Source organism: Streptomyces sp. NPDC046303 (assembly GCF_055588085.1).
Map to the genome: position 1 here is coordinate 282,857 of NZ_JBVJFA010000002.1, position 107,132 is coordinate 389,988.

General features: G+C 73.5%; 91 protein-coding genes and 4 pseudogenes (1 of these 95 cut by a window edge). 57 read left to right on the forward strand and 38 right to left on the reverse strand.

Features of this window, described 5'->3' with window-relative positions; genetic code table 11:
• Window positions 1-183: the 3' end of an ATP-binding protein gene (locus ACZ6I1_RS03035; RefSeq protein ID WP_469282433.1), read on the forward strand. 1,107 nt of this gene lie to the left of the window's left edge; only the last 183 of its 1,290 coding nucleotides appear in the window; its start codon lies beyond the left edge, outside the window; its stop codon occupies window positions 181-183.
• Between the two features lie 287 nt (window positions 184-470).
• Here the strand turns inward: ACZ6I1_RS03035 and ACZ6I1_RS03040 are convergent, their stop codons facing one another.
• The 5 genes from ACZ6I1_RS03040 to ACZ6I1_RS03060 all read right to left on the reverse strand — a co-directional run bounded on the left by ACZ6I1_RS03040 (window position 471) and on the right by ACZ6I1_RS03060 (window position 5,757).
• Window positions 471-1,052 carry a hypothetical protein gene (locus ACZ6I1_RS03040; RefSeq protein WP_469282435.1) on the reverse strand — a complete coding sequence of 194 codons (582 nt, stop codon included), beginning with the start codon at window positions 1,050-1,052 and terminating at the stop codon, window positions 471-473.
• Complete coding sequence (locus ACZ6I1_RS03045; protein WP_469282437.1) at window positions 1,049-2,677, reverse strand: serine/threonine-protein kinase; 1,629 nt, start codon at window positions 2,675-2,677, stop codon at window positions 1,049-1,051. The genes ACZ6I1_RS03040 and ACZ6I1_RS03045 overlap by 4 nt, the downstream gene beginning before the upstream one ends.
• A 128-nt stretch (window positions 2,678-2,805) precedes the next feature.
• Window positions 2,806-4,062 (reverse strand): Tm-1-like ATP-binding domain-containing protein, encoded by a 1,257-nt coding sequence (locus tag ACZ6I1_RS03050; RefSeq protein ID WP_469282438.1) that lies wholly within the window; start codon window positions 4,060-4,062, stop codon window positions 2,806-2,808.
• A gap of 46 nt (window positions 4,063-4,108) precedes the next feature.
• A complete protein-coding gene (locus ACZ6I1_RS03055; protein WP_469282440.1) occupies window positions 4,109-4,588 on the reverse strand; it encodes an NUDIX hydrolase in 480 nt (159 codons plus the stop codon).
• A gap of 104 nt (window positions 4,589-4,692) precedes the next feature.
• Window positions 4,693-5,757, reverse strand: a complete 1,065-nt coding sequence (locus ACZ6I1_RS03060) for a cation diffusion facilitator family transporter (RefSeq protein ID WP_469282442.1) — start codon at window positions 5,755-5,757, stop codon at window positions 4,693-4,695.
• 163 nt (window positions 5,758-5,920) lie between these two features.
• Between ACZ6I1_RS03060 and ACZ6I1_RS03065 the strand changes: the two genes are divergently transcribed.
• From ACZ6I1_RS03065 to ACZ6I1_RS03075, 3 genes are read left to right on the forward strand one after another with little or no spacing between them, the layout of a single operon-like run.
• Window positions 5,921-8,326, forward strand: a complete 2,406-nt coding sequence (locus tag ACZ6I1_RS03065) for an ABC transporter ATP-binding protein/permease (RefSeq protein WP_469282444.1) — start codon at window positions 5,921-5,923, stop codon at window positions 8,324-8,326.
• Window positions 8,323-8,952 carry a hypothetical protein gene (locus tag ACZ6I1_RS03070; RefSeq protein ID WP_469282447.1) on the forward strand — a complete coding sequence of 210 codons (630 nt, stop codon included), beginning with the start codon at window positions 8,323-8,325 and terminating at the stop codon, window positions 8,950-8,952. The genes ACZ6I1_RS03065 and ACZ6I1_RS03070 overlap by 4 nt, the downstream gene beginning before the upstream one ends.
• A complete protein-coding gene (locus ACZ6I1_RS03075; protein WP_469282449.1) occupies window positions 8,952-9,932 on the forward strand; it encodes a serine/threonine-protein kinase in 981 nt (326 codons plus the stop codon). The genes ACZ6I1_RS03070 and ACZ6I1_RS03075 overlap by 1 nt, the downstream gene beginning before the upstream one ends.
• 8 nt (window positions 9,933-9,940) lie before the next feature.
• Here the strand turns inward: ACZ6I1_RS03075 and ACZ6I1_RS03080 are convergent, their stop codons facing one another.
• Entirely contained in the window at window positions 9,941-11,236 is a 1,296-nt protein-coding gene (locus ACZ6I1_RS03080; protein WP_469282452.1) for a streptophobe family protein, read from the reverse strand.
• A 93-nt stretch (window positions 11,237-11,329) separates the two neighbouring features.
• On the opposite strand from ACZ6I1_RS03080, the pseudogene ACZ6I1_RS03085 reads away from it, so the two are divergent.
• A pseudogene (locus tag ACZ6I1_RS03085) lies at window positions 11,330-12,574 on the forward strand (DUF6777 domain-containing protein); the annotation flags it as partial.
• A 354-nt stretch (window positions 12,575-12,928) separates the two neighbouring features.
• Here ACZ6I1_RS03085 and ACZ6I1_RS03090 read toward each other — a convergent pair.
• Entirely contained in the window at window positions 12,929-13,171 is a 243-nt protein-coding gene (locus tag ACZ6I1_RS03090) for a hypothetical protein (RefSeq protein ID WP_469282454.1), read from the reverse strand.
• A gap of 125 nt (window positions 13,172-13,296) precedes the next feature.
• Here ACZ6I1_RS03090 and ACZ6I1_RS03095 point away from each other — a divergent pair, with 125 nt between their 5' ends.
• Both ACZ6I1_RS03095 and ACZ6I1_RS03100 read left to right on the forward strand, forming a co-directional pair.
• The gene (locus tag ACZ6I1_RS03095; RefSeq protein WP_469282456.1) at window positions 13,297-14,469 is read left to right on the forward strand and encodes a sensor histidine kinase; all 1,173 of its coding nucleotides are present in this window, start codon (window positions 13,297-13,299) and stop codon (window positions 14,467-14,469) included.
• Window positions 14,470-14,488: 19 nt separating this feature from the next.
• Window positions 14,489-15,148 carry a response regulator transcription factor gene (locus ACZ6I1_RS03100; RefSeq protein ID WP_469282458.1) on the forward strand — a complete coding sequence of 220 codons (660 nt, stop codon included), beginning with the start codon at window positions 14,489-14,491 and terminating at the stop codon, window positions 15,146-15,148.
• A gap of 101 nt (window positions 15,149-15,249) precedes the next feature.
• On the opposite strand, the gene ACZ6I1_RS03105 is transcribed toward ACZ6I1_RS03100, so the two are convergent.
• The 3 genes from ACZ6I1_RS03105 to ACZ6I1_RS03115 all read right to left on the reverse strand — a co-directional run bounded on the left by ACZ6I1_RS03105 (window position 15,250) and on the right by ACZ6I1_RS03115 (window position 17,189).
• Window positions 15,250-16,275 (reverse strand): SPFH domain-containing protein, encoded by a 1,026-nt coding sequence (locus tag ACZ6I1_RS03105; protein WP_469282460.1) that lies wholly within the window; start codon window positions 16,273-16,275, stop codon window positions 15,250-15,252.
• 3 nt (window positions 16,276-16,278) lie between these two features.
• A complete protein-coding gene (locus ACZ6I1_RS03110; protein WP_469282461.1) occupies window positions 16,279-16,710 on the reverse strand; it encodes an NfeD family protein in 432 nt (143 codons plus the stop codon).
• 98 nt (window positions 16,711-16,808) lie between these two features.
• Window positions 16,809-17,189, reverse strand: coding sequence for a hypothetical protein (locus ACZ6I1_RS03115; RefSeq protein ID WP_469282462.1), 381 nt, complete (start codon window positions 17,187-17,189; stop codon window positions 16,809-16,811).
• 166 nt (window positions 17,190-17,355) lie between these two features.
• On the opposite strand from ACZ6I1_RS03115, the gene ACZ6I1_RS03120 reads away from it, so the two are divergent.
• Complete coding sequence (locus ACZ6I1_RS03120; protein WP_469282621.1) at window positions 17,356-18,780, forward strand: lipase maturation factor family protein; 1,425 nt, start codon at window positions 17,356-17,358, stop codon at window positions 18,778-18,780.
• Between the two features lie 59 nt (window positions 18,781-18,839).
• Here ACZ6I1_RS03120 and ACZ6I1_RS03125 read toward each other — a convergent pair whose 3' ends face one another.
• Entirely contained in the window at window positions 18,840-19,445 is a 606-nt protein-coding gene (locus tag ACZ6I1_RS03125; protein ID WP_469282465.1) for a dienelactone hydrolase family protein, read from the reverse strand.
• A gap of 182 nt (window positions 19,446-19,627) precedes the next feature.
• On the opposite strand from ACZ6I1_RS03125, the gene ACZ6I1_RS03130 reads away from it, so the two are divergent.
• Complete coding sequence (locus tag ACZ6I1_RS03130; RefSeq protein WP_469282467.1) at window positions 19,628-21,706, forward strand: SpoIIE family protein phosphatase; 2,079 nt, start codon at window positions 19,628-19,630, stop codon at window positions 21,704-21,706.
• A gap of 33 nt (window positions 21,707-21,739) precedes the next feature.
• On the opposite strand, the gene ACZ6I1_RS03135 is transcribed toward ACZ6I1_RS03130, so the two are convergent.
• The 3 genes from ACZ6I1_RS03135 to modA form a co-directional block, all read right to left on the reverse strand.
• Window positions 21,740-22,612 (reverse strand): DUF4328 domain-containing protein, encoded by an 873-nt coding sequence (locus ACZ6I1_RS03135; protein ID WP_469282468.1) that lies wholly within the window; start codon window positions 22,610-22,612, stop codon window positions 21,740-21,742.
• A gap of 107 nt (window positions 22,613-22,719) precedes the next feature.
• Window positions 22,720-24,681: an ABC transporter permease gene (locus ACZ6I1_RS03140; RefSeq protein ID WP_469282470.1), complete on the reverse strand. Its 1,962-nt coding sequence runs from the start codon at window positions 24,679-24,681 to the stop codon at window positions 22,720-22,722.
• 91 nt (window positions 24,682-24,772) lie between these two features.
• Window positions 24,773-25,588, reverse strand: coding sequence for a molybdate ABC transporter substrate-binding protein (gene modA / locus ACZ6I1_RS03145; RefSeq protein ID WP_469282472.1), 816 nt, complete (start codon window positions 25,586-25,588; stop codon window positions 24,773-24,775).
• Window positions 25,589-25,776: 188 nt separating this feature from the next.
• On the opposite strand from modA, the gene ACZ6I1_RS03150 reads away from it, so the two are divergent.
• Window positions 25,777-26,181, forward strand: coding sequence for an RNA-binding S4 domain-containing protein (locus tag ACZ6I1_RS03150; protein WP_469282473.1), 405 nt, complete (start codon window positions 25,777-25,779; stop codon window positions 26,179-26,181).
• A gap of 17 nt (window positions 26,182-26,198) precedes the next feature.
• Here the strand turns inward: ACZ6I1_RS03150 and ACZ6I1_RS03155 are convergent, their stop codons facing one another.
• The 3 genes and pseudogenes from ACZ6I1_RS03155 to dhaK form a co-directional block, all read right to left on the reverse strand.
• Window positions 26,199-26,657: a PTS-dependent dihydroxyacetone kinase phosphotransferase subunit DhaM gene (locus tag ACZ6I1_RS03155; RefSeq protein ID WP_469282623.1), complete on the reverse strand. Its 459-nt coding sequence runs from the start codon at window positions 26,655-26,657 to the stop codon at window positions 26,199-26,201.
• Between the two features lie 48 nt (window positions 26,658-26,705).
• A pseudogene (gene dhaL / locus ACZ6I1_RS03160) lies at window positions 26,706-27,305 on the reverse strand (dihydroxyacetone kinase subunit DhaL); the annotation flags it as partial.
• A 50-nt stretch (window positions 27,306-27,355) separates the two neighbouring features.
• Window positions 27,356-28,360, reverse strand: a complete 1,005-nt coding sequence (gene dhaK / locus ACZ6I1_RS03165; protein ID WP_469282475.1) for a dihydroxyacetone kinase subunit DhaK — start codon at window positions 28,358-28,360, stop codon at window positions 27,356-27,358.
• A 97-nt stretch (window positions 28,361-28,457) separates the two neighbouring features.
• Between dhaK and ACZ6I1_RS03170 the strand changes: the two genes are divergently transcribed.
• Window positions 28,458-29,111 (forward strand): alpha-ketoglutarate-dependent dioxygenase AlkB family protein, encoded by a 654-nt coding sequence (locus ACZ6I1_RS03170; RefSeq protein WP_469282477.1) that lies wholly within the window; start codon window positions 28,458-28,460, stop codon window positions 29,109-29,111.
• A gap of 16 nt (window positions 29,112-29,127) precedes the next feature.
• Here the strand turns inward: ACZ6I1_RS03170 and ACZ6I1_RS03175 are convergent, their stop codons facing one another.
• Window positions 29,128-29,445 carry a YkvA family protein gene (locus ACZ6I1_RS03175; RefSeq protein WP_469282479.1) on the reverse strand — a complete coding sequence of 106 codons (318 nt, stop codon included), beginning with the start codon at window positions 29,443-29,445 and terminating at the stop codon, window positions 29,128-29,130.
• A 93-nt stretch (window positions 29,446-29,538) separates the two neighbouring features.
• On the reverse strand, window positions 29,539-30,003 hold the full coding sequence (locus tag ACZ6I1_RS03180) for a MarR family winged helix-turn-helix transcriptional regulator (RefSeq protein WP_469282481.1): 465 nt from the start codon (window positions 30,001-30,003) through the stop codon (window positions 29,539-29,541).
• Between the two features lie 122 nt (window positions 30,004-30,125).
• On the opposite strand from ACZ6I1_RS03180, the gene ACZ6I1_RS03185 reads away from it, so the two are divergent.
• Both ACZ6I1_RS03185 and ACZ6I1_RS03190 read left to right on the forward strand, forming a co-directional pair.
• Window positions 30,126-30,713, forward strand: coding sequence for a DoxX family protein (locus tag ACZ6I1_RS03185; protein ID WP_469282483.1), 588 nt, complete (start codon window positions 30,126-30,128; stop codon window positions 30,711-30,713).
• Between the two features lie 102 nt (window positions 30,714-30,815).
• Window positions 30,816-32,621 carry a glycoside hydrolase family 15 protein gene (locus ACZ6I1_RS03190; RefSeq protein ID WP_469282485.1) on the forward strand — a complete coding sequence of 602 codons (1,806 nt, stop codon included), beginning with the start codon at window positions 30,816-30,818 and terminating at the stop codon, window positions 32,619-32,621.
• A gap of 36 nt (window positions 32,622-32,657) precedes the next feature.
• Here ACZ6I1_RS03190 and ACZ6I1_RS03195 read toward each other — a convergent pair whose 3' ends face one another.
• Complete coding sequence (locus ACZ6I1_RS03195) at window positions 32,658-34,793, reverse strand: PP2C family protein-serine/threonine phosphatase (RefSeq protein WP_469282487.1); 2,136 nt, start codon at window positions 34,791-34,793, stop codon at window positions 32,658-32,660.
• Window positions 34,794-34,966: 173 nt separating this feature from the next.
• Between ACZ6I1_RS03195 and ACZ6I1_RS03200 the strand changes: the two genes are divergently transcribed.
• A complete protein-coding gene (locus ACZ6I1_RS03200; RefSeq protein ID WP_469282489.1) occupies window positions 34,967-35,731 on the forward strand; it encodes a class I SAM-dependent methyltransferase in 765 nt (254 codons plus the stop codon).
• 6 nt (window positions 35,732-35,737) lie between these two features.
• Here the strand turns inward: ACZ6I1_RS03200 and ACZ6I1_RS03205 are convergent, their stop codons facing one another.
• Window positions 35,738-36,646, reverse strand: a complete 909-nt coding sequence (locus tag ACZ6I1_RS03205) for an alpha/beta hydrolase fold domain-containing protein (protein WP_469282491.1) — start codon at window positions 36,644-36,646, stop codon at window positions 35,738-35,740.
• A gap of 214 nt (window positions 36,647-36,860) precedes the next feature.
• Here ACZ6I1_RS03205 and tdh point away from each other — a divergent pair, with 214 nt between their 5' ends.
• The 3 genes from tdh (at window position 36,861) to ACZ6I1_RS03220 (ending at window position 40,140) form a co-directional block, all read left to right on the forward strand.
• Window positions 36,861-37,889, forward strand: coding sequence for an L-threonine 3-dehydrogenase (gene tdh, locus ACZ6I1_RS03210; protein ID WP_469282494.1), 1,029 nt, complete (start codon window positions 36,861-36,863; stop codon window positions 37,887-37,889).
• Between the two features lie 115 nt (window positions 37,890-38,004).
• The gene (locus ACZ6I1_RS03215) at window positions 38,005-39,213 is read left to right on the forward strand and encodes a glycine C-acetyltransferase (protein WP_469282496.1); all 1,209 of its coding nucleotides are present in this window, start codon (window positions 38,005-38,007) and stop codon (window positions 39,211-39,213) included.
• A gap of 12 nt (window positions 39,214-39,225) precedes the next feature.
• The gene (locus ACZ6I1_RS03220; RefSeq protein ID WP_469282497.1) at window positions 39,226-40,140 is read left to right on the forward strand and encodes a LysR family transcriptional regulator; all 915 of its coding nucleotides are present in this window, start codon (window positions 39,226-39,228) and stop codon (window positions 40,138-40,140) included.
• A 28-nt stretch (window positions 40,141-40,168) separates the two neighbouring features.
• On the opposite strand, the gene ACZ6I1_RS03225 is transcribed toward ACZ6I1_RS03220, so the two are convergent.
• Window positions 40,169-40,948, reverse strand: a complete 780-nt coding sequence (locus ACZ6I1_RS03225; protein ID WP_469282499.1) for a DeoR/GlpR family DNA-binding transcription regulator — start codon at window positions 40,946-40,948, stop codon at window positions 40,169-40,171.
• 183 nt (window positions 40,949-41,131) lie between these two features.
• Between ACZ6I1_RS03225 and ACZ6I1_RS03230 the strand changes: the two genes are divergently transcribed.
• The 3 genes from ACZ6I1_RS03230 to ACZ6I1_RS03240 all read left to right on the forward strand — a co-directional run bounded on the left by ACZ6I1_RS03230 (window position 41,132) and on the right by ACZ6I1_RS03240 (window position 44,137).
• Entirely contained in the window at window positions 41,132-42,034 is a 903-nt protein-coding gene (locus ACZ6I1_RS03230) for an SIS domain-containing protein (RefSeq protein ID WP_469282501.1), read from the forward strand.
• Window positions 42,031-42,882, forward strand: coding sequence for a class II fructose-bisphosphate aldolase (locus tag ACZ6I1_RS03235; protein ID WP_469282502.1), 852 nt, complete (start codon window positions 42,031-42,033; stop codon window positions 42,880-42,882). Before ACZ6I1_RS03230 ends, ACZ6I1_RS03235 begins: the two co-directional genes overlap by 4 nt.
• Before the next feature lie 64 nt (window positions 42,883-42,946).
• On the forward strand, window positions 42,947-44,137 hold the full coding sequence (locus tag ACZ6I1_RS03240; protein WP_469282504.1) for an acyl-CoA dehydrogenase family protein: 1,191 nt from the start codon (window positions 42,947-42,949) through the stop codon (window positions 44,135-44,137).
• 60 nt (window positions 44,138-44,197) lie between these two features.
• Here the strand turns inward: ACZ6I1_RS03240 and ACZ6I1_RS03245 are convergent, their stop codons facing one another.
• On the reverse strand, window positions 44,198-44,596 hold the full coding sequence (locus ACZ6I1_RS03245; RefSeq protein WP_469282505.1) for a DUF4440 domain-containing protein: 399 nt from the start codon (window positions 44,594-44,596) through the stop codon (window positions 44,198-44,200).
• Window positions 44,597-44,663: 67 nt separating this feature from the next.
• Between ACZ6I1_RS03245 and ACZ6I1_RS03250 the strand changes: the two genes are divergently transcribed.
• From ACZ6I1_RS03250 to ACZ6I1_RS03270, 5 genes are all read left to right on the forward strand, one after another.
• Window positions 44,664-45,608 carry an oxygenase MpaB family protein gene (locus ACZ6I1_RS03250; protein ID WP_469282507.1) on the forward strand — a complete coding sequence of 315 codons (945 nt, stop codon included), beginning with the start codon at window positions 44,664-44,666 and terminating at the stop codon, window positions 45,606-45,608.
• On the forward strand, window positions 45,590-47,650 hold the full coding sequence (locus ACZ6I1_RS03255) for a serine/threonine-protein kinase (protein ID WP_469282509.1): 2,061 nt from the start codon (window positions 45,590-45,592) through the stop codon (window positions 47,648-47,650). The genes ACZ6I1_RS03250 and ACZ6I1_RS03255 overlap by 19 nt, the downstream gene beginning before the upstream one ends.
• Complete coding sequence (locus ACZ6I1_RS03260) at window positions 47,647-49,242, forward strand: phytoene desaturase family protein (protein ID WP_469282511.1); 1,596 nt, start codon at window positions 47,647-47,649, stop codon at window positions 49,240-49,242. Before ACZ6I1_RS03255 ends, ACZ6I1_RS03260 begins: the two co-directional genes overlap by 4 nt.
• 62 nt (window positions 49,243-49,304) lie before the next feature.
• A complete protein-coding gene (locus ACZ6I1_RS03265) occupies window positions 49,305-49,901 on the forward strand; it encodes a TetR/AcrR family transcriptional regulator (protein ID WP_469282513.1) in 597 nt (198 codons plus the stop codon).
• 229 nt (window positions 49,902-50,130) lie between these two features.
• The gene (locus ACZ6I1_RS03270) at window positions 50,131-51,273 is read left to right on the forward strand and encodes a mechanosensitive ion channel family protein (protein ID WP_469282515.1); all 1,143 of its coding nucleotides are present in this window, start codon (window positions 50,131-50,133) and stop codon (window positions 51,271-51,273) included.
• Window positions 51,274-51,292: 19 nt separating this feature from the next.
• On the opposite strand, the gene ACZ6I1_RS03275 is transcribed toward ACZ6I1_RS03270, so the two are convergent.
• On the reverse strand, window positions 51,293-53,152 hold the full coding sequence (locus ACZ6I1_RS03275; protein ID WP_469282517.1) for a serine hydrolase domain-containing protein: 1,860 nt from the start codon (window positions 53,150-53,152) through the stop codon (window positions 51,293-51,295).
• A 316-nt stretch (window positions 53,153-53,468) separates the two neighbouring features.
• Between ACZ6I1_RS03275 and ACZ6I1_RS03280 the strand changes: the two genes are divergently transcribed.
• The 3 genes from ACZ6I1_RS03280 (at window position 53,469) to ACZ6I1_RS03290 (ending at window position 57,394) form a co-directional block, all read left to right on the forward strand.
• On the forward strand, window positions 53,469-54,584 hold the full coding sequence (locus ACZ6I1_RS03280) for an NAD(P)H-dependent flavin oxidoreductase (protein ID WP_469282519.1): 1,116 nt from the start codon (window positions 53,469-53,471) through the stop codon (window positions 54,582-54,584).
• Window positions 54,585-54,589: 5 nt separating this feature from the next.
• Complete coding sequence (locus ACZ6I1_RS03285) at window positions 54,590-56,143, forward strand: acyl-CoA synthetase (RefSeq protein ID WP_469282521.1); 1,554 nt, start codon at window positions 54,590-54,592, stop codon at window positions 56,141-56,143.
• A gap of 138 nt (window positions 56,144-56,281) precedes the next feature.
• A complete protein-coding gene (locus ACZ6I1_RS03290) occupies window positions 56,282-57,394 on the forward strand; it encodes a calcium:cation antiporter (RefSeq protein WP_469282525.1) in 1,113 nt (370 codons plus the stop codon).
• A gap of 60 nt (window positions 57,395-57,454) precedes the next feature.
• On the opposite strand, the gene ACZ6I1_RS03295 is transcribed toward ACZ6I1_RS03290, so the two are convergent.
• The 4 genes from ACZ6I1_RS03295 to paaK form a co-directional block, all read right to left on the reverse strand.
• The gene (locus tag ACZ6I1_RS03295) at window positions 57,455-59,893 is read right to left on the reverse strand and encodes a penicillin acylase family protein (RefSeq protein WP_469282527.1); all 2,439 of its coding nucleotides are present in this window, start codon (window positions 59,891-59,893) and stop codon (window positions 57,455-57,457) included.
• Window positions 59,894-60,077: 184 nt separating this feature from the next.
• Window positions 60,078-60,959, reverse strand: a complete 882-nt coding sequence (locus ACZ6I1_RS03300) for an oxidoreductase (RefSeq protein WP_469282529.1) — start codon at window positions 60,957-60,959, stop codon at window positions 60,078-60,080.
• A 67-nt stretch (window positions 60,960-61,026) separates the two neighbouring features.
• Entirely contained in the window at window positions 61,027-61,812 is a 786-nt protein-coding gene (locus ACZ6I1_RS03305; protein WP_469282625.1) for a YhjD/YihY/BrkB family envelope integrity protein, read from the reverse strand.
• A 149-nt stretch (window positions 61,813-61,961) separates the two neighbouring features.
• The gene (gene paaK, locus ACZ6I1_RS03310) at window positions 61,962-63,299 is read right to left on the reverse strand and encodes a phenylacetate--CoA ligase PaaK (protein ID WP_469282531.1); all 1,338 of its coding nucleotides are present in this window, start codon (window positions 63,297-63,299) and stop codon (window positions 61,962-61,964) included.
• Between the two features lie 107 nt (window positions 63,300-63,406).
• Here paaK and ACZ6I1_RS03315 point away from each other — a divergent pair, with 107 nt between their 5' ends.
• Window positions 63,407-64,261: an alpha/beta fold hydrolase gene (locus ACZ6I1_RS03315; protein ID WP_469282533.1), complete on the forward strand. Its 855-nt coding sequence runs from the start codon at window positions 63,407-63,409 to the stop codon at window positions 64,259-64,261.
• Window positions 64,262-64,329: 68 nt separating this feature from the next.
• Here the strand turns inward: ACZ6I1_RS03315 and ACZ6I1_RS03320 are convergent.
• Both ACZ6I1_RS03320 and ACZ6I1_RS03325 read right to left on the reverse strand, forming a co-directional pair.
• A pseudogene (locus ACZ6I1_RS03320) lies at window positions 64,330-64,647 on the reverse strand (NAD(P)-binding domain-containing protein); the annotation flags it as partial.
• 45 nt (window positions 64,648-64,692) lie between these two features.
• A complete protein-coding gene (locus tag ACZ6I1_RS03325; protein ID WP_469282535.1) occupies window positions 64,693-66,336 on the reverse strand; it encodes an acyl-CoA synthetase in 1,644 nt (547 codons plus the stop codon).
• 175 nt (window positions 66,337-66,511) lie between these two features.
• Between ACZ6I1_RS03325 and ACZ6I1_RS03330 the strand changes: the two genes are divergently transcribed.
• From ACZ6I1_RS03330 to ACZ6I1_RS03370, 9 genes are all read left to right on the forward strand, one after another.
• Complete coding sequence (locus tag ACZ6I1_RS03330) at window positions 66,512-67,312, forward strand: crotonase/enoyl-CoA hydratase family protein (RefSeq protein ID WP_469282537.1); 801 nt, start codon at window positions 66,512-66,514, stop codon at window positions 67,310-67,312.
• A 443-nt stretch (window positions 67,313-67,755) separates the two neighbouring features.
• Window positions 67,756-68,733, forward strand: a complete 978-nt coding sequence (locus ACZ6I1_RS03335) for a Zn-ribbon domain-containing OB-fold protein (RefSeq protein ID WP_469282539.1) — start codon at window positions 67,756-67,758, stop codon at window positions 68,731-68,733.
• The gene (locus ACZ6I1_RS03340; RefSeq protein ID WP_469282541.1) at window positions 68,733-69,800 is read left to right on the forward strand and encodes a thiolase domain-containing protein; all 1,068 of its coding nucleotides are present in this window, start codon (window positions 68,733-68,735) and stop codon (window positions 69,798-69,800) included. The genes ACZ6I1_RS03335 and ACZ6I1_RS03340 overlap by 1 nt, the downstream gene beginning before the upstream one ends.
• Window positions 69,797-70,972 carry a thiolase domain-containing protein gene (locus ACZ6I1_RS03345; protein WP_469282544.1) on the forward strand — a complete coding sequence of 392 codons (1,176 nt, stop codon included), beginning with the start codon at window positions 69,797-69,799 and terminating at the stop codon, window positions 70,970-70,972. The genes ACZ6I1_RS03340 and ACZ6I1_RS03345 overlap by 4 nt, the downstream gene beginning before the upstream one ends.
• A gap of 132 nt (window positions 70,973-71,104) precedes the next feature.
• A complete protein-coding gene (locus ACZ6I1_RS03350; protein ID WP_446588904.1) occupies window positions 71,105-71,332 on the forward strand; it encodes a DUF397 domain-containing protein in 228 nt (75 codons plus the stop codon).
• Between the two features lie 148 nt (window positions 71,333-71,480).
• Entirely contained in the window at window positions 71,481-71,888 is a 408-nt protein-coding gene (locus ACZ6I1_RS03355; protein ID WP_469282546.1) for an ACT domain-containing protein, read from the forward strand.
• 218 nt (window positions 71,889-72,106) lie between these two features.
• Window positions 72,107-72,268 carry a hypothetical protein gene (locus ACZ6I1_RS03360; protein WP_469282548.1) on the forward strand — a complete coding sequence of 54 codons (162 nt, stop codon included), beginning with the start codon at window positions 72,107-72,109 and terminating at the stop codon, window positions 72,266-72,268.
• Between the two features lie 111 nt (window positions 72,269-72,379).
• Window positions 72,380-73,198 carry a maleylpyruvate isomerase family mycothiol-dependent enzyme gene (locus tag ACZ6I1_RS03365; protein WP_469282550.1) on the forward strand — a complete coding sequence of 273 codons (819 nt, stop codon included), beginning with the start codon at window positions 72,380-72,382 and terminating at the stop codon, window positions 73,196-73,198.
• A gap of 98 nt (window positions 73,199-73,296) precedes the next feature.
• Window positions 73,297-73,797 carry a hypothetical protein gene (locus tag ACZ6I1_RS03370; RefSeq protein WP_384221716.1) on the forward strand — a complete coding sequence of 167 codons (501 nt, stop codon included), beginning with the start codon at window positions 73,297-73,299 and terminating at the stop codon, window positions 73,795-73,797.
• Window positions 73,798-73,816: 19 nt separating this feature from the next.
• Here ACZ6I1_RS03370 and kstD read toward each other — a convergent pair whose 3' ends face one another.
• Window positions 73,817-75,586 (reverse strand): 3-oxosteroid 1-dehydrogenase, encoded by a 1,770-nt coding sequence (gene kstD / locus ACZ6I1_RS03375; RefSeq protein WP_469282552.1) that lies wholly within the window; start codon window positions 75,584-75,586, stop codon window positions 73,817-73,819.
• A gap of 156 nt (window positions 75,587-75,742) precedes the next feature.
• On the opposite strand from kstD, the gene ACZ6I1_RS03380 reads away from it, so the two are divergent.
• On the forward strand, window positions 75,743-76,399 hold the full coding sequence (locus tag ACZ6I1_RS03380; protein ID WP_469282554.1) for an ankyrin repeat domain-containing protein: 657 nt from the start codon (window positions 75,743-75,745) through the stop codon (window positions 76,397-76,399).
• A 91-nt stretch (window positions 76,400-76,490) separates the two neighbouring features.
• On the opposite strand, the gene ACZ6I1_RS03385 is transcribed toward ACZ6I1_RS03380, so the two are convergent.
• Complete coding sequence (locus tag ACZ6I1_RS03385) at window positions 76,491-77,615, reverse strand: aminoglycoside phosphotransferase family protein (RefSeq protein ID WP_469282556.1); 1,125 nt, start codon at window positions 77,613-77,615, stop codon at window positions 76,491-76,493.
• A gap of 231 nt (window positions 77,616-77,846) precedes the next feature.
• Here ACZ6I1_RS03385 and ACZ6I1_RS03390 point away from each other — a divergent pair, with 231 nt between their 5' ends.
• On the forward strand, window positions 77,847-79,343 hold the full coding sequence (locus tag ACZ6I1_RS03390; protein ID WP_469282558.1) for a DNA-binding protein NsdB: 1,497 nt from the start codon (window positions 77,847-77,849) through the stop codon (window positions 79,341-79,343).
• Window positions 79,344-79,449: 106 nt separating this feature from the next.
• Here the strand turns inward: ACZ6I1_RS03390 and ACZ6I1_RS03395 are convergent, their stop codons facing one another.
• Window positions 79,450-80,871: a PP2C family protein-serine/threonine phosphatase gene (locus tag ACZ6I1_RS03395; protein ID WP_469282560.1), complete on the reverse strand. Its 1,422-nt coding sequence runs from the start codon at window positions 80,869-80,871 to the stop codon at window positions 79,450-79,452.
• Window positions 80,872-81,387: 516 nt separating this feature from the next.
• On the opposite strand from ACZ6I1_RS03395, the gene ACZ6I1_RS03400 reads away from it, so the two are divergent.
• The 4 genes from ACZ6I1_RS03400 (at window position 81,388) to ACZ6I1_RS03415 (ending at window position 87,664) form a co-directional block, all read left to right on the forward strand.
• Window positions 81,388-83,616, forward strand: coding sequence for a xanthine dehydrogenase family protein molybdopterin-binding subunit (locus tag ACZ6I1_RS03400; protein WP_469282562.1), 2,229 nt, complete (start codon window positions 81,388-81,390; stop codon window positions 83,614-83,616).
• A 20-nt stretch (window positions 83,617-83,636) separates the two neighbouring features.
• A complete protein-coding gene (locus tag ACZ6I1_RS03405) occupies window positions 83,637-84,092 on the forward strand; it encodes a (2Fe-2S)-binding protein (protein ID WP_469282564.1) in 456 nt (151 codons plus the stop codon).
• Between the two features lie 161 nt (window positions 84,093-84,253).
• Window positions 84,254-85,684, forward strand: coding sequence for a helix-turn-helix domain-containing protein (locus ACZ6I1_RS03410; protein ID WP_469282566.1), 1,431 nt, complete (start codon window positions 84,254-84,256; stop codon window positions 85,682-85,684).
• Between the two features lie 51 nt (window positions 85,685-85,735).
• Window positions 85,736-87,664 carry an APC family permease gene (locus ACZ6I1_RS03415; RefSeq protein ID WP_469282567.1) on the forward strand — a complete coding sequence of 643 codons (1,929 nt, stop codon included), beginning with the start codon at window positions 85,736-85,738 and terminating at the stop codon, window positions 87,662-87,664.
• Here ACZ6I1_RS03415 and ACZ6I1_RS03420 read toward each other — a convergent pair.
• Window positions 87,594-88,844 (reverse strand): PucR family transcriptional regulator, encoded by a 1,251-nt coding sequence (locus tag ACZ6I1_RS03420; RefSeq protein WP_469282569.1) that lies wholly within the window; start codon window positions 88,842-88,844, stop codon window positions 87,594-87,596. The two genes, ACZ6I1_RS03415 and ACZ6I1_RS03420, sit on opposite strands and share 71 nt — an antisense overlap.
• Before the next feature lie 131 nt (window positions 88,845-88,975).
• Between ACZ6I1_RS03420 and ACZ6I1_RS03425 the strand changes: the two genes are divergently transcribed.
• From ACZ6I1_RS03425 to ACZ6I1_RS03460, 8 genes and pseudogenes are all read left to right on the forward strand, one after another.
• On the forward strand, window positions 88,976-89,533 hold the full coding sequence (locus ACZ6I1_RS03425; RefSeq protein WP_469282571.1) for a TetR/AcrR family transcriptional regulator: 558 nt from the start codon (window positions 88,976-88,978) through the stop codon (window positions 89,531-89,533).
• A 312-nt stretch (window positions 89,534-89,845) separates the two neighbouring features.
• Window positions 89,846-89,980: pseudogene (locus tag ACZ6I1_RS03430) on the forward strand (helix-turn-helix domain-containing protein); the annotation flags it as partial.
• A gap of 187 nt (window positions 89,981-90,167) precedes the next feature.
• Entirely contained in the window at window positions 90,168-90,584 is a 417-nt protein-coding gene (locus ACZ6I1_RS03435) for a hypothetical protein (RefSeq protein ID WP_469282574.1), read from the forward strand.
• Window positions 90,581-91,384 (forward strand): transcriptional regulator, encoded by an 804-nt coding sequence (locus tag ACZ6I1_RS03440; protein WP_469282576.1) that lies wholly within the window; start codon window positions 90,581-90,583, stop codon window positions 91,382-91,384. The genes ACZ6I1_RS03435 and ACZ6I1_RS03440 overlap by 4 nt, the downstream gene beginning before the upstream one ends.
• A 71-nt stretch (window positions 91,385-91,455) precedes the next feature.
• Window positions 91,456-91,920: a roadblock/LC7 domain-containing protein gene (locus ACZ6I1_RS03445; RefSeq protein ID WP_469282578.1), complete on the forward strand. Its 465-nt coding sequence runs from the start codon at window positions 91,456-91,458 to the stop codon at window positions 91,918-91,920.
• A 98-nt stretch (window positions 91,921-92,018) separates the two neighbouring features.
• On the forward strand, window positions 92,019-92,393 hold the full coding sequence (locus ACZ6I1_RS03450; protein WP_469282581.1) for a hypothetical protein: 375 nt from the start codon (window positions 92,019-92,021) through the stop codon (window positions 92,391-92,393).
• A gap of 205 nt (window positions 92,394-92,598) precedes the next feature.
• Entirely contained in the window at window positions 92,599-96,177 is a 3,579-nt protein-coding gene (locus tag ACZ6I1_RS03455; RefSeq protein WP_469282584.1) for a bifunctional glycosyltransferase/CDP-glycerol:glycerophosphate glycerophosphotransferase, read from the forward strand.
• A gap of 125 nt (window positions 96,178-96,302) precedes the next feature.
• Window positions 96,303-96,791 carry a VOC family protein gene (locus tag ACZ6I1_RS03460; RefSeq protein WP_469282586.1) on the forward strand — a complete coding sequence of 163 codons (489 nt, stop codon included), beginning with the start codon at window positions 96,303-96,305 and terminating at the stop codon, window positions 96,789-96,791.
• An 8-nt stretch (window positions 96,792-96,799) separates the two neighbouring features.
• Here ACZ6I1_RS03460 and ACZ6I1_RS03465 read toward each other — a convergent pair whose 3' ends face one another.
• The gene (locus tag ACZ6I1_RS03465) at window positions 96,800-97,531 is read right to left on the reverse strand and encodes an SIR2 family NAD-dependent protein deacylase (RefSeq protein WP_469282588.1); all 732 of its coding nucleotides are present in this window, start codon (window positions 97,529-97,531) and stop codon (window positions 96,800-96,802) included.
• A 203-nt stretch (window positions 97,532-97,734) separates the two neighbouring features.
• Between ACZ6I1_RS03465 and ACZ6I1_RS03470 the strand changes: the two genes are divergently transcribed.
• Both ACZ6I1_RS03470 and ACZ6I1_RS03475 read left to right on the forward strand, forming a co-directional pair.
• Window positions 97,735-98,175, forward strand: a complete 441-nt coding sequence (locus ACZ6I1_RS03470) for a hypothetical protein (protein ID WP_469282590.1) — start codon at window positions 97,735-97,737, stop codon at window positions 98,173-98,175.
• 55 nt (window positions 98,176-98,230) lie between these two features.
• The gene (locus tag ACZ6I1_RS03475; protein WP_469282592.1) at window positions 98,231-99,079 is read left to right on the forward strand and encodes a GNAT family N-acetyltransferase; all 849 of its coding nucleotides are present in this window, start codon (window positions 98,231-98,233) and stop codon (window positions 99,077-99,079) included.
• Between the two features lie 72 nt (window positions 99,080-99,151).
• Here ACZ6I1_RS03475 and ACZ6I1_RS03480 read toward each other — a convergent pair whose 3' ends face one another.
• Complete coding sequence (locus ACZ6I1_RS03480; protein WP_469282594.1) at window positions 99,152-99,595, reverse strand: subtilase-type protease inhibitor; 444 nt, start codon at window positions 99,593-99,595, stop codon at window positions 99,152-99,154.
• Window positions 99,596-99,912: 317 nt separating this feature from the next.
• On the opposite strand from ACZ6I1_RS03480, the gene ACZ6I1_RS03485 reads away from it, so the two are divergent.
• Together ACZ6I1_RS03485 and ACZ6I1_RS03490 are read left to right on the forward strand one after the other, a co-directional pair.
• Window positions 99,913-100,650 carry an ABC transporter ATP-binding protein gene (locus tag ACZ6I1_RS03485; protein ID WP_469282597.1) on the forward strand — a complete coding sequence of 246 codons (738 nt, stop codon included), beginning with the start codon at window positions 99,913-99,915 and terminating at the stop codon, window positions 100,648-100,650.
• A complete protein-coding gene (locus ACZ6I1_RS03490; RefSeq protein WP_469282599.1) occupies window positions 100,644-103,124 on the forward strand; it encodes an FtsX-like permease family protein in 2,481 nt (826 codons plus the stop codon). Before ACZ6I1_RS03485 ends, ACZ6I1_RS03490 begins: the two co-directional genes overlap by 7 nt.
• 4 nt (window positions 103,125-103,128) lie before the next feature.
• On the opposite strand, the gene ACZ6I1_RS03495 is transcribed toward ACZ6I1_RS03490, so the two are convergent.
• Together ACZ6I1_RS03495 and ACZ6I1_RS03500 are read right to left on the reverse strand one after the other, a co-directional pair.
• The gene (locus ACZ6I1_RS03495; protein ID WP_469282627.1) at window positions 103,129-103,566 is read right to left on the reverse strand and encodes a Crp/Fnr family transcriptional regulator; all 438 of its coding nucleotides are present in this window, start codon (window positions 103,564-103,566) and stop codon (window positions 103,129-103,131) included.
• 137 nt (window positions 103,567-103,703) lie between these two features.
• A complete protein-coding gene (locus tag ACZ6I1_RS03500) occupies window positions 103,704-104,006 on the reverse strand; it encodes a hypothetical protein (protein WP_469282601.1) in 303 nt (100 codons plus the stop codon).
• 277 nt (window positions 104,007-104,283) lie between these two features.
• On the opposite strand from ACZ6I1_RS03500, the gene ACZ6I1_RS03505 reads away from it, so the two are divergent.
• Window positions 104,284-107,016, forward strand: a complete 2,733-nt coding sequence (locus ACZ6I1_RS03505; RefSeq protein ID WP_469282603.1) for a DNRLRE domain-containing protein — start codon at window positions 104,284-104,286, stop codon at window positions 107,014-107,016.
• Window positions 107,017-107,132 lie beyond the last annotated feature (116 nt).

Below are 107,132 nucleotides of genomic sequence, written 5' to 3' on the forward strand. Positions count from 1 at the left end.
ATCGCGGCACAGGTGTCCTTCGAGCGGGACCTGGAGGCGGTGGGTGCGCGGGGCGCTGCGGCCGCGCAGCTCGGTGCGACCACGGAGGACTACCTGGCGGCGGTCCGGCAGTGCCGGCCGACGGTGACCCCCGCGATGACGGGCGAGTTCGAGGCGGACATCACCGCCCACGCCCGCTTCTAGGCCGGTCGGGACGCGAAAGAGCCCGCGGCCACTCCCCAAAGCGGTCGCGGGCCTCCCGCGCGGACTTGGCATCCGTGCCGGACGGTCACGCTCCGGTGGGGGTGTTCGCCGGCTGGAACGTGACACGCAGGGGTGCCTGAGGACGACCCTGAGTCCTCGTCGACACCTGCGAGTCAACCAGCCGGCGCGGCCACCGCGCTTCGGCCGGACGGCCACGCCCGCCCTGGCCGAAAGGCCGAAAGGCCCGAGAGGCCGAGAGGCGAGCGGGGGCCGAAGCCTCCGGCCCGCTAGCGGGAACAGCTGTACGTGAACTCCACCGCGGCCGTCCGCCGCCCCGGCGACACGAGTTCGAGCTGGGCCTTCGCGGGGTACGTCCCCGCGCCCTCGAAGGTCCACAGCAGGTGCAGCCGGGCCTCCTGCTGCCCGCGCGGCACCCGCTCGGTCAGCTGCTCGGACCGGGTGCCGTCGTTGCGCAGCCACCGGTAGGTCAGCGTCCCGGGGCGCCCGTTGGTCCGTACGACGGCCACCACGTCGGCCGCCGCATCGCAGGCCGGGCCCCGCGGGTCGGTGGTCACGGCCACGTCCCGGACCTCGATGCCCGGCCCGAATCGCTGCCATCCGAGGTAGGCGAGGACCGCGAGCAGCACGACCGCGGCGAGGGTGTACCGCCGCCATCCGCCGGATCCGCGGCGCGCCTGCGCCGGCGGGGCGGTCACCGGGAACGGCGCGGGCATCGAGGCCGTCACGCCGGGCCCGAACCGCAGGACCGAGCCCTCGACCCGGTCGGGCACGGCCTCGTGCGGCTGCGGAGGACCGCTGAACCAGTGGCTGCCGAGGGCGGTGGCGCTGTAGTCGTCGTTGTTGCTCATCGGATCTGGCACCTCGAAAGCCATACCTGGTCGGTCTGGGAGCCGTTGCCGGCGGCCGGCTTGGTGGTGACGCGCACGCCCCAGTAGCAGCCCTGGCCGGAGAAGGTGTGCCTCCTGAGGAGCGTGCCCCCGCCCGGCTGGTAGGTCAGGGTGTCCGCGCGGCCGTCCGCCGCGCCGAGCACGCCGGACTGGTTGCTGCTGAACCACTCCACGGTGACCGACACGGGAGCGGTGCCCTTCGCGTCGATCGAGATCGCGACCTCGCCCACCGTGAAGTCCGCCTGCCGCAGGTCCACCTTGATCGACCCGACCGCCACCGTCGGCCTCGGGGCCGGCGCTGTCGTCGGCGGCTGTGCGGTCGGCGGCGCGGTCGTCGGGCCGGTCACCGTCGGCCCGGCCGTCGGCGAGGAGCCCGGCCCGGCCGAAGGCGACGCGGAGGCGGAGGCGGAAGCGGACGGGGACGCGGAGGGCGATGCGGACGGCGACGGTGACAGCGACGAGGACGGCGAAGCCGAAGTGTCCGGGACGGGCGTCGGGAAGCCGCCGCCCGGGGCCGGACCGGTCGTCGCGAAGGCGGTCACCGCCGCGGACCCGTCCAACTGCTCACCGGCCGCCTGCGCCGCGAACACGATCATCGCCCCGAGCACCAGGGCCACGCCCGCGGCCACGGCGCCGCGCCGGCCCGGCAGCCAGCTGCCCGCCGGCGGCTTCAGCGTGGTCGACGCCAGCGCCGTGGTCCCCGACGCCGGAGCGCCCGAGGAGGGGAACAGCAGCGGCAGCAGTGCGGCCAGCGCCGCCAGCTTGCGCTGTCCGCGCTCCTCCCAGTCCGGCCCGTAGGCGGCCTGCGCCACGCCCTCCAGCTCCGCGACGAACGCCTCCGCGTTCTCGGGCCGCTGTTCCGGGGCCTTGGCCAGGCCGCGGCGGATCAGCGGGCGGACCGGCTCCGGGGCCTCGGTCTCCGGCACCGGCGCCTCGATGTGCTGGACGGCGAGCTCCGCGAAGTTCTCCCCGTCGTACGGCTTGCGCCCGGTCAGGCACTCGAAGAAGGTCGCGGTCGCCGCGTACACGTCGGCCGCGGGAGACGCCGGCCGGCCCTGCCACTGCTCGGGTGCCATGTACGCGGGGGTTCCGGCCACACCCGGCGTACTGCCGCGGTTCGCCGCGATCCCGAAGTCCACGAGGCGCGAGGATCCGTCCGCGGCGACCAGGACGTTCTCCGGCTTGTAGTCGCGGTGGACGACGCCCGCGCGGTGCGCGTCCGCGAGGCCCAGCAGAGAGCCCTTCAGCACGACGAGCGCGGCCTCCGGACCGGTCTGCCCGGACTGCTTGAGCAGGGCGCGCAGGGAGATCCCGTCGACCAGCTCCATCACGATGGCGGCGCCGCCCGGCGCCTCCACGTACTCGTACAGCCGCACCACGTACGGCGAGTGGAGAGCGCCGAGGAGCCGGGCCTCCGCCCGGAACTCCCCGACGAACGCGGGGTCCTCGCGGAGCCGGTCGCTGAGGTACTTCACCGCGACCGCGGTGCCGGTCGCCTGATGAACGGCGAGTACCACGCGACCGCTGGCGCCCGAGCCCAGCTCGCGGACCTCCGTATAACCGGGCACCGCCCACGCGCTCTTCATCGTCTGCCCCCAACCATGACGTACCTACGTCCCCCATGCCCCGGATCGCGCAGCCGGGTCGTCCATCGACCGGCCACCCCCAGGGACACGGTTTCCGCCGTGGCTGGTTCCCAGCCCCTCGGGGTGTCTCAGGCGGCGGCCCGCTGCGCGCAGATCATCGCATGAAGTCGGTCGGCCGCCGAACGGCCGAACGCCGGGTCGTTGATGTGGGTGTCGTAGTCGTGCAGGACGGCGCCGCTGCCCCGCAGACCCGTGCGCAGCGCCGCGAACAGCGCCCGGTCCGCGGCCGGGTCGTGGTACGGGCCCCCCGGCGCCCCCAGCGTCGACAGTCCGCGCAAGGGGACGCAGACGGCCGTGGGCCCGGTCGCGGCGCGGAGTTTGCCGGCGACCCGCCGCCCGAGCTCCGCGCACTCGTCCTCGGTCGTACGGATCACGGTGATGGACGGGTTGTGGACGTGGACCCGGCGGTGGCGGACCCGCTCCGGCAGGGTCTCCAGCGGGCCGAACTTGACCATGTCCAGCGCCCCCAGGCTGACCACCTGCGGAATCCCGGCCAGACCGGCCGCGCTGAGCCGGTCGGGGCCCGCGCTGAGGATGCCGCCGCACAGGTCGTCGGCGAGTTCGCTGAGGGTGAGGTCGAGTACGCCCGCGAAGACGCCCTGGCCGGCCAGCGTCTCCAGGGTGCGGCCGCCGGAGCCGCTGACGTGGAAGACCAGTACCTCGTAGCCCAGTTCCGTCAGCCGCTCGCGGGCCGCGTCCACGCCGGCCGTGGTCACGCCCGCCATGCTCGCCGCGACCAGCGGGCGGTCGCCGGCGCCCAGCCGGGGCGGGCGGGGCAGGTCCGCGGAGGAGCGGGCGAAGGCCTTGGCCATCCCGGCGATCGCCTCCACCGCATTGGCCAGCACGGGCGCCGAGATGCTGTTGATCCCCGCGATGTCCACCACGCTGTACATCATCGTGATGTCCGAGGAGCCCACGTACGGCGTGACATCGCCGGAGGCCATCGACGAGACCATCAGTTTCGGCAAGCCCAGCGGCAGGGCGCGCATCGCCCGGGTGGCGATGGAGGTGCCGCCGCTGCCGCCGATCGCGAGGACCCCGTGCAGCCGGCCTTCGGCGTGCAGGCGTAAGAGGGTCGCCTCCGCGCCCCGCGCCATCGTGGTGACGGCCGCACCCCGGTCGGCGGCCCCGCGCAGGTGCGCCAGTTCCGTTCCGGCGGCCCGGGCGACCGCCTCGCGCGACACGTCGGCGGGCACCCGGGGCTCGCCCATCACCCCCGTGTCGACCAGTACCACTTCGACGCCGGCGCGCAGCAGCCTTTCGCGCAGCCAGCCGTATTCCACACCCTTGGTGTCCAGGGTTCCCACCAGCACGACGTTCGCCATGGGTGCAATGTGCACGCGGGTCGGCCCGCTGGCAAGCCGACGCGTCTCAGCCCTTCAGCACCTCCAACAGGCGGTCGAGAAAAGGAATCTGAGAGGCAATCAATTTCTCCCGGGCCGTCGTCGGGGCGAACCATGCCACCCGGTCGAGCTCCGGGAACTCCTGTTCGACCCCCGAGTGTGGCGGCCATTCCATGGTGAAGGTCCCGGGAACCATCAGCGCGGGGTCGAGGTCCGCCTCCACCGCCCAGATGGTCACCAGCTTTCCGCTGGTCAGTCGCACCTCGCCGAGCGGCAGGTACGGGCCGTCCGGCGGCGGCAGCCCGATCTCCTCGGTGAACTCCCGGCGGGCCGCGTCCCGCGGCGTCTCGTCCTGTTCGTACTCGCCCTTCGGGATGCCCCAGCCGCCGGCGTCCCGCCCGGACCAGAGCGGGCCGCCCATGTGGCCGAGCAGGACCTCGATCGCGGGGGTCGCGGCCTCACCCGTTCGGCGGAACAGGAGCAGGCCGGCACTGCGCTTGTGCGTCATGGGCTCATCTATGCCCCGCGCGCAGGCGGGTCATGAGCCGGTGGCGGGCGCTCGGTGGTCCGGGCGGGTCCTGCCGGCTCGGTGATCGGGCGGGTCCTGCCGGCTCAGTGGTCGTGCGGGCCCTGCCGGTGGACCGGGCCGTGCGCGTCCGCGCAGTGCGGATCCTCCGCGGCCTGACCGGCGCGGCCGACCGTGAGGAGCGCATCCTGCACGTGGTCCACCTGGAGGGTGGTGTGCGTGATCCCGTACTCCTTGGCCAGCAGGCGCTCCAGGTCCCGGCGCACCGCGTGGCAGTCGCCCGCCGGCTCGACGAGCACGTGCGCGGAGAGGGCCGCCTGCCCGGAGGTGATGGTCCAGATGTGCAGGTCGTGCACCTCGGTCACCGGCGGGTGCCCGACCAGCCGGTCACCCACGGCGTCCGGATCCACGTGCGCCGGGGCGGCCTCCAGGAAGATCCGGCCGGACTCGCGGACCAGCCCGTAGCCCGCCTTGACCATCAGCACCACCACCACGAGGGTGGCGATCGCGTCGGCCTGCCGGAACCCGGTGGTGAGCACGATCAGACCGGCGGCCGCGGTGCCGATGAACGCGAACAGGTCGTTCAGGATGTGCTGGTAGGCGCCCTCGACGGCGAGCGATGACCGGTTCGCCCGCGAGATGCACCAGGCCGCGGCGACGTTGACGACGATGCCCGCGAGCGCCGTCACCAGCACCAGCCCGCCCTCCACCGGCGGCGGGTCCATCAGCCTGCGCACCGCCTCGTACGCCAGCCAGACCGCCAGCAGCAGCAGGGTCAGCCCGTTGGCCTGGGCGGAGAGTATCTCCGCCCGCTTGAGGCCGTACGTGAAACCGCCCCGCGCGGGACGGGCCGCCAACCGCATCGCGATCAGCGCGAGGACGATCGAGACGGCGTCGGTCAGCATGTGGGCCGCGTCGGAGATCAGCGCCAGCGAGTGGGCCATCACGCCGATGACCACCTCGATGGCCATGAACGCGCCGATCAGGCCCAGCGCGATGGCCAGCCACCGGCGGTCGGCGTCGGCCGCGACGCCGTGGCTGTGCCCGCCGTGGCCGTGGCCCTTGGCGTGCCCGTGGCCGTGGTCCTCGGCGTGCCCGTGGTCGTGGTCGAGCGCGTGGCCGAGCGCTCGGTCGTGGTCGTGCCCGCTCATGGCGTCCCCCGTTTGTTCGGTTTCCGTCGCGTGAAGTGAAGCGCACCCCGGCGAGATGGGCAAAGGCTGCAACGGGGACCGTTGTCATTACCCATAAGGGGGCTCTGACCTGCGATGATGCCCGGCCGGTGCCGCGTCGGCAGGATCGTGGGAAAATCTGGTCATGGTCCAGCGCCCCGGTGTGCCGACCGCGCCCGAGCTCGTTCTGGAGACCGACCGGGGCTCCACGCGGATGAGCCCGGGCCGGAGCTATCACGTCGGCCGCGACCCCCTCTGCGAGGTCTGCCTCGACGACGCACGCGTCTCCTGGCACCACGCGGTCCTGCGACCGGACGGCGACCACTGGACGGTGGAGGACGAGGGCAGCACCAACGGCACCTGGGCCGACGGCCACCGCGTCCACGAATGGATCGTCGGCCCCGGCAGCGAGCTGCGCTTCGGCAGCGCCGAGGACGGCCCGCGCGCGGTGATCGTCGACGCTCCCGCCGTAGCGGACGCCCGGCCCTCCCGCGTCTCGAACCCGGGCATGACCGGCACGTTCCGGCAGCCCACGACGGTCCGTCCGCTGCTCGCCCGCGCCGCCGTCCGCATCGGCCGAGCACCCGACAGCGACCTGGTCCTCGACGACCTCACCGTCTCCCGCCGCCACGCCGAACTGCGCGCCCTGGCCGACGGCACCTACGAGATCGCCGACGTCGGCAGCCACAACGGCACCTACCTCAACGGCGCCCGCGTGGACCGGTCCGCCCCCCTCACCGAGGGCGACATCGTCGGCATCGGGCACTCCGCCTTCTGCCTCGTCGGCGACCAGCTCCAGGAGTACGTGGACACGGGCGAGGTCTCCCTCGACGTCCAGGACCTCACCGTCGCCGTCGACCGCGGCCGCAAGACGCTGATGGACGGCGTGTCCTTCCCGGTCGGCGCCAAGTGCCTGCTCGCCGTCGTCGGCCCCAGCGGCGCCGGCAAATCCACCCTGCTCGGCGCGCTCACGGGCCTGCGCCCCGCCGACCGGGGCACCGTCCTCTACGACGGACGCGACCTCTACCGCGACTACGCCGAGCTGCGCAGCCGCATCGGCCTCGTGCCCCAGGACGACATCCTGCACGCCCAGCTCACCGTCCGCCGCGCCCTCGTGTACGCCGCCGAACTGCGCTTCCCGCAAGACACCGCCAAGGCCGAACGCGAGGCCAGGGTCGACGAGGTGATCCGCGAACTCGGCCTCGTCCAGCGGGCCGGCCAGCCCATCCACAGCCTCTCCGGCGGCCAGCGCAAACGGGTCTCCGTCGCCCTGGAACTGCTCACCAAGCCGTCCCTGCTCTTCCTCGACGAACCCACCTCCGGCCTCGACCCCGGAATGGACCGCTCGGTCATGCACATGCTGCGCGGACTCGCCGACGACGGCCGCACGGTCATCGTGGTCACCCACAGCGTGCTCAGCCTCGACGTCTGCGACCGGCTGCTCTTCCTCGCCCCCGGCGGCCGCGTCGCCTACTTCGGACCGCCCCAGGACGCCCTGGGCTTCTTCGGCTTCGAGCAGTGGCCGGAGGCCTTCGAGGCGTTCGAGACACAGCAGGACCGCGACTGGGCCGGGGCCTACCGCGCCTCGCCGGCCCACCGCCGCTACGTGGACGTCACCGCCCGCCGGCCGCGCCCCGCCGCGGAGGCGTGGGGGGCGGCGGAGGCCGGGGAGGCGGGCGAGGCCGCAGGGTCCTCCCGAGCCGCGCCCCTGCCCCCGCCCAAGGCGCAGAGCTGGGGCTCCCAGCTGTCCACCCTGATCCGCCGGTACGCCGCCGTGCTCGGCGCCGACCGCACCTTCCTCGTCATCATGGTCGCGCTGCCGTTCATGATGGGGGCCATGGCCCGCGCGCTCGCCGGGAGCAGCCTCACCGCCGAGACGGCCTTGAACGCCCTGCTCATCCTGACCATCGGCGGAGTGCTCACCGGCGCCGCCAACGCGGTCCGCGAACTCGTCAAGGAACGCGTGATCTACCAGCGCGAACGCGCCGTCGGGCTGTCCCGCTCCGCCTACCTGATGTCCAAGGTGGTGGTGCTCGGCGCGGTCACCACCGGCCAGGCCGTGGTGCTGACCCTCGTCGCGCTCGGCGGAGTGGACCTCAACGCGCCGGGCGGCAAGGGCGTCCTCATGCCCCCGCTGATCGAGATCACCCTCGCCGTCGCCCTGCTGTCCTTCACCGCCATGATGCTCGGACTGCTGATCTCCGCCCTGGTCCGCAAGGAGGAGGTCACCATGCCGCTGCTGGTCCTCCTGGCCATCATCCAGGTCGTCTTCTGCGGCACCCTGCTGAAGCTCTACGACGTCGCCGTCCTCGAACAGGTGGCGTGGCTCGCGCCGGCCCGGTGGGCGATGGGCGCGATGGGCGGCACCATCGGGCTCGGTGCGATCGTCCCCGGCAGACTCACCCGGGACCCGATCTTCGACCACTCGGCCGGCGTGTGGCTGCTCAGCATGTCCATGCTGCCTGTGTTGTCCGTGCTCTTCGGCCTGCTGGTGTCCCGCCTGCTGCGCCGGCACGAACCGGCCGTCATGCGGAAGCAGCCGCGGCGATGAGCTTCCCCCAGGGGGTCGCCGAGTTCCGCCCCACCCACGTGGTCCCGCAGGACGGCCTGCCCGCGTGGGAGACCCCGGACGTGTCCCGCCCCACGGTGCCCCTCGACGCCTTCCTCCCCGTACAGCTGCTGTCCCGGCGCGGCGACTGGGGGGAGGTCCTGTGCGCCAACGGCTGGTCCGCCTGGGTGGACGGGCGGCTGCTGGTCTCCGTACCGCAGCCGCCGCCGACGGCCGGCGGGCGGCCCCCGGGGCGCACCGAGGACCCCCGCCCGCAGCTCGAGCGCAGCGCCCAGGCCCTGGAGCGCTACCGGCGGGCCGTCGCCGAACTCACCGCGGGGCGTACGGACAGCGAGGCCTTCCGCCGGTCCGTACGCGGCCTGCGCGCCGGGATCGTCATCGACGGGGAGGCCGTGTGGCTCTACGACGAGGCGGCCGGACGGTGGATGTACGGCGACGGCACCCGCCTGGCGACCTACGCGGCCGTCGCCGGACCGGCGGCCTCGCCCGGCGCCGAGCCGCAGGCACCGTCCGACCCGGTCGCGGTCCAGCCGGACATGGAGCCCGAGGACGCCGTGGGGCACGCCCCGACCCGCGTCGTCGACAAGCCCGAGCCCGGCGGCGAGTGATGGGGCCGGACCCGGATCCGGTCGGCGGGCGCCCCTCGGACCTGCGCGGCAAACACATCGCCGGGTACGTGGTGGAGAGCGAGATCGGGCGCGGCGGGATGGCCGTCGTCTACCGGGCGCACGACCTGCGCCTGGACCGGACGGTGGCGCTCAAGCTGCTGGCCCCCGAACTGGCCCGGAACGACACCTTCAGGCAGCGGTTCGTCCACGAGTCCAAGGTGGCCGCGGCCATCGACCACCCGCACATCGTGCCCGTGTTCGAGGCGGGGGAGACGGAAGGACTGCTGTACATCGCGATGCGCTTCGTCGCCGGGCAGGACCTGCGGGCGATGCTCAACCGCACCGGGCCGCTGCCGGTGGACACGGCCGCCCGGATCGCGGGGCAGATCGCCTCGGCGCTGGACGCGGCGCACGACCACGACCTGGTGCACCGGGACGTGAAGCCGGGCAACATCCTGGTCGCGCAGGGCACGGACAGCGAGCATCCCGAGCACGCGTACCTCACGGACTTCGGACTGACGAAGAAGTCGCTGTCCCTGACCGGGTTCACGAGCGTGGGGCAGTTCGTCGGAACCCTCGACTACGTGGCGCCGGAGCAGATCTCCGGCAAGCCGGTGGACGGCCGCTGCGACGTGTACAGCCTGGGGTGCGTGGTCTACGAGACCCTCGCCGGGAGCCCGCCGTTCGAGCGGGACGACGACATGGCCCTGCTGTGGGCCCACCAGTACGATGCCCCGCCCCCGCTGGCCTCGCGGCGGCCCGGCCTGCCGGGGGCGGTGGACGAGGTCCTGGCGAAGGCGCTCGCCAAGGCCCCGGAGGACCGCTGGAGCACCTGCCTGGAATTCACCGGAGCCCTGCGCCGCGCCGGTTCGTCCCCCGTCCGGCCGTCACCGCGCGCCGCGTCACCGCCGGGCTCGGCGCCCCCGCGACCTCCGGCGTGGGCGCTTCCGGTGTTCGGACGGATGCCGGAGGGCGCCTGATCCACGGGTCACCCTCGAGGGGGGTGCGGGGCCGCGGCGGGTTCGTCCACGCGGCCGAGGTGGTGGAGCGGCCGGGCCAGGAGCCCGCCGAGGAAGCCCGCCACCGCACCCCAGAGGAGGGCGAGGCCGACCGTCCGCCACAGGACCGGCATGAGCTCCACCCTGCCGCCGAGGCCGTCCGCCGCGCCGATGCCCAGCAGCGACAGCCCGAACTGGGCCTGGACCCGGGCCAGCAGGCAGACCGTGAGGGTCGCCAGGGCCAGGGCCACACCCAGGTGGAGCGCGTGCTGCCAGGGGCGGACGTGCGCGGGGGACCGTACGGCCGCCACGACGCCCGTGCCGAGCAGCAGGACGGCGGCCACCGCCACCAGCCACCAGGCCCGGGCGTCCCGCTCCGCGAGCGAGGCCACGTCGACCGTGGACAGGTCGGAGCCGCGCAGGACCTGGTCCAGCAGCTGCGGCATCGGCAGCCCGAAGGGCCCTTCGACCTTGCCCTCCCAGGCGCCGCCGAAGCCCAGGGTGAGCGCGGGCCAGGCCAGGTTCGGCAGGCCCAGCAGGATCACGGCCAGGGTCCGGTCGCCGTGGCCCTGGGTGGCGGCCGTCACCACTCCGACCCCGATGCCGAGGACGACGTACGCGAGGAGCAGCACGACCGTGGCGAAGGCGGCCGGGCGCACGGCCGCGTGGAAGCGGACCAGCCCGGCCGGGAGCGGTGCGCGGCGGGAGACGAGCAGGGAGATCAGCAACAGGCCCAGGATCCACAGCAGTCCGAAGCCGAGCGTGGCGGGCAGGTCGGCCCGGAAGCCCACCGTGGGCGCGGCGTCGAGGAGTTCGCCGATCACCCCGAGGGGGGAGTCGCCGGTGGTCAGCCCGAAGGTCTGCCGGGAGAGGAGTGCGGCGCCGGTCAGCGCGAGGAGCCACAGCAGGGTCAACGGGACGGCCCGGCCGAGGAGTTCGGAGGGCTTGGCGACCGCCCTGTTGTGCAGCGGGCGCAGGAAGCAGTAGCCGGCCATGAGGGCGCCGGCCAGGCTCACCGAGAGGGGCAGCACCGACAGGCTCGCGTCCGCCCCCGCCAGGAAACCGGCGCCGCCGGACACCTCGACCGAACCGCCGGCCGCCATCACGACGACGGCGGCGACCACGCGGGGGAAGGCACCGCCCGGCAGATCGCCCGCGCCCGCCAGGGCGAGACCGGCGGCGGCGACCGCGGCCATCACCGCGAAGGACGCCGCGACGGCGACGAGGGCATCGCGCCAGGCCCCCGCGGAGCCCCTGGACGACGGTGATCTCGGTGTCTGGCTCACCCTGCAACGGTGGCACTCCCGGCTTGCGTGCACCACTCGGATGGCGCACACAATGGTCCCCAGGGAACTCACTCCTCCTGCGAAGGAGAGCCCGTGACCACGCAACCCTCCGGCCGGCCCCCGTCATCAGACCGCCCCACCGGGCCCCCATCGGGCCCGCTCTCGGGCGGGCAGCAGGGGCCGCCCCCGCCGCCACCCCCTTCGGCGCCGCCCGGCGGCCCTGGCGGGCCCGGCGGCCCGGCCAAAGGCCCGTGGTGGCGATCCGTGCCCCGGCTCGCCACCGCGCTCGTAGCGGTCGCGGCGGCCGTGGCCCTGGCCGTGGTGCTGACGAGGCCCAGCGGTACGGCCCAGGCGGGCGAGGTGTTCCTCCAGCCGGTGGCCGCCTCGGGCCCGGACCCGTTCACCGAGTCCTCCGCGGTCAGCGAGGCCACACCGCCGCCCGAGAGCCCGCGACCGCCCGCGACGACTCCGCCGACGGGCAGGACGCCGAGCCCCGCGGGTACCACCGCCACCCCGGGCACCACGGGCACCCGGACCGTCAGCGGTTCCTCGCCGGGGGTGTACGCGGGCGCCAAGAACGTCGCCAGCTGCGACGTCGAGAAGCAGATCACGTCGCTGTCCGCGCAGCCCGCCAAGAACAGCGCCTTCGCCTCGGCCCTCGGCATCCAGCCGGCGGCCGTCCCCGGTTACCTCCGCTCGCTCACCCCGGTCCAGCTGCGGATGGACACCCGGGTCACGAACCACGGCTTCCGGGACGGCAAGGTCAACCCCTACCAGGCCGTGCTGCAGGCCGGGACGGCCGTGCTCGTGGACGACCGCGGGGTGCCGCGGGTGCGGTGCGCGTGCGGTAACCCGCTCGGGCCGCCGGTGGCGCTCCAGGCCAATCCGAAGCGCTTCGGGCAGGTGTGGAACTCGTACCAGCCCTCGCGGGTGGTCGTGATCGCACCGTCGGTGACCATCGTGAACAAGTTCGTGATCTACGACCAGCGCGGCCGGCACTGGTACGAGCGGGACCGCGGCGACCACCACGGCAAGCGGGACAAGCGGGTGCCGCCGCCCGTGATCCCGACTCCGCCGATCACGCCGACGCACCCCACGCCGACGTCGCCTTCGCCGACGCCGACCGGGACGCCGACCGGGACGCCGACCCCGACCCCGACCGTGACGCCGACTCCGACGGTGACACCCACGGAGTCCCCGACGTCGCGTACCGAGTCGCCCACGAAGTCCCCGTCGCCGTCCCCCACGGAGTCGCCCACGGCGTCCCCGTCGCCTTCGCCCACGGACTCCCCGGCGAAGTCCCCGTCCCCGTCCCCCTCGCCGACGGAATCGCCGTCGCCGTCTCCGTCACCTTCCCCGTCTCCGTCACCCACGGAGTCACCGTCACCGTCCCCGTCACCCTCACCGTCCCCGACCAAGGAGACCGAGCCCGCGACCTCCGCGCCGCCGACCGAGCGGCGTTCGCCGGAACGGCAGTCCCCGTCGCCCTCGCCCGAGGTGCAGCAGCCGACGATCCCGCTCCCGACCCCGGTGCCCGAGCCGCCGACGGTCCCGCTCCCCACGCCGTCGCCGGTGGTGCCGAGCCCGGAGCGCCCTGAGCCGGTCCAGCCCAGCCCGGACCAGCCCGAGGAGTAGCCGGCCCCCGGGGCCGCCTCACCCACGCGGGAGAGGCGGCCCCCGCCCGCGGGCCCGCTACGTACGCCGCTGACGGCCGGCGAGCGCGTCGCCCGCCGCGCCCGCCGCGAGCCCGAGGACCACCATCACCACGTAGCCGTACACCTCGTAGCCGTCGGGCACGAGGAAGCGCACGAAGCCCATGAAGTGGATCCAGCCGAGCCATTCGTGCAGCAGGCCGCTCGCGCCGCCGACGACGAGGACGAACGAGATCAGCCCCGTCACGGCCGTCACGGGGGATTTCGGTGAGGTTGAGGTCATGCTCCGACGGTAGGCGGCCGCGTCCGGACACGGATCGGCCGTTGGGTGACCGCGGGTGCTACTTAAGTATGCGGTTCGCCGCGCGGACGGCCGGTCACGGCCCGGTCCGCGTAGATTTCCGCCACATGCGCCGCATCCACCGCACTCCCCGGGACTGGGCCGCCGACCTGGCCCTGGTCCTCTTCGCCGCCTGCTTCGCGGCCGTCAGCTCGCAGTCCATCCCCGTGGCGGAGAGCATCGGCCCGGCGTGGCGCGCCGCCGACCAGGCGGCCGGCGGACTGGCCTGCGCGGCAGTGCTGCTGCGGCGGCGGTGGCCGGCTCAGCTCGCGGTGGTACTCCTCCTGGCGGGTACGCAGGCGCACTACCTGACCGGCCCGGCGCTGGTGGCGGTGTTCACGGTGGCCGCGACCCGGCCCTGGCGGGTCACGGCGGGGGTGGCGGCGCTGGCCTTCGCCCCGCTCCCCGTCTTCCTGTGGCAGCTGCCGGACATGAGCGACGAGCGGGCGGGCGCGGCGGTGACGTACTTCGCCCTGATCGCGGGGGCCATCGGCTGGGGCCTGTTCCGGCGGTCCCGGCAGCAGCTCATCGCCTCGCTGCGGGAGCGGGCCGAACTGGCCGAGGCGGACGCGGAGTCACGGGCCGAACGGGTCCGGATGGAGGCGCGTGAGGAGATCGCCCGCGAGATGCACGACGTGCTCGGGCACCGGCTGTCGCTGCTGAGCGTGCACGCGGGCGCCCTGGAGTACAACCCGGGAGCACCGCCCGCGGAGATCGCACGGGCGGCCGGGGTGATCCGGGAGAGCGCGCACCTGGCCCTGCACGACCTGCGCGAGGTGATCGGGGTGCTGCGGTCGGCAACGGGCGCCGACGCCGCGGAGGGTGAGCGGCCGCAGCCGGAACTGGCGGACCTGCAACGGCTGGTGGCGGAGGCCCGGGCGGCGGGCGGACGGATCGAGCTGAGCGGGCCGCCCGAGGGGCCCGCGCCGCCGCCGCTGGCGGGCCGCACGGCGTACCGGATCGTGCAGGAGGCGCTGACCAACGTACGCAAGCACGCACCCGGCGCGACGGTCGACGTGCGGGTGGCCGGAGCCCCGGGGGACCGGCTGACGGTGGCGGTGCACAGCACCGACCCGCCCGGCCCGGCGCCGGCCCCGGTGCCTGACCGCGGGCCGGGCGAGGGCGGCGGCCAGGGGCTGACCGGACTCCGCGAGCGGGCCCGGCTGGCGGGCGGCGAGCTGACGGCCGGTCCCGCGGACGGCGGTTTCCGGGTGGACGCCTGGCTACCCTGGGAGAACTGAACGCACGGGAGGGGCGCGGGTGATCCGGGTACTGCTGGTCGACGACGACGCGATCGTCCGGGCCGGGCTGCGCCTGATGCTGGGCGGCGCCCCGGACGTCGAGCTCGTCGCGGAGGCCGCGGACGGGGCCGAGGTGCCCGCGCTGGTGGCCTCGTACCGGCCGGACCTGGTGCTGATGGACATCCGGATGCCGGGCGTCGACGGCCTGACCGCCACCGAGGCGCTGCGGTCCCGGCCCGGCGCGCCCGAGGTGCTGGTCCTGACCACCTTCCACACCGACGCGCACGTCCTGCGGGCGCTGCGCGCCGGTGCGGCCGGGTTCGTCCTCAAGGACACCCCGCCCCACGAGATCGTCACGGCGATCCGCACGGTGGCCGCCGGGGACCCGGTGCTCTCCCCGGCGGTCACCCGCCGGCTCATCGACCGGGTGGCGTCCGGCGCCGGCCAGGACACGAGGGCGGCCGCGGCCCGGGAGCGGCTGGCCCTCCTGGCGGGCCGGGAGCGGGAGGTCGCCCTGGCGGTCGGGCGCGGCCTGTCCAACGCGGAGATCGCGCGGGAACTCCATCTGGCGCTGCCCACCGTGAAGACGCACGTGTCCCGGATCCTGACCCGGCTGCACCTCAACAACCGGGTCCAGATCGCCCTGCTGGTCCACGACGCGACCGCGCCGGACGGCTAGGAGGACCTGCCCAGCAGACCTGCCCAGCAGACCGGCGCGGTAGGACGGCGCAGGGCACACGTCCGAGCCGGACGCACGCACGGGCAGTCCGGGGGCGGCCGCTACGGGAGACGCCCCGCGCCGGGCTCGGCTTCCGCCGCGTCCGCGAGGGCCTGCGCGGCGGCCTCCGCGGCTTGCGCCGCGTCGTCCGCGGCCTGGGCCGCCCTGTCCTGCGCATCATCGGACACCGCGCGGGTGGCGGGCGACTGGGGGAGCACCTCGCCGAAGGCGCGGGACACGGCCTGGAGCGCGGAGGTGACCTCGCCGGGGATCACCCAGAAGGTGCTGCCCGGTCCTTGGGCGAGCTGGGGCAGTACCTGGAGGTACTGGTAGGCGAGGAGTTTGGGGTCCGGGTCGTTGCGGTGTACGGCCTGGAACACCTCGTCGATGGCGCGCGCCTGGCCCTCCGCCCTGAGGATCTCGGCCGTCCGGGCACCCTCCGCGCGCAGGACGGCGGACTGCTTGTCCCCTTCGGCGGTGAGTATCTGCGACTGCCGCTGTCCTTCGGCCGCCAGGATCGCGGCCCGCTTGTCCCGCTCCGCCCGCATCTGCTTCTGCATCGCGTCCTTGATCGATTGCGGCGGATCGATGGCTTTGATCTCCACGCGGTTGACCCTCAGCCCCCACTTGCCCGTGGCCTCGTCCAGGACGCCGCGGAGCTGGCTGTTGATGGTGTCGCGCGAGGTGAGCGTCTTCTCCAGATCCATGGAGCCGACGACGTTGCGCAACGTGGTGACCGTGAGCTGCTCGACCGCCTGCAGGAAGTTCGCGATCTCGTAGGCGGCCGCCCGCGGATCGGTGACCTGGAAGTACAGGACGGTGTCGATCTCCACGACGAGGTTGTCCTCCGTGATGACCGGTTGCGGCTTGAAGGAGACGACCTGCTCCCGCAGGTCGATCATGGGATGGACGCGGTCGATGTAGGGGATCACGACGTTGAGCCCGGGTTTCAGCGTCCGCAGGTAGCGACCCAGCCGTTCGACGTTGCGGGCGCGCGCCTGGGGGACGATGCGTACCGCCCGCACCACGGTGAAGACGGCGAAGACCGCGGCGACGAGGCCGACGAGGAGGAAAGCCGAAGCTTCCATGGTTCACTCCCGGGGGTAGACGAGGGCCGTGCTGCCGCTGATCTCCATGACGTCGACGGTCGTTCCGGGAGGGATCACCAGCGTGTCGTCGTAGGCGCGGGCACTCCACTCCTCGCCGTCGATGCGTACTCTGCCGCCCCGCCCCGAGACCTCGGTGACGACGTAGGCCGCCTTGCCGACCAGGGCTTCCACGCCGAACCGCGCCTCCTGCAGCGGGAGCAGGTGGCGCAGCGCGAAGGGGCGTACGAACAGCACGCTGACCGTCGCGACCAGGGTGAACGCCAGGAACTGCAACGGCAGCGGAAGGCCGAGGGCCGCGAAGGCGGCGGTGACCGACGCGGCGGCCGCCAGCAAGCCCAGCGCGGCGGTGAGGGTGAAGACCTCCGCGACGGCGAGCACCGCCGCGGCGATCAGCCACATCAACCACGGTTCCATGCCTGCCCCTCCTCGTGTACGGGGCGGACCGAAGAAGCGGAGGATTCAGTAGCACTTTTACTGGAATTTACCCCTTTGTGCCGGGAGGAATCCGCGGCTCAGCGGTGCGAACCGCGCAAGACGCGCCGCACTCGCCGCAGCAGTTGCCGGACCAGGCGCCGCAGCATGCCGGGCCGCCGCCCTCCGCCCCCGCGCGTCGTGAAGGGCACCTCGGGCATGAGGGAGCGGCGGTAGCGGGCGTCCGGTGTCACCAGCGAGCAGAAGGGGGTGTCGCCCATGTCCTCGACGAGGATCGTGAGGGGCTGCGGCGGATCCGTGGGGAGCTCCGCGTGCAGCACCGTGCCATGCCGCGCCGGCTTGCGGCGGTAGGCCACGACCTTCCCGTCGACCAGGACCTCGATCTCATGACCGGGCCATTCCAGGAGGACCGTGACGGAGTGCCCCTCCAGATCCACGTGGAAGCGATGTGTGCGGGCCATCGTCGGCCTCCCGAAGAACGAGATGTCCCTTCAGTACCCGTTCATCGGGGACGTACCCAGCGTGCCCGCCGCCCTTGCGGACACCGCGCCCGCCGCCGCCGCCCGGCCGGCCGGAATGACCTGCTCGATCCGCGGGCAGGCGCCATGCGAAGGCGGGAGGACTGCTGTGGAGTGGTTCACCGACGACCATTACTGGCTGGCGAGACTGGTCTTCCAGCGGGGCCTGGCCGCGTTGTACTTCGTCGCCTTCCTGAGCTCCGCCCACCAGTTCCGGGCGCTCATCGGTGAGCACGGCATGCAACCCGTGCCGCGCTTCGTTGCGGCCGTGCCCTTCCGCCGGTCGCCCGCCATCTTCCACCTCCACTACTCGGACCGGTTCTTCGCGGTCGTCGCGTGGACGGGTGTGGCGCTCTCCGCCGCCCTGGCGGCCGGAGCGGGCGACCTGGTGCCGCTGTGGGCTTCGATGCTGATGTGGGCCGTCCTGTGGGCGCTGTACCTGTCGATCGTCAATGTCGGGCAGACCTGGTACGCCTTCATGTGGGAGTCGCTGTTGCTGGAAGCGGGCTTCCTGGCGATCTTCCTGGGCAACGCGGCCACGGCGCCCCCGGTCCTGGTGCTGTGGATGCTGCGCTGGCTCCTCTTCCGCCTGGAGTTCGGCGCCGGGCTGATCAAGATGCGCGGCGACCGGTGCTGGCGCGACCTGACCTGCCTGTACTACCACCACGAGACCCAGCCGATGCCCGGCCCGCTCAGCCGGCTCTTCCACCGCCTGCCCAGACCGCTGCACCGGGTCGAGACCGCCGCGAACCACTTCGCGCAGCTCGCGGTGCCCCTGGTCCTGTTCGCGCCGCAACCGGCCGCGAGCGTGGCCGCCGGCGTCATCGTCGTCACGCAGCTGTGGCTCGTGGCGTCGGGGAACTTCGCCTGGCTCAACTGGCTGGCCATGCTGCTCGCGTTCACGGCGGTCGACGGGGTCCTGGCCGCCGACGTCCTGCCGCTGCCCACGCCACCCGCCTTCGCCGCCCCGCCGGCGTGGTACCAGGCCATCGTGCTGGCGGTCACCGTGGTGGTGGCCCTGCTCAGCTACTGGCCGGTCCGGAACCTGCTGTCGCGGCACCAGGTGATGAACACGTCGTTCAATCCGCTCCACCTGGTCAACACCTACGGCGCCTTCGGCAGTGTCGGCCGGATCCGGCACGAGGTGGTGATCGAGGGCACCGAGGAGCAGGAGATCACCGACGGGACGGTGTGGAAGGAGTACGGCTTCAAGGCCAAACCCGGCGACCTGCGCCGGCTGCCGCCGCAGGTCGCTCCGTACCACCTGCGGCTCGACTGGCTGATGTGGTTCGCTGCGATCTCCCCCGGATACGCGCGGCCCTGGTTCGGGGCGTTCGTCGGACGCCTCCTCGACAACGATCCCGCCACCCTCAAGCTGCTGCGGAAGAACCCCTTCCCCGACTCTCCCCCCGCGTGCATCCGCGCCCGCCTCTACCGCTACGCGTTCACGGACCGGCGCGAACGCCGCACGACCGGCGCCCGGTGGCACCGCACGCTCGTGGGCGACTTCCTGCCTCCGGTGACGAAGGCATGACCACGATGCCCGACGCCCCCGGGCGGACACGCCCGATCCCGCACCGGCGTGCCCCGTGCTCAGGCGGGTGATCCCGCTCCGGCCGGCCGTTCGATGTGGTCGAGGAAGCCGAGCACCCGGTGGAAGGCCTGCCGCGCGGCGTGCTCGTCGTGTGACGGCAGGCTGCTGTCGGTGAACAGGTGCCTGTCGCCGGAGTAGAGGAACAGCTCAGCGTCCGCCGCCGTCTGGACGAGCGCGCGGGCCGCGTCCACATCGCCCTCACCGGAGAAGAACGGGTCCGCGTCCATGCCGTGGACCTGCACCGGGACGTCCTGGGGCCACGCACCGCCGAACTCCGCGACCGGGACGCACGCCTCGAGCAGCAACGCGCCCTTCGCGCCCGGGCGGGTCTGGGCCAGCTTCTGCGCCGGCAGGACGCCCAGCGAGAAGCCCACGTAGACCAGCTCCGCGGGCAGCCCCTCGGCGACCGCGGTTCCCCGCGCCAGGACCGTGCCCACCCCGATCCTCTCGGCGTAGGCGATGCCCTCCGCGAGGCTGTCGAACACCTGCCCCTCGAACAGGTCCGGGGCATGGACGGTGTGCCCGGCCCGCCGCAGCTGCTCGGCGAACTGGCGGACGCCGGCGGTCAGTCCGTGCCCGTGATGGAAAACCAGCACCTCGGCCATGCCGCTCCCCTCGTGCCGCGGTGCCCGGGCGGCGCCGCAGCAGGAGTATGACCCGCGGCACTGACAACCGCGCCTCCCCAGGCCGGCCGGGCGGCCCGTCGGGGCGCCCGGCCCCGGCCTGAGCCGCCGCCCAGGGGCTCCGACAGGAGGAGAAAGGCCGCGGACAGTGAGACGCTGGCTGCATGGCCCAGTGGGGACAGAATCCCGAGGTCGACTGGCCCGCGCGGCCGGACACGAGCCTGGCGCTCAACCGCATGGGCACCTTCGACTGGGACCTCGACAGCGGGCGGATGTTCCTCGATCCGACCGCCCTCGAGGTCCTCGACCTGCGCCCGGACGAGTTCGACGGCACCACCGCCGGGCTGCGCCCCCGCATCCCGCCCGCCGACCAGGCCCGGCTCGCGGCCCGCGTCGCGCAGGCCCTCGAAGACGGACACAGCCACTACGGGGCCTATGTCCGCGGCCGCCGCCGCGACGGAACCCTGGCCTGGCTCCACGTCCAGGGCCACATCATGCGCGACGCGGACGGGCGCCCGTACCGCGTCATCGGGATCCTGCGCGACGCCGCCCACGACCCCGGCGAGCCCGGCGCCGCCGGGGAGCGGGCCGAGGGACGGCGCCGGATGACCGGAGTCGTCGAGCGGACCACGGCCATCCTCGCCCACGCCCGCACCGTCAACGACGTGACCGACGTGCTCAAGGACCCGGAGGCCCTCGGGCACCTCGGCGCGGTCAGCGTGATGCTGGGCGTCGTGGACGGCGGCCGCATCCACCTGGTCGCGGAGGGGCAGCTGGGCTCGTACGTCCCCGAGATCGAGTACACGCGCATCGACGCGCAGCTCCCGATGAGCGAGGCCGTCCGCACCATGCAGCCGGTCTACCTCGCCTCGCGCGAGGAGTTCCAGCTGGGCTACCCGCAGCTGTGGCCGTACATCGAGCCGCTGTCCGTGCGCAGCGGGGTCTACCTGCCGCTCATCGCCCAGGGGCGGCCCATCGGCGCCCTCGGCCTGCTGTACACGCGTGACGGGGATTTCACCGCCGAGGAGCGGAACCTGCTGATGGCGCTCGGCAGCGGCATCGCGCAGAGCCTCCAGCGCGCCATGCTCTTCGAACAGGAGCACGATCTGGCGGAGGGCCTCCAGCGGGCCATGCTGCCCCGCCGGATCCCCGAGGTGCCGGGCGCGCTGATCGCCGTGCGGTACCGGTCCGCCCGGATGGGGCGGGACATCGGCGGCGACTGGTACGACGTGATCCCGCTCGGCGAGGGCCGCGTCGGCGTCATGATCGGCGACGTGGAGGGGCACGACACGGACGCCGCCGCCGTCATGGGCCAGCTGCGCATCGTGCTGCGCGCCTACATCGTCGAGGGGCACACCCCCGGCACCGCCATGGCGCGGGCTTCGGCGTTCCTGCGCGATCTGCAGACGGAACGCTTCGCCACCTGCACGTACGCCGAGGTGGACCTCAGCACCGGGATGCTCCGGATGGTCCGCGCCGGCCACCTCGACCCGGTGGTGCGGCGCGGGGACGGCAGCTGCCACCGGGTCCAGGTGGCCGGCGGCCTGCCGCTCGGCCTGCCGCCCCGCCAGCAGACCGGGACCGGCTCCGGCTATCCGGTCACGAGCCTCGAACTGCACCCCGGGGACACCCTGCTGCTGTGCACGGACGGGCTGATCGAACGGCCCGGAGCGGACCCCGACACCGGCATGCGGGAGCTCATGGACGCCGTCTGCAGCGGCCCGGTCGACGTGGACGAACTCGCCGACGTGCTGTGTGACCTGGTCGGTGACGCGGGCGGCGGGGACGACATGGCCCTGCTCGTCCTGCGCCGCCGCGGTACGCCCGCCGGGCGCGGCGGCGGCCCGCTGCGCCAGCGGCTGGAGCCCGGCGACCCGGAGGCCCCGGCGCTGGCCCGGCACCTGATCCGTGCCGCCGCGGACGCCTGGGGGGCCCGGGACCGGGCCGACGAGATCGAACTCGCCGCGGACGAGCTGATGACCAATGCCCTGGTCCACACGGACGGCGGCGCCGAGGTCGGCATGAGGCTGACGGCGGAGGGCCGGATCCGCGTCGAGGTCGAGGACTCCAGCAGCGCCCTGCCGAGGCGCCGCGAGGCGGGGGACTGGGCGGTCTCCGGCCGCGGGCTGCTCCTGGTGGAACAGCTCACGGACGGGTGGGGCGTCGAGCCCCGGGGCGGCGGGAAGTGCGTGTGGTGCGAGTTCTCCGTCACCGCCCCCGCCCCGGAGCCGGCCGCCGGCTGAACGCCGAAGGGCTGGACGCCGGACGGCGGGACCTCAGACGGCCGCGTACGGGCCCTGCACGGCTTTGGCGTTCTGCATCGCGGTGAGCTTGCGGACGAAGAGGACGGCCAGCACGGCGGCGGCGACCATCAGCAGGTCGGAGACGATGCCGACGACGGACGCGTCGCGGACGGCCTCGGGCGTCTCGGCGAGCTTGTACATCTGCGCGAAGACGCGGTCGGTGCAGGCCGCGAGGACCCAGACCAGCCACCAGGCCGTGAGCGGACCGGTGGACACCGGGCGGGAGGAGCCGTCGGGCCCGAGCCGGGTGCTGGCCGCCCAGATCTGCCGCGCGATCCGGAAGGGGAGGAACAGGTTGCCGATGGGGATGAACCAGGCGCCGATGGCCCAGCCGCGCGCCTGGGTGAAGGCGTCGGGGCGGAAGATCCCGCCGTTGACGCGTACGCGGTGGAACCAGACGATGAAGACGGTCGCCGTGCCGAGCAGGACCAGCAGCTGGAAGCCCCCGGCGAAGGCGGTGAGGACGTCCGACAGGTCGAGCGAATCGTCCGAGACCTGGCCCGGGTCCGCGATGAGGTCCTTCATCAGCGACCAGGCGAACAGGTTGGCGCCGGCCGAGAACAGGTTGACCGCGGCCGCGACGGACAGCAGCACGGTCAGCGCCGTCGCCAGGCCCTGCGGGGAGCGCAGCACGTCGGCGGGCGGCGGCGGACCGGGGTACACGGGCTGCCCCGGGTACGGCTGCCCCGGGTACGGCTGGGCCGGATAGGGCTGCCCCGGGTACGGCTGGGCCGGGTAGGGCTGGGCCGGGTAGGGCTGGGCCGGGTACGGCTGGGCCTGGTGCGGGCCGGCCGCGGTGTACGGCGGGCCGGGCGGCGGCGGTGAGCCGGGCGCGCTGAAGGACATGACGGTGTACCCCCCACGGGAAACGTGTGACATGCGGATGCTGCCTGCCGACGGGCCGCAGGCACCGCCGAACCTATGCCAGCCCGCTGACATGATCCAAACGGTTCCTACAGGCGGACGAGCGTGACCTCGGTGGCCTTCACACCGGCCCACACCCGGGCGCCGTCGACGATGCCCAGCTCGGCGGCCGCTTCCGGGGTGATCTCCGCGACCAGGTCCGGCGCCCCGTCCGGGGCGATCAGCACGCGCAGCCGGCTGCCGACCGCCGTGATCTCCCGTACGGTGCCCGGCCAGACGTTGCGGGGGCTGCCGCCCGGGCGGTCCCGGTGCACGGACACCGCCTCGGGGGCGATGATCGCGAGGGCCTGCGCTCCCTCGGGCAGCGTCTCGGCGACGACGAGGCTGCCCCCGGCGGCCAGGGCCAGCCCGTGCGCGGAGGCCGTGCCCGGCCAGGCGTTGCGCCCCAGCATCCGGGCCACCCACGGGGAGCGCGGGTGCCGGGTCACTTCGGAGGGCGGCGCGTCCTGGAGGGTCCGCCCGTCGGCGAGTACGAGGACCCGATCGGCCAGCGAGACCGCCTCGACGGGATCGTGCGTGACGATGAGGCAGACCCCGCCGAAGCCGGCCAGATGCGTGCGCAGGGTGTGCCGCACGTGCGCCCGTGTCGTCTGGTCGAGGGCGGCGAGGGGTTCGTCCAGCAGCAGCAGCCGGGGGCGGGCCGCCAGCGCGCGGGCGAGGGCGACGCGCTGGGCCTGGCCGCCGGAGAGCTGGGCGGGCCTGCGCGCGGCGAGGTGCCCGACGCCCAGCCGGTCCAGCCAGGCCTGGGCCTCGCGACGGGCGCCGGCCCGCCCCACCCCGCGGGAGCGCAGCCCGTACGCGGTGTTGGCGAGGGCGCTCAGGTGCGGGAACAGCGCGCCGTCCTGCGGGACCCAGGCGACCTGCCGCCGGTGCGGGGGCAGGGCGGTGACGTCCGTGTCCCCGAGCCTGAGGTCGGCGTGGGCGCGCGGGGTCAGGCCGAGGAGGGCGCGCAGCAGGGTGGTCTTGCCGGCGCCGTTCTCGCCGACGACGGCAATGGTGGTGCCCGGTGCGGCGTCAAGGGTGAGCCGGTTGAAACCGGTGACGGTGGCGTGCAGCGACCAGTGCCCGTCCCCGGCCGGTACGGCCTCCACCGGTTCCCCGGCGGGCGCGGGCATGGGCATGGGCGTGGGCGTGGGGGTGGGTGCGGGTGCTGACGGCTCCTCCACCACCGGCACCGCGGCGGGCTTGCGGGTGGCGGGAGCGCCCGTCCAGCGGCCGCGCAGTGCGATGAGTACGGCCATGGCGATCGCGAGCAGCAGCAGGGAGACGGAGGTCGCGGCCTCGGGCTGCTCCTGGAGCAGCAGGTACACCTGGAGCGGCAGCGTCTGAGTGGTGCCGGGCAGGTTCCCGGCGAAGGTGATGGTCGCGCCGAACTCGCCGAGCGCGCGGGCCCAGGTGAGCGCGGCGCCGGCGACCAGACCGGGGGCCACCATCGGGAGGGTCACGGTGAAGAACACGCGCACGGGTGAGGCGCCGAGCGAGGCGGCCGTCTCCTCGTAGCTCAGCCGGAGCCCGCCGAGTGCGCCCTCCAGGCTGATGACGAGGAACGGCATCGCCACGAACGTCGCCGCGACGACGGCGCCCGAGGTGTGGAAGGGCAGCGTCACCCCGAAGGTGTCCTCCAGCCACGGCCCCAGCAGGCCGCGCCGGCCGAAGCCGAGCAGCAGGGCCACACCGCCGACGGTCGGCGGCAGCACCATCGGCAGCAGGACGAGCGAGCGGACGAGGGCCTTGCCCCTGAACTCCACGCGGGCCAGCAGCCAGGCGAGCGGTACGCCCAGGAGCAGCGAGAGGCCGAGTGCCCAGAAGGACACGACGAGCGAGAGGTTCAGCGCCTGGACCACGCCGGGGCTGCCCAGGTGGGCGCCCAGCTGCCCCCACTGGGTACGGGTCAGGATGCCGATCAGCGGCAGCAGCAGGAACGCGACGGCGAGCAGCGCGGGCAGCGCGAGGGTCACGGGGGGCCGGGTGCGGGTGCGGGGTCTGCTCATGGGGGTGGTCCTGGCTCGGGGGGCGGCTGCGGGAAGCGTACGGGGCCGGCCGCGGGTGACGGAGAACGTGCTGCCCGCGCCCCGGACCGGATCAGGCCTGCTGGAAACCCGCGTCCTGGAGGATCTTCTGCGCCTCCGGGGTGCTCAGCCAGGCCACGAACGCGGCGGCGGCGCCGGGGTTCTTGGACTGCTTCAGCGTGGCGGCCGGGTAGGAGGCGACCGCGTTCTGGGCGTCGGGGATGTCCACCGTGGTGACCTTGTCTCCCGACGTGGCCGAGTCGGTCTTGTAGACGAGCCCCGCATCGGCCTCGCCCAGCTCGACCTTGCCGAGGACGGCGCGGACGTTCGGCTCCTGGGAGACGGGCTTCACCGCGACGCCCTGCCGGTCCAGGATCTCCTTGCTGTAGCGGCCCACCGGGACCTCGGGCGCGGCGAGCACGACCTTGATCTTGGCGTCGGCGAGGTCCTTGAGCGCGGCGATCCCGAACGGGTTGCCCTTGCCGGTCGCGATGACGAGGCGGTTCCTGGCGATGACCTTGGCGTCACCCGTCTCGCCCTTGAGGCCGTCCATGGTCCTGGTGTCGGCGGTGACCAGGGCGTCGGCCGGCGCCCCCTGCCTGACCTGCGCCGCGAGCTCCTGCGAACCGGCGAAGGAGAAGGTCACCTTCGTGCCGGGGTGGGCCTTCTCGTACGCGGCGCCGGCCGTCTTGAAGACGTCCGTGAGGGAGGAGGCGGCGAGGACGGTCAGGTTCGCGGCCTCCGGCTCGGCGGAGGCGGGGCCCGAGCGGGATCCGGACGCGGCGGCGGGTGCGCCGTCCCCGCCGCCGTTGCCGCAGGCGGCCAGCGGGACGAGCAGGGCGGCGGTCAGCGCTGCGGCGGCACGGCGGTGGTTCACGGTCGCGGACATGAGGCGGTGCTCCTGGGGCGAGTGGGCGGCCGGCCTTGCGCCGGGACACAGCAGATGCGACAAGGTTGAGCCATTGGAGGCGCATTTGCAATTGCCTTGGTGTCATCTACATGGCAGCTGCCCTACCCCTTGTGACATCCGTCGAAAGTCCTTCGGCTATCCCGCGCCGCCTCGCTAAAGTCGGGGGCATGGCTCATGAGGCAACGGGAACGGCAACGGGAACGGACACGGGATCCGTGCGGGTGGACGCGTGGATCTGGTCCGTGCGCCTGACGAAGACCCGCTCGACGGCGGCGACCGCCTGCCGGGCGGGGCACGTGAAGGTCAACGGAGAGCGCGCCAAGCCGGCGCAGCCCGTGCGCGCGGGTGACGAGGTACGGCTCTTCCACGCCGGGCGGGAGCGGATCGTCGTGGTCCGCCGGCCCGTGTCGAAGCGGGTGGGCGCTCCGGTCGCCGCCGAATGCCTGATCGACAAGAGCCCGCCGCCGCCGAACCCCGCCGAGGCCGCGGCGGTGGGCATCCGCGACCGCGGCGCCGGCCGCCCGACGAAGCGCGAGCGCCGGGAGATCGAAACCCTCCGCGGCCGCCAGTAGCCCGGGGCGGGGCCGGATCAGGCCTTGCGGTACGTGTACGCCTCGCCCGCGGTCGATTCGACCTGGGACAGGGGGGCGCCGGCGGAGGCGGCCACCACGGCCGCCACCGCGCCCTCCAGGAACGGCGCGTCCACCAGCCGTGCCCCCGGCGGCAGTTGGCCCTCGGCCAGCAGTGACTTCACGGTGAGCACGGAGCTGCCCAGGTCCGCCAGCAGGGCGACGCCGGCGCCGCGGTCCACCGCCCGCGCGGCCGTCAGGATGCGCTCCGCGCTCGTGCCGAGGCCGCCCTCGGCCGTGCCGCCCGCCGTGGCCACCGGCGCCATCGGCCCGCCCGCCGCCAGGCCCCGGGCGAGCTCCGCCACCGAGTCGGCGACCACGGCGCTGTGGGAGACCAGCACGATGCCCACCAGGCCGTCTCCCGCGTCCGCGGCATCCGGCCCGGCGGTGGCGGCCCCCGCCGGGCCGGATGCGGCCACGCCCAGGTCGTCCGCCGCGTCCGCCGCGTCCGCCGCGTCGGCGGCGTCGGCGGCGTCGGCGGCGTCCGCCAGTGCCGTCATCAGCAGGGCCGACGAGGTCGCTCCCGGATCCTGGTGCCCGATGCTCCGCTCGCCGAGATAGCTGGCCCGGCCCTTGCGCGCCCGCAGCGGGACCGTCGCCTGCGCCCCCTGCTCCGCCGCGTCCCCGGCCGCCCGGTAGGAGGTGCTCAGCGCGGCCACCCCCGGCACCAGGGCGTCCAGCATCGTCTTGTCGCCCGGCGCCGCCCCGCCCAGCTGGGCCACCGCGCCCACCCCCGCGTACAGGGCCTTGCGCAGCGCCTCGTCGGAGACCTCGGCGACCTCCCCGAGCTCCTTGCCGGTGCGCCTGAACAGCGTTCCGTACAGCGGTCCCGAGGCGCCGCCGACGGTCGAGATCAGCGTCCGTCCCGCGAGCTGGAGCACCGCCCCCGGCGTCGCCGGGGCCTCCGCGGCCAGGGCCGCCTCCACCGCGGTGAAGCCCCGCAGCAGGTTGCTCCCGTGGTCCGCGTCCCCGATCGGCGAGTCGAGTTCGGTCAGCCGGTCCGCCTCGCGCTCCACCGCGGCGGCCGCGGCCGTCATCCAGCGCCGGAAGAAGTCTGCGTCACGCACCGGATCTCCTCGTGTCGGATCTGCTGGCGGGCCTTCCGGCCACCTTACGGTCAGCGTCCCCAGCGCAGCGCGGCCGTCTGCACGGGGGCGTCCCACAGTCGCAGCAGTTCCTCGTCGACCCGGCACAGCGTCACCGAGCATCCCGCCATGTCCAGCGAGGTGACGTAGTTCCCGACGAGCGTGCGCGCCACGGTCGTTCCGCGTGCCTCCAGTACCCGCGCCACCTCGGCGTGGAACCCGTACAGCTCCAGCAGCGGCGTCGCCCCCATGCCGTTGACCAGTACCAGGACGGGCCCGTCGGGCGGGCCCGCCTCCGCCAGCTCCTCCAGTACGGCGCCCACCGCGACCTCGGCGATCCCCCGGGCGGGCATCATCGGGCGCCGCTCCCGGCCCGGCTCCCCGTGGATCCCGACGCCCAGCTCGAGCTCCCCGTCGGGCAGGTCGAAGGTGGGGCTGCCCTTGGCGGGCGTGGTGCAGGCGCTCAAGGCGACGCCGAAGCTCCGCGAGGACTCGTTGACCCGCCGGGCGATCGCCGCGACCCGGTCCAGGGGCGCCCCCTCCTCGGCCGCCGCCCCGGCGATCTTCTCCACGAAGAGCGTGGCCCCGGTGCCGCGCCGCCCGGCGGTGTACAGGCTGTCGGTCACGGCGACGTCGTCGTTGACGAGCACGCGCTCGACCCGCAGCCCGTCCTCCTCGGCGAGCTCGGCGGCCATCTCGAAGTTCAGGACGTCGCCGGTGTAGTTCTTGACGACGAACAGCACCCCCTGCCCCGAGTCCACGGCCGCCGCCGCCCGCAGCATCTGATCGGGCACCGGCGAGGTGAACACCTCCCCGGGACACGCGGCCGACAGCATCCCGTACCCCACGAACCCGGCGTGCAGCGGCTCGTGTCCGGAGCCGCCCCCGGACACCAGCCCGACCCGACCGCCGTCCCGCGCGTCCCGCCGTACGACGACCCGCCGCTCCACGTCGACATCGAGCTCGGGATGAGCGGCCGCCATCCCCCGCAGGGCGTCGGCGACCACGGTGTCCGGACTGTTGATCAGCATCTTCACGGTTGTCTCCCAGGAAGTCGGCCTGAGGAGAAGTGTGGCGCAGTCCCGGCCTCCCCGTATTCGTGCAGGTGTTCGGTATCGGCGTTAGGGTGGATCCATGCACGCAGGACACGACATGGGCGCGGGCATGGGCCTGCAGGGTTCCCTCTTCGACCAGGACGACGAGATCCGGCTCGGGCCGCTCGCCGGCATCCGGCGCACCCCGCTCGGTGCCGGAGCCTGGGTCGATCACCTGCCGGGCTGGCTGACCGGCTCCGACGCGCTCTTCGAGCAGCTCGCCGCCGAGGTGCCCTGGCGTGCCGAGCGCCGGCAGATGTACGAGCGCGAGGTCGATGTCCCCCGCCTGCTCGCCTTCTACGGAGCCGGCGAGACCCTCCCGCACCCCGTCCTCGCCGAGGCCCGCGAGGCCCTGAGCCGCCACTACGCCGCCGAGCTCGGGGAACCCTTCACCACCGCCGGACTGTGCCTGTACCGCGACGGCCGCGACAGCGTGGCCTGGCACGGGGACCGGATCGGCCGCTCCGCCACCGAGGACACCATGGTCGCGATCGTCTCCGTCGGGGATCCCCGGGACCTGGCCTTCCGGCCCCGCCACGGCGGGCCCACCCTGCTGCGGCTGCCCCTGGGGCACGGCGACCTCGTCGTCATGGGCGGCTCCTGCCAGCGGACGATGGAGCACGCGGTGCCCAAGTCGACGCGGGCCGTCGGCCCCCGCATCAGCGTCCAGTTCCGCCCCCGCGGCGTGAGGTGAAACCGCACCCGGCCGGTCAGACCCGGCCCGGTTCCCCCACGGGAGGGGCCTTCGCCGTGGCCCTCGGCGCGGCCGTCGCGGCGGCCGCGTGGAGCGAGCGCAGCGCCAGCATCAGCACGCCGATGTCGTCCAGGTACACCGGGTCCGGCATCAGGTCCACCGGCGAGACGGTGTAGACCACGGCCACCCAGAACAGGGCCTTGTCGCGCAGCGGGATCCCGGCGTCGAGCAGCAGCCGCCGGGCCCGCAGGACCCGTACGAGCAGCACGGCGGCGGTGATCGCGAGCCCGACCGCGACGGCCGCGGCGAGCGCGATCCAGATCGTTCCGTCCATTTCGCCCCTATACCCGCCCCGCGGACCGGCGTACCGCGGACCCGCGTGCCACGGACCCGCGTGCCACCGACCCGCGTACCAAGGGCCCGCGGCTCAAGCGCCCTCTGCGCGCAGGCGCCGGCCGACCTCGCCCAGTCCGTCGGCGAGCGCGTCGAGCTGGTCGGGGGTCAGGACGTCGATGAGGATCTCCCGGACCGTGGCCACATGCCCGGGCGCCGCCTCGTCCAGCAGGGCGCTGCCGGCGTCGGTGAGGACGGCGAAGACCCCGCGCACGTCCGAGGGGCAGCTGCGGCGGCGGACCAGCCCGGCCTTCTCCATCTGGGTGATCTGGTAGGTCAGCCCGCTCTTGGAGTTGATCAGGCCATTGGCCAGTTCCGTCATCCGCAGCTCGCGGCCCGGGGCCGCGGCGAGCCGGACGAGGATCTCGTACTGGGGGTGCGAGAGGCCGGAATCGTCCTTCAGCTGCTGGTCGAGGCGGCGGTTCACCAGAGCCGAGGCGGCCAGGAATCCGCTCCAGGCGCGCTTCTCGCGGTCGTCCAGCCATCTCGTTTCAGCCATGGCCTCAGCCTACACGGGTTGTTCGAATTTGAATCAACGGTTAGGGTCCAGTTCGGCGGTTCGAATTTGAACAACTCTGTCCACTCCGTCCCCCTCGGGCCGCCCGACCGGAAGGATCCCCCATGACCAGCCCCTCCGCCGCCACGGCGAAGCCGCAGGCCCCCGCACCGGCCGCACAGCCCGCCACCGGCGCCCCCCTCGCCCTCTCGACTCCGGGCCACGACACCGGGCTCCTGCTCCTGCGCCTCGTCCTCGGCCTGACCATGGCCGCGCACGGCTCCCAGAAGCTCTTCGGCTGGTTCGGGGGCGGCGGCATCAGCGGAACCGGGAAGTTCTTCACCGCCAGCGGATACCCCGCCGGTGACGCCATGGCCGTCCTCGCCGGCCTGACCGAGACCCTGGGCGGCCTCGGCCTCGCCGCCGGCCTGCTGACCCCGCTCGCCGGCGCCGCCATCGTCGGCACGCTCATCAACGCGATCGCCGTGCACGGCACCGGATCCTTCTTCGCCCCCGAGGGCATCGAGTACGAACTGCTGCTGACCGCGGGCGCCGCCGCCCTCGCCCTGACCGGCCCCGGCCGGTACGCCGTCGACCGCTTCCTGCCGGTCCTGCGCGGCCACCGCCTGGCGCACGGCGCCCTCGCCGTCGCCCTCGGCGCGGTCCTCGCCGCCGTGCTGCTCCTCGTCCGCGGCCAGGGAGCCTCTTCCTGATCCCGCCTCACCCGCGTCGTCCGGCACGCGCGGTGGTGCCGGTGGTGCCCGGGGCCGGGCCCGCACTGATTGGCCCCGGGCATTCGGGGGAAGAGCGCACAAATGACACAACCCATCGAAGACTACGCACTCATCGGCGACCTGATGACGAGTGGGCTGGTCGGCCGCGACGGGTCCATCGACTGGCTGTGCCTGCCGCGCTTCGACTCCGCGGCCTGCTTCGCCAAGCTCCTCGGCGACGAGGAGAACGGCCACTGGCGCATCGCCCCCCTCGACGCCGCCGACGGCGAGCCGTGCACCCGCCGCGCCTACATCGACGGCACGCTGGTCCTCGAGTCCTCCTGGGAGACCGGGACCGGCACCGTCAAGGTCATCGACTTCATGCCCCAGCGCCAGGTCTTCCCCGACGTGATCCGCATCGTCGAGGGAGTCACCGGCAGGGTCACGATGGGCAGCACCCTGCGCCTGCGCTTCGACTACGGCCACGTCGTCCCCTGGGTCCGCCGCGCCGACGGGGACCGGGCCGCCGTCGCCGGACCCGACTCCGCCTGGTTCCGCAGCGACCCGCACGTGCGGACCTGGGGCGAGGAGAACAGCACCCGCTCCCAGTTCCCGGTCGCCGCGGGACAGCGCGTCGCCTTCGTGCTCACCTGGCACCCCTCGCACGAGCCGCGCCCCGAGCCCATCGATCCGTACACGGCCCTGGAACAGACCCTGGCCGACTGGTGGGACTGGTCCCGGCAATGCCGCTACGAGGGCCCCTACCGGGAGGCGGTGACCCGCTCCCTGATCACCCTCAAGGCCCTCACGTACGCCCCGACCGGCGGCATCGTCGCCGCGGCCACCACCTCGCTGCCCGAGGAGCTCGGCGGGGTCCGCAACTGGGACTACCGCTACTGCTGGCTCCGGGACGCCACCCTCACCCTCGACGTGCTCCTCGCGACCGGCTTCCTCGACGAGGCCCGCGCCTGGCGTGCCTGGCTGCTCCGTGCCGTCGCGGGTGACCCCGCCGACCTCCAGATCATGTACGGGATCGCCGGAGAGCGGCGGATCCCCGAGACCGACCTGCCCTGGCTGCACGGCTACGCCTCCTCCGCCCCCGTGCGCATCGGCAACGCGGCGGTCGACCAGCTCCAGCTCGACGTGTACGGCGAGGTCATCGACTCCCTGCACCTGGCCCGGTCCGCCGGGCTCCCCTCCGAGCGCCACGCCTGGCGGATCCAGCTGGCGCTCCTCGACTTCCTGGAGCGCAACTGGCACCGGCCGGACGAAGGCCTGTGGGAGGTGCGCGGCCCGCGCCGCCACTTCGTGCACTCCAAGGTGATGGCCTGGGTGGCCGCCGACCGGGCCGTACGGACCCTGGAGAAGAACCCCTCCATGCCGGGCGACCTCGAACGCTGGCGGACCATGCGGGAGGTGGTGCACCGCGACGTGTGCGAGAAGGGATACGACCCGGAGCGGGGCACCTTCACCCAGTACTACGGCTCCCGCGAGCTCGACGCGGCGACCCTGCTCATCCCGCGGGTCGGCTTCCTGCCGCCCGACGACCCGCGTGTCATCGGCACGGTCGACGCGGTCCGCGAGGAACTCGGCCGCAGCGGCCTGGTCCGCCGCTACAGCACCGAAGGCCCCTCCGTGGACGGTCTGCCCGGCGACGAAGGGGCCTTCCTGGCCTGCTCGTTCTGGCTGGCCGACGCCCTGTACCTGACGGGCCGCGGCAACGAGGCCCGCACCCTCTTCGAAAGGCTGCTGGCGGTACGCAACGACGTGGGGCTGCTCGCCGAGGAGTACGACCCGGTCTCCGGGCGCCAACTCGGCAACTTCCCCCAGGCCTTCAGCCACGTCGGCCTGGTCAACACCGCCCTCGCGCTGTCCCAGGACGAACCCGGAGGCCGTGATCTCGGTTGACCGGACGCGGGTCCGCTCCCGTCCGAACGGCAGGCCCTACGCGGCTGCGCCCGTACGGGACGCCAGCAGCAGGGCGGTGTCGTCCGGCCGGTCGGCGGCGTTGCCCGCCTCGCTGACCAGCCGGTCGGCCGTCTCGGTCAGCGGGCCCGGCCGGGCCGCGGCCAGCCCCCTGCGCAGCCGCTCCACCCCCACGTCGATGTCGGCGCCCGGCTTCTCCACCAGCCCGTCCGTGTACAGGGCGAGCACCGAACCCGTCGCGAGGTGCAGTTCCGTCACCGGATACGAGGCCTCCGGGTCGATGCCGAGCACCACCCCGCCGGCCAGGTCCAGCACCTCGGTCCGGCCGTCGGGGTGGCGCAGCAGCGGCTGCGGGTGCCCGGCCCGGACGGCCTCGGCGGAGCCCGACGCCGGGTCGAGCACCACGTAGCAGCAGCTCGCGAACTGGCCCGGGTCCAGATCGATCAGGATCTGGTTGGTACCGCGCATCACCTGGTCCGGTGTGCTGCCGGTCAGCGCGAAGGCCCGTACGGAACTGCGCAGTTGGCCCATGGTGGCGGCAGCGGACACCCCGTGCCCCTGGACGTCCCCGATGACCAGGGCCAGCCGCCCGCCGCCGGTCTCGACCACGTCGTACCAGTCCCCGCCGACGTCCATGCCCTGGGTGCCGGGCAGGTAGCGGCCCACCGTCTCCACCTGCTCGTGCACCGGCAGCCGGTGCGGCAGCAGCGCGGACTGCAGTCCGCGGGCGAGCGCCGCCTCGCTGTCGTAGCGCCGGGCCCGTTCCAGCGCCTGGGCGATCAGTCCGGCCAGGGCGGTGAGCACCGTCCGCACCTCCGGGCTGAAGCCGCGGGGCGCGTCGAAGCCCAGGATGCACGATCCGACGGGGCGGCCGGACGCGATCAGCGGCAGGAACGCGCGGGCGCCGACGTGGGCGTCCAGCGGGATGCCCGGGTACGCGGCGGCGAGGTGTTCCATCGACTCGAAGAACAGCGGGCGCCCCGAGGTCAGGGTCTCCACGCCCGGCAGCCGCGCATCGAGCCCGACCCCGTCGAACCGGTTGAGGAAGCCGCGCGGGAAACCGGTCTCCCACGCGAGGTGCAGGTGCCGCTCGTCCAGCAGATAGATCGCCAGCTGGCGCCCGCCGAAGGCCGGCAGCAGCTCCTCGGTGACCACCGCCGACACCTGCCGGGCCGTCACCGCCTCGGTCAGCGCGATGGCCAGGGCCACCGGCCGGTACAGCGCGGAGGCCCGGTCGGCGGGGGAGCCGAGGTCCCCTCCCGGGCGGGCCACCGAGGCGGGCGCGTAGGAGGGTGCCTCGGTGGCGCCGATGGTCACGGTCACCCCGTCGGGGCCCGGGTACAGGCCCACCGACACCCACTGGGCGGGCATGCGGCGGCCCCGCCGGGCCGGGAAGTGCACCGGCTCGGTGGACATGAAGACGGCCCGGAAGTGGTCCTCGTACGCGGGATGCCCGAGCCAGGGAACCGCCTCCCACAGCACCCGCCCGCGCAGTTCCTGCCCGCCCGCGCCGAGCAGCTTCTCGGCGGCCCCGTTGACGAAGCGGATCCTGCCCTGCCGGTCCACCGACAGCACGGCCTGCGCGAGCCGCTCCACGACCTCCCGGGCGCCCCCGCCGGTGCCGGGCTGCTCGGCGTACAGGGGGTCGCCGTCCCAGACCACCGGATTCCCGGCGGCCGTCAGCTCCGCCAGCTCCCCGCCCAGCCGGTCCGCCGCCCGGCGCAGCCGCTCGCGGTCCACCGGCCCCACCGGGATCCCGGGAGTCGCGGCGCGCAGCACCATCAGCACCCCGAACCGCTCGGCGCCGGCGCTCACCGGCTCGAACATCGAGGCGAAGGGGAAGGGCAGCCCCGCCATCAGCTGCGGGAAGCGGCGCATGGCCGACTCCGCGTCGGGCAAGTGCACGGACTGCCCGGTCCGGTAGGACTCGGCGACCGGATACGGGCGGCCCATGGTCATCCGCCACCAGGGCCGGAACAGCTGCACCGGAAGCCCCGACAGCACGGCCATCCGCAGCAGCCCCTCCCGCCCGGAGCGCAGGTACACCCCGCCCGCGTACCCGCCGACGGCCGTCACCACCTCGACCGTGGCCCGGGCGAGCACCTGGGCCAAGGCATCCGGGGCGGGGCCGCCACTGTCCGGTCTCGCCGTCACACCGCCAGGATGCGCCTTCGGCGGTGGTGGCCGCACCCGGGGCCCGGCGGCACCGCGGTAGGCCGACCGCTTCCCTCTTCCGGGGGACGCACGGGTGTACGCCCGCACCTCGGGCGCGCCGCGGGGCACGATACGCATCCCACTCCCGCCTGGCAGGCACCGGAAGGCAGAACATGCGGTTCCAGTACGACACCCTCGGAGAGCGGTACGCCGAGTCCAGGACCACGGCGGCCTTCTCGGCGGCCGACACCTACACCCTCCACGGAGCCCTCGACGCACTCGGCGGGGTGCGCGGGCTCGACGCCCTCGACCTGGCCTGCGGCTACGGCTACAACACCCGGCTGCTGGCCCGCGGCGGCGCCCGGCGCACCGTCGGGGTGGACGCCTCGGAGGAGATGATCAAGCTCGCCCGTGAGCACGACGCGGGGCAGGACGGGCCGGACACCGGAGGCACCGGGTACACCGGGAACATCGAGTACCACGTCGCCGACGCCGCAGGCCTCCCCGACCTCGGGCCGTTCGACGTCGCCACCGCCGTCTACCCCTTCAACCACACGCCCGACCGCGCGTCCCTGCACGCGATGTTCCGCTCCGTCCGGGCCAGCCTGCGGGCGGGAGGGCGGCTCCTCGCCATCGTGCCCAACGCCGGGGCGTTCCCCCGGGTGGACTGGTCGCCGTACGGGGTCCGCATCCTCGACCGGGTCGTGACCGGCGACGCGCCGCTGCTGAAGGCGCACTTCCTCACCGAACCGCCGGTGCCCTTCGAGTTCCACGAGTGGGCGCACGCGGATCTCGCCGAAGCGGCCGTCGAGGCGGGCTTCAGCACCATCGGCTGGCAGCCGAACCGGACCCCGCCCGCCGACCGCGAACGCGACGACGCGTACTGGACGGCGTACCGCGCCTGGCCGATCAGCTCCCTGATGACCTGCGTCGCGTAGCCGGGCTCACACCTCCGCCGCCGACCGGATCAGCTCGACGATCCGGTCGCGCGCCGCCCGCCCCTCCGGCACCGGCAGCAGCGGATAGCCGTGCGGCAGCCCCGCCTCCTCGTGGAACTCCACCTCCGCCCCCGCCGCGCGGGCCCGGCGCACCAGCTCCCTGCTGTCCGTGGTGAGCACGTCCCGGGTCCCGGTGAACACCGTCAGCGGAGCCAGCCCCGCGAAGGACCCGTGCAGCGGGCTCACCCGGGGATCGTCGGCGGGCAGGGTCCCGGCGTACAGCCGCCCGGCCTCGAGCAGTCCCGGGCGGGCCAGGATCGGATCGTCCGCCTCTATGCCCGCCTGGTCCGGATGGCTCATGCTCACGTCCAGCCACGGCGAGATGAGGACGATCCGGGAGGGCTGCGCCCCGTTGCGGTCGCGCAGCCGCTGGGCGGCGGCCAGCGCCAGCCCCGCCCCGGCGGAGTCCCCGATGAGCACGGTCCCGCCCGCGCCGCCGCTGGCGATCAGGCCGCTGAGCAGGTCGGCGGCGACCGGGACCGTCCGGTCGGCGGTCCCGCGCGGGGCGAGGATGTACGCGGGTACGACCACGCGCGCCTGCGCCCGCATGACCAGGGTCCGGATCATCGCCCAGTGCGGGCGGACCAGTTCGTTGATGTAGCTGCCGCCGTGCACGTACAGCACCCGGGCCGCGGGCTCGCTCCCGCGCGGGGAGACCTCGTACACCGGCCAGGCCCCGACGAAGGTCCGCGAGATGTCCGCGACCCGCCCCAGCGAGCGCGGCGGCAGATGGGAAGCGGGCCGGCGGGCGGACTCGGCCACGCGCGTGCGCACCGCCTCGACGCTCGCGAACCGTCTTCGCCGCCCCGCCGCGATCAGCGCCACCGACAGCGCCCTGCTGCGCAGACTCGGCACGCCCCTCACCTCCCCTTTTCCCCGGACCACCCCCGGCCCCGGGACCCTACCCCGTCACCGCAGGAGCATAGGCGTGAAGCTGGCCTGTCGACCCGCTTAAGAAAGTCTCGATGGACTGATCACCACGCGTCTCGGCAGATTGGTGCCCGTCACCGACGCCGCCCGCGCACCCCGCGTTCCGCGGCGCCCCCTTCCGCATGCCTGGAGCCACCCCATGAAGGCACTCGTCAAGCACAAGGCCGAGCCCGGACTGTGGCTGATGGACGTCCCCGAGCCCGAGTACGGCCCCGGCGACGTGCTGATCAAGGTGCTGCGCACCGGCATCTGCGGAACCGACCTGCACATCCGCGCCTGGGACGGCTGGGCCCAGGGCGCCGTCAAGACCCCGCTGGTCCTCGGCCACGAGTTCGTCGGCGAGGTCGCCGCGCTCGGCGCGGACGTCCACGACATCGAGATCGGCGCGCTGGTCAGCGGCGAGGGCCACCTGGTGTGCGGCAAGTGCCGCAACTGCCTCGCCGGCCGCCGCCACCTGTGCCGCAGCACGATCGGCCTCGGGGTCGGCCGCGACGGCGCGTTCGCCGAGTACGTGGTGCTGCCCGCGCAGAACGTGTGGGTGCACCGGACCGCGGTGGACCTCGACGTCGCGGCGATCTTCGACCCGTTCGGCAACGCCGTGCACACCGCGCTGTCCTTCCCCCTCGTCGGCGAGGACGTGCTGATCACCGGTGCCGGCCCGATCGGGATCATGGCGGCCGCCGTGGCCCGGCACGCCGGTGCGCGCAACGTCGTGATCACCGACGTCAGCCCCGAGCGGCTGGAGATCGCCCGCAAGGCGGGCGCCACGCTCGCGGTGAACGTCGCCGAGTCCTCCATCGCCGACGCGCAGGCGCAGCTGGGGCTGCGCGAGGGCTTCGACATCGGCCTGGAGATGTCCGGCCGCGGCGAGGCGATGCGCGACATGATCGACAACATGACGCACGGCGGCCGGATCGCCATGCTGGGCCTGCCCGCGCAGGAGTTCCCGGTGGACTGGGCCAAGGTCGTCACCTCGATGATCACCATCAAGGGCATCTACGGCCGCGAGATGTTCGAGACCTGGTACGCGATGACGGTACTGCTGGAGGGCGGGCTCGACCTCGGCCCGGTCATCACCGGCCGCTACTCGCACCGCGACTTCGACGCGGCGTTCGACGAGGCCTCCACCGCCCGCAGCGGCAAGATCATCCTGGACTGGACGGCGTAACCGCCCGCCCGTCCCGCACAAACCATCTCCCTCCGGCCGGGCCCCGCCCACCCTCCCCCCCCCCCCGGGGCCCGGCCCCCTTCGTCGCCCTCCGCCGCACAAGGAGAACCGCACCATGTTCGAGTCCGTTCGCGAGGACCTGCGCACCACCCTCGACGAGATCCGCGCCGCCGGCCTGCACAAGCCCGAGCGCGTCATCGGCACCCCGCAGAACGCCGCCGTCGCCGTGACCGCGGGCGGCGCCCCGGGGGAGGTCCTCAACTTCTGCGCCAACAACTACCTGGGGCTGGCCGACCACCCCGAGGTGGTCGCCGCCGCGAAGGACGCCCTCGACCGCTGGGGCTACGGCATGGCCTCGGTCCGCTTCATCTGCGGTACGCAGGAGGTGCACAAGGAGCTCGAGGCGCGGCTGTCCGCGTTCCTCGGCCAGGAGGACACCATCCTCTACTCCTCCTGCTTCGACGCCAACGGCGGTGTCTTCGAGACCCTGCTCGGCGCCGAGGACGCGGTCATCTCCGACGCCCTCAACCACGCCTCGATCATCGACGGCATCCGCCTGTCCAAGGCCCGCCGCTTCCGCTACGCCAACCGCGACATGGCCGAGCTGGAGACCCGCCTCAAGGAGGCCACCGAAGGCGGCGCCCGGCGCAAGCTGATCGTCACCGACGGCGTCTTCTCCATGGACGGCTACGTCGCCCCCCTCCAGGAGATCTGCGACCTCGCCGAGCGCTACGACGCCATGGTCATGGTCGACGATTCGCACGCCGTCGGCTTCGTCGGCCCCGGCGGCCGCGGCACCCCGGAGCTGCACGGGGTCATGGACCGCATCGACATCATCACCGGCACCCTCGGCAAGGCCCTGGGCGGCGCTTCCGGCGGTTACGTCGCGGCGCGCGCCGAGATCGTCGAGCTGCTGCGCCAGCGCTCGCGCCCGTACCTCTTCTCCAACTCCCTCGCCCCGGTCATCGCGGCGGCCTCCCTCAAGGTCATCGACCTGCTGGAGTCGGCCGGCGACCTGCGCGAGCAGCTCGCGGCCAACACCGCCCTGTTCCGTACGAAGATGACCGAGGCCGGCTTCGAGATCCTGCCCGGCGACCACGCCATCGCCCCCGTGATGATCGGCGACGCGGCCGAGGCGGCCCGGATGGCCGAGCTGCTGCTCGAGCGCGGCGTCTACGTGATCGGCTTCTCCTACCCGGTGGTGCCGATGGGCGCGGCGCGCATCCGCGTGCAGCTCTCGGCGGCCCACTCGACGGCCGACGTCGAGCGCGCGGTGGCCGCGTTCATCGATGCCCGTGCGGCGCTGGTGGCCGACGGGGCCTGAGACAATGGTGGGGTGATCGACCCCCGCCGGCTGCGCATCCTGCGGGCCGTGGCGGACCACCGTACGGTGACCGCCGCGGCCGCAGCCCTGTACCTCACCCCCTCCGCCGTCTCCCAGCAGCTCGCTGCCCTGGAACAGGAGACGGGCCACGCCCTGCTCACCCGCAGCGGCCGGGGCGTACGGCTCACCGCGGCCGGTGAGATCCTGCTCGGCCACGCCCACGAGGTGCTGGCCCAGCTGGAGCGGGCGGAGGCCGAACTCGCCGCGTACGCGGGCGGCTCGGCGGGCGAGGTGACGGTGGCCGCCTTCGCCACCGGCATCGCGGAGGTCCTGGCCCCGGCCATTGGCAGGCTGGCGCTGGAGCATCCCGGGATCCGGCTGCGGGTCCGGGACGCGGAGGGCGACCAGAGCCTGCCGCTGCTGCTGGACGGCGAGGCGGACGTGGCCCTGGCGGTCGAGTACCGGGGCGGTCCGGGAGCGGACGACGCCCGGCTGTCCGTCCTGCCGCTGTACGCGGAGCCCTTCGACGCCGTACTGACCTCGGGGCATCCGCTGGCCGACCTGCCCGCGGTGGCACTGGCGGACCTGTCCGACGCGGACTGGGTGGGCCAGTACCCGGGCAACCCCTGCTACGACGTGACGCTGCTCGCGTGCGAACTGGCGGGCTTCCAGCCCCGGTTCGTGCACTCGTCCGACGACTTCCGCGCGGTGACGGCGCTGGTCGGCGCGGGGGCCGGGGTGGCCCTGGTGCCGCGTTCGGCGCTGCGGGGCATGGACCTCAAGGAGGTCCAGGTCCGGCCGGTCGCCGGGCCGGCCGCCACCCGCCGGGTCTTCGCCGCCACCCGCCGCGGCGGCGAGACCCACCCGCTGATCGCCCCCGTCCTGGCCGCCCTGGTCCGGGAGTCGGAGCGGCTGCCGGCGCACTGAGCCCGGCCCGGACGCGGTCCGGGCCGGTTCACACCCTCAGCACCTCCACCCCCGCCGCCTCGAACTCCCGGGCCACCCCGGCCGCCAGGCCCGTGTCCGTCACCAGGACGTCCACCGCCGAGGTCGCGCAGATACGGGCGAAGGCGCGCACGCCCAGCTTGCTGGAGTCCGCCGCGATCACCACCCGGCGGGCCCGTTCGCACAGCAGGCGGTTGACCGAGGCCTCGTCCTCGTGGCGGGTCGCCGCGCCGTCCGCCGGGTCGAAGCCGTCCACGCCGAGGACCGCCGTGTCCACCGCGAGCTGGCCGAGCACCTGCTCGGCCAGCGGACCCGTCAGCTCGTAGGACTGCGGGCGCGCCACACCACCGGTCAGCACGATCTTGAACTGCGGCCGGATCACCAGTTCGCCCGCGATGTTGAGGGCGTTGGTGACCACGGTGAGGGCGGGAGAGCCCTGGGCCAGGTCCGGGCGGCCCGCCAGGGCCCGCGCGATCTCCGTGGTCGTGGTGCCGCCCGTCAGGCCGATCACCTCGCCCGGGGTGATCAGGGCGGCGACCGCCTCGCTGATGCGGCGCTTCTCGGCAGCGCGGCGCGAGGTGCGGTAGCGCAGGGGGAGTTCGTACGAGACCCCGTGCAGCACGGCCCCGCCGCGCGTGCGGACCAGCAGCTGCTGCTCGGCGAGCTGGTCGAGGTCGCGGCGGATGGTCGCGGCGGACACGCCGAGGGCCTCGGCGGCCGGTTCCACCTCCACCTCGCCGCGCTCCACCAGCAGGTCCAGCAGTGCCTGCCAGCGCTCCTTGCGGGTCATCGGCCGCCCCCTTCGGTGTGCTCCATCGGCCTACCCGCCGACATTAACTCAGGCGATCCTCTCGTTGATGCTTGAAGTTGCGCGAAACTGCCGGATACCTTGCAGGAAAGCGCATTCGGGAGCGCGTTTCCCGTGTTTCCGGTATTTCCCCGTATTTCCCGTCTTTCGCCCGAGGGAGCCCGCATGAGTCACGTCGCGCACGAGTTGGGCACGCAGCCCGCATGCTGGGAACGGGCCGCCGAACTGGCCCCCGCCCGGCGGGCGGTGCTGCCGCAGCCGGGGGAGCGTACCGCGATCGTCGGGTGCGGGACCTCGTACTACATGGCCCAGGCGGCCGCCGTGTTGCGCGAGGAGGCCGGCCAGGGCGAGACCGACGCCTTCCCCGCCTCGGAGTTCCCGCGCCACCGCCGCTACGACCGGGTCGTCGCCCTGACCCGGTCCGGGACCACCACCGAGGTGCTGGACCTGCTGGCCGCTCTGCGGGACGCGGGCGTGCCCACGACCGCTGTCATCGGCGATCCCGCGACCCCGGTGATGACCGTCGCCGACGACCTCGTCGTCCTCGACTTCGCCGACGAACGGTCCGTCGTGCAGACGCGCTTCGCGACCACCGCCCTCACCCTGCTCCGCGCCCACGCCGGCCTGCACTCCGCCTCCGTGGTCGCCGACGCCCGCACGGCGCTCGCCGAGCCGCTCCCCGCCGAGCTGGAGAGCCGCGGGCAGTTCACCTTCCTCGGCCGCGGCTGGAGCGTCGGCCTCGCGCACGAGGCCGCGCTGAAGATGCGCGAGGCCTCCCTGTCCTGGGCCGAGTCCTACCCGGCGATGGAGTACCGGCACGGGCCCATCAGCATCTCGGGGCCCGGCACCGCCACCTGGTCGCTCGACGAGGCCCCCGACGGGCTCGCCGAACAGGTGCGGAGCACCGGCTCCCAGTGGGTGGCGGGCCGGCTCGACCCGCTCGCCGAGCTGGTCCGCGTACACCGCCTCGCCCTCGCCGTCGCCGCCCACCAGCAGCTCGACCCCGACGCGCCGCGCCACCTCACCCGCTCGGTGGTCCTGACCGCCGGAGAGGAGGCGGTCCGATGAGCCTCGTCCCCGCCGGCACGCTTGTCCGCGAGGCGGCGGCCGCCGGCCGCGCCGTCGCCGCCTTCAACATCATCACCCTGGAACACGCCGAAGCGGTCGTCGCCGGAGCCGAGGCGGCCGGGCTGCCGGTCATCCTCCAACTCAGCGAGAACGCCGTGAAGTTCCGCGGCGGGCAGCTGCTGCCCATCTCCCGCGCGGCCGCCGCCTGCGCCGAGGCCGCCGGGGTCCCGGTCGGCCTGCACCTCGACCACGTCAAGAGCCCCGAGCTGCTGCGCCAGGCCGGCGACGCCGGATACGGCTCGGTGATGTACGACGCCGCGCACCTCCCGTACGCCGAGAACCTGGAGGCGACCCGCTCCGCCGCCGACTGGGCGCACGCCCACGGCCTGTGGATCGAGGCCGAACTGGGCGAGGTCGGCGGCAAGAACGGCGCCGCCCCGCTGGACCCGCACGCGCCCGGCGCCCGTACCGACCCCGACGAAGCGCGCCGGTTCGTCGCCGACTCCGGGGTCGACGCGCTGGCCGTCGCCATCGGCAGCAGTCACGCCATGACCAGCCGCACCGCCTCGCTGGACCACGCGCTGCTCGCCCGGCTCGCCAAGACGGTGGACGTACCGCTCGTCCTGCACGGCTCCTCGGGGCTGCCCGACGCGGAGCTCGCGGCGGCCGTCGCGGGCGGCATCCGCAAGGTCAACATCGGCACCGCCCTGAACGTGGCCATGACCGGGGCGATCCGCACCCACCTCACCCCGGCCGACCCCAGGCCCTACCTGACGGCCGCCCGTACGGCGATGGCGGTCACGGCCGAAGCCATGATCAACGCCCTCGACCCTTCCGAATTTTTGTAACGGGTTCTACTCTGACCGCCGCCACCCAGCGACCGGCTGGACGAGCGAGACACCCGGAGGGGCCGTGCACCTCGAATACACGCCTGAGCAGCAGCAGTTGCGCGCCGAGCTGCGCGCCTACTTCGCCGACCTGGTGCCCGAGGACGTCTACGCCCGCTACGAGGATCCGGCCGCGCAGAAGCGGTTCTACCGGGAGACCATCCGACGGCTCGGGGCCGACGGCTGGCTCGGCGTCGGCTGGCCGAAGGAGTACGGCGGCCGCGGGATGTCCCCGATGGACCAGTTCATCTTCTTCGACGAGGCGGCGCAGGCCGTCGTACCGCTGCCCCTGATGGCGCTCAACACCGTCGGGCCGACCATCATGCAGTTCGGCACCGACGAGCAGAAGGCGTACTTCCTGCCGAAGATCCTCGCGGGCGAGATCGACTTCGCCATCGGCTACAGCGAACCGGACGCGGGCACGGACCTCGCCGCCCTCAAGTGCAAGGCGGTCCGCGAGGGCGACGAGGAGACCGGCACCTACGTGGTGAACGGGCAGAAGATCTGGACCACCAACGGCGACACCGCCGACTGGGTCTGGCTCGCGGTGCGCACCGACCCGGACGCCCCCGCCCACAAGGGCATCACCATGCTCCTGGTGCCGACCGACGACCCCGGCTACTCCTGCACCCTCATCAACACCCTCGCCTCACACGACACCACCGCCAGCCACTACGAGGACATCCGCGTCCCCGCCACCCGCCGCGTGGGCCAGGAGAACAAGGGCTGGCGCCTGATCACCAACCAGCTCAACCACGAGCGCGTCACCCTCGCCGCGCACGGCACCATGGCCATCCGGGCCCTGCACGACGTGCAGCGCTGGGCCGCCGAGACGAAGCTCGCCGACGGCCGCCGGGTGATCGACCTCTCCTGGGTCCGCGGCCGCCTCGCCCGCACCCACGCCCGGCTCGACGCGATGAAACTCCTCAACTGGCAGATGGTGGGCGCCGTCCAGTCCGGCACCCTCACCCCCCAGGACGCCTCCGCGGTCAAGGTCTACGGCTCCGAGGCCCGCCGCGACGCGTACGCCTGGCTCATGGAAGTCGTCGGCGCGGCCGGCTCCCTGAAGGACGGCTCCGCCGGCGCGGTCCTGCACGGCGAACTCGAACGCGGCTACCGCAGCGCCGTCATCTTCACCTTCGGCGGCGGCAACAACGAGATCCAGCGCGAGATCATCTCCTGGATCGGCCTGGGCATGCCCCGCGTCCGCCGCTGACCGACGGGCACGGGGACCGGGCGGGCACGGGACCGGGCACGGACCGGGCGCCGCCGGTGGTCAGGGCTGGTCGTACCAGGCGAACGCCGAGATGCGCCAGCCCTGCGGGGTGCGGACGAACTGGATCGTCTTGGTCCCGCCGCCCTCGAAGGGCTCCCCATCCAGGATCCCGGACTTGCGGTACGCGCCGAACCGCGAGGCGACGTCACCCGCGATCTCGGTCCGCTCGGAGGTCTCCCACTCGGCGAACTCGAGCAGCCGGCCGTCCGCCAGCAGCCGCAGGCGGGGTTCGACGAACTCGTCCACCGTGTAGACCGTGAACTCCGGACCCGTTTTGACGATCACGCCACCCGGCACGACAAGCCTGCGGATCCGGCCCACATCGGCGGCCTTGCCGCCCCGGTTGTCGAAGGCGCCGAAGAACTCGGCGGTCACCGCGTCGATCTCGCTCTTGGACATGGCGCGACCGTAACACCGAGGCCGTACGCTGGAGTCACCGGGCAGCCTGCGACAGGGAGGTACGGGGATGGAGAGGGGAAGCGGCGTGGCCGTCCCCGACCCGGGGCTGTACGGACCGGCCTCCGTCACCTGGCAGTGCCACGGCGACCCGATGATGTGGATCGCCGGCGTCCGCGCCCTCTACCTCCAGGCCCTGCACCCGCGCGCCGTCCGCGGGGTCATGGAGAACAGCGATTTCAGGCAGGACGCCTGGGGGCGGCTCATGCGCACCGCCGACTTCGTCGGCACGCTCACCTACGGCACCACCGAGGACGCCGAACGCGCCGGTGCCCGCGTCCGGGCGATCCACCGCAAGCTCTCCGCCACCGACCCGGCCACCGGCGAGCGCTTCCCCGTCGACGACCCCGCACTGCTGCTCTGGATCCACTGCGCCCAGATCGACAGCTTCCTGCACGTCCTGCGCCGCTCCGGCGTCCCCCTCACCCCCGCCCAGGCCGACCGCTACGTCGACGAGAACCGCGTCAACGCCCGCCTCGTCGGGCTCGACCCGGCCACCGTCCCCGCCGACACCGCACAGCTCGCCGCCTACTTCGAGGAGGTCCGCCCCGCACTCGCCGCAGGCGCCGACGCCCGCGCCGTGGACGACTTCCTGCGCGGCCCGCCCGTGCACCCGCTGCTCGTACCTGGCCGAAACCTGCTGTGGCGCCCGCTCGCCGCGCTCGCCTACGGATCGCTCCCCGGCTGGGCGCACCAGCTGTACGGGCGCCCCGCACCCGCCCCACGCACCATCACCCGCCGCATGCGCCTCACCGGACGCGTGCTGCGCAGCATTCCCGCAGGTCTGCGGTGGCAGCTGCCCCCAGGTCACATCTTGAAAGCGATGCGCCGCATGGGCCCCGGCAGTCGCCCCTCCCCGTACACACTGCGTACATCAGCGGCCATACTGGACCGGCCGGGGAGGGCGAGGCACGACAACGGGGGCGACTTCACGACATGGCGGAGTCCAGACTGATCCAGGGCCGTTACCGGTCGCTCGACCTGATCGGTCGCGGCGGCATGGGCGAGGTGTGGCGGGCCCGGGACGAATCTCTGGGCCGGCAGGTCGCCGTGAAATGCCTCAAGCCGATCGGGGCGGAGCAGGACGCCCACTTCACCCAGGTGCTGCGCGAGCGTTTCCGCCGCGAGGCGCGCGTCGCCGCGTCCCTCCAGCACCGGGGCGTCACCGTCGTCCACGACTTCGGCGACGACAGCGCCGCCGGCGGCCCCCTCTACCTCGTCATGGAACTCCTCGAAGGCCGCAACCTCAGCCAGCTCCTCGAGGACAACGACACCCGGCCGCTGCCGGTCGAGGTGGTCGTCGACATCGCCGAGCAGATGGCGGCGGCCCTCGGCTACACCCACGACCAGGGCGTCGTCCACCGCGACCTGAAGCCCGCCAACATCATGCGGCTCACCGACGGCACCGTGAAGATCTGCGACTTCGGCATCGCCCGCCTCGCCCACGACATCGGCTTCACCGCCAAGCTCACCGGCGGCGGCATGGCCATGGGCACCCCGCACTACATGTCGCCCGAGCAGATCGCGGGCGGCGAGGTCGACCACCGCAGCGACCTCTACTCCCTCGGCTGCGTCCTCTACGAGATCGCCACCGGCGCCCCGCCCTTCGACCTCGGCGACTCCTGGTCCGTGCTGGTCGGCCACCGCGACACCGCTCCCGTGCCGCTGCGCGAGCACCGGCCCGAACTGCCCGACTACTTCGAACGGGTGGTTCTGGACCTGCTGGCCAAGCGCCCCGAGGACCGGCCCGGCGACGCCCGCCACCTGCACCGGCGGCTCGTCGAGGCACGCCTCGGCCCGGGCGCGATGCCCGGCGCGCAGGCCCCCCTCCCGGCGTGGGCCCACGGGATGACCGCCGGGCGCAAGGCCGGGACCGACGCCCGCCCCGCCAGCGGCGAGTGGGCGGTGCTCACCGGCTCCTGGACGGCTCCGCGCCCCAGCGGCGCCCAGCGGATCGTCCGCCCGGAACCCGCCGAGGACCCCCGGCTCACCGCCCCCTACGGTGCTCCGCGGCTCCCCGAACCGCGCGGCACCGGCCCCGACGCCCTCGCCGCGGGCCACACCCGCGCCTTCGCCCTCAGCCGCGCCGGCCGCCCCGAGGAGGCCCTGGCCGTGTACGAAGCGGTGGCCGAGGGCCGCGCGCGGGTGCTCGGCCCGGACCACGCCGACACGCTGGCCGCCCGCCAGGAGACCGCGTACGAACTGGGCAGGCTCGGGCGCCACCCGGAGGCGTACGCGATCTACCGCGCGGTGCTCGCCGCCCGCGAGCGCACCGCGGGCCCGCTCCACCCCGACACCCTGCGCTGCCGCCACAACCTGGCCTGCGCCCTCGGCGCGCTCGGCCGCTTCGAGGAGGCCCACGCCACCGCCGCGGAGGTCGCCGCGGACCGGGCCGCCGTGCTCGGCGCCGAGCACGCGGACACCCTCCTCACCCGCTACGAGGTGGCGTACGCACTCGGCCGCCTGGAGCGCTGGCAGGAAGCCCTGGCCGCGTTCCGCGAGGTGGCCGCCGTACGGGAACGGGTGCTCGGCCGCGACCACCCCGACACCCTGGCCGCGCGCTACGAGGCCGGCATCGCGCTCGGCCGCACCGGGAACAGCGCCCAGGCCGTCGACCTGTTCCGGGCCCTGGTCCGCGACCGCACCCGCGCGTACGGGGCCGCCGACCCGGAGACCCTGCGCGCCCGGCACGTCCTCGGCGTCAACCTGGGGCGGCTGGACCGCTGGGAGGAGGCGGTGGCCGAGGCGCGCGAAGTCGCCGCCGCACGGGCCGGGGTGCTCGGCCCCGAGCATCCGGACACCCTGGTCAGCCGCCGCGAACTCGCCGCGGGACTGGGCCGGCTGGACCGCTGGGAGGAGGCGCTGCCCATCTACCGGGAGCTGGCCGGGATCCGCGAGCGGGCCCTGGGCGACGCACATCCCGACACCGCACTCGCCCACGCCGACGAGGCGTACTGTCTGGAGCGCCTCGGCCAGGTGTGCTACCAAGAGCCATGACGACCTTCGGGCGGGACGTATACGACGACGTGATCGTGGGCGGCGGACACAACGGCCTGGTGGCCGCCGCGTACCTGGCGCGGGCGGGCCGCGCGGTCCTCGTACTGGAACGGCTCGGCACCACCGGCGGGGCGGCCATCTCCCGCCGCCCCTTCGCCGGCGTCGACGCCCGCCTCTCGCGCTACTCCTACCTCGTCTCCCTGCTCCCCTCGAAGATCGTGCGCGACCTGGGCCTGCGCTTCACCGTCCGCCGCCGCACCGTCTCCTCGTACACGCCCGTGGAACGCGACGGCCGGCCCGGAGGACTCCTCGTCGGCGGCGACGAGCAGCGCACCCGGGCGTCCTTCGCGCGGCTGACCGGCTCGGAGCGGGAGTACGAGAGCTGGCGCGCGTTCTACGGCGCCACCGGGCACGTGGCCCGCACGGTGTTCCCGACCCTCACCGAACCGCTGCCCACCCGCGCGGAACTGCGCTCCCGGATCGACGACGAGACCGCCTGGCGGATGCTCTTCGAGGAGCCGCTCGGACAGGCGGTGGAACGTCACTTCGCCGACGACCTGGTGCGCGGAGTCGTCCTCACGGACGGGCTGATCGGGACCTTCGCCGACGCGCACGACCCTTCGCTCGCGCAGAACCGCTGCTTCCTCTACCACGTCATCGGCGGCGGGACCGGCGACTGGGACGTGCCGGTGGGCGGCATGGGCGCCCTGACGGACGCCCTCGCCGACGCCGCGCGGGCCGCGGGAGCGGAGATCGCCACCGGGCACGAGGTCCTGCGGATCGACACGGACGGCACCTCACCGGCGGAGGTGGTGTTCCGGACGGCGACGGGGGAGGGCCGGGTCGTCGCCCGCACGGTGCTGGTGAACGCCTCCCCGCGGGCGCTGGCCGAACTCCTCGGCGAGACACCGGCCGGGCCCGCGCCCGAGGGCGCCCAGCTCAAGGTCAACATGCTGCTGCGCCGGCTGCCCCGGCTGCGGGACACCTCCGTGGATCCGCGCGAGGCCTTCGGCGGCACCTTCCACATCGCGGAGGGGTACACCGAACTGGCCCGCGCCTACGCGGAGGCGGCGTCCGGCGAACTGCCCTCCGTACCGCCCTCGGAGATCTACTGCCACTCGCTGACGGACCCGACGATCCTCGGGCCCGAGCTGGTGGAACAGGGCTACCAGACGCTCACCCTCTTCGGCCTGCACACCCCGGCCCGGCTCTTCGAGAAGGACAACCAGCAGGCGCGCGAGGTGCTGCTCGCCGGCACCCTCGCCCAGCTCGACACCCACCTGGCGGAACCGCTCACCGACTGCCTCGCCTTCGACGGCGACGGCCGCCCGTGCATCGAGGCGAAGACCCCGCTGGACCTGGAACGCGAACTGCGCCTGCCCCGCGGGCACATCTTCCACCGGGACCTGTCCTGGCCCTACCGGGCCGCGGACGCCGGCACCGACACCGAAACCGACCCCGAGACCGTGGGACGGTGGGGCGTGGGGACCGCCCACCGCAACGTCCTGCTGTGCGGAGCGGGGGCCGTGCGCGGCGGCGGGATCAGCGGCGTCCCCGGGCACAACGCGGCGATGGCGGTACTGGGACACTGACCCGCCCGCCATCCGGCGCCGACGACGATCAACGCGTCACTCTACATCTGTAGAGTGACGTCATGTCCACCCCAGAATCCGGACCCGACCGCAGAACCCTCATCGCGGACACCGCGATCGGCCTCGTCGCCGCGGGCGGCCTGCGGGCCCTGACCCACCGCGCGGTCGACGGCGCGGCCCGGCTCCCGGCGGGCAGCACCTCGTACTACTTCCGCACGCGGACGGCACTGATCGGCGCCTGCTACCAGCGGCTGGCGGAACTGGACCTCGCCGACCTCGACGGGGGCGGGCCCCCGCAACCGCTGCCGGACCGCGCGGCGGCCGCGGCGGCGCTCGCCGGGCTGCTGTACCGCTGGCTGACGACGGGCCGCGAACGTCAGCTGGCCCGCTTCGAGCTCAGCCTCGAGGCGGCCCGCAACCCGGAGCTGGAGACGGAGTTCCACCGGGCGGGCCGGGCATCGCGGGCCCGGGCGGCCGCGGTCCTCGCCGCACTCGGCGCGGAGCGCCCCGACGAGGCGGCCGAGCTCCTGGTCGCCTGGGCCGACGGACTCCTCTACGACCGGCTGGCCGGGGCCTTCGCCCGCTCCCGCCCGGCGCCCGACCTGGCGGAACTGGCCTCCGTCACCCGCCGGATGATCGACGCGGTGCTCTCCGCCTAGGGGGTGTCCACGTCACCGGCCGGGGCCGCTCACGGGGTGGACCGGCCCCCTCGCGGCGGCCCGCGGCCTATGGGGCAGGATGGCAGCCCCCCTTCGCGTGCGTACACACGCCCGAACGGGCCCCCGCACAGCACGATCTGACAGGTGACCACGTGACGACACGACACATAGGCAGGGCCGCCGCGCCCTGCGCCGTTTCCCCGTCCCGCCGCGGTGCGGAGGGAATCCTTTGAGCCGGGACCTCGTCCTGCACGACTGGGTGGTGGCCGCCATCGCGATGGCGGCGGGTGTCGCGGCCGGACTGCTGCTGCGCGCCCTCCTGAAGTGGCTGGGCGTGCACGCCGGCCGGACGGCGTGGAGGGGGGACGACGCCATCGTCGACGCCCTGCGCACCCTCGCCCCCTGGGCGGCCGTCATCGGGGGCGCCGCCGCGGCGGCCTCGGCGCTGCCGCTCACCCCACGGGTCACCGGGCTCGTGAACCAGTCGCTGACCGCCCTGCTGATCCTCATCGCCACGGTCACGGCCGCCAGGATCGTCGCGGGGCTCGTGCAGTCGCTGGCGCAGGCCCGCACCGGGGTCGCCGGATCGGCCAGCATCTTCGTCAACATCACGCGTGTCGTGGTGCTGACGATGGGCGTCCTCGTCGCACTCGAGACCATGGGCGTGTCCATCGCACCGCTGCTCACCGCTCTCGGCGTGGGCGGACTCGCGGTCGCGCTGGCCCTGCAGGACACGCTCGCCAACCTCTTCGCGGGAGTGCACATCCTCGCCTCGAAGACGGTGCAGCCCGGTGACTACATCCGGCTCAGCAGCGGCGAAGAGGGTTACGTCGTGGACATCAACTGGCGCAACACCGTGGTGCGCAACCTGTCGAACAACCTGGTGATCATCCCCAACGGGCGCCTCGCACGGACGAACATGACCAACTTCACCCAGCCGGAACAGAAGTTGTCGATCCTCGTCCAGGTGGGTGTCGGCTACGACAGCGACCTGGAGCACGTCGAGCGGGTCACCCTCGACGTCGTCGACGGTGTGATGGCCGACGTCGCGGGAGGGGTCGCCGACCACGAGGCCGCCGTCCGCTTCCACACGTTCGCGGACTCCAGGATCGAGTTCACCGTGATCCTGGGCGTGGGCGAGTTCAGCGATCAGTACCGGATCAAGCACGAGTTCATCAAACGCCTGCACGAGCGGTACCGGGCGGAGTCGATCGCCATCCCCGCCCCCGCGCGGACGGTGTCTGTCCAGCCGTGGGGGGCACCGCTCCCGCACCAGCGCGATGCCCCTGCCGCTGCCGCTGCCGCTGCCCCTGCCCCCGCCCCTGTCCCTGTCCCTGCGTCCGTCCCTTCCCCGGTGCCGGTTCAGCGCTGAGTCCCCGTCACGGGCCGTCTCAGTCCGCCGATCGGGTCCAGCCGACGGGTTCGAGGCGGGCGGCATCGGCGGGGCGGTCCTCCGCGAAGAGGAGGCGGGCCGGTTCCGCGACGCGGATGAGGTCCACGTAGACGCCGCGGCCCACGTAGCGGCCGGTCGCGGAGTGGCGGAAGCGGAGGCGGACCTCGCGGCCTGCCCATGCGGCCGTCAGGGGCGCCTCGAGACGGTGCCAGATGCGACCGGACCAGCCGCTCGCGGAGCCGCCCGGCCAGGTCTCGGGGGTGCCGCCGGTGGAACGGAGGGTGGTGAAGGGGAGCGGCTGCCAGTGCTCCCCGTCGGGCGAGGCCTCCAGGTGGAGCGCTCCCTCGCCGGGCACCGTGTCCCACCACGCGGCGCAGCGCAGCCGGGCGGCCGCCGTGGCCGGGGTGAGCGGCGGCAGGGTGAGGGTGCCCGAGGCCCCGGGGGTGGTTCCGGAGAACCAGGCCGGGCCCCCGTGCCTCGTGCGGACCGGGACGGCGCGGGCGAAGCGGTTGCCGACGGCGACCCGCGGTGCGCTGCCGGCCCGCCAGGTGCGGACGGGGTGGACGGAGTTGCCGAGCAGGATCAGGAAGGAGTCGGTGGAGGGGTCGAGCACCAGGGAGGTGCCGGTGAATCCGGTGTGGCCCGCGGAGTGCGGGGTGGCCATGGCGCCCATGTACCAGTGCTGGTAGAGCTCGAAGCCCAGACCGTGGTCGTCGCCGGGGAACGAGGTGTTGTAGTCGGTGAAGAGCAGCTCGACGGAGGCGGGGCGCAGGATGCGCCGGCCCGCGTAGGAGCCGCCGTCGAGGAGGGTGCGGGCGAGGACGGCCAGGTCGAAGGCGGTGCCGAAGACCCCGGCGTGGCCCGCGACCCCGCCGAGCGCGTACGCGTTCTCGTCGTGGACCTCGCCCCACACCAGCCCGCGGTCCAGGCCGGACCAGGGCGGGCGCTGCACCTCGGTGGCGGCCGTGACCCGGCGCCAGGAGCGCGGCGGGTTGTACCGGGTGCGGTGCATCCCGAGCGGAGCGGTGATCTCGTCGTGGAGCAGGACGTCCAGGGTGCGACCGGTGATCTGTTCCAGGAGCAGCTGGAGGGTGATCAGGTTGAGGTCGGAATACCGGTACACGGTCCCCGGCGTCTCCTGCGGCTGCACCGACCACAGCAGCCTCAGCCGGCCCTCCTGCGTGGATTCCCGGTAGAAGGGTGCCCACGAGCGCAGCCCCGAGGTGTGCGTGAGCAGCTGGCGGACCGTGATCACCTCTTTGCCGCCCCCGGTGAAGAGCGGCAGGTAGCGGCAGACCGGAGCCTCCAGCTCCACCCGGCCGCGCTCCATCTGCTGCACGGCCAGGACGGCGGTGAACAGTTTCGTCAGCGAGGCCAGGTCGAAGACGGTGTCCTCGGCCATCGCGATCCGCTCGGCCGCCGGGAACTCCCGTGCGCGGTCGGTCCGCCCGTCGTAGTCCGCGTACCGGACGGCGTCGCCCATGGCGCGGTGCAGCGCGATGGTGCGGCCCCGGCCCGCGAGGACCACCGCCCCGGCGTAGTAGGGGTGTTCGGGGGAGGGGCCCAGGAACCGCCGTGCTTCGTCCGCCACCTCCTCCAGGTGCCGGTCCAGGAGCCCGGCCTGGCGTGCGGATCCGTACCGCAGCCGCAGGCCCTGGAGCGCGCGGCGTTCGGCCGGACCGCCGAAGCCGGCCGCTCCGGCGGGGCCGGCGGGGAGTGCGGCGTGGAGTACGAGCACCCCGCCGAGCGCGAGCAGCCGGGCACCCAGGCGGCGCCGGCTCAGGCCGTGCCCCTGCCCGGGCCCGCCTGCCTGCGCCCCTTCGCCTGTCGTCCCGTCAGCCCCCGTAGCTGCTGCCATGTCCGGCCCTCCTGTCCGCTGTCGTGGTCGGCCCGCGGCGCCGAGTCCGTCTGCCGCGGCGTCTCTTCCCCAGCCGCCGCCGGGGGTGCCCCCGACGCTCAGCCGGACGCCCCGGACCCCCGGGCCTCCGACACCGACGGGGTACCGCCGGAAGGTTCCCCCGGGGGATGCGCGCCGGACGCGCCGGACGCGCCGCACGTTAGTGGGTATCTGCCCTCCCGGTGGGCACCCTCCGCACCGACCGGCCGTTAAAGAATCTGACGCTGCATCAGAAAATCTCTTCCCTCGACCGGCGGGCTGCGGCATCCTGCCGCCCATGGAGACGGAGCTGAGCAAGAAACTGGGAGTCGAGCACGCCATCTTCGGCTTCACGCCCTTCCCGGCGGTCGCCGCCGCCATCACCAGGGCGGGCGGATTCGGCGTACTCGGCGCGGTCCGCTACACCGCGCCCGACGACCTCAAACGCGACCTCGACTGGATGCAGGCGCACACCGACGGCAAGCCCTACGGCCTCGACGTCGTCATGCCCGCCAAGAAGGCGGTCGACGGCGTCAGCGAAGCCGACATCGAGGCGATGATCCCGGCCGGCCACCGCGCCTTCGTCCGCGACACCCTCGCCAAGCACCACGTGCCCGAGCTCGCCGAGGGCGAGGCCTCCGGCTGGCGGATCACCGGCTGGATGGAGCAGGTCGCCCGCAACCAGCTCGACGTCGCCTTCGACTACCCCATCAAACTCCTGGCGAACGCCCTGGGTTCCCCGCCCGCCGATGTCATCGCGCGCGCCCACGACCGCGGCATCCTCGTCGCCGCCCTCGCCGGCAGCCCCACACACGCCCGCCGCCACGCCGAGGCCGGCATCGACATCGTCGTCGCGCAGGGATACGAGGCCGGCGGCCACACCGGGGACATCGCCACCATGGTCCTGGTCCCCGAGATCGTCGAGGCCGTCGCCCCCCTCCCGGTCCTCGCCGCGGGCGGCATCGGCAGCGGCGAGCAGATCGCCGCCGGGCTCGCCCTCGGCGCCCAGGGCGCCTGGCTCGGCTCCCTCTGGCTCACCACCACCGAGGCCGACCTCCACTCGCGCGCCCTCACCGAGAAGCTCCTCGCCGCCGGCTCCGGCGACACCGTCCGCTCCCGCGCCCTCACCGGCAAGCCCGCCCGCCAGCTGCGCACCGAGTGGACCGACGCCTGGGACGACCCGGAGGGCCCCGGCGCACTCCCCATGCCCCTGCAGGGGCTGCTCGTCGCCGAGGCCGTCTCCCGGATCCAGAAGTACGAGGTCCAGCCGCTGCTCGGCACGCCCGTCGGCCAGATCGTCGGCCGGATGAACGAAGAGCGCAGCGTCCAGGCCGTTTTCGACGACCTGACGAGGGGCTTCGAGCGCGCCGTCGACCGCATCAACCGCATCGCAGGCCGAGTCCGAGAGGCGTGATCAGCGTGACCGACCAGCCCCCGAACGGCTTTTGGGCCCAGGCCGCCGCCGACCCCGAGCGGACCGTCCTCGTCACCCCCGAAGGCGAGGAATGGACCGCCGGCCGGCTCCACGCCGACGTCAACCGCCTCGTCCACGGGCTGCGGGCCGCCGGCCTGGAGCAGGGCGACGTGTTCGCCGTCGTACTCCCCAACGGCGTCGAGTTCCTCACCGCCTACCTCGCCGCCTCCCAGGCCGGCTTCTACCTCGTCCCCGTCAACCACCACCTGGTCGGCCCCGAGATCGCCTGGATCGTCTCCGACTCGGGCGCCAAGGTCCTCATCGCCCACGAGCGCTTCGCCGGGGCCGCCACCGCCGCGGCCGACGAGGCGGCCCTGCCCGCGAGCCACCGCTACGCCGTCGGATCGGTCCCGGGCTTCCGCCCGTACGGGGAACTCCTGGACGGACGGCCCGCCACGCCACCCGAGGACCGCACCCTCGGCTGGGTCATGAACTACACCTCCGGCACCACCGGCCGCCCGCGCGGGATCCGCCGCCCGCTGCCCGGCAAGCTCCCGGAGGAGACGTACCTCGGCGGCTTCCTCGGCATCTTCGGCATCCGCCCCTTCGACGGCAACGTCCACCTGGTGTGCTCGCCGCTCTACCACACGGCCGTCCTGCAGTTCGCGGGCGCCGCCCTGCACATCGGGCACCCGCTGGTCCTGATGGACAAGTGGACCCCGCAGGAGATGCTGCGCCTGATCGACCGGCACGCGTGCACGCACACCCACATGGTCCCGACCCAGTTCCACCGGCTCCTCGCACTCCCGCAGGAGACCAAGGACGCGTACGACGTCTCCTCGATGCGGCACGCCATCCACGGTGCCGCCCCCTGCCCCGACCACGTCAAACGGGCGATGATCGACTGGTGGGGCCGGTGCGTGGAGGAGTACTACGCCGCGAGCGAGGGCGGCGGGGCCTTCGCGACCGCCGAGGACTGGCTGAAGAAGCCGGGAACCGTCGGGAAGGCCTGGCCGATCAGCGAGCTCGCCGTCTTCGACGACGACGGCAACCGGCTGCCCGCCGGCGAACTCGGCACCGTCTACATCAAGATGAACACCGGCGGCTTCAGTTACCACAAGGACGAGGGCAAGACGAAGAAGAACCGCATCGGCGACTTCTTCACCGTCGGCGACCTGGGGCTGCTGGACGAGGAGGGCTACCTGTTCCTCCGCGACCGCAAGATCGACATGATCATCTCGGGCGGGGTCAACATCTACCCGGCCGAGATCGAGTCGGCCCTGCTCACCCACCCGGCGGTCGCCGACGCCGCCGCCTTCGGCATCCCGCACGCCGACTGGGGCGAGGAGGTCAAGGCCGTCATCGAACCGGCGGAGGGCTTCGTGGCGGGCGACGCCCTGGCCACGGAGATCCTGCACCACTGCGAGCGGCAGCTCGCCGGCTACAAGCGCCCCAAGACGGTCGACTTCATCGAGACGATGCCGCGCGACCCGAACGGCAAGCTGTACAAGCGGCGGCTGCGCGACCCGTACTGGGAGGGCCGCGAGCGCGCGATGTGACGGCCGGCCCCAGAGGCTCCGGCCGGCCGGCGCCAAGGCCGCCGCCGCGCCCGGAGCCGTCGTGAGAAAGGCCACGTCAGAGCCCCGCATGCGCGCCGTGCGGCGCATCGAGGGGACAGTTCTGGCAAGTTGGCTGATATGAGTACGGCAACCCGCAGATCACCCCTGGCCGACTGGACCGTCCTGGTCCCCCTGGTGGCGCTCGTCGCGCTCGTCTTCGGCTGGGGGCGCGACCTGCCGGGATTCGCGGTGGCCCTGGTCGCCCTGTGCCTCGCCGGGGCGGTGCTGGCGGCCGTGCACCACGCCGAGGTCGTCGCGCACCGCGTCGGCGAACCCTTCGGCTCCCTCGTCCTCGCCGTCGCCGTCACCGTCATCGAAGTCGCGCTCATCGTCACCCTGATGGCCGATGGCGGCGACAAGACCTCCTCCCTCGCCCGGGACACGGTCTTCGCCGCCGTCATGATCACCTGCAACGGCATCGTGGGTCTGTCCCTGCTCGTCGGCGCCCTGCGCAACCGGGTCGCCGTCTTCAACGCCGAGGGCTCCGGGGCGGCGCTGGCCACCGTCGCGACCCTCGCCGTCCTCAGCCTCGTCCTGCCGACCTTCACCACCAGCAAGCCCGGCCCGGAGTTCTCCACCGCCCAGCTGACCTTCGCCGCGGTCGCCTCGCTCGCCCTCTACGGACTGTTCGTCGCCGTCCAGACGGTCCGGCACCGCGACTACTTCCTCCCCGTGGACACCGCGCCCCGCCCCGGCGGGCCGGACGCGCACGACGGGCATGCCGAGCCGCCCAGCGCCCGGGCCGCCCTGGTCAGCCTCGGCCTGCTGCTGGTCGCGCTCGTCGCCGTCGTCGGAAACGCCAAGGCCGTCTCCCCGACCATCGAGGCGGGCGTGGCCGACGCCGGCCTGCCGAACGCCGTCGTCGGTGTGATCATCGCCCTGCTCGTCCTGCTGCCCGAAACCCTGGCCGCCGTCCGCGCCGCCCGCCGCGACCGCGTCCAGACCAGCCTCAACCTGGCCTACGGCTCCGCCATCGCCAGCATCGGCCTGACCATCCCGGCCATCGCCCTCGCCTCGATCTGGCTCTCCGGCCCGCTGCTGCTCGGCCTCGGCCCGATCCACATGGTGCTCCTCGCCCTGACCGTCGTGGTCAGCGCCCTCACCATCGCCCCGGGCCGCGCCACCCTGCTGCAGGGCGGTGTCCACCTCGTCCTGCTGGCCGCGTACCTCTTCCTGGCCGTGAGCCCGTGAGCCGGTGAGCCCGTGAGCCGGTGGGCGGTGTGGGTCACGGCCAGGAAGGGCAGCCATCGGTCACCTGCGCTCGCGTGGCCACACCACCTTCAGCTTCGGCGAGATGAGGATGTCCCGCTCGCAGAATCTGGAGGTCACCCAGCGCTCCTGCGAGAACATCCGGGTCTGGTCGGCGTAGTACGGCGAGTTCGGGTTCGCCGACTGGCTGTACGTCAGCAGGGTGCGCGCCACCGGACAGCGGCCGCCGTCCCAGCCGACCGCCTGGACGTGACTGGGGCCGTGCAGGACCTCCGGATAGCCGCCAACCGCCGCGTTCCACGGCGCCTCGATCTTGTTCCAGACGCCGAGCGCCTCGGTGCCGCCGCCCACCGGCAGCTTCTCGCCACCGCGGACCACGAACTGGTGCTCGCCCAGCGGCGCGTCCAGTGCGATCCCCGCCGCGTTCAGCTCCGCCACCGCGTCGGCGAGCGCCCGGCCGATCCCCGGCGCCGCCTGGTTGAGCGTACGGGGCGTGCGGACCGGATCGGCGGCCGAGAACGGCACCAGCCACAGGTCCCTGGCCGGGGTCGCCGCCGTCAGCTTGCGCCAGAACCGGTCGAAGAGCAGTGCGCCGCGGCTGGAGGCGTCGGCTGTACGGTCCCAGGCCGCCAGCACCGGGCAGGCCGCCGACACGTCCACCACCGCTCCGTCGCCCGCCGTCGCCGTACCGCCCGGCAGCGCTGCGCAGGCCTTCGCCGCGTCGGCCGCCGCCAGGTCACCGGCCGGCACCCGGTTGGCGAACTGCTGCTTCTGCAGATCGGCCACCGTCAGCCCGCCCTTCGCCGCCATCCCCGCGACGTCCTCGACCGCACCCCGCGTGCGCAGCGAGCGCGGAGTCCCCGCAGTGCCCCAGATCCGCTCGTAGCCGGTCAGCGGCCGCTCCGCATGAGCCAGCCAGGCGCTGTCGTTGGAGTTCTCGGCGTACGGGGCGTCGCGCAGCGTCGGCGCCTTGCCCGGTCCGAAGACCCCCGGCTGTACGGCGTCCGGGTCCGAGCCGAGCGCGCAGTCGCCGCGCGCCCCGTCCAGGACCGCCAGCCCCGAGGCCGGGTACGTGGCCCTGCCCAGTGGTGTGGAGCAGCGGGCGGCGAGCTCGTCGGTGATCCGGGGGAGCACCTGGGACTGGGTGAACAGGGTGCCGCCCGCCGAGTCGGCGGCCACGGTGTTGACCCAGGGCAGGCCCTGGGTGCGCCGCAGGGCGTCCTGGATCCCGGCCACCGAGCGGGCCTTGCCGATGGCGAGGGCGGTGTCGGAGCCGCGCAGGTTCGCCGCGTTGGGGTCGTTCAGCGCGTACGCGGTGCCCGCCGTCCAGGGAAGCGGCAGGCTCGGGCCGAGCTGCGAGACGACCGGCCCGTAGCGGGTCCACCACTGGGTCCGGGTCACCGGATCGCCGCCCGCCACCTCGACGGTGACGGTCCGGCCGGTCATCTTCTCCGGGACGCCGTCGACCAGGTAGGCGGTCGGGTCGGCGGGATCGAGGGTGAGCTGGTGCAGGCTGACAGGTGTGCCGGTGGCCACCGTGTGGCTCCAGGCCACCTTCTCGTTGAAGCCGATGTTGACCACGGTGGTGCCGAGCAGTGAGCCGCCCGAGACGTTCAGTTCGCCCGGGATGGTCTGCTGCGACTGCCAGAAGCGGCGCCCGCCGTGCCAGGGGTAGTGCGGGTTGCCGAGCAGCAGGCCGCTGCCGTTCGCCGTGGTGGAACCGGCGAAGGCCACCGCGTTGGAGCCCATGTCATAGCGGCTGGTGTCGAAGAACTCCCGCGCCGCCTCGGCCGCGGCGGCCGGATCCGCCTCCAGGGGCGGCGTCGTACGGGCGCCCGGGCCGGCGGGCGCCGCGGCCGGCGGCCGGGCGGCCGTGATGCCGTCGATCCCGCGGCCCTGGCCGCCGAGGACGGAGACCGCGAACCCGCGGGCGGCCACGTCGGTGGCGGTGACGGGGCGGACCCAGGCCGCGCCCTTGCAGGCAGGGTCGGTGATCTTGTTCTGGGTGAGCCAGGCGTTGTATCCGGCGGCCCAGCCGCGCATCAGCTCCCGCAGGTCCCTGCCGGGGCCGGCCGGAGCGGGGGTGGCGAGCAGCTTCTCCACCGTGCCGGACTCCCGTACGCCCTTGAAGTACAGGTCGCTGGTGAGGTTCCGGGTGGCGGAGGACAGCGATCCGTCGGGTGCGGCGTCGGCGCCGAACCAGCGCGAGCGCTCACCGGCGACGGTCACGAACCCGTCTGCGAGCACGCACACCTGGTCGGCGGCTTGGGCCCAGCCGGTGCCGAACCCCAGGTGCGCGTAGTCGCGGGCGAGTATGTGCGGGATGCCGTTCTCCGTGTACCGGATGACGGCGGACAGACCCCCGCCGGACGGGACTGCGTCCCCGGTGGCCGCGGCGGCCTGGGGTATCGCGGCCGTCGTGGCGAGCAGCGCGGCGCCGGTGAGGGCGACGCGGCGGAATATCGGGCGGGTGCGGAGCAACAGACCTCCCAAGTAGCCTGCGGATGAGCGGGGTTGCCCGTGTTGCGGGCGGTGCTGTCCGTGCCCCCACACTCATGCAGGCTGTCTGATGGTCTGTCAACATCCCGTTTGGTATCCGAGCCGGCGGCGCAGATGCGGGAGGGGCCGGCCGGACCCTCCCGCACCTCCGTCCGTCTCCGCCCGTTTACGGCGCCGCAGGCGACGCGGCGTCGAAGTCCGTGGACCGGCTGACCGACTCCCAGGCCTGTGCCTCCGCGCGGGCGGCGTCCGCGTGGGCCGTGATGAAGTCGACGGCGTCGTTGCCCAGGGCCAGCCGCCGCGGCGTGACCTCCGCGTCCAGTGCGGACAGGATCGCGGCGGCCGCCTTGACCGGGTCGCCGGGCTGGTGGCCGTCGCTGGCCGGCAGCCCCTGCCGCATCGGCCCGACGATGTCCTCGTAGGCGGGCAGCGCCGGGGTCTGCCGCAGCGCGTTCCCGCCGGCGAACCCGGTACGGAAGGAGCCGGGCTCCACGATCAGGGTCTTGATGCCGAAGGCGGCCACCTCGGCGGCGAGCGCCTCGGTCAGGCCCTCGAGGGCGAACTTCGCCGCGCAGTACGCACCGACACCGGGGAAGGCCAGCCGCCCGCCCATGCTGCTCATCTGCACCACGGCGCCCGACTTGCGTGCCCGCATGTACGGCAGCGCGGCCCGGGTGAGCGCCGCCGGGCCGAAGAAGTGCAGCTCCATCAGTTCACGCAGCTCGGCGTCGGAGGTCTCCTCCACGGCGCCGACCAGACCCCGGCCGGCGTTGTTGACGAGGACGTCGATCCGGCCCCAGCGGCCCACGACCTCCGCGACGACCTCCTCCGCGCGCCCGATGTCCGTCACGTCCATGGCGAGCGGTAAGAGGCGATCGGGGTGCGCGGCCGCCAGTGCGGCGAGCGCGTCCGGGCGGCGGGCCCCCCCGACCACGGTGTCCCCGGCCGCGAGCGCGGCCTCGGTGAGCGTGCGGCCGAAGCCGGACGAGGCTCCGGTGATCAGCCAGACCCGGCCCTCGGCCGTGGTCTCCAGGTCCTGAACGGACATCATTCCCCCTGCGGGTGAAGGTGGTTGCCGGCAGTGCGTTCATCCTGGCACCCGCGGACCCGCCGGGTCAGCCCCCTCCCAGATCATGAGGGGTGTGCGGAGGGGGGTCCTCCGCGGGGAGGTATCCGCGGCGCTCGAGGCTGCGCAGCGTGAGGTGCTCGTGGACGAGGCGGCCGACGAGGGCGCCGCCGTAGACCACGAACCCGACACCGACGAGCCAGGACTGGACGACCAGCAGACTCCCGAACGGGCCGTAGGTCACGGCGTTGGAGGCGATCAGCGGAGAGAACACCAGCTGCGAGAACACGCGCAGCCCCAGCAGCCCGACACTGGTGGCCACCGCCCCCGGCACCAGGGCCCGCCAGCGGACCCGGCCCCCGAGCAGCAGCCGCTGCGAGGCGACGAAGAACACGCACGTGCCGAGCAGGTCGCCCGCGGTGCCCAGGACCGTGCCGACGGCGTCGTTCGACGGCGCCGGGATCTCGACGAGCAGCGCGAGGTAGCAGACCAGCAGGGCGAGCCAGACCACGTGCCGCCACATGGTGTGCCACCGGGCGGTGGGCACGTCCCACACCTTCTCGTAGCCGGTCTGCACGGCCGAGCCGAAGGTCAGGCCGAAGACGGCCAGGGCCGCCAGACCGAAGGCAGTGGTCCGCTCCAGCGCCAGGTCCGCCGTCCCGAACAGCGCCTCGACCCGGGCCCGCGAGTCCTCCGTCACCCCGAGGGCCTGGCCGAGCCAGCGGCCGAAGCCCGAGCCGCTGCCGGGTGCGGCGGCTGCGACGACCACCAGCAGCGGCACCAGCGTGAGGAACCCGAGGGCCGCGAAGCCCATCGCCCGGTGCATCAGCTCCATTTCCCGGCCGCGGCTCCAGGCCAGCCCCGCGAGGGAGCCCTGGAGCCGGTTGTAGAGCTTCCACAAGAACGAGGTCACGCCGTATGCACTACCCGGGCGGCTCCGACGGCTCTCGGGGGCCGCCCCGAATTGGGCCCGAAGGGGTGGTTTCAGCCGCCTTCACGTATGTCCCGGAGGTCCACCAGCCGTTTGATCTTGCCCACCGAACGCTCCAAGGTCTCCGGCTCGACCACCTCCACCCGGACGGACACCCCGATCCCCTCCTTGACCGCCCGGACCACGCTGGCGGCCGCGGCCTCCCGCCGACCGGCGTCCGCCTCCCGGCGCGCCTCCACCCGTACGGTCAGGGCGTCCATCCTGCCCTCCTTGGCCAGCCGCAGCTGAAAGTGCGGAGCCAGACCTTCCGTCCGCAACAGGACCTCCTCGATCTGGGTCGGATACAGGTTCACCCCGCGCAGGATGATCATGTCGTCGCTGCGCCCGGTGACCTTCTCCATGCGGCGGAACGCGGGCCGCGCCGTGCCGGGCAGCAGCCGCGTCAGATCCCGGGTGCGGTAGCGGATCACCGGCATGGCCTCTTTGGTGAGGGAGGTGAACACCAGCTCGCCGGGCTCGCCCTCCGGCAGCACCTCGCCGGTCAGTGGATCGACCACCTCCGGATAGAAGTGGTCCTCCCATATGTGGAGCCCGTCCTTGCCCGCCGCGAACTCCTGCGCCACACCCGGGCCCATCACCTCGGACAGGCCGTAGATGTCCACCGCGTCGATGCCCAGCCGGTCCTCGATCTCCCGGCGCATCTCCTCGGTCCACGGCTCCGCGCCGAAGATCCCCGTGCGGAGGGAGGTCGCGCGCGGATCCATGCCCTGACGCTCCATCTCGTCCAGCAGGGTGAGCATGTACGAGGGGGTCACCATGATGACCTCCGGCCGGAAGTCCTGGATCAGCCGGACCTGGCGGTCGGTCATCCCGCCCGAGGCGGGCACGACCGTACAGCCCAGGCGCTCGGCGCCGTAGTGGGCGCCGAGGCCGCCCGTGAACAGTCCGTAGCCGTAGGCGATGTGGACGATCTGGCCCGGTCTGGCGCCGGCGGCGCGCAGGGACCGGGCCACGACCTCCGCCCACGTGGACAGATCCCGGTCGGTGTACCCGACGACCGTGGGACGCCCGGTGGTACCGCTGGAGGCGTGGATCCGGCGGACCTCGGAGCGCGGTACGGCGAACATCCCGAAGGGGTACTGGTCGCGCAGGTCGCTCTTGGACGTGAAGGGGAAAAGGGCGAGGTCGGCGAGGGTGCGGCAGTCGTCGGGGTGGACGCCGGCCTTGTCGAAGGCCTGCCGGTAGAAGGGCACCCGCTCGTAGACGCGGTGCAGGGTCGCGCGCAGCCGCGTCAGCTGAAGGGCCGCCAGCTCGTCACCGCTGAGCCGCTCGCCTTCGTCCGCTCCGTCCGCGTCCTGGCCTTCGTCGTGGAGATCCGCGTATGCCGCCATTGCCGTCACCTCTTCGTGAGCACCCGACCGATCATTCGGTAGATTGCCAGTGCGTCGCGGGGTAAAGCAATGACTCGAACGAGTGATCGTCTGATGTGATGGCCCGCATGCCTACCTTCACCACCTACGACGGGACCGAACTCGCCTACCACGTCCGGGGAGAGGGCGAACCGCTCGTCTGCCTGCCGGGCGGCGCCATGCGCGCCTCGGAGTACCTGGGGGACCTGGGCGGGCTGACCGCCGGGCGCCGCCTCGTCCTCCTCGACCTCCGCGGTACGGGCGACTCCGCCATACCGGCGGACGAGTCGACGTACCGGGCCGACCACCAGGTCGCCGACGTCGAGGCGCTCCGCGTGCACCTGGGTCTGGAGGGCATGGACCTCCTCGCCCACTCCGCCGGCGGGAACCTCGCCCAGCTCTACGCGGCCGCCCATCCGGAGCGGATCCGCCGCATGGTCCTCGTCACGCCGACCGCCTGGGCGGTGGACCTCCCGGTCACCCCGGAGGACCGGTTGGAGGGCGCCCGGCTGCGGGCGGGCCGCGAGCCCTACGACACCGCCATCGAGGCTTACGCACGGATCCTGGCAGCCGCCGGTGACGGCTCCGATGCGGACTGGGACCTCGCCGCACCACTCTTCTACGGGCGTTGGGACGACACGGCCCGGGCGCATTGCGCGGCGAACGCGCGGCAGCAGAACGAGAAGGCGGCGAACGCCTTCGCGGGTGCCGGGGCGTTCGATCCGCCCGGCACGAGGGCCGGGCTCCGCCGGGTCGCGGGGAAGGTGCTGGTCCTGGCCGGGGAGCTGGACGGGAACCCCCGCCCGGCCCTCGCGGCCCGGCTTGCGGAGCTGTTCCCGCGGGGCGCGGTCGACGTCCAGCCCCGGGCCTGCCACTTCCCCTGGCTGGACGACCCCGCCTGGTTCACGAGCCGCGTGGAGCGGTTCCTCACCGCGGAGGCCTGACCGGCGGAGGTCTGACCGGCGCAGGCCGGGCTCGCACCCGGGCGGAGAGGCGGGTGACCACCTTGATGATGCTCCTGTCCGCGTGCGGTGGAGACGCCGCCGAGGTCCAGCTGGGACGACGGGGGCCGGCCGAGGTCGGTGAGCAGCCGGCCGGTGGTCCGTTCGGCTTCGGCGTCGTCGCCGGAGAGGAAGACCGTGCTCGGGCCGTCGAGGCCGTCCGCAGGCCGACCCCGACATCGATCAGCAGGGTGCCGGTCAGCGCCGGTGCCCCGAAGACCGAGGCCGGTGCGGTCGTTGGGTGTGCGTGATCCGAGGAGCACCTCGTGTCGTGCGGCGCTCCAGCCGTGGGCCAGTGCCCGAGCGACGTTTCCGGTGCCAGACGCTATCCGTGGCCGGAGCCCCTGAGTGTCGACAACGTCCGGCAGTTATACCTAGGCCTCCGGTCGCGCGCCGGTGTCTGCCTCCGTGGCCACGGACTTCGCCCAGCGGTAGTCCGCCTTGCCGCTGGGGGAACGTTGGATGCCGGGGGTGATGACCAGCTGGCGGGGGATCTTGTAGCCCGCAAGGCGGGTGCGGCAGTGGGTCTGGATCTCGTCCAGGGTCGGCTCCGGGGCGCCCGGGCGGATCTGGACCACCGCCGCCACGTGGTTGCCCCACGTCGGGTCCGGGACACCCGCGACCAGCGCGTCGTACACGTCCGGATGCGACTTCAGTGCCTGCTCGACCTCCTCCGGATAGACCTTCTCGCCGCCCGTGTTGATGCACTGCGAGCCGCGCCCGAGGACCGTGACGATGCCCTGCTCGTCCACCGTGGCCATGTCGCCGAGCAGCACCCACCGCTCCGCGCCCTTCTGGAAGAAGGTCTCGGCGGTTTTGGCCGGGTCGTTGTAGTAGCCGAGCGGGACGTGGCCGCGCTGCGCCAGGCGGCCCGGTACGCCCACCGGCACGGGCTCGTGCGTCACCGGGTCGACCACCTGCGTACGGTCGTTGACCTCGAGGCGGAAGCCCTTCTCCGGTCCGGAGTCGCTGGTGGCCCGCCCGTTGGAGCCGGACTCCGAGGAGCCGAAGTTGTTCAGGAGCAGCACGTTCGGTACGAGCCGCTGGAACTCGGCGCGCACCGTCTCCGACATGATCGCGCCGGAGGAGGAGACGCTGAAGAGGGATGACAGGTCGGTGCCCTTCAGGGGGCCGTTCAAGGCGTCGATCAGCGGCCGGAGCATGGCGTCGCCCACCAGCGACACGCTGGAGACCTTCTCCTTCTCGATGGTCCGCAGCACCTCCTCCGGCGCGTACTTGCGGTGGATGACCACCCGCTGGCCGTAGTTGAAGGCGATGAAGGAGGTGAGCGTGGACGTCCCGTGCATGAGGGGAGGGGCCGGGAAGAAGGTCAGGCCCGCGCCGCGCGCCGCGACCCGCTCGGCCAGTTCCTCGGGCCGCTTCACCGGTTCGCCCGACGGTTCGCCGCCGAAGAGTCCGGCGAAGAAGAGGTCCTCCGCCCGCCACATGACGCCCTTGGGCATACCGGTCGTGCCGCCGGTGTAGATGATGAACAGGTCGTCCGGGCTGCGGGGCGGGAAACCGCGGTCGGGCGAGCCGGCCGCCTCGGCGTCCGGGAACTCCACCGGCGCGATGGCGGGCTCCCGGGCCCCCTCCGGAGCGGTTCCCACCCGGATCAGGTGGCGGAGCTTCGTGGTCTGCGGCAGTGCGGCGGCGACCCGTTCGGTGAACTCGCCCTCGAAGACGAGCGCGGCGAGATCGGCGTCGTTGTAGAGGTAGACCAGCTCCTCCTCCACGTACCGGTAGTTCACGTTCACCGGAACCAGCCGGGCCTTCAGGCAGGCCAGTACGGTCTGCAGGTACTCGATCCCGTTGTAGAGGTGCAGGCCCAGGTGCTCGCCGGGCCGCAGCCCGCTGTCCAGCAGGTGGTGCGCGATCCGGTTCGCCGCCGAGTCCAGCTCCGCGTACGTGAGCCGGCGCTCGGCGCCCGTCCCGGGGTGGTCCACGTACACGAGGGCCTCGCGGTCCGGAACCACGTCCACGACCGACTCGAACAGGTCGGCAAGGTTGTACTCCACCGTTCCTCCTGACCCTGGAATGTCCATGGCTGGTCTGCTCCGGCGGTCATTAGAGCCGTGCCGACCGCAAGTGGGAAGGGAGTCGCCCAAGAAAACTGACTGAGTGTCAGAAAACTATTGAACTGCACCCCCGCCTACTGCAACCTGTTCTAGGTCTTGAGACGGGAGGACGGCAATGGGTGGGACGGAACACCTGACCGTGGAACGGCACGGCGCCACGCTGGTGCTCACCATGAACAGGCCCGAGGCGAAGAACGCGCTCTCGCTGCCGCTGCTGGTGGGGCTCTACGACGGGTGGCTGGAGGCGGACGCCGACGACACGATCCGCTCCGTCGTCCTGACCGGCGCGGGCGGTGACTTCTGCGCGGGCATGGACCTCAAGGCCCTGGCCGGCAAGGGCATGGCGGGCGACCAGTACCGGGACCGGCTCAAGGCCGACCCGGACCTGCACTGGAAGGCCATGCTCCGCCACCACCGGCCGCGCAAACCGGTCATCGCCGCCGTGGAGGGGTACTGCGTGGCCGGCGGGACCGAGATCCTCCAGGGCACGGACATCCGGGTCGCGGGTGCGGGGGCCACCTTCGGGCTGTTCGAGGTCAAAAGGGGGCTCTTCCCGATCGGCGGCTCGACGGTGCGGCTGCCGCGGCAGATTCCGCGGACGCACGCGCTGGAGATGCTGCTGACCGGACGGCCGTACTCGGCGGAGGAGGCGGCGCGGATCGGGCTGGTGGGGAGCGTGGTGCCGGAAGGGGCGGCGCTCGAGGCCGCGCTGGAGATCGCAGGGCGGATCAACGAGTGCGGGCCGCTCGCCGTGGAGGCCGTGAAGGCCTCGGTCTACGAGACCGCAGGGCTGACGGAGTCGGAGGGGCTGGCGTCCGAACTGCTGCGGGGGTGGCCGATCTTCGACACCGCCGATGCGAAGGAGGGGGCGCGGGCCTTTGCGGAGAAGCGGCCTGCGGTGTATCGGCGGGAGTAGCCTCCCGGGCCCCTGACCGGCGTCGCGGCTGGGGGGAGGTGCGGTGCGGCGCCGCTGCCGGGGCTCCGCCCCGGGCCCCGCGCCTCAAACGCCGGCGGGGCTGGATGGTGGCCCCCCGCGCCTCAAACGCCGGCGGGGCTGGATTGTGGCCCCCCCGCACCTCACACGCTGGCGGGGCTGGATTGTGGCCCCCCGCGCCTCACAGGCCGGCGGGGCTGGATTGCGGCCCCCCCGCGCCTCACAGGCCGGCGGGGCTGGATGGTGGCCCCCCGCGCCTCACACGTCGGCGGGGCTGGATGGTGGCCCCCCGCGCCTCACACGTCGGCGGGGCTGGATTGTGGCCCCCCGTGCCTCAAGTGCCGGCGGGGGCTGGGTTTGGCGGCCCCCTTCCTCGAATGACGGTGGGCTGACATGGGCCCGCCCTGAACATTGGAGAGTCACCCGTGACAGCCCCCGCGTCCCCGCCCGAGGTGCTCCGTGCGCCGCTCGTCGTCGAGTTTCCCTTCACCCGGTCCCTCGGACCCGTGCAGTCCGCGTTCCTCACCGGGCTGCGCGAAGGAGTCGTGCTCGGGGTGAAGACCTCCGACGGGACCGTGATGGTGCCGCCCGTCGAGTACGATCCGCGCACCGCCGAGGAGATCCGCGAGCTCGTCGAGGTCGCCACCACCGGCACCGTCACCACCTGGGCCTGGAACGACCGGCCCCGGCCGAACCAGCCCCTGGACACCCCCTTCGCCTGGGTGCTGGTCACCCTCGACGGGGCCGACACCGCCCTCCTGCACGCCCTCGACGCCCCCGGCCCCGAATCCGTGCGCACCGGGATGCGGGTGCGCGTGCGGTGGGCCGCCGAGCGGACCGGGGCGATCACCGACATCGCCTGCTTCGAGCCCCACGACGAGCCCCACGACGGGCGCGCCACCAGGCGGGCCGCCACCCCGCACGACGGGGTCTTCGCGGAGGCCGTCACCGGCATCGTCGCCGAAGCCCGCCTGGATTACACGTACAGTCCCGGCCGCGCCCAGACCGCCTACATCAACGGGCTCTCCGAGCAGAAGACCATCGGCGAGCGCTGTCCCTCCTGCCACAAGGTGTACGTGCCGCCGCGCGGCGCCTGCCCCACCTGCGGGGTCGCCACCACCGACCAGGTCGAGGTCGGCCCGGCCGGCACCGTCACCACCTATTGCATCGTCAACATCAAGGCGCGGAACCTCGACATCGAAGTCCCGTACGTCTACGCCCACATCGCCCTCGACGGCGCCGGGCTCGCCCTGCACGGCCGGATCGGCGGGATCCCGTACGACCAGGTCCGCATGGGCCTGCGCGTCGAGCCCGTGTGGACCGAAGGCGGCCGCTACCCCGACCACTACCGCCCCACCGGCGAACCGGACGCGGACTACGACGCGTACAAGGAGCTCATCTGATGCCCAGGACGAGCAGGCACGCGCGCGATGTGGCCGTCGTCGCCTTCGCGCAGAGCGACCACCTGCGCCGCACCGACGAACTCAGCGAAGTCGAGATGGTCATGCCGGTCCTGCACCAGGTCCTGGCCACGACCGGCCTCAAGGCCGGCGAGATCGGATTCACCTGCTCCGGCTCCAGCGACTACCTGGCCGGCCGGGCCTTCTCCTTCACCATGACCCTGGACGGGGTCGGCGCCTGGCCGCCGATCTCCGAATCGCACGTCGAGATGGACGGCGCCTGGGCCCTGTACGAGGCCTGGGTCAAGATCCAGACCGGCGAGGCCGACACCGCGCTCGTCTACTCGTACGGCAAGTCCTCCCCGGGATCCGTACGCGACGTACTGACCCGGCAGCTCGACCCGTACTACCTCGCCCCGCTCTGGCCCGACTCCGTGGCCCTGGCCGCCCTCCAGGCCCAGGCCCTGATCGACGCGGGCGAGACCGACGAGGCCGCCCTCGCCGCCATCGGAGCCCGCAGCCGCGCCGCCGCCGAGGCCAACCCGCACGCCCAGCTCAGCGGCTCCGTGCCCCAGGGCGACTACCAGGTCCGTCCGCTGCGCACCGGCGACTGCCCGCCCATCGGCGACGGCGCGGCAGCCGTGATCCTCGCCGCCGGGGACACGGCCCGGCGGCTGTGCGAGCGCCCCGCCTGGATCACCGGCATCGACCACCGCATCGAGGCGCACGGCCTGGGCCTGCGCGACCTCACCGACTCCCCGTCCACGCGGACCGCCGCCGAGCGCGCCGGGCTGTTCGACGCCCCGGTGGACACGGCGGAACTGCACGCGCCGTTCTCCTCCCAGGAAGTCGTGCTCCGCAAGGCCCTCGGCCTCGGCGACGGGGTGACCGTCAACGCCTCCGGCGGGGCGCTCGCCGCCAACCCCGTCATGGCCGCCGGCCTGATCCGGATCGGCGAGGCCGCCGCACGGATCCACCGCGGCGCCTCCGACCGGGCCGTCGCCCACGCCACCTCCGGCCCCTGCCTCCAGCAGAACCTGGTCGCCGTCCTGGAAGGGGACCCCGCATGAGCACCACGGGCAAGGAGCCGGTCGCCGTCGTCGGGATCGGCCAGACCAAGCACGTCGCCGCCCGCCACGACGTCTCCATCGCCGGACTGGTCCGGGAGGCCGCGGCGCGCGCCCTCGCGGACGCCGAGCTGACCTGGGCGGACATCGACGCGGTCGTCATCGGCAAGGCCCCCGACTTCTTCGAGGGCGTGATGATGCCGGAGCTGTACCTGGCGGACGCGCTCGGCGCGGTCGGCAAGCCGATGCTGCGCGTGCACACGGCGGGTTCGGTCGGCGGGTCCACGGCCCTCGTCGCCGCCAACCTCGTCGCGGCCCGCGTCCACCGCACCGTCCTCACCCTCGCCTTCGAGAAGCAGTCCGAGTCGAACGCCATGTGGGGCCTCTCCCTCCCCGTCCCCTTCCAGCAGCCGCTGCTGGCGGGCGCGGGCGGGTTCTTCGCCCCGCACGTGCGCGCGTACATGCGGCGCACCGGCGCGCCGGACACGGTGGGCTCGCTGGTGGCCTACAAGGACCGGCGCAACGCGCTGAAGAACCCGTACGCACACCTGCACGAGCACGACATCACCCTGGAGAAGGTCCAGGCCTCGCCGATGCTGTGGGACCCGATCAGGTACTCCGAGACCTGCCCCTCCTCGGACGGGGCCTGCGCGATGATCCTCACCGACCGGGCGGGCGCGGCCCGTGCGCCGCAGCCCGCGGCCTGGGTGCACGGCGGAGCCATGCGCAGCGAGCCCACCCTCTTCGCGGGCAAGGACTTCGTCTCCCCGCAGGCCGGCAAGGACTGCGCGGCCGACGTCTACCGGCAGGCCGGGATCACCGACCCGCGCCGGCAGATCGACGCGGTGGAGATGTACGTGCCGTTCTCCTGGTACGAGCCCATGTGGCTGGAGAACCTCGGATTCGCGGCGGAGGGCGAAGGCTGGAAGCTCACCGAGGCCGGGGTCACCGAACTCGACGGGGACCTTCCGGTCAATCCCTCGGGCGGGGTCCTGTCCACCAACCCCATCGGCGCCTCCGGCATGATCCGCTTCGCCGAGGCGGCCCTCCAGGTGCGCGGCCGGGCCGGGGAACACCAGGTCCCGGAAGCCCGCAGGGCCCTCGGGCACGCGTACGGCGGCGGCGCGCAGTTCTTCGCGATGTGGCTGGTGGGGGCCGAGCCGCCCGCCTCCTGAACCGCCCGGACCGCGCGGTCGTGGTGCCGGACCGGTCACGGGTGACTCACCGTGGCCTGTGCGGCACCCGCTGCGGTGGCTAACCTGGCCCCCGGACGACGTACCGGGAGGAGCACGCACGTGGCCGAGAGCATGACTTCACAGCCCCTGGCCGGCTGGGGCAAGCCGGACCTCGATCTCACCGAGGCGCAGTGGCGGTCGAGCAGCCGGGGAGCGGGTGACGTTCAGATCGCCTTCGTCGAGGGCTTCGTCGCCATGCGCAACAGCGAGCGACCCGAAAGCCCTTCGCTGATCTTCGCGCCGGACGAGTGGAACAAGTTCGTGCTGAACGCGCGGGGCGGGGAGTTCGACCTCACCTGACGCGCCGCGCGGCCCGTACGCCTCGTACGGGCCGCACACGCCGCACACGCCGCACACGCCGCACACGCCGCACACGCCGCACACGCCGCACCACCGGGGCCGCGAGCCGTCGCCCCGGTGGCCGGCGGCCCGCGGATAGGGTGACCGCATGAGCGGCGAGAGCGACCTGCGCACCCTGCTGAGCGGCATGCGTCCGGAACTGAACGAGGGCCGGTACGTGTTCTGCACCGTCCCCGGCTCCGCCGTCCCACCTGGGACCGCCCCCGTCGCCACCGTCCTGGAACCCGAGGGCCTCACCGTGGTCCTGCGCCAGGAGGACGCCGACGCGGCCGGCCTCGCCTACGACTACACGGCCGGCTGGATCACCCTGCGGATCCACTCCGCCCTCGACGCCGTCGGCCTCACCGCCGCCTTCGCCACCGAACTCGGCGCACACGGTCTGAGCTGCAACGTCATCGCCGGCTACCACCACGACCACCTCTTCGTGGCCGCCGACCGGGCCGCCGAGGCCGTCGCCGTCCTCGAGCAGCTCGCGGCGCGTTCCGCGAGGGACTGAGTCTTTCCCCGGGCGGGCTCCGTCCCGGTGTGCGCGGGCGTACGCTGATCTCCCGAACAGGCCTGGGGCGTACCTGCCGTGACGGACCGTCCGACCCGTCTGCACCACAGACGGCGCGAGCCGGACAGCGGCGGCGCACCGCTCGCCGCACCCGTCGTCGCCGCCCTGGTCCGCGAGGCGGTCGGCGACCACGCCGACGACGCGTTCTGCCACGAGGCGTGGCCGTCACCACCGCGAATCCCTTCGAGGCCGTCGAACTCAGCGCCCAAGTCCGTGACATGGGCCTTCCCCCGGTCGAGGGCAGCGCGCCGCCGCTGCGCGACCTCGCCGCCGCCCAGCGCGGCAGCGGCCTCGCCGGCCGCCTCGCCTGCCGGCCGTAAGGCCAGCGCGGAGGCTTCCGTACGACCGTCCGGGTCGCGCGGCCACTCGAACGCGCGTACGTCGGCGTGCGGCCGGGGGTGGCGGGCGCCGAGCGCGGGGAGGCTGATGCCATGGAGCACACCCGGCGGATCGCCCACTTCCAGGCTGAAGCGTCCGCCTTCGAGGCAGCCGTCCGCCGCGCCCTGCACCCCGGCCGGCCCGCGCCACTGGTCCCCTCGTGCCCCGGCTGGTCGCTCTCCGACCTCGTCGGGCACCTCGGCGGAGTGCAGCGCTACGTCGCGCACCTTCTGCGGGAGCGCCCGCCCGGGCCGCCGGACGCGGGCGACCTGTCCCTGTACGGGCTCCCCGCCGATCCGGCCGTACTGGCCGCCTGGCCGCGGCCCGAACGGGCGCCCAACCGGCAGCCGGTCCCGGACGCGCTGACGGACTGGTTCACCGAGGGCGCCCGGCAGCTGGCCGTGCTGTTCGGCGAGCTCGGGCCGGACCTGCCGGTGTGGACCTGGGCGCCGGAGCGGACCTCGGGATTCTGGCTGCGGATGCAGACGATCGAGCTGGCGGTCCACCGCTGGGACGCGCAGTCCGCGACCGGAACCCAGGGCCCCCTCGCCCCGGCCCTCGCGGTGGACGCCGTGAGCCAGACCTTCGAGGTGATGGCCCCGGCCCGCCGCGTCCGGCGGCCCGCCCCACCGGGCGCGGGGGAGCGGTTCCGCTTCCGGCGCACCGACGGCCCGGAGTCCTGGACGGTCGCCTTCCCGGGGGACGGGATCCTCCTGGAACCCGGCTCCCCGGGCCCGGCGGACGTCGAAGCCGCGGGCTCCGCCTCCGACCTCGCCCTCTTCCTCTGGCGCCGCCTGCCGCCCGACGCCCTGCGCGTCACGGGCGACGCCGCCCTCCTGCGGCACTGGTTCACCCTGGTCCCGCCGGACTGACCGGTCCGGGCGGGCGGCGGCCGCCCGGCGCCCGGGGACGGGGGCCGGATGAGGGGCCCCGGGCCGGAAAACTTCGCCCGGCCACGTACCATGGCGGCATGTCCTTCCTCCGCCGCCACCGCGCCGCCACACCCGCCGGCCCGGACTTCGACGTCCTGGCCATGGACCCGGGGGACTGGCCGGGCAATCTCGGGGCCGGGCTGCTGCCCGCGCCCGACGGCAGCTGCCAGGGTGTCTTCCTCCGCTATGACCTGTTCGGCGGACGCGGACCCGCGATGATCATCGGCAACCTGCCCGAGGGCTCCCCCGCCCGGGACCTCTCCGACGGCCAGGTCCCCTTCGAGGTCGCCCAGCTGCTCGACGCCCTGGAGAACGACGAGGACGTCGAGGTCACCGGCATCGAGGACTGCCCCGTCATGCAGGGCGACAACCTCCTCATCGTCCGGAAGATCAAGCTGTCGGAGTCCCGCATCTCCTGCGTCCAGTTCGACCGCAGTGACAACGTGCTGGTCACCATCGCCAGCTGGGACCGCCCGATCACCGATGACCTCTACGCCCTCCTGAAGCCGCTCCCCGCGGAGCTCTTCCAGCAGGGCTAGCACCTCTCCCCGATCACGATCACGCGTCCGCGATGTCGTTCGCCGCCACGTAGCCGAACGTCATCGCGGGTCCGATCGTCGACCCGGCCCCCGCGTAGCTGCGGCCCATCACCGCCGCGCTCGCGTTGCCCGCCGCGTACAGGCCCCGGATCACCGAACCGTCCTCCCGCAGCGCCCGCGCCCGCGCGTCCGTGACGATGCCGCCCTTCGTGCCCAGGTCACCCGGCACGATCTTGAACGCGTAGAACGGCGGCGCCCAGACCGGCGCCAGGCACGAGTTCGGGGTCACTCCCGGGTCCGTGTAGTAGTGGTCGTACGCCGTGTCCCCCCGGTGGAAGTCCGCGTCCGTCCCGTTCCACGCCTGTGCGTTGAACCGGTTCAGCGTCGCCCGCAGCGCCGCCGCCGGAACCCCGATCTGGCCGGCCAGCGCGTCCCACGTCCACGCCTTCTTCGCCGCCCCCGCCTCGTACCAGGAGTCCGGGAACACGATCGTCGGCAGGATGTCCTTGAACAGGTACTTGTTGCGGTAGTTCTGATCCACGATCAGCCACGCCGGGATGTGCGAGCCGACCGCTGCCCGGTCCTTCTCGTACATCACGTGCACCACATCGCTGTACGGCGCCGCCTCGTTGACGAAACGGGCCCCGTTCCCGTTCACGATCAGCCCGCCCGGCAGGGTCCGTTCGGCGAGGCAGAAGTACGGCTCCCCGGGCAGCGGGATCGACGGCCCCCACCACGCGTCGTCCATCAGCGCCAGCGCCGCCCCGGCCCGACGGCCCGCCCGGATGCCGTCGCCCGTGTTCTCCTTCGCGCCCACCGACCACTGGGTGCCGATCGGCTGCTGCTGGTACTGCGCCCGCATCTGCGCGTCGTGCTCGAAGCCGCCCGAGCCGACGACCACCCCGCGCCGGGCCCGTACCGTGCCCCGTACGCCCTCCTTCTCCACCACCACCCCGGTCACCGCGCCGCCCTCCTGGACCAGGTCCACCAGCGGACTGTTCAGCCAGACCGGCACTCCCGCCTGCTGGAGCCCCGCGCGCAGCCCGGCCGCCAGGGCCTGGCCCATCGTCAGCGGCTTCTGTCCGAGCAGCGCCGCCTTCGTACCGCGCGCCAGGCACTCCGTGGACACGGCGAGGCCCTTGGCGTTCACGGCCGCCAGGTTGAGCCACTTGTAGTCCTGGCTGAAGACCACCATCCCGGCCGGCACCGGCATGTACGCCGGGTTCAGCCGGGCCAGTTCGGCGCCGAGGACGTTCCCGTCGATCTGGTCCGGTTCGATGGACCGGCCGTTCGGCAGCCCGCCCGGCAGGTTCGGGTAGTAGTCGCTGTACCCCTCCATGAAGCGGAACCGCAGCGGGCTGTTGGCCATCACGAAGTCCAGCATCCGCGGACCGTTGGCGAGGAAGGCGGCCTGCCGGTCGGCCGGCACCTCGGGCCCGACGACGGCAGCCAGGTACGTCGCCGCCTTCTGCGGGGTGTCCGGGACCCCGGCGCCCAGGATCACGGAGTTGTTGGGCAGCCAGATCCCGGCCCCGGACCGGGCGGCGGACCCGCCGAAGGTGGGTGCCTTCTCGACCACCAGCACGCTCAGGCCCCGCTTGGCGGCGGTGAGCGCGGCGGTCATCCCGGCGGCTCCGGACCCGACCACGACCACGTCGTACTCGCCGAGCGGCGGCCCGGCCTGGGCGGCGTCGGCCCGCGCCGCGGCGGCCGGCAGCACGGTGGCGGCGAGCACCCCGGCGCCGGTCCCGGCCAGGACACTGCGGCGGGAGGGGGAGGAGTACTTCATGGGCGGTCTCCAGGCGGTGTGAGGAGGGAACGCGGCTGCGGCCGACGCGGCCTGATGCCACGTCAGGTAGCGAACGTGTTCGGGGGATCATGTGATGTCAAGGCACAGGGCCTCCCGGCGCCCGGGCCGGGAGCCCGGCTTCCTTAGGATCGGGGCATGGCGAAGACAGAGCAGACGCGGTGGGACGGCGTCACCACCCGCGACGCGTACCCCGCGGAGATCCTGGCCCGGCGGGACCTGCTGGCGGACGCGGCCCGCGACGGGAACTGGCCGCGGGTGTTCGAGGAGCTGGCGCAGAATCCCGAGTGGGTCAACGCGACCCGCGTGGGCGGCCCCAGCGGGTTCGCCCTGCTGCACCAGGCCGCTTGGCACGGGGCACAGGACGCCGCCGCCGTACTCGTCGGCTGCGGGGCCTGGCGCACCCTGCCGACCTCGGCCGGCGAGCGGGCCCACGACGTCGCCCTGGCCCGCGGCCACAAGGGGATGTCGGGCCTGCTCCAGCCCGTGGTGCGCCACCCGCTGCCCGCCCCGGCGCTGGAAGCGCTCGAAGGCCGGCTGCACGCGCTGATCCGGGCGGACAGTCACGGTCTCGCCGACCGCCACCAGCTGAAGCTGCCGACGCTGGCCGTCCTGACCGAACTCGCCGAACCGCGGATGTTCTTCCCGGTCCCCGGCATGTACGGCGGCTTCCGCTACGAACTGGACGGCGACGGCCTCGTCACCGAGAGCTGGAGCCGCGTCGTCGGCGGCTCGGGCCGACGCCACCGCATCACCGCCGGCTCGACCGAGCTGGTCGCCGAAGGGTTCGTCTGAGCCGGCCCACCGCGTCCGCCCGTACGCGCACGCTGCCGAGCCCCGGGTGGGGAACCCGGGGCTCGGCAACCGTGGGGGTGGACCGGCGGGGTCAGCGGGTGCCGACCGCCGCGCGGACCGCTCTGCGCGCCATCCCGGCGTCGTCGTGCAGGCGGCGCAGCAGCAGTCGCTGCTCCTCGCCCGACGACAGGGCGCCGGCCGGCAGGGGCTGGGCCGGGGCGGTTGCCAGCATCGAGCGCTGTACGGCCGTCTCGGACATCCGGATCTCCCGGGTCAGCACCAGCATCAGGTTGACCAGGAAGGCGTCCCGCACCGCCGGACCGGCCGACTGGGCGAGCCGGCTGATCTGGCTGCGCGCGGCCGGGGCGTCGCCCAGCACCGTCCACAGGGTGGCCAGGTCGTAGCCCGGCAGGTACCAGCCCGCGTGCTCCCAGTCGAGCAGCACCGGCCCGGCCGGGGACAGCAGCAGGTTCGACAGCAGGGCGTCACCGTGGTTGAACTGCAGCGCGGTGCCCGACAGCTTCACGCCGTGCAGCAGCTTCTGCAGGTCACCGAGGTCCCGGTCGGTCAGCAGGCCCAGCTCGTAGTCCCGGGCGATCCGCCGCGCGTAGTTCAGCGGCGTCCCGAACAGCTCGCCCGGCGGACGCCACTGGTTGACCCGGCACACCGCGCCCAGGGCCGCCCGCAGGTCGACCCGCGGCGGGGCCTCCACCGGGTGCCGCTGCAGCGCCGCGACCCGGCCGGCCATCCGCTCGACGACCAGTACGCAGTTCTCCGGGTCGGCGGCGATCAGCCGCGGCACCCGGACCGGCGGGCGGTGCCGGACGAACGCCCGGTATGACCCTATTTCGTGCCGGTAGCGCTCACGCCATTCGGGCGAGTGGTCCAGTAAAACCTTGGCGACGGCGGTCATCCGCCCGGTGGTGCCCACGAGGAGGACCGACCGGCCGCTGCGCCGCAGGACCTGGACGGGCGAGAACTCGGGACAGATCCGCTGCACCGAGGCGAGCGCGGTGCGCAGTTGCGCCCCCTGCGGTCCCGAGAGGTCGATTCTTCCGCTGAGCGGCTGCGATCCGGTCCCCGGCATCCGCCGTGCCCGTACGGCGCCCTGCGCCGGAGCCGCGGGGCGGCCGGGTTCGAGGTAGGGGCCGCCGCCCGCGGGGAGCGTGCGGTGCGGCCGGACCGGGGCGGACACGGAGGACGTTGCTGCGTACATGGCGTTACGGATCCCTTCGTGCGCCGACGAGTTGCGTACGCCGCCCCGCCGGATCCCGTGCATCACCCTGGGGAGTTCCGCCGGTGAACCGGGGCGGGGAGGCGCATTCCAACCACACACCCGGCCATGGGTGGCGCATCATCGAGCGTGCCCTGGCGAAGCCTGGCGAATAGTCGCTGGGCATCTGACGGCGGGTTACTGTCAACTCAGCCGAGAACCTGGGGGCTTGACGTGAGCAAGGGTCCAAACACCCGCTTGAACGACCTGTTCGGCCTGGCCGGCTGGTCCAAGGGCGAACTGGCGAGGATGGTCAACAGGCAGGCGGCGGCCATGGGTCATCCCCAGCTGGCCACCGACACCTCGCGGGTGCGGCGCTGGATCGACATGGGGGAGACCCCGCGCGAACCGGTGCCCACGGTACTGGCAGCACTGTTCACCGAGCGGCTCGGTCGTGTCGTGACCATCGAGGACCTCGGGTTCGTACGGCAGCGGCGCACCAGCAGACGGCAGCCGGGCGGGGCTCAGGAGAACCCCGACGGGATGCCCTGGGCGCCCGAACGCACAGCCGCGGTCCTCACCGAATTCACGGGAATGGACCTCATGCTCAACCGTCGCGGTCTGATGGGCGCGGGCGCCGTGCTCACCGCCGGCTCCGCCCTCAGCAACGCCATGTACGACTGGCTCCACACCGACCCCGCGCTCGCCAAGGAGACGCAGCGCTTCGGGGAGTCCTTCCAGGCCGACCCAGCGGGTTACGACCGCTACGAGGCGGCCCCGATCGGCTCCCAGGAGATCGAGGCCCTGGAACGCTCCGTCGAGGTGTTCCGGGCCTGGGACGCCTCCAGAGGAGGCGGGCTCCAGCGCAAGGCGGTCGTCGGCCAGCTCAACGAGGTGGGCGGGATGCTCGCCTACCACCACCCCGACCACCTGCAGCGGCGGCTGTGGGGAGTGGCGGCCAACCTGGCCGTGCTCGCGGGCTGGATGTCCCACGACGTGGGCCTGGAACCCACGGCGCAGAAGTACTTCGTCATCGCCGCGCACGCCGCGCGCGAGGGCGGTGACCGGCCGCGCGCCGGCGAGGCGCTCTCCCGGGCCGCCCGCCAGATGGTCCACCTCGGCAAGCCGAACGAGGCACTCGACCTGATGAAGCTGGCCAAGTCCGGCTCCGGCGAGCAGACCCTGCCCCGCACGCGCGCCATGCTGCACACCATCGAGGCGTGGGCGCAGGCCGCGATGGGCAAGGGCCAGGCCATGCGCCGCACCCTGGGAGAGGCGGAGGAGCTGTTCGTCTCCGACAAGGGCGACGTGCCGCCGCCGAGTTGGATGCAGCACTTCGACGAGGCGGACCTGCACGGCATGCAGGCCCTGGCGTACCGCACCCTCGCCGACCACGACGCCACGGCGGCGCCGATCGCCGCCCGCCACGCCAAGGAGGCCCTGCGGCTGCGCGGCGACGGCTACCAGCGCTCGCAGATCTTCGACTACATCTCGATGGCCTCGGCCTGCTTCATCGCCGACGACCCCGAGCAGGCCGACCGCTACGCCCGGCTCGCCCTGGTGTCGATGAACGAGACCTCCTCGCACCGGACCTGGGACCGGCTGCGCGAGATGTACCGGCTCACCGGCCAGTACGCCGGGTACGCGCGTATCGAGGACCTGCGCGAGGAGATCGAGCTGGCCCTCCCCGACAGCCCGGCGCCGCGCAGCCCGCGCGGTTCGGTCGTGTAGTGCGGGAAGGGGCACGGAGACGAGAAAGGCCGCGCCCTCCGGCGCGGCCCTGACACTCCTGACGTCCCTCCATACTCCTGACGTCCCTCGCAGGAGCTCGCGAGGCCTACGGTCCGACCCGTGCGACCAGCACGCACGCGTCGTCCTCGCGCTCGCTCTCCCCGAACTCCTCGATCACCATGCGCACGCAGTCCTGAGCGGACCGCGCCGCCGAGAACCGCGGTGCGAGCGCCAGCAGCCGCTCCGTCCCGTCGGCCCGGCTGAACTCGATGCTGCGCGGAGTCAGCCCGTCCGTGTGCAGGACGAGGACGTCGCCCACCTCGAGGTGTTCTTCGGCCTGACCGTACGAGGCTCCGGAGGTCGCGCCCAGCAGGACGCCCTCGGGCGGCACCAGCGAGCGGCCGGAGCCGCGGCGGAACAGCAAGGGGGCCGGGTGTCCGGCCTGCGCCCAGGACAGCACGCGGCGCGCGGGATCGTAGTGGCAGCACACGGCCGAGCCGAGGGCCGGCTGTACGGAGGTCTCCAGGAGCTGGTTCAGCCAGCCCATCAGGGGGCCCGGCTCGATGCCGGCCATGGCCATGCCGCGCAGGGCGCCGAGCATCATCGCCATGCCGGAGGTGGCGGTCACGCCGTGCCCGGTCAGGTCGCCGACCGTCAGCATCGAGCGGCCGTCGGGGAGTTCGAGTGCGTCGTACCAGTCGCCGCCGATCAGGGCGCTGGTCGCCGATGGCAGGTAGTGCGCGGCCACGTCCAGCGTGCCGGTGCTGCTGTGCGGGAACCGCAGGGAGCCGCGCCACGGGGGGAGCACGGCTTCCTGCAGCTCGACCGCCAGCCGGTGCTCGGTCTGCGCGATCTCCCGCTGGCGCTGCAGCGAGTCACGGGACTCGCGCACCGCCCGCTGGCTCCGGCGCAGTTCACTCACGTCCCGCAGCACGGCCCACATGGAGGCCGTGCAGCCGTCGGAGTCGAGTACCGGCTCGCCCCTCATGTGCAAGGTCCGGACCCGGCCGTCGGCCCGGACGATGCGGAACTCGCCGTCGATGGCCTTGCCGTCCACCAGACAGGCCGTGACCCAGGCGGTGAGCAGCGGCTGGTCCTCGGAGAACAGGGTGGAGCCCAGTTCGTCGAGCGGGAGCGCGCCCGCCTCGGGGGACCGGCCGAAGATCTGGAACAGCTCGTCGGACCAGCTGACCTCGTCGGTCAGCAGGTTCCATTCGGCGCTGCCGACCCGGGTCTGCGCTTCGGGTCCGGCTTCGGGCGCGGCCTGCGGCAGCACGATGGTCTCGGGTGCGGGCGGCAGGCCCTCCTTGAGCTGACCCAGGTGCTCACGGAGGTCGTCGAGGTGGTGCACGGCGAGATCGCACAGGGCGCGCTGCCAGCGGCCCTGGGCGTCGTCGTCGTCCACGACGGTGTCGCGGCGGACCGCGTCCACCTCACCCCGGAGGCGCCGGGTCTGTGAGATCAGTGCGTCCACCGACCCCGGCTCGGGCGGCTGCGCGGGACGGTCCGCGAACAGGTGGGACGGCATGAGAACTCCGATACAGGCGCGGCACGGCCAAGTCTGAAGGAAGGACCGGTTACGACTGTTGCACAGGCGGCGACGGCCTGTAAGGCGTTTGGCAACATCCGTAACGGCCTTGCTCTTGGCATATGCCGCAGGCCTTCCGGCGTGTCTTTCCCGTACGAAAGAATCCGGTCAGCCGAGCCCGGCCCCTCATGATCGGATCCGCCGCGCCCACCGCCCCACCCCCACGTCAAAGGGTTCTGACGAGCCGGAGCCCGCCCCCAGCCGGCGGCCGGAAACAGGCCCTCGATACGCGGCGGATCGATCGTACGGCCGAGGCGTACGAACCGCGGACCTCCGTTCGGGTCGGGAGGGACACCCGCAGCGCCGTACCCCCGAACGAATGACCCCCTGCGCCGGGCCCCGGCCGCCGCGGCCGCCACCGGTCTTCCCACGCCACCCCTTGATCGCTACCCTACCTGTCGGTAATGAGCCGGGGGTGGTCCGCAGGCGGACCCGTGCAGGGTGGGGACGACACACATGACCGGGCAGAACCACCCGGCGGGGCAGAGCCGCCGCTCCTTCCTCACCTACCTCGTCGCGGCGCCGACGCTCGCCCTCGTCACCCGTGCCGGAGCCGACGCGCTGGCCCCGCAGGCCGCTCACGCCGTGGTGCCGAGCCTGCCCGCCATCGCCGACGTGATCGACCTCGGCGATCTGTTCATCCTGGCCGGGGCGCCCACCTCCGCCCTGCTGGCGCTCGCCGTCGAGGCGGACGGGACCATCCGCTTCCGGCTGCCGCGCGAGGAGGTCGGCCAGGGCCTCACCACCGCCGTGGCCATGCTCGTCGCCGAGGAGCTGGACGCGCCGCTGGCCGCCGTACGCGTCGAACTGGACGACGCCCGGCCCGAACTGCTCTTCAACCAGCTCACCGGTTCCTCCAACTCCATCCGCTCCCTCTACGGGCCGGTCCGCCAGTGCGCCGCCACCGCCCGGGCCCGGCTCGTGGCGGCCGCCGCCCGCCGCTGGGGCCTCTCCGCGGCCACCCTGACCACCGCGAACGGAGCCGTCCGCGCCCCGGACGGCCGCACCGCCGACTACGGCTCCCTCGCCACGGCCGCCGCCGACCCGGGGCTGGTCGTCCTCGGCGCGACCCCCAAGAAGACGGCGCAGCACACCCTGGTCGGCACGCCGACCGGCCGGGTCGACGCCCGCGCCATGGTCACCGGAGCCCAGCAGTACACCCTCGACCTCGACGTTCCCGGCGCGAAGCCCTGCGTGGTGCGCCGCCCGCCCACCCTCGGCGGCAGCGTGCGCGGCGTCGCCAACCTGGCCGCCGTCCGGGCCATGCCGGGCGTGCTGCACGTGGTGACCGTGCCGACCGGGGTCGCGGTCGTCGCCGAGACCTTCGGGCAGGCCCTCGACGCCAAGGCCGCCCTCCAGGTCACCTGGGGGCCGGGCCCCGCCGACGCGCTGTCCGACGCGCAGATCCGTACGAAGCTGCGCGCCGCGACCCCGCCGCTGCTGGTGCCGCCGCTGCTGACCCCGTACGTGGACGCCGAGTTCGACTTCGCCTTCGTCAGCCACGCCCCGATGGAGACCAACTCCGCCGTCGCCGACGTACGGGAGGACCGCGCCGAGATCTGGTCGGGCCTCAAGTCCCCCATCGTGGCCCGCCAGTCCATCGCCGCCGAGCTCGGCCTGCCCGTGGACAAGGTCACCGTGCACGTCGTCCAGGCGGGCGGCTCCTTCGGGCGGCGGCTCTTCTTCGACGCGGCCCTGGAGGCCGCCCGCGTCTCCCAGGCCTGCCGCCGCCCGGTCAAGCTGATGTGGACCCGCGTGGACGACACCCGGCACGGCCGGATGCGCCCCGCCACCCACCACAAGATCCGGGCCACCCACCTGCTGGGCGAGGTACTCAGCTTCGAACACCGCGTCGCCGCCGCCGAGACCGACTTCCGGCACGGGCTCGGCGAGATCGTCACCGCCACCGCCGCGCACCTGCCCCTCGGCGTCGGCAACGCGACCCTGGCCCAGACCCTGTTCCTGACCACGGTGAAGTCCCCGTACCACTTCGGGCTCACCACCCAGGCCCTCACCGAGGTACCGACCGGCATCCCCACCGGCTCCTGGCGCTCGGTGTACTCCGCCAACACCCGAGGGGCCGAGGAGATCGTCGTCGACGAACTGGCCGCGGCGACCGGCCGGGACCCGTACCGGTTCCGCCGCACCTTCCTGAAGACGGCAGCCCAGCGGGCCGTGCTCGACAAGGCGGCGACCGAAGGCCAGTGGGGGCGGACGATGCCGGCGGGATGCGCGCAGGGCATCGCCTTCCACGAGGAGTACAAGTCCCGCACCGCGTGCCTCGTCGAGATCGACACCCGCGACCCGGAGCACGTGCGCGTGACCAAGGCCGTCATCGCCGTGGACGTGGGCCTGCCCGTCAACCCGCGGGGGCTGGAGGCACAGATGATCGGCGGCCTCACCGACGCCATCTCCACCACCCTGCGCGCCGGCCTCCACCTGGACAAGGGGCTTCCGCTCGAGGGCAGTTACAGCCAGTTCCACTGGGCGCAGCAGCGAGACACCCCGCGTGACGTACGGGTCCACGTGCTGCCCGCCACCGGCGAGGAGCCGGGCGGCGCGGGCGAGCTGGGCGTCCCCGCGGCCGTCGGCGCGATCGCCAACGCCTGGGCCCGGGCCACCGGTTCCAAGCCGCGCAGCTTCCCCCTCGACTTCGACGTCGACTTCACCCCCTACCCGCGATAGTCCGCAGCCAGGAGTACGCCGTGCCCTTGCACACCTTCACCGTCAACGGGCAGAGCGTCACCGTGGACGCGCCCGACGACCTGCCCCTGCTCTGGGTCCTGCGCGACATGCTCGGCGTCACCGGCCCCAAGTACGGCTGCGGCGTCGACGTCTGCAAGGCCTGCACCAGCCACCTCGACGGCACCGACATCCGGCCGTGCGTGGTGCCCGTCTCCGCCTGCGCGGGCAGGAAGGTGACCACCATCGAAGGCCTGGCCGACGGAGCGGACCTGCACCCGGTGCAGGAGGCGTGGCTCGAACAGGACGTCGCCCAGTGCGGCTTCTGCCAGCCCGGCCAGATCATGGCGGCCGTGGCCCTGCTCCAGCGCACGGCCGATCCGACGGACGAGGACATCGACGCCATCGCCAACATCTGCCGCTGCGGGACCTACTTCCGCATCCGCGAGGCCATCCGCAGCGCGGCCGCCCGCATGTGAGCGGCGGCGGACCCCGGTTTTTCCCCCGTCGATACCGGGATCCGGCCGCTCGTGGCCCAACCTATGCGGGTCAGTGGCCCTCCACAGGGTTCGCCGTGCCCAGTGACGGCGCTTGACGGGTATCACTGCGCACAGTGTGCGGCCGGTGGTTCAATGCCGCAGTGTCCCGGTCAGACGACATCCTGAAGGTCCACCGGCTCGCCCACACCGGTGGTTCGGACGCGCTGCTCGCATGGCTCGCCGCCCGCCTGGGCGGGTGGGCCGGGGTGGTGGACGCCGAGGAGGGACGTGGGCCGGAGGCCGCGGTGCGCGCTGCCGCCGAGATGAGCGCCCGCGGCGTCCGGTCGGCCGTCCTGCACGGCGCCGGATCCGCCACGCTGCTGTTCGCGCTCGACGAGGGGCGCGCGCTGGCCGCCGTACTGGACCGGCCGCACGATCCGGACGCGCCCGCCCTGCTCGCGGACGCCGCCGTACCGCTGGCCCTGGTCCTGCGCGCCGAGGAGGCCTCGCGGCGCGCGGCGCGGGCCGCCCTCGCCGAGTCGCGGGCCCGCGAGGCGGTGCTGCACCTGCTGATGAACGGCCGGCTCTCCACCGCCCACCAGGTCGCCGAGGCGCTGGGCCCCTCGCTGCCCGAGCCGATGCGCATGTACGTCGTGGAATGCCGGACCGGTCAGCGCGGCGAGGTGATCCGGCGGTGCGGGGAACTGACGGGCGGCCGGGCCTGGATCGTGCGCTGCCCGGTCCACGTACGCCACCTCATCGTGCTCGTCCCGGCGGACCTGGCGGCCGCTTCGGCCGAACACGACCCCCTGGCCGGGGCGCTGGCGGGGGTGGCGCCGGAGTGCGCGGTCGGGGTCAGCGAGGAGATGCGCCTGCGCGAGGCCCCGGCCGCCTACACCCAGGCCTTCCACGCGCTGGCCGTCGCCCGGGGCCGGGGCGAACGGCACGCCCGGTTCGGTCCCGGGCCCGAACTGGCGCTCGCCGCCCACGGGGCCGGGGCCGGCTGGGCCGAGGCCCTGCTCGCGCCCCTGCACGCGTACGAGCCCCGGCGCCCGCAGGACCCCGGCGGACAGGAACTGCGGGCCACCGCCCACGCCTGGCTGAACTTCGCCTCGCACGCGACCCGGCTGCTGAAGGTCCACCGCAACACCCTGGCCGCCCGCCTCCGGCTGGTCGAGGCCCTGCTCGGCCTGGACCTCGCCCGCCTCGGGGACCAGGCGGCGCTCGCGCTGGCCCTGCGGCTGACCCCGGGTGCGGCGTCGGCTGCGCGGCCGGGTGCCGACGCGGGTGCGGGGCCCGTCCCCGACCTCGACGGGGTGCTGCGCGATCCGCGGCTGACCGCCTGGGCCCGGGCCCATCTGCGCCCGCTGAACGGGCCCGACGCCCCGGCGGGCGCCCGCGAGACCGTCCGTACCTGGCTGGCGCACGATGCCCAACTCGTGCCGTCCGCCGCCGCGCTGGGCGTCTCCGTCCCCGGCGCCCGCAAGCGGCTGACCCGCATCGAGGCGCTGCTCGAGCGCTCCCTGCTCCAGTCGCCGAGCGCCCGGCACGACCTGTGGCTGGCACACCGGGCGGAGGAGCTCGCCGGGTGACACCGCCACGAAAAGGGGCGAATCGCACAAAACATGCATGATCATGCCCCAATGAGGCGTATCAATGTGAAGCGCGTACTGGTCGGTGAACCCCTCGACACCGCCCGGATGGGCGAGACCCTGCTCCCCAAACGGCTCGCCCTGCCGATCTTCTGCAGCGACCCGCTCTCCTCCGTGGCCTACGCCACCGAGGAGATCCTGCTGATCCTCGCCCTCGGCGGCGTCGCCCTGCTCCACCTCGCCTGGTACGCGGCCGCCGCCATCGTCTTCCTGCTCGTGGTCGTCATCGCCTCCTACCGGCAGACCTGCCACGCCTACCCGGGCGGCGGCGGCGCCTACGTCGTCAGCTCCGAGAACCTCGGACAGACCGCCGCCCTGACCGCCGCCAGCGCCCTGCTCGTCGACTACGTGATGACCGTCGCCGTCTCCGTGGTCTCCGGCGTCGCCGCGATCACCTCCGCCATCCCCGCGCTGAACGACCACGAAGTGGGCCTGTCGGTGGGGTTCGTGGTGCTGCTGACCCTCATGAACCTGCGCGGCGTACGCGAGTCGGGCCGCGTCTTCGCCCTTCCCACCTACGGGTTCGTCCTCGTCATCTACCTCATGTTCGCCTGCGCCGCCGTGCGCCTGGCCACCGGCGACACCATCCGCGCCGAGTCCGCGCACCTGCCCATCACCGAGGCCGGCACCTACGCCGGCCTGGCCGTGGTGCTCCTCGCGATGCGCGCCTTCGCCTCCGGCTGTACCGCCCTCACCGGTGTCGAGGCCATCAGCAACGGCGTCCCCGCCTTCCAGAAGCCCAAGGCCAAGAACGCGGCCACCACCCTCGCCGCCATGGGCGTGCTCTCCGTGACCATGTTCGCGGGCATCACCGCACTCGCCATGGCGTACCGGGTGCACGTCGCGGCCGACCCCACCGAACTGGGCCTGCCGCCCGGTACCGCCACCTCCACCGCCCTCGCCCAGATCGGCCGGGCCACCTTCGGGAGCTGGCACTTCCTCTTCTACCTGCTCCAAGCCGTCACCGCGGGCGTGCTGATCCTCGCCGCGAACACGGCCTTCAACGGCTTCCCGATGCTCGCCTCGATCCTGGCCAAGGACAAGTACGCGCCCCGCCAGCTCTTCAACCGGGGCGACCGGCTCGTCTACTCCAACGGCGTCGTGCTCCTCGCCCTCGCCGCCATCGCCCTGATCGTCGCGTTCGACGCCGAACTGACCCGGCTCATCCAGCTGTACATCATCGGCGTCTTCGTCTCCTTCACCCTTTCCCAGTCGGGCATGGTCCGGCACTGGCGCCGGGAGCTCGCCTCACCCGCCACCCCGCGCGAGGAACGCGTCCACATCCACCGCCGCCTCGCCATCAACGCGGTCGGCGCCACCCTGACCGCCCTCGTCCTGGTCGTCGTCCTGATCACCAAGTTCACGCACGGCGCCTGGCTGGTCGTCATCGCCATGCCGCTGCTGTTCCTCGGCATGAAGGGCGTACGCCGCCACTACGACCAGGTCGCCCGGCAAGTCGCCGTCGCCCCCGGCACGAAGCCGCGCAAACCCGCCCGCCACCACGTACTCGTCCTGGTCGCCTCCGTACACGCCCCCACCCTGAAGGCCCTCGGCTACGCGCAGGGCCTGCGCCCCGACACGCTGACCGCGGTCACCGTCGCGGCGGACGAGGCGGACGCGGCCCGCCTGCGCGAGGAATGGGCCGAGCACGCCCCGGGCCTCCCGCTGCAGATCCTGCACTCCCCGTACCGCGAGGTGGTGGCCCCGATCCTGGCCCACGTCGAGGAACTGGCGGCGGACAGCACGACGGACGTGCTCTCGGTGGTGATCCCGGAATACGTCGTCGGCCACTGGTGGGAGCAGCCCCTGCACAACCAGAACGCGCTGCGCCTCAAGGCCCGGCTGCTGTTCACCCCGGGGGTCGCGGTGATCGACGTGCCGTACCTGCTGGAGTCGGCGAAGACCCCGGACGCGCCGTAGCGGAGGCGGCCCGCTGGGCCACCGCCGCGTGCGCCAGCGCCAGTTCCACCACCTGCCGCGGATCCGACAGGGAACGGCCGGTGAGCTGCTCGAGGCGGCGCAGCCGGTTCGAGACCGTGTTGCGGTGGCAGTACAGCCGCTGCGCGGCGTACGTCGTCGAGCCCTGGCAGGCCAGCCAGGTGCCCAGCGTCGTCAGCAGCAGCCGGCGGTCCTCCGCGGGCAGCGCCAGCACCGGCCCCAGCACCACGGTCCGCAGCCGCCCGGCGAGTTCGGCCTGGGCCGCGACCAGCGCGGCCGGCAACCCCTCGTCCAGCAGCGCGGTGCGGGGGCCGCCGGACTCCGGCGCGGTGCGCAGCGCGAGGGCGGCCAGCCGGTACGCGCGGTGCAGCTCGGCGGGCGCCTCCACGACCGGGCTGACCCCGGCGCGCACCCCGAGGGGCGCCAGCAGTTCCCGTACGGATTCCAGCGGATGGTGGCCCAGCTCCACCAGGCCGGTCTCGACGTCGGCGCGGATCCGCCACAGCACGCGGAGTTCCGCGGCGGAGCCGGGCTTCTCCGTACCCGCCTCCGCCGCCCCCGGGGAGCCGTCGGCGGCCACCACGACCACGGCGAAACGGCCCCGCTCGGGCAGCCCCAGCTGCACCGCGGCCTCCGAGGCCGCAGGGCCCCCGGGGAGGGCGCCGCCGTCCAGCAGCACGTCCAGCAGGGCCGCCCGGCGCTCCCGGTCGCGGCCCGCGCGGGCCGCCTCCGTACGCCGGTAGGCCTCGGACACGGCGTCCGTCATCTGGTCCAGCACGTCCCACAGCGCGGCCGCGCCCGGCAGCAGGCGGGGCAGCGCGGAGCGGTCGTGCGCGGCCACGGCCTCGGTGAGGGCCGCCCAGAGCAGCCGGCCGCCGCTGCGGTAGGCGCGCAGCAACGAGCCGAGCGGCAGCCCCTGTTCGGCGCGCAGCATGCCGGTGGCCCGGGCGTCGGACAGCTCCACCGGCAGGCCGCGGGAGCTGCGGACCAGGCCCTCGACGGCCTGGCGGAGGTTGTGGTGGATCCGGTCGCGCAACTCGGCCCGGCCGAGCAGGGCGGCGTACGCGGGATCCTCGGCCAGCGTCCGGTCGGCGAGCCGGTCCGCCGCCACGGCGAGACGGCGGGCCAGGTCCTCGCGTATCTCCTCGATGATCCGCTCCATGACGGGCAGCCTGACACGGGGGAGGGCGCGCTGGGGAGGGCCCGGCAGCGGTCCATCCGCTACCTTGTGCGAAGCACTGCACGTGCAGTGCTCATAGGACGTGCCGTATCCACCGGGGGACCGACCAGCCCATGCGCCAGAACCCGCAGCGCCGCGCCGCGCTGCTCGACGCAGCCATCGAAGTCCTCGCACGCGAAGGCTCGCGCGGCCTGACGCTGCGCGCGGTGGACGCGGAAGCGGGCGTCCCGACGGGGACGACCTCGAACTACTTCGCCAACCGTGCCCAGTTGCTCGTGCAGATCCTGCACCGCACGCGCGAACGGCTCGTCCCGGACCCGGCGGAGCTGACCGGCCCGCTGGACGCCAAGGTGCTGCTCGGCGGGCTGCTGGACCGGATGCGCCGCGAGCGCAGCGTGCACATCTCCATGCTGGAACTGCGCCTGGAGGCCACCCGGCGCCCCGAACTCCAGACGGAACTGGCCGGGTTCCTGCGCACGGAGCTGGAGGCGAACGTCGCCTGGCACCTGGAGTCGGGCCTGCCCGGCGACCGCCGCGGAGTGGTGCTGCTCTACCTCGCGATGCTGGGCCTGATGGTGGACGACCTGACCGTCCCGACCCTCCTGGACGACCACCCGGTGGAGGCCCTCGTGGAAACGATGGCCGAACGCCTCCTCCCGGAGCAGTCCTAATACCGGCGCGCCCGGCCCGCCCGCGGCTCGGCCCGACAGGGGTCCGGTGATCCTATGCTCAGGTTTACGCGAGTCAGCTGGTTTTGCGGCTGCTGAGCGACTTTGATGGTTTTTGCCAGGCCTCGTACCGGAGCAGGGGGACTACTCATGGGCGCCGACAGCCAGGACCACCACCGCCAGGACCACCACATCCAGGACCACCACCGCCAGGACCACCACATCCAGGACCGCCACATCCAGGACAACGGTCAGAAGGACACCACACCCACCCTCATCGGTTCCGTGCAGCGCGCGCTGCGCCTCGTGGAGGCGATGTACGCGGAGGGCGGGGCGACGGCCAAGCGGCTCGCGCGGCTCACCGGGATCCCGCTGCCCACCGTCTACCACCTCCTGCGCACCCTCAGCCACGAGGGCTACGTGCTGCGCGAAGGCGGGTCGTTCCGGCTCTCGGACGATCTTCCGCTCGCCTCGTGATCAAAAGGCGACGGGTTCCGGCCAAGGTCTCGCGCGGTTCGGCGCATGTTCCAGCGGAAAATGCCAGAACCCCCTTCCGCTCTGTGGAACTTGAGTAAGTTCCCTCCTGTCGCGCCGTACGACCGTGCACTCCGCACGTCCGGCCGGGAGGGGAGCCCGCGTGCCCGGGATCGACGAATGCCTGCTCGAAGCCATGGCCCTGCCTGGTGCGCGGGGGGCCGCGCTGGTCGACTGGAGCAGCGGACTGGCCCTCGGCACCGCGGGGGACTCGCCGGTGGGAGACCACGAGACGACCGCCGCCGAGACCGCCGAACTGGCCCGCGCGGCCGCCGAGTACGAGTCCTTCGCCCCGGCGGCGGACACCCCGCCGGGCGGAGCCGCCTGCGGTGACGCCGCCGGCCAGCCCGTCGAGGACCTGATCGTCACCACCCGCACCGGCTACCACGTACTGCGCTTCGTCGAGACGAGCTTCGACAGCAGCGTCTTCCTGCACCTGTGGCTCGACCGCGCCGACGGCAACCTCGCCCTCGCCCGCCACAGACTCCGCTCCCTGGCGGAGGGGCTGGTGCTCAGATGACGACCCCGACCGTGCCCGCGACCACCTCCGCGACCCCGACCGCAGCCGTCTCCCCGCTCCTCACCCGGCTCGCCGCCGAACGCGCCACCGGCGCCCTCTTACGCGACCGGGGCACCCTCTTCCTGGAGAACGGCAACGTCGTCCACGCCGAGAGCCCCGCCACCCCCGGCCTGGACGTGCTCCTCACCACCGGCGGCGGCCTCGCCCCCGAGCGCTGGCGCGAGGCCGTGGACCGGGCCGGCGCCCGCCGCCAAGTGGCCCGCTTCCTCGTCGACAGCGGTGGCCTCGCGGGCGGGGAGCTGGAGATCTGCCACCTCGCCGCCATCTTCGACGCCGCCTTCTTCGCCCTCTCCCCGGGCAGCGGCCCCTCCCGGTTCCGCCGCGGGGCCACCCACTGGATCGGCTCCGTCCGTTCCGTTCCGGCCGCCGCCGTCGAACGCGAGACCCGGCGCCGCAGGGAACTCCTCGACGCCGTCTGGCCCTACCCGCTCCTCGACACCGCCCCGGTGGTACCGCGGCCCGCCGCGCCCGGCCAGACCGTCACCGCCCGGCAGCGGACCCTGCTGCGCCAGGCCGACGGCGTGCGCACCCCGGCCGACCTCGCATGGGTACTGGGCCGGCCCGCCTTCCACACCCTGCTCGACGTACGACGCCTCGCGGCCGCCGGACTCGTCGAGACCCCGCACACCCCGGCCCCGCCGCCGGCCGCGGAACCCCTGCCCGACTGGATGACCCAGGCCCAACCCCCGGACGTGGCGCTGCTCCGCCGGTTACGCGACGCACTGGAGGCAAGCCTGTGAGGCTCCCGCTGCGACCGGCCCTGCGCGCCGACCGCTCCGAGCGGAGGCAGCCCGAAAGGAGAAAGGCCGACATGAGCACGGTGCCGCCCGAGGCGGAGGCCGAGATACTCGCCGAGCTCCGCAGGCTGCGGGCCCGCGTGCCCCAGCTCACCGGCGCCCTCGCCGCCAGCGCCGACGGCCTCGTGCTCGCCCAGGACAGCGCCGCCGCCGAAGGCGAGACCGTCGCGGCACTGACCGCGGCCGCCCTCGGCGTGGCCCAGCGGCTGAGCGACAGCACCGGCCAGGGCGGATTCCGCGAACTGCTGGTGCGCGGCGAGCACGGCTACGTGGCCACGTACGCGGCGGGCGAGGCGGCTGTCCTCACCCTGACCGCGGAGACCCGCGTCAACGTCGGGCGCCTCCACCTGGAGGCCCGGCGCTCCAGCCTGCGGATAGCCGAACTCATCGACCACACCCTCGGGCGGCGGGTCGCCGGCTCACGCCCCGCCCCGCCCCTGCCGCCCGTTCCGCCCGCACCACCCGCCCTCCCCGCCTGACCCCGTACCCCGCCCACACGCCCACCCGCCCACCCGCCCACACCAGGACCCATCGGATCCGGTAGCGCCCAGCGAGAAACGAGAAAGAGGAACCAGTCATGGCAAACGTCGAGACCGCGCTCAAGGAAGCCACCACCACCATCGACGGCGCGATCGGCGCCGCCCTGGTCGACTACGGCAGCGGGATGGCCCTCGGCACCGTCGGCGGCGGCAAGGACCTGGACCTCGGGGTCGCCGCCGCCGGCAACACGGACGTGGTCCGCGCCAAGGTCCGCACGATGGAGATGCTGGGCCTCAAGGACGAGATCGAGGACATTCTCATCACCTTGGGGAACCAGTACCACCTGATCCGCCTCTTGAAGGGCAGGGGAACCTCCGGCTTCTTCCTCTACCTCGCCCTCGACCGGGGGCGGGCCAACCTCGCGATGGCCCGTCACCAGCTGAAGAAGATCGAGGGGGAACTGGAGATCTGACCGGGGGCTCCCTCCGGCCGCGCCCCGCCGGGCGGCGCGGTTGCGCATCGTCTAGGTGGCGGGCGGCTGAATTCTTTGCCGTCCGCCCCGGCGATCAGCCGTGGTATGACCGGTATCGGAGGAGTTCGCGATTCCGCTAGCTAGTAAGATGCTGTGAGTAGCTGATCATCGATAAAGCACCAAAACGCTGGAGAACCCGCCACCCATGCCCCCGCGCCTGAGCATCGTCGTCCCCGTTTACAACGTCGAGCTCTACCTCGACGAGTGCCTGGAATCCATCGCCGCTCAGACCTTCGCGGACTTCGAGGCCATCCTCGTCGACGACGGCTCCACGGACAGCAGCGCCGTCATCGCCAAGGCGTTCGCCGCGCGGGACAAGCGCTTCCGGGTCGTCATGCAGGAGAACGCCGGCCTCGGCGCCGCCCGCAACGTCGGCGCCCGTCACGCCCACAAGGACAGCGAGTACCTGGCCTTCGTCGACAGCGACGACACCATGCCGGACTACGCCTACCAGCGGATGATCGAAGCCCTCGACGAGACGGGCTCCGACTTCGCCGGCGGCAACGTGAAGCGCTTCCGCTCCGTCGGCATGCAGCAGTCCTGGGGGCACCGGGCCGCCTTCGCCAAGACGCAGCTGAAGACCCACATCTCCACGTTCCCGGCGCTCGTCACCGACCGCACCGCATGGAACAAGGTCTACCGGCGCACCTTCTGGGACGAGCACGGGTTCCAGTACCCGGAGGGCATCCTCTACGAGGACGCCCCGGTCAGCATCCCCGCGCACTACTTCGCGACCAGCGTCGACATCCTCAGCGACTGCGTCTACCACTGGCGCGTCCGCGAGACCGGCGAGCGCTCCATCACCCAGCGCTCCACCGACCCGGTCTCCCTCATCGACCGCGTGACGTCCGTCCGCCTGGTCCGCGAGTCCCTCAAGGCCAAGCAGGGCGCCAAGTACGTCCGCTACCTGCGCGACTACGACTACAACGTGCTGAGCGAAGAGCTCCCGCTCATCTACAAGTACGTCGGTGAAGGCGGCGCCGACTTCCGCGCCGCGTTCGTCAAGGAGGTCGGCGGCCTCATCCGCGAGATCGGCACCGCCCCCTGGTCCGACCTGACCGTCGCCGACCGCCTGAAGGCCTTCCTGGCCAGCGAAGGCCGCGTCGAGGACTTCATCGCGCTCCAGGACCACCAGCGCGACTACCACTACAGCGTGCCGGTCAAGGGCATCGCCCGCCCGCAGGCCGACTACCCGTTCCTGCACGGCCGTCCGCCGGTCCCCGCCAAGATCCTCACCCTCGGCCCGCGCGAGCGCCGCGTCGTCAGCCGTCTGGAACAGGCCGCCTGGGCCGACGGCAAGCTGCTCCTGCGCGGCTACGCGCTGCCCGGCCACCTCGGCGCGGAGAGCCGCCTCGGCTCCCGCAAGATGCTGATCTTCCGCGAGGGCGGCAAGCGCCGCCGCTCCGTCGTCTCCGCGCGTACGGTCGCCTCCCCGATGGCCACCGTCAAGGCCCCGCACCTCGCGCTGCGGCACGCCGACTGGGCCGGCTTCACCGCCGTCGTCGACCCGTCGATCTTCCAGTCGGGCGGCAAGTGGCACGAGGGAATATGGACCACCTCCGTCGCCGTGACCGGGGCCGGCGGCCTGCACCGCGCCCGCCTCAGGGGCGGCGAGCACGACACCGGCAACAACCCGCCCGCGCACTGGGTGGCCCCTGACGTCCGGGTCGTCCCCGCGGTCACCAGCTCCCTGACCATCCAGGTGGAGATCGTCCGCGCCCGCGCCCTGGACGTGCGCCCCGCCGGCGACGACGCCGTCGAGATCACCGGTGAGCTCGCGGCCGCGGTCGGAGCCGACGCCACCCTGCGCGCCGTCCACGTCTCCACCGAGACCACCCGCACCTTCCCGCTCGAGACCGGTCCGGCCGCAGCCGGCCGGACCCCCTTCACGGTGCGCGTGCCGCTGGCCGAGCTGGCCTCCGTACCGGACGCGCCGTGCGAGCCCGGTGAGTGGACCCCGGAGCCCTGGAGCCTTTCCGTGGTCGGCGCCGACGGCACCGAGCACCGCCTGGCCCACGACGAGCGCGGCGGCTTCGCCGGCCTGGTCCTGCCCCTGCCGGGCGGGGCCGCGGACCGCGCCCTCTACGCCAAGCGCGGCAACACCGGGCACCTGACCCTCTCCGTGCAGCCCTCGCCGCCGCTGATCGACGCCGTCGAGGCCAAGGACGGCACCGTGAGCCTGCGCGGCCGGTTCGTCGCGCCCACCGACGAGCCGTACGAACTCGTCGTGCACAACGCGCACGGTGTCGAGTTCAGCTACCCCGTCACCCGCGACGGCGACACGTTCGAGACCACCTTCGAGCCCGTGCTCCCCGAGGCGTACGCGGGCCGCACCACGCTGCCCGAGGGCCGCTGGTGGCCCACCCTGCGCCCGGCGGCCCAGGGCGGTACGACCGCGGGCCTGCTCGGTGTCGACCGTGGTGCCCCCGTGCAGATGAGCCCCGGCCTGCTCTTCGCCGGACCCCACCCGCTCACCGTGCAGGGCCGCCGGATGCGGGTCGAGACCCGCTTCCACGACCGCATGGTGCTGGTCGCCGACCCGCTGCTCAGCCCGCACGACCGCTCGCGGTACGCCCAGCGCGTCGCCCGTTTCGAGACCTATCCGGCCCAGCGCGCCCTGCCCGTCAAGGACGTCGTCGTCTACGACACCTTCCAGGGCAACGGCGCCGGCGACTCCCCCCGCGCCATCCACGAGGAGCTGGTGCGCCGCGGCGAGAAGCTCGAGCACATCTGGCTGGTCCGCGACGGCCGCGCCGAGGTCCCGGCGACCGCACGCGCCGTGCAGTACGACAGCCTGGAGTGCTGGGAGCTGCTGGCCCGCGCCCGCTACTACGTGACCAACGACAACGTGCCGCAGCACTTCGAGCGCCGCGCCGGGCAGGTCGTCGTGCAGACGTGGCACGGCACGCCGATCAAGCAGATCGGCCACGACTTCGTGCACGACTACTACACGAGCCCGGAGATCCTGGAGGGGCTGGCACACGACAGTGCCCAGTGGACCCTTCTCGCGTCCCCGAGCTCGTACGCGACGCCGCTCCTCAAGCGCGCCCTCGGCTACGACGGCGAGGTCATCGAGGCCGGCGCCCCGCGTACGGACGCGCTCGTACGGCCCGACGCGGACCGCATCGCGGAGGTCCGGCGACGGCTCGGCCTGCCCGAGGGCAAGAAGGTCGTCCTGTACATGCCCACGTGGCGGGAGAACTGCGAGGGCTGGTCGGGCGGCTACAAGCTCGACCTGCGGATCGACCTCGAGCAGGCCCGCCGCGAGCTGGGCGAGGACCACGTCCTGCTGGTCCGCGGCCACCACCACGTCGGCGAGCAGGTCCGCGAGGGCGTCCGCGACGGGTTCGTCGTCGACGTGTCCCGCTGGCCCGACGCCACCGACCTGCTGCTGGTCGCCGACGTGCTGATCTCGGACTACTCCTCCGCGATCTTCGACTTCGCGCTCACCGGCCGGCCGATCCTGCTCTTCACGTACGACCTGGCGCACTACAAGAGCACCCTGCGCGGCTTCAACTTCGACCTGGAGGCCAAGGCCCCCGGCCCGCTGCTGGCGGACTCGGCGAGCCTGATCGAGGCCGTTCGCAACGCGGACGCCCTCGGCGAGCAGTACGCGCAGGCACGGGCCGCGTTCCGCGAGGAGTTCTGCGACCTCGACGACGGCCACGCCACCGAGCGCGTCGTCGACCGCATGCTCGCGAGGGGCGCCGAGCCCGCGAAGTAGCCCGAACGGGCGATTTCGCCGCCGAACACAGACCGGCCCCGGGCCCACCGATGAATTTCGGGCCCGGGGCCGGTCCGTATGTGAGGACGCGCGCAAGCAGCGCGCGCACGCACACGGAGGCAGCGATGAGCAGCAACGGATTCACCACGTGCCTGTGGTTCGACGGCAACGCGGAAGCCGCCGCCGACTACTACCTGTCCGTCTTCAAGGACGGCGAGCGCGGCCGGATCGGCCGGTACACCGAAGCGGGCCCCGGCCGCGCCGGCGACGTGATGGTCGTCGAGTTCGCGATCAACGGGCAGAAGTTCGTCGCGCTCAACGGCGGCCCGGAGTTCACCTTTTCGGAGGCGATCTCCTTCCAGATCCACTGCGCCGACGAGGCGGAGTCCGACTACTACTGGGACGCGCTGACCCGGGACGGCGGCCAGGAGGTCGCCTGCGGCTGGGTCAAGGACAAGTTCGGGGTGTCCTGGCAGGTCATCCCGCCCGGCGCCATCGACCTCGTCAGCGACCACGACCCGGAGCGGGCCGCCCGGGCCACGGCCGCCATGATGAAGATGAAGAAGCTGGACGTGGCGGAGATGCGGCGGGCGGCCGACGGGTTCTCGGGCTAGTACGGCCGCTACTGGGCGGCGGCGATCCGGGTCAGGAGTTTGGGCAGGGCGGTTCCGATCGGTTCGCGCACGATCTCGTCCGCGAGGGGGTCGTACGGGGTCTCCTCGGCGTTCACGATGATCAGCCGGGCCCCGGCCTCCGCCGCCATGGCGGCCAGTGAGGCGGCGGGCTGCACCTGGAGGGTCGAGCCGACGGCGACGAAGACATGGCAGCCCTTGGCCACCGCCATCGCCTGACCCAGCACCTCGGGGTCGAGCCGCTCGCCGAACATCACGGTCGCCGCCTTGAGGATCCCGCCGCACGCCCGGCAGGCGGGATCGGGCTCCCCGGCGGCGACCCGGGCCAGCGCCTCGTCCATGCCCGACCGGGCGCGGCAGGCCGTGCAGACCACCGACCGGGCGGTGCCGTGCAGCTCGAACACCTTGCGGGCGGGCATCCCGGCGAGCTGGTGCAGCCCGTCCACGTTCTGCGTGATGACCCGTACCGGGGTTCCGCCGCGCTCCAGCTCCGCCACGGCCAGGTGCGCGGCGTTGGGCTGCGGCCGGAGCGCGTCGATCTCGGCGCGCATCAGCCAGGAGCGGCGCCGGATCTCCGGATCGGCCATGTAGTACTCGTACGTCACCAGCTTCTCGGCGTCGGGCCGGCGCCGCCACAATCCCTGCGGCCCCCGGTAGTCCGGGATCCCGGAATCGGTGGACATCCCGGCCCCACTGAACACTGCGACGAGCGGCTTTCCCATGATCCGACCCTACGTACGGGCCGCGGGTGCCCGCGACCCTTTTACCCGCGGCAGCCGGTGGCCGCGCGCCTCCCGAGGGTCCGCGCACGCGACCGGTGGCCGCGCCACCCGTTCGGCCGTCTGCGGTGCATCACGCCCTCCACAGGGGTGAGATCCGGGCCCCGCCCCTCCCCTCGGACCCCGCGGGCGGGTACAAACCCGGCATGAAGCTCAAGCCGTACAGCCTTGGCGCCCTGCTGCTGACCCTGCTGACCCTGCCGGCGCCGGTGGTCCTGCCGTCCGTTCCCGCCCTCGCCGCGCCGGTGGCCACCCCGGTCCCGCAGTCGCACTCCGCCGACGTGATCGGACGCTTCCTCACCGGCTTCTACGGGCAGCACGGTCCGACCCCGCACGACCGCAAGACCCGGGTGTCGCAGCTGCTCAAGGAGAAGCAGGAGGAGCATCCCGAGGCCGACGTCCTGCTCTGCGCCCGGGACGAGCCGCGGGCCATCGTGGTCGGCCCGGTCACCGTGGCGCAGTCGGCCGGGGTCGGCTGGGCCACCGTCACCACCCACTGGGACGCCGGGCTCACCGACACCTTCACCGCCTACGTACGCCTCGACTCCCAGCCGATCCGTGTCGACGACGTGATCTGCGCGGGCTGACACCGTACGGCGGACCGCTCCACCCCGAACTGCCGGTCCTGCTACAACATTCGGCATGACGGGATTCGAGATCACCGGCGCGAGCGCCGCAGACATGGAGATGATCCGGGGCTGGGCCGACGAGGAGGGCTGGAATCCGGGGGATTCGGACCGGTTCGCCTTCGCGGTCGCCGACCCGCAGGGCTTCCTCGTCGGCCGGCTCGACGGCGAACCGGTGGCCTGCATCTCCGCGGTCCGTTACGGCGCCGGCTTCGGTTTCATCGGCTTCTACATCGCCCGCCCCGCCTTCCGCGGGCAGGGGTACGGCATCCGGCTGTGGCGCGCGGCGATGGAGCGGCTCGACGGGCGGCTCATCGGCCTGGACGGGGTCGTGGAACAGCAAGCCAACTACCGCAAGTCCGGCTTCCGTCATGCCTGGAACAACATCCGCCACGAAGGCGTGCCGCAGGGGGTGGCGCCCGGTGCGGACGGCATCGAGGTGGTGGACGCGTCCTCGCTGCCCTTCGGGCAACTCGCCGCCTACGACCGCCGGTTCTTCCCCGAGGCGCGCGACGCCTTCCTCGCCGCATGGACCGCGCTGCCCGGCCGGACGGCCCTGGCCGCCGTCCGCGACGGCCGGATCGAGGGGATCGGCGTCATCCGCCCGTCCAGCGGGGCCTTCCGGACGGGTCCGCTGTACGCGGCCACCCCCGGTGTGGCGGCCACCCTGCTGCGCGGGCTGGCGGAGCATGCGCCCGGCGGGCTCGTGTCCGTGGACGTACCGGACGCGAACCCGCAGGCCGCCCCCCTGTGCGCGGCCCTCGGGCTGGCGCCGGTGTTCGAGACCGCCAGGATGTACACCGGCCCCGCCCCCGCGCTCGAACTGGCCGGCCTCTACGGCATCACCAGCCTCGAACTCGGCTGAGGTGGTGCGGGGGTCGCCCGGCCGGGCGGCTGTCGACGGGTCGCCCGGCCGGTCCCCGCAACCCGGCGGCCGTCAGAAGTCGAACAGCGCGCCACTGGTGTTGCGCATGCCGCACGGGTTGCCGTAGGTGTACGCGTAGCCGAGGCGACGGCCTTCCCACACCCCGTCGGCCGTCACCGTCACGGGGTTCCACTCCCTGGTGCAGGCGGTGCCGGGCTCGGGCGCCGCGAGGGGGTCCAACCCGGGCGCGTTCGACCGTAATTCGGCACAGGCGGCGGCCGGGTCGGGGTGCGTCCCGCCCGGTGTCGGCGCACACACCAGCGTCACCGCGCGCAGCACGGTGCCGGTCGCGGTGTCGTCCCCGGCGGTCACCGCGAGGACGAGCGCGGACGGGGCGTACAGGCTTTCCGTGCCGGACGGGGCGGCTCCGGCCGACCCGGGCCAGGCCAGCGCGGTGAGCGCGGTGAGCGCCATGGCGGCGGAACCGAGCCCGAGACCCCTGGTGATGGACCGCATTTCGAACACTCCCTTGGGTTGGCGTTTCGGATAGCGGACAGAGTCTTGCCGAAGCGGACCGCGAACGCCCGTTCGCACCCCCATTTTTCGTCACCGATCGTGTGCGGATGAGTGCAGACCGCAGCGGTGCGGCACCGGCTGACCTGTGCGGGAGCGGCAGGCCGAATCGGCCGAACACCGACCGGAGACACGCGCGAAACCTGCGCGCAAAGCCCCGCGAGGAGGGATCCGGCACCCCCGGGGGTAGGGCCTGCCCCACCCCCGGGACACGGTCTGGACCCGCTGTGCCGGACCGCCCGCGAGGGTTGGGTTGAGGCATGGCACACCACGCGATCCAACTCAGCGGCGTCCGCAGGGTCCACGGCTCCGGCGAGCACGCCGTCACCGCCCTCGACGGGGTCTCCCTCGACTTCCCCCCGGGCACCTTCACCGCCGTCATGGGCCCCTCCGGCTCCGGCAAGTCCACCCTGCTCCACTGTGCGGCGGGACTCGACCGGCCCACCTCCGGCACCGTGACGATCGGCGGCACCGACCTCACCCGGCTCGGCGAGACCGAGCTGACCCTGTTGCGCCGCGACCGGATCGGCTTCGTCTTCCAGGCCTTCAACCTGCTCCCCGCCCTGACCGCCGAGCAGAACGTCACGCTGCCGCTGCGCCTGGCCGGCCGCAGGCCCGCCCAGGCCGAGGTCCGCGAGGTCCTGGCCCGCGTGGGCCTCGGCGACCGGGCCCGGCACCGGCCCACCGAACTCTCCGGCGGCCAGCAGCAGCGCGTGGCGCTGGCCCGCGCCCTGATCACCCGCCCCGAGGTGCTCTTCGGCGACGAGCCCACCGGAGCCCTCGACTCCACCACCGGCCGCGAGGTCCTCACCCTGCTCCGGGCCATGGTCGACACCGAACGCCAGACCGTCGTCATGGTCACTCACGACCCCGTGGCCGCCTCCTGCGCCGACCGCGTCGTCTTCCTCGTCGACGGCCGCCTGACCGGCGAACTGACCGGAGCCCCCGCCGAGGCGATCGCCGCCCACATGACGAAGCTGGAGGCCGCGCCGTGCTGAGCATCGCCCTGCGCACCCTGCGCGCCCGCTGGACCACCCTCGTCGGCAGCTTCCTCGCCCTGTCCCTCGGAGTCGGCCTGATCGCCACCATGGGCCTCGGCCTCGCCGCCACCCTGGAGGCCCCGCCCCGCGGGCCCGAACGCTTCGCCCGAGCCCCCGTCGTCGTCAAGGGCGAGGACACCCTGCGCGTCCCCACCCCCCTCGGGGACCGCACCGGCAAGCTGGCACACCCCCGGCCTGTCCCGCCCGAACTGGCCCGGCGGCTGGCCGGGCTCGGCCCCACCACCGAGGACCGCTCCTTCCCGGTCCGCGCGGACGGCGGGCCCAAGCGGCTGGTCGGACATCCGTGGTCGGTCGCCGCCTTCGCCCCCTACACCCTCGCCGCCGGCCGGGCCCCGCAGTCCGACGGCGAGGTCGCCACCACCGGCTGGGCCCGGCCCGGCGACCGGCTGACCACCGACCACGGCCCCGCCACCGTCGTCGGCACCCTCACCCCGCCCGGCGGCGGACGCGGCTTCGAGGACGCCGTCTTCTGGACCGACGCCCGCGCCGCCCGCATCTCGCCCGCCGTCGACCAGCTCGTCGTCGCCGCCGACCCCGCCGCCGTACGGGCGGCCGTGGCAGCCGGCGCTCCAGCCACCGCTCCGGCCGCCGCCGGACAGGACACCTGGGTCCGGGTCCTCACCGGCCGGGACCGCCGCTACGCCGACCCCGACCCGGAACGCGACGGCGAAGCCCTGCTCGCCGTGAACGCCATGCTCGGCACCGCCGGCGGCACCACCACCTTCGTGTCGGTGTTCGTCGTCGCCTCCACCTTCGCCTTCGCCGTGGCCCACCGCCGCAAGGAGTTCGCCCTGCTGCGCACCGCAGGGGCCACCCCGCGGCAGATCCGCCGCATGGTCCTCGCCGAGGCCCTGCTCCTCGGCGTTCCGGCCTCCGCCACCGGCTGCCTCCTCGGGGCGTACGGGGCGCCCGTACTCGCCGCCTACACCGTCGAGGCCGACATCGCACCGCCCTGGTTCGCCATCGGCGACGCCACCTGGCCCTTCCACCTGGCCTTCTGGACCGGACTGCTCGTCTGCCTGGCCGGAGTCCTCGCCGCCTCCCGGCGGGCCGGCCGGGTCGGCCCCCTCGAGGCGCTGCGCGAGGCCGCCGTCGAGACCAAGGCCATGACCCCGGCCCGCTGGATCCTCGGCGCGGGCCTGCTGCTGACGGGCCTCGGCACTCTGGCGTACGCACTGCTCACCGACCCGTCCGACCTGCTCCACCGCAAGACGTACACCAGCCGCCCCATGCTGCTCATCGTCGCCTTCACGCTGCTGGGACCGGCGCTGGTCCGACCGCTGATCCGGCTCGCCGTCCTGCTCCCGGCGCGGCTGCCCGGCGCCGGCGGAATGCTGATCCGGGAGAACGCGACCGCGGGCATCCGGCGTACGGCCGCCGTCGCGGCGCCCGTCCTGGTCACCGTGGCCCTGGCCGGATCCCTCCTCGGCACCACCGCCACCCTGAACGAGGCCAAGGCCGCGGAGGTCCGCCGGCACACCACCGCCGACTTCGTGATCACCGGCGGGGCCCGGGGCTTCGACCGGGACGCCGTCGAGCGGCTGCAGGCGATACCCGGGACCGCGGTCTCCGCCACCGCCTCCACCGCCGTGCACGTCCTGGAGGAGGGCGTGGCGCTGATCCGCTCCGACGCCCGCGCCGCCGACCCGGCGGCCCTCGCCCGGACCGCGGAGCTGCCCCTCACCGCGGGCGAGGCCAGCGACCTCGACGACGGCTCCGTCATCGTCACCGAGGAGTGGGAGCGGCACACCGTCGGCTCCACCGTCGAGGTCTGGCTCGGCGACGGCACCCGCAAGACACTGCGGATCGCCGCCGTCATGAGCACCGGCACCGGCGACAACGGGGCCTACGTCACCCCGGCCAACGCCCCCGGCGCAGTCGTGGACCGGATCGACGTACGGCTCGCCCCGGGCACGGACCCCGCCGCCGTCCGCACGGCCCTGGCCGAGACCGCCCGCCCCGCCGGGAGCCGGGTCCTCACCAAGGACGAGTGGGTGGCGGCCGAGTACCCCCAGACCAAGCGCACCACCCGGGCGGGCTTCTTCCTGGTGCTCGGCATCGCCCTGCTCTACACGGGCATCGGCCTCGCCAACACCCTGCTCATGGCCACCTCCGAGCGGACGCGGGAGTTCGCGGCACTGCGCATGGCGGGCGCGACCCGGTGGCAGGTGCTGCGCCTGGTCGCGGGGGAGTCCCTGACGGCCGTCCTCGCGGGCGCGGTCCTCGGCACCCTCGTGGCCCTGCTGAACCTGGCCGGGATCCGGGCCGCCCTGGGCGTGCTGGACGTCCGCAGCGGCCTCGTCGTGCCCTGGGAGGCCCTCGGCGTCACGGCAGGTGCCTGCGCGGCCGTGGCGGTGGTCTGCGCCGCCGCCACGGCCGCGGTGTCACTGCGCCGCCTGGCCCGGCCCTGACCCCCTAGCCGGCCGTGGCGCGCGGGGCGTACAGGTCGAGGAGGCGCGTGCGGGTCTGGTGCAGCCGCAGCGCCAGGACCCGCCCGACCCAGTGGCCGATCGCGGACCCGAAGGCGGGATCGGCGTCCATGAGCATCCGTACGCTCGAGCCGTCGAACTCGTACGCGCGCACCGGGGTCATCGCCTCGGCGCTCAGCTGCCACACGTACGGCGGGAACAGCCAGGACCAGCCCACCAGCTCCCCGGGACCGAGGTTCTCCACGGACGCCGGCCGGCGGCGGCCGGGCACGGGGAGCTGCAGGGTCACCGTGCCGGAGCGCACGATCCAGAAGGCTTCCGCGCCGGTGCCTTCCTCGAAGATCCTCGCGCCCTCGGGAAAATTGACCTCACGGGCCTGGGCCATCAGCCGGCCGCGATGCTCGGTGGACAGCACGGCGGCCATCCGGACGGGGGAAGGTGTGCTCACGACGGCCTCCGATCACGACCCCCCACGGCGCACTGCTACCCCCAGTGTCGCCGACGCACGCCCGATCCAGACCGGATCGGGCGGTGCGTCTTGCGGCGGACTCCGTACGCCCGCTATTCCTCGGCGTTCGCCTCCAGGCAGGCCAGTTCCATGGCGTCCAGCACCGCCTCGTGGCTGCGCCCGCTCAGCTCGGCGACGCTCTCGATCTGCGCCGTCGCCCAGGCCGCCAGCGTCATCGCGAGGACCCGCAGCCCGTCGGTGCCGTAGTCGGCCAGGACCGCGTCGGTGACGGCCATGGCGTCCTCGGGGACCTGCTCGGGCGGCTCCAGACCCGCGAGGCCGCGCAGCATCGCGAGCGTGCGGCGCGAGATCTCCGGGGTCAGCCTCGCCAGCCGCATGTCCTCTTCGTCGTCCATCCGCCCCACCCTCCACCCTCCGGTGCCGTGCCCATCACCTCAGGGCACCGTAGAGGGACGCGGCGCCGCGCGGGGCCGTTTCGCCAGGGTGACTCCCCCCGGGCGCCGAACCGGCCGGTAACGTGACCGGCTGCGTCAAGGGGGGTGAACGGAACGCCGATTCGTCCTAGGGTGCGCCCGTACGCATCGCCGCGAACCCGCCGTTCGGCGGTTTCCGGCCATGACGCGGCGGCCGGGCACGAGGACACGGCCGCCGGCACACCGAACTGGGGGGTTCATGCGCAGATCCAGACGACTGGCGGCCGCTCTCGTCCTGTCCCTGGCCGGAACCGGCGCCGGGCTGGGCCTCGGCCTCGTCCCGCAGGCGGCGGCCATCACCCCGCCGGTGGCGTTCACCGCCGACGCGCTGGCGACCTGGCAGCCCAACGGCGTGGTCTGGGCGCTCGCCGAGGCGGGCGGCACGGTCTTCGCCGGCGGCACCTTCTCCGCCGTACGCCCGCCGGCCGGCGGCTCCGGCAGCGAGCAGCCGGCCGTGAACTTCGCCGCGTTCGACGCCGCCACCGGCGCCCCGACCTCCTGCGCGCTGTCCTTCACCGTCGGCTCCGGCACGGCCACCGTCCGCGCGCTCACCCTCTCGCCCGACCGGCAGACGCTGTACGCGGGTGGCTACTTCGGGGCGGTCAACGGCACGCCGGTCTCCAGTCTCGCCGCCATCGACGTGGCCACCTGCACGGTGAAGCCCGCCTTCCGGCCCGCCTTCGCGGCCACCGTGCGGGCCCTCGCCGTCACCGGCGACACCGTCTATGCGGGCGGGGACTTCCTCACCGTCGCCGGCCAGAAGCGCGAACGCTTCGCCGCCGTCGACGCGGCCGACGGGTCCCTGCGGCCCTTCACCGCCAACGCGGACGAGCCCGGCCGCGCCGTCGAGGTCACCCCCGACGGCACCGGCGTCGTCCTCGGCGGCGACTTCTTCACCGTCAACGGGACGAACACGCACGCGCTGGCCGTCGTGAACGCCACGACCGGCGCGCTCACCACGTCCTATCCCGGCTTCATCGAGACCAACTCGGTCGTCAAGGACATCGCGACCGACGCGACCGGGTTCTACACCGCCAACGAGGGCACCGGCGGCGGCGTCTTCGACGGCCGGATCGCACTGAACCTCTCCGACTTCGGCCAGCGCTGGCGCGACACCTGCCTCGGCGCGACCCAGGCGGTCCTCCCGTACCAGAGCGTGCTCTACAGCGCCTCGCACGCCCACGACTGCTCCAGCGTCGGCGAGTTCCCCGACGGCCAGCGCCACCACCTGCTCGCCCAGCCCACCAGCGGAACCGGGAAACTGGGCTGGGCCCCCGACACGAACGACGGCATCGGCGAGGGCATCGGCCCGCGGGTGATGACCGTCGGCTCCAAGGGCGGCGTCTCGTACCTGTGGGTCGGCGGCGAGTTCACCACCGTCAACGGGGCGGCGCAGCAGAGCCTGACGCGCTTCGCGTCCACCGGGGACACCGGCGCGCCCAGCGTGCCCGTGGCGAGCGCCGTCAGCTTCAAGCCCGGCGAGGCGCAGGTGCGCTGGCGCACCAGCCTCGACCTCGACGACAGCGCGCTGACCTACAAGATCTACCGCAACGGGGCGGCCGCGCCCATCGCCACGGTCACCGCCGACTCCCTGTTCTTCCGCCGCCCCCAGGCCTCCTGGACCGACACCACCGTGACCCCCGGCCAGACGTACACGTACCGGGTGACCGCGACCGACGCGGCCGGGAACGCCAGTGGCCCCTCGGGTACGGCGAGCGTCACGGTCCCGACCTCGGTGGACGGCTACCCGAACCAGGTGCGCGCCGACGGCGCCCAACTGTACTGGCGCTACGACGAGTCCGCCCTGCCCTTCGCCGCCGACTCCTCGGACGGCGGCAACCAGAGCGGCGTGCACCTGAACGCCCCCGCCCTGCGCCAGACGCCCGGCGCGGTCTCCGGCGCGAGCACGGCGATCGGCTTCAACGGCACCGACACGCAGGTGTACGGGGACAAGCGCCAGAGCGTCGGCAGCACCTACAGCATCGAGACCTGGTTCAAGACGAACACCACCCGCGGCGGCAAGCTGTTCGGCTTCGGGAACAACCAGTCGCGCGGCAGCAACCAGTACGACAAGCACCTGTACATGACCAACGACGGGCGGCTGGTCTTCGGCGTCTACACCGGCGCCACCCGCACCCTCACCACCGGCTCCGCCTACAACGACGACACCTGGCACCACGCCGTCGCCACCCAGGGGCCCGGCGGGATGACCCTCTATGTGGACGGCGTGCCGAAGGGCACGCTGGGCGTCACCACGCACGAGAACTTCTCGGGCTACTGGCACGCCGGCGGCGACAGCCTCGGCGGCTGGCCGGACCGTCCGACGAGCGAGTACTGGGCCGGCCGGCTCGACGAGACCGCCGTCTACCCGACCGTGCTGAGCGCCGCGCAGGTGCAGAACCACTACGCCCTCGCCACCGCCCCGGCCGACTCGGTGGTGAAGGTGACCGCCGCGGAGGACACCTACGCCAACGCGGGTGCCCCCGACACCGCTTACGGGAGCTCGAGCTCGCTCGCCGTGCGGGGCACCTCGTTCTACGCCAGCTATCTCCGCTTCAACCTGCCCGCCGCGCCCGCCGGCACGGTGCTGAAGTCGGCGAGCCTCAGCGTCAAGACGAGCACGATGAGCGGCGCCGGTACGGCGGACACCGTCTCCGTGGTTCCCGTCACCGGATCCTGGACCGAGGGCGGCACGACGTACAACAACCGCCCCGCCCTGGGCGGTCCGGCGCTCGGCAGCTTCCCGGGGATCCCGGACGGCTCGGCCATGCACACCGCGGGGCTGAACACCCAGACCGTCGCCGCGGCCCTCGGCGGCGGATACGGCCTGGCCCTGAGCAGCGCCGGAACGGACGCCCTGTGGCTGTGGTCCTCGGAGGCGCAGGCCAAGGAGGGAACCCCGCAGCTGACGCTGACCTTCGGCGCGCCGTGAGGCCGTAGGCCGTGAGGCCGTGAGGCCGGGCGGGGGGGGGGGGGGGGGGGGGGGGGGGGGGGGGGGGGGGGGGGGGGGGGGGGGGGGGGGGGGGGGGGGGGGGGGGGGGGGGGGGA

Bases quoted from the DNA above. Each gene is read 5' to 3' on its own strand.
- ACZ6I1_RS03380 (WP_469282554.1), top strand. From the start codon at position 75,743: ATGGCGAAGACAGAGCAGACGCGGTGGGACGGCGTCACCACCCGCGAC.
- ACZ6I1_RS03180 (WP_469282481.1), bottom strand. From the start codon at position 30,003: ATGGCTGAAACGAGATGGCTGGACGACCGCGAGAAGCGCGCCTGGAGC.
- ACZ6I1_RS03250 (WP_469282507.1), top strand. From the start codon at position 44,664: ATGGAGAGGGGAAGCGGCGTGGCCGTCCCCGACCCGGGGCTGTACGGA.
- paaK (WP_469282531.1), bottom strand. From the start codon at position 63,299: ATGGCGGCATACGCGGATCTCCACGACGAAGGCCAGGACGCGGACGGA.
- ACZ6I1_RS03455 (WP_469282584.1), top strand. From the start codon at position 92,599: ATGCCCCCGCGCCTGAGCATCGTCGTCCCCGTTTACAACGTCGAGCTC.
- ACZ6I1_RS03190 (WP_469282485.1), top strand. From the start codon at position 30,816: ATGACACAACCCATCGAAGACTACGCACTCATCGGCGACCTGATGACG.
- ACZ6I1_RS03245 (WP_469282505.1), bottom strand. From the start codon at position 44,596: ATGTCCAAGAGCGAGATCGACGCGGTGACCGCCGAGTTCTTCGGCGCC.
- ACZ6I1_RS03090 (WP_469282454.1), bottom strand. From the start codon at position 13,171: ATGACCTCAACCTCACCGAAATCCCCCGTGACGGCCGTGACGGGGCTG.
- ACZ6I1_RS03450 (WP_469282581.1), top strand. From the start codon at position 92,019: ATGGCAAACGTCGAGACCGCGCTCAAGGAAGCCACCACCACCATCGAC.
- ACZ6I1_RS03170 (WP_469282477.1), top strand. From the start codon at position 28,458: ATGCACGCAGGACACGACATGGGCGCGGGCATGGGCCTGCAGGGTTCC.
- ACZ6I1_RS03400 (WP_469282562.1), top strand. From the start codon at position 81,388: ATGACCGGGCAGAACCACCCGGCGGGGCAGAGCCGCCGCTCCTTCCTC.
- ACZ6I1_RS03440 (WP_469282576.1), top strand. From the start codon at position 90,581: ATGACGACCCCGACCGTGCCCGCGACCACCTCCGCGACCCCGACCGCA.
- ACZ6I1_RS03225 (WP_469282499.1), bottom strand. From the start codon at position 40,948: ATGACCCGCAAGGAGCGCTGGCAGGCACTGCTGGACCTGCTGGTGGAG.
- ACZ6I1_RS03460 (WP_469282586.1), top strand. From the start codon at position 96,303: ATGAGCAGCAACGGATTCACCACGTGCCTGTGGTTCGACGGCAACGCG.
- ACZ6I1_RS03280 (WP_469282519.1), top strand. From the start codon at position 53,469: ATGGAGACGGAGCTGAGCAAGAAACTGGGAGTCGAGCACGCCATCTTC.
- ACZ6I1_RS03425 (WP_469282571.1), top strand. From the start codon at position 88,976: ATGCGCCAGAACCCGCAGCGCCGCGCCGCGCTGCTCGACGCAGCCATC.
- ACZ6I1_RS03290 (WP_469282525.1), top strand. From the start codon at position 56,282: ATGAGTACGGCAACCCGCAGATCACCCCTGGCCGACTGGACCGTCCTG.
- ACZ6I1_RS03215 (WP_469282496.1), top strand. From the start codon at position 38,005: ATGTTCGAGTCCGTTCGCGAGGACCTGCGCACCACCCTCGACGAGATC.
- ACZ6I1_RS03415 (WP_469282567.1), top strand. From the start codon at position 85,736: ATGAGGCGTATCAATGTGAAGCGCGTACTGGTCGGTGAACCCCTCGAC.
- ACZ6I1_RS03125 (WP_469282465.1), bottom strand. From the start codon at position 19,445: ATGGCCGAGGTGCTGGTTTTCCATCACGGGCACGGACTGACCGCCGGC.
- ACZ6I1_RS03045 (WP_469282437.1), bottom strand. From the start codon at position 2,677: ATGAAGAGCGCGTGGGCGGTGCCCGGTTATACGGAGGTCCGCGAGCTG.
- ACZ6I1_RS03355 (WP_469282546.1), top strand. From the start codon at position 71,481: ATGAGCGGCGAGAGCGACCTGCGCACCCTGCTGAGCGGCATGCGTCCG.
- ACZ6I1_RS03465 (WP_469282588.1), bottom strand. From the start codon at position 97,531: ATGGGAAAGCCGCTCGTCGCAGTGTTCAGTGGGGCCGGGATGTCCACC.
- kstD (WP_469282552.1), bottom strand. From the start codon at position 75,586: ATGAAGTACTCCTCCCCCTCCCGCCGCAGTGTCCTGGCCGGGACCGGC.
- ACZ6I1_RS03110 (WP_469282461.1), bottom strand. From the start codon at position 16,710: ATGGAACCGTGGTTGATGTGGCTGATCGCCGCGGCGGTGCTCGCCGTC.
- ACZ6I1_RS03305 (WP_469282625.1), bottom strand. From the start codon at position 61,812: ATGGAGCTGATGCACCGGGCGATGGGCTTCGCGGCCCTCGGGTTCCTC.
- ACZ6I1_RS03300 (WP_469282529.1), bottom strand. From the start codon at position 60,959: ATGTCCGTTCAGGACCTGGAGACCACGGCCGAGGGCCGGGTCTGGCTG.
- ACZ6I1_RS03230 (WP_469282501.1), top strand. From the start codon at position 41,132: ATGAGTCACGTCGCGCACGAGTTGGGCACGCAGCCCGCATGCTGGGAA.
- ACZ6I1_RS03340 (WP_469282541.1), top strand. From the start codon at position 68,733: ATGCCCAGGACGAGCAGGCACGCGCGCGATGTGGCCGTCGTCGCCTTC.
- tdh (WP_469282494.1), top strand. From the start codon at position 36,861: ATGAAGGCACTCGTCAAGCACAAGGCCGAGCCCGGACTGTGGCTGATG.
- ACZ6I1_RS03260 (WP_469282511.1), top strand. From the start codon at position 47,647: ATGACGACCTTCGGGCGGGACGTATACGACGACGTGATCGTGGGCGGC.
- ACZ6I1_RS03050 (WP_469282438.1), bottom strand. From the start codon at position 4,062: ATGGCGAACGTCGTGCTGGTGGGAACCCTGGACACCAAGGGTGTGGAA.
- ACZ6I1_RS03175 (WP_469282479.1), bottom strand. From the start codon at position 29,445: ATGGACGGAACGATCTGGATCGCGCTCGCCGCGGCCGTCGCGGTCGGG.
- ACZ6I1_RS03130 (WP_469282467.1), top strand. From the start codon at position 19,628: ATGGCCCAGTGGGGACAGAATCCCGAGGTCGACTGGCCCGCGCGGCCG.
- ACZ6I1_RS03500 (WP_469282601.1), bottom strand. From the start codon at position 104,006: ATGGACGACGAAGAGGACATGCGGCTGGCGAGGCTGACCCCGGAGATC.
- ACZ6I1_RS03265 (WP_469282513.1), top strand. From the start codon at position 49,305: ATGTCCACCCCAGAATCCGGACCCGACCGCAGAACCCTCATCGCGGAC.
- ACZ6I1_RS03485 (WP_469282597.1), top strand. From the start codon at position 99,913: ATGGCACACCACGCGATCCAACTCAGCGGCGTCCGCAGGGTCCACGGC.
- ACZ6I1_RS03275 (WP_469282517.1), bottom strand. From the start codon at position 53,152: ATGGCAGCAGCTACGGGGGCTGACGGGACGACAGGCGAAGGGGCGCAG.
- ACZ6I1_RS03140 (WP_469282470.1), bottom strand. From the start codon at position 24,681: ATGAGCAGACCCCGCACCCGCACCCGGCCCCCCGTGACCCTCGCGCTG.
- ACZ6I1_RS03055 (WP_469282440.1), bottom strand. From the start codon at position 4,588: ATGACGCACAAGCGCAGTGCCGGCCTGCTCCTGTTCCGCCGAACGGGT.
- ACZ6I1_RS03075 (WP_469282449.1), top strand. From the start codon at position 8,952: ATGGGGCCGGACCCGGATCCGGTCGGCGGGCGCCCCTCGGACCTGCGC.
- ACZ6I1_RS03060 (WP_469282442.1), bottom strand. From the start codon at position 5,757: ATGAGCGGGCACGACCACGACCGAGCGCTCGGCCACGCGCTCGACCAC.
- ACZ6I1_RS03395 (WP_469282560.1), bottom strand. From the start codon at position 80,871: ATGCCGTCCCACCTGTTCGCGGACCGTCCCGCGCAGCCGCCCGAGCCG.
- ACZ6I1_RS03475 (WP_469282592.1), top strand. From the start codon at position 98,231: ATGACGGGATTCGAGATCACCGGCGCGAGCGCCGCAGACATGGAGATG.
- ACZ6I1_RS03185 (WP_469282483.1), top strand. From the start codon at position 30,126: ATGACCAGCCCCTCCGCCGCCACGGCGAAGCCGCAGGCCCCCGCACCG.
- ACZ6I1_RS03040 (WP_469282435.1), bottom strand. From the start codon at position 1,052: ATGAGCAACAACGACGACTACAGCGCCACCGCCCTCGGCAGCCACTGG.
- ACZ6I1_RS03365 (WP_469282550.1), top strand. From the start codon at position 72,380: ATGGAGCACACCCGGCGGATCGCCCACTTCCAGGCTGAAGCGTCCGCC.
- ACZ6I1_RS03345 (WP_469282544.1), top strand. From the start codon at position 69,797: ATGAGCACCACGGGCAAGGAGCCGGTCGCCGTCGTCGGGATCGGCCAG.
- ACZ6I1_RS03070 (WP_469282447.1), top strand. From the start codon at position 8,323: ATGAGCTTCCCCCAGGGGGTCGCCGAGTTCCGCCCCACCCACGTGGTC.
- ACZ6I1_RS03095 (WP_469282456.1), top strand. From the start codon at position 13,297: ATGCGCCGCATCCACCGCACTCCCCGGGACTGGGCCGCCGACCTGGCC.
- ACZ6I1_RS03150 (WP_469282473.1), top strand. From the start codon at position 25,777: ATGGCTCATGAGGCAACGGGAACGGCAACGGGAACGGACACGGGATCC.
- ACZ6I1_RS03330 (WP_469282537.1), top strand. From the start codon at position 66,512: ATGGGTGGGACGGAACACCTGACCGTGGAACGGCACGGCGCCACGCTG.
- ACZ6I1_RS03420 (WP_469282569.1), bottom strand. From the start codon at position 88,844: ATGGAGCGGATCATCGAGGAGATACGCGAGGACCTGGCCCGCCGTCTC.
- ACZ6I1_RS03235 (WP_469282502.1), top strand. From the start codon at position 42,031: ATGAGCCTCGTCCCCGCCGGCACGCTTGTCCGCGAGGCGGCGGCCGCC.
- ACZ6I1_RS03445 (WP_469282578.1), top strand. From the start codon at position 91,456: ATGAGCACGGTGCCGCCCGAGGCGGAGGCCGAGATACTCGCCGAGCTC.
- ACZ6I1_RS03115 (WP_469282462.1), bottom strand. From the start codon at position 17,189: ATGGCCCGCACACATCGCTTCCACGTGGATCTGGAGGGGCACTCCGTC.
- ACZ6I1_RS03480 (WP_469282594.1), bottom strand. From the start codon at position 99,595: ATGCGGTCCATCACCAGGGGTCTCGGGCTCGGTTCCGCCGCCATGGCG.
- modA (WP_469282472.1), bottom strand. From the start codon at position 25,588: ATGTCCGCGACCGTGAACCACCGCCGTGCCGCCGCAGCGCTGACCGCC.
- ACZ6I1_RS03315 (WP_469282533.1), top strand. From the start codon at position 63,407: ATGCCTACCTTCACCACCTACGACGGGACCGAACTCGCCTACCACGTC.
- ACZ6I1_RS03350 (WP_446588904.1), top strand. From the start codon at position 71,105: ATGACTTCACAGCCCCTGGCCGGCTGGGGCAAGCCGGACCTCGATCTC.
- ACZ6I1_RS03385 (WP_469282556.1), bottom strand. From the start codon at position 77,615: ATGTACGCAGCAACGTCCTCCGTGTCCGCCCCGGTCCGGCCGCACCGC.
- ACZ6I1_RS03370 (WP_384221716.1), top strand. From the start codon at position 73,297: ATGTCCTTCCTCCGCCGCCACCGCGCCGCCACACCCGCCGGCCCGGAC.
- ACZ6I1_RS03505 (WP_469282603.1), top strand. From the start codon at position 104,284: ATGCGCAGATCCAGACGACTGGCGGCCGCTCTCGTCCTGTCCCTGGCC.
- ACZ6I1_RS03470 (WP_469282590.1), top strand. From the start codon at position 97,735: ATGAAGCTCAAGCCGTACAGCCTTGGCGCCCTGCTGCTGACCCTGCTG.
- ACZ6I1_RS03495 (WP_469282627.1), bottom strand. From the start codon at position 103,566: ATGGCCGCCGTGCTGTCCACCGAGCATCGCGGCCGGCTGATGGCCCAG.
- ACZ6I1_RS03255 (WP_469282509.1), top strand. From the start codon at position 45,590: ATGGCGGAGTCCAGACTGATCCAGGGCCGTTACCGGTCGCTCGACCTG.
- ACZ6I1_RS03135 (WP_469282468.1), bottom strand. From the start codon at position 22,612: ATGTCCTTCAGCGCGCCCGGCTCACCGCCGCCGCCCGGCCCGCCGTAC.
- ACZ6I1_RS03200 (WP_469282489.1), top strand. From the start codon at position 34,967: ATGCGGTTCCAGTACGACACCCTCGGAGAGCGGTACGCCGAGTCCAGG.
- ACZ6I1_RS03105 (WP_469282460.1), bottom strand. From the start codon at position 16,275: ATGGAAGCTTCGGCTTTCCTCCTCGTCGGCCTCGTCGCCGCGGTCTTC.
- ACZ6I1_RS03065 (WP_469282444.1), top strand. From the start codon at position 5,921: ATGGTCCAGCGCCCCGGTGTGCCGACCGCGCCCGAGCTCGTTCTGGAG.